Origin of the sequence: Amycolatopsis sp. SB7-3 (assembly GCF_041021335.1) — a bacterium.
GTDB classification, from domain to species: Bacteria; Actinomycetota; Actinomycetes; order Mycobacteriales; family Pseudonocardiaceae; genus Amycolatopsis; species Amycolatopsis japonica.
Genome location: NZ_JBFPJQ010000001.1, coordinates 3,433,022 through 3,542,788, shown reverse-complemented (window position 1 = coordinate 3,542,788; position 109,767 = coordinate 3,433,022). Strand labels below are relative to the sequence as shown.

At 68.2% G+C, this 109,767-nt stretch carries 126 protein-coding genes and 2 pseudogenes (2 of these 128 only partly in view); 41 read left to right on the top strand and 87 right to left on the bottom strand.

Annotated elements, in window-relative coordinates; translation table 11 throughout:
* The 4 genes in view from AB8M46_RS17675 to AB8M46_RS17660 are tightly spaced (at most 17 nt apart) and all read right to left on the bottom strand, a layout consistent with a single transcriptional unit that may run on beyond the window.
* A protein-coding gene (locus tag AB8M46_RS17675; protein ID WP_394360905.1) for an AAA family ATPase crosses the window boundary here: on the bottom strand, positions 1-355 show its beginning. It extends 605 nt beyond the left edge of the window; only the first 355 of its 960 coding nucleotides appear in the window; the start codon lies at positions 353-355; the stop codon falls past the left edge of the window.
* A gap of 17 nt (positions 356-372) precedes the next feature.
* Positions 373-1,497 carry a DUF4350 domain-containing protein gene (locus AB8M46_RS17670; protein ID WP_378429109.1) on the bottom strand — a complete coding sequence of 375 codons (1,125 nt, stop codon included), beginning with the start codon at positions 1,495-1,497 and terminating at the stop codon, positions 373-375.
* Entirely contained in the window at positions 1,494-2,135 is a 642-nt protein-coding gene (locus AB8M46_RS17665; protein WP_125732631.1) for a DUF4129 domain-containing protein, read from the bottom strand. The genes AB8M46_RS17670 and AB8M46_RS17665 overlap by 4 nt, the downstream gene beginning before the upstream one ends.
* Positions 2,129-3,259, bottom strand: coding sequence for a hypothetical protein (locus AB8M46_RS17660; RefSeq protein WP_378429108.1), 1,131 nt, complete (start codon positions 3,257-3,259; stop codon positions 2,129-2,131). The genes AB8M46_RS17665 and AB8M46_RS17660 overlap by 7 nt, the downstream gene beginning before the upstream one ends.
* Before the next feature lie 216 nt (positions 3,260-3,475).
* Here AB8M46_RS17660 and AB8M46_RS17655 point away from each other — a divergent pair, with 216 nt between their 5' ends.
* Positions 3,476-4,561 (top strand): neutral zinc metallopeptidase, encoded by a 1,086-nt coding sequence (locus AB8M46_RS17655; RefSeq protein WP_394360773.1) that lies wholly within the window; start codon positions 3,476-3,478, stop codon positions 4,559-4,561.
* 536 nt (positions 4,562-5,097) lie between these two features.
* Here the strand turns inward: AB8M46_RS17655 and AB8M46_RS17650 are convergent.
* Together AB8M46_RS17650 and AB8M46_RS17645 are read right to left on the bottom strand one after the other, a co-directional pair.
* A complete protein-coding gene (locus AB8M46_RS17650) occupies positions 5,098-5,505 on the bottom strand; it encodes a hypothetical protein (protein ID WP_152610854.1) in 408 nt (135 codons plus the stop codon).
* 126 nt (positions 5,506-5,631) lie between these two features.
* Complete coding sequence (locus tag AB8M46_RS17645) at positions 5,632-6,708, bottom strand: TrkA family potassium uptake protein (protein ID WP_037332041.1); 1,077 nt, start codon at positions 6,706-6,708, stop codon at positions 5,632-5,634.
* A gap of 88 nt (positions 6,709-6,796) precedes the next feature.
* Between AB8M46_RS17645 and AB8M46_RS17640 the strand changes: the two genes are divergently transcribed.
* Positions 6,797-7,183 (top strand): hypothetical protein, encoded by a 387-nt coding sequence (locus AB8M46_RS17640; protein WP_350580965.1) that lies wholly within the window; start codon positions 6,797-6,799, stop codon positions 7,181-7,183.
* A gap of 24 nt (positions 7,184-7,207) precedes the next feature.
* Here AB8M46_RS17640 and AB8M46_RS17635 read toward each other — a convergent pair whose 3' ends face one another.
* Together AB8M46_RS17635 and AB8M46_RS17630 are read right to left on the bottom strand one after the other, a co-directional pair.
* On the bottom strand, positions 7,208-10,465 hold the full coding sequence (locus AB8M46_RS17635; RefSeq protein ID WP_394360772.1) for an ATP-dependent helicase: 3,258 nt from the start codon (positions 10,463-10,465) through the stop codon (positions 7,208-7,210).
* The gene (locus tag AB8M46_RS17630) at positions 10,462-13,677 is read right to left on the bottom strand and encodes an ATP-dependent helicase (protein ID WP_394360771.1); all 3,216 of its coding nucleotides are present in this window, start codon (positions 13,675-13,677) and stop codon (positions 10,462-10,464) included. Before AB8M46_RS17630 ends, AB8M46_RS17635 begins: the two co-directional genes overlap by 4 nt.
* Before the next feature lie 54 nt (positions 13,678-13,731).
* On the opposite strand from AB8M46_RS17630, the gene AB8M46_RS17625 reads away from it, so the two are divergent.
* Positions 13,732-14,055, top strand: a complete 324-nt coding sequence (locus AB8M46_RS17625) for an MGMT family protein (RefSeq protein ID WP_037332048.1) — start codon at positions 13,732-13,734, stop codon at positions 14,053-14,055.
* A gap of 14 nt (positions 14,056-14,069) precedes the next feature.
* Entirely contained in the window at positions 14,070-14,900 is an 831-nt protein-coding gene (locus AB8M46_RS17620; RefSeq protein ID WP_394360770.1) for a siderophore-interacting protein, read from the top strand.
* A gap of 258 nt (positions 14,901-15,158) precedes the next feature.
* Here AB8M46_RS17620 and AB8M46_RS17615 read toward each other — a convergent pair whose 3' ends face one another.
* Genes AB8M46_RS17615 through AB8M46_RS17605 form a run of 3 tightly spaced genes read right to left on the bottom strand, consistent with a single transcriptional unit; the run spans position 15,159 to position 18,273 of the window.
* Positions 15,159-16,448 carry a sensor histidine kinase gene (locus tag AB8M46_RS17615; protein WP_394360769.1) on the bottom strand — a complete coding sequence of 430 codons (1,290 nt, stop codon included), beginning with the start codon at positions 16,446-16,448 and terminating at the stop codon, positions 15,159-15,161.
* 54 nt (positions 16,449-16,502) lie between these two features.
* Positions 16,503-17,312 carry a uroporphyrinogen-III synthase gene (locus AB8M46_RS17610; RefSeq protein WP_350596354.1) on the bottom strand — a complete coding sequence of 270 codons (810 nt, stop codon included), beginning with the start codon at positions 17,310-17,312 and terminating at the stop codon, positions 16,503-16,505.
* Entirely contained in the window at positions 17,305-18,273 is a 969-nt protein-coding gene (locus AB8M46_RS17605) for a YafY family protein (RefSeq protein WP_037332054.1), read from the bottom strand. Before AB8M46_RS17605 ends, AB8M46_RS17610 begins: the two co-directional genes overlap by 8 nt.
* Positions 18,274-18,333: 60 nt before the next feature.
* On the opposite strand from AB8M46_RS17605, the gene AB8M46_RS17600 reads away from it, so the two are divergent.
* Together AB8M46_RS17600 and AB8M46_RS17595 are read left to right on the top strand one after the other, a co-directional pair.
* Positions 18,334-18,729 (top strand): DUF3224 domain-containing protein, encoded by a 396-nt coding sequence (locus tag AB8M46_RS17600; protein ID WP_037332056.1) that lies wholly within the window; start codon positions 18,334-18,336, stop codon positions 18,727-18,729.
* A gap of 9 nt (positions 18,730-18,738) precedes the next feature.
* The gene (locus AB8M46_RS17595) at positions 18,739-19,857 is read left to right on the top strand and encodes a DNA glycosylase AlkZ-like family protein (RefSeq protein ID WP_394360768.1); all 1,119 of its coding nucleotides are present in this window, start codon (positions 18,739-18,741) and stop codon (positions 19,855-19,857) included.
* A 62-nt stretch (positions 19,858-19,919) separates the two neighbouring features.
* Here the strand turns inward: AB8M46_RS17595 and AB8M46_RS17590 are convergent, their stop codons facing one another.
* The 6 genes from AB8M46_RS17590 to AB8M46_RS17565 are packed head-to-tail and all read right to left on the bottom strand — an operon-like array spanning position 19,920 to position 28,749.
* Positions 19,920-21,023, bottom strand: coding sequence for a uroporphyrinogen-III synthase (locus AB8M46_RS17590; RefSeq protein WP_394360767.1), 1,104 nt, complete (start codon positions 21,021-21,023; stop codon positions 19,920-19,922).
* A complete protein-coding gene (nirD, locus tag AB8M46_RS17585; protein WP_350596359.1) occupies positions 21,020-21,367 on the bottom strand; it encodes a nitrite reductase small subunit NirD in 348 nt (115 codons plus the stop codon). The genes AB8M46_RS17590 and nirD overlap by 4 nt, the downstream gene beginning before the upstream one ends.
* Positions 21,364-23,868, bottom strand: a complete 2,505-nt coding sequence (gene nirB, locus AB8M46_RS17580) for a nitrite reductase large subunit NirB (RefSeq protein ID WP_394360766.1) — start codon at positions 23,866-23,868, stop codon at positions 21,364-21,366. Before nirB ends, nirD begins: the two co-directional genes overlap by 4 nt.
* Positions 23,868-25,226, bottom strand: a complete 1,359-nt coding sequence (locus AB8M46_RS17575) for a nitrate/nitrite transporter (protein WP_350596361.1) — start codon at positions 25,224-25,226, stop codon at positions 23,868-23,870. The genes nirB and AB8M46_RS17575 overlap by 1 nt, the downstream gene beginning before the upstream one ends.
* Before the next feature lie 29 nt (positions 25,227-25,255).
* Complete coding sequence (locus tag AB8M46_RS17570; RefSeq protein WP_394360765.1) at positions 25,256-26,683, bottom strand: FAD-dependent oxidoreductase; 1,428 nt, start codon at positions 26,681-26,683, stop codon at positions 25,256-25,258.
* On the bottom strand, positions 26,680-28,749 hold the full coding sequence (locus tag AB8M46_RS17565; protein ID WP_394360764.1) for a molybdopterin oxidoreductase family protein: 2,070 nt from the start codon (positions 28,747-28,749) through the stop codon (positions 26,680-26,682). The genes AB8M46_RS17570 and AB8M46_RS17565 overlap by 4 nt, the downstream gene beginning before the upstream one ends.
* 467 nt (positions 28,750-29,216) lie before the next feature.
* On the opposite strand from AB8M46_RS17565, the gene AB8M46_RS17560 reads away from it, so the two are divergent.
* The 3 genes from AB8M46_RS17560 to AB8M46_RS17550 are packed head-to-tail and all read left to right on the top strand — an operon-like array spanning position 29,217 to position 32,677.
* Positions 29,217-29,741, top strand: coding sequence for a PadR family transcriptional regulator (locus AB8M46_RS17560; RefSeq protein WP_016331506.1), 525 nt, complete (start codon positions 29,217-29,219; stop codon positions 29,739-29,741).
* Positions 29,742-29,756: 15 nt separating this feature from the next.
* Complete coding sequence (locus AB8M46_RS17555; RefSeq protein WP_394360763.1) at positions 29,757-30,437, top strand: ABC transporter ATP-binding protein; 681 nt, start codon at positions 29,757-29,759, stop codon at positions 30,435-30,437.
* Entirely contained in the window at positions 30,434-32,677 is a 2,244-nt protein-coding gene (locus AB8M46_RS17550) for an FtsX-like permease family protein (protein WP_394360762.1), read from the top strand. Before AB8M46_RS17555 ends, AB8M46_RS17550 begins: the two co-directional genes overlap by 4 nt.
* Position 32,678: 1 nt before the next feature.
* Here AB8M46_RS17550 and AB8M46_RS17545 read toward each other — a convergent pair whose 3' ends face one another.
* Positions 32,679-33,476 carry a TIGR02569 family protein gene (locus AB8M46_RS17545; RefSeq protein WP_350596366.1) on the bottom strand — a complete coding sequence of 266 codons (798 nt, stop codon included), beginning with the start codon at positions 33,474-33,476 and terminating at the stop codon, positions 32,679-32,681.
* A 105-nt stretch (positions 33,477-33,581) separates the two neighbouring features.
* On the opposite strand from AB8M46_RS17545, the gene AB8M46_RS17540 reads away from it, so the two are divergent.
* On the top strand, positions 33,582-34,550 hold the full coding sequence (locus AB8M46_RS17540) for a hypothetical protein (protein ID WP_394360761.1): 969 nt from the start codon (positions 33,582-33,584) through the stop codon (positions 34,548-34,550).
* Positions 34,551-34,843: 293 nt separating this feature from the next.
* Here AB8M46_RS17540 and moeZ read toward each other — a convergent pair whose 3' ends face one another.
* From moeZ to AB8M46_RS17525, 3 genes are all read right to left on the bottom strand, one after another.
* Complete coding sequence (gene moeZ / locus AB8M46_RS17535) at positions 34,844-36,022, bottom strand: adenylyltransferase/sulfurtransferase MoeZ (RefSeq protein ID WP_016331501.1); 1,179 nt, start codon at positions 36,020-36,022, stop codon at positions 34,844-34,846.
* A gap of 118 nt (positions 36,023-36,140) precedes the next feature.
* Positions 36,141-37,307 carry a DUF3152 domain-containing protein gene (locus AB8M46_RS17530; protein WP_037332076.1) on the bottom strand — a complete coding sequence of 389 codons (1,167 nt, stop codon included), beginning with the start codon at positions 37,305-37,307 and terminating at the stop codon, positions 36,141-36,143.
* Between the two features lie 81 nt (positions 37,308-37,388).
* Entirely contained in the window at positions 37,389-38,246 is an 858-nt protein-coding gene (locus tag AB8M46_RS17525) for an alpha/beta hydrolase (RefSeq protein WP_350596370.1), read from the bottom strand.
* 244 nt (positions 38,247-38,490) lie between these two features.
* On the opposite strand from AB8M46_RS17525, the gene AB8M46_RS17520 reads away from it, so the two are divergent.
* On the top strand, positions 38,491-39,114 hold the full coding sequence (locus AB8M46_RS17520) for a TetR/AcrR family transcriptional regulator (protein WP_037332079.1): 624 nt from the start codon (positions 38,491-38,493) through the stop codon (positions 39,112-39,114).
* 73 nt (positions 39,115-39,187) lie between these two features.
* On the opposite strand, the gene AB8M46_RS17515 is transcribed toward AB8M46_RS17520, so the two are convergent.
* On the bottom strand, positions 39,188-40,606 hold the full coding sequence (locus tag AB8M46_RS17515) for an amidohydrolase family protein (RefSeq protein WP_394360760.1): 1,419 nt from the start codon (positions 40,604-40,606) through the stop codon (positions 39,188-39,190).
* A 35-nt stretch (positions 40,607-40,641) separates the two neighbouring features.
* The gene (locus AB8M46_RS17510; RefSeq protein WP_394360759.1) at positions 40,642-41,682 is read right to left on the bottom strand and encodes an amidohydrolase family protein; all 1,041 of its coding nucleotides are present in this window, start codon (positions 41,680-41,682) and stop codon (positions 40,642-40,644) included.
* 102 nt (positions 41,683-41,784) lie between these two features.
* Here AB8M46_RS17510 and AB8M46_RS17505 point away from each other — a divergent pair, with 102 nt between their 5' ends.
* A complete protein-coding gene (locus tag AB8M46_RS17505; protein WP_394360758.1) occupies positions 41,785-42,321 on the top strand; it encodes a carboxymuconolactone decarboxylase family protein in 537 nt (178 codons plus the stop codon).
* Positions 42,322-42,789: 468 nt separating this feature from the next.
* Here AB8M46_RS17505 and AB8M46_RS17500 read toward each other — a convergent pair whose 3' ends face one another.
* Together AB8M46_RS17500 and AB8M46_RS17495 are read right to left on the bottom strand one after the other, a co-directional pair.
* Positions 42,790-43,713, bottom strand: a complete 924-nt coding sequence (locus AB8M46_RS17500) for an alpha/beta fold hydrolase (protein ID WP_037332085.1) — start codon at positions 43,711-43,713, stop codon at positions 42,790-42,792.
* The gene (locus AB8M46_RS17495; RefSeq protein WP_037332087.1) at positions 43,710-44,618 is read right to left on the bottom strand and encodes a diiron oxygenase; all 909 of its coding nucleotides are present in this window, start codon (positions 44,616-44,618) and stop codon (positions 43,710-43,712) included. The genes AB8M46_RS17500 and AB8M46_RS17495 overlap by 4 nt, the downstream gene beginning before the upstream one ends.
* A gap of 50 nt (positions 44,619-44,668) precedes the next feature.
* Between AB8M46_RS17495 and AB8M46_RS17490 the strand changes: the two genes are divergently transcribed.
* Complete coding sequence (locus tag AB8M46_RS17490) at positions 44,669-45,436, top strand: TetR/AcrR family transcriptional regulator (RefSeq protein ID WP_038519016.1); 768 nt, start codon at positions 44,669-44,671, stop codon at positions 45,434-45,436.
* Positions 45,433-45,759, top strand: coding sequence for a DUF4873 domain-containing protein (locus tag AB8M46_RS17485; protein WP_016331491.1), 327 nt, complete (start codon positions 45,433-45,435; stop codon positions 45,757-45,759). The genes AB8M46_RS17490 and AB8M46_RS17485 overlap by 4 nt, the downstream gene beginning before the upstream one ends.
* Before the next feature lie 112 nt (positions 45,760-45,871).
* On the opposite strand, the gene AB8M46_RS17480 is transcribed toward AB8M46_RS17485, so the two are convergent.
* The 3 genes from AB8M46_RS17480 to AB8M46_RS17470 form a co-directional block, all read right to left on the bottom strand.
* Positions 45,872-47,152 (bottom strand): heparan-alpha-glucosaminide N-acetyltransferase domain-containing protein, encoded by a 1,281-nt coding sequence (locus AB8M46_RS17480; RefSeq protein WP_394360757.1) that lies wholly within the window; start codon positions 47,150-47,152, stop codon positions 45,872-45,874.
* Between the two features lie 114 nt (positions 47,153-47,266).
* Entirely contained in the window at positions 47,267-47,497 is a 231-nt protein-coding gene (locus tag AB8M46_RS17475; protein ID WP_005167610.1) for a DUF3107 domain-containing protein, read from the bottom strand.
* 60 nt (positions 47,498-47,557) lie between these two features.
* Positions 47,558-48,211: a ferritin-like fold-containing protein gene (locus tag AB8M46_RS17470; RefSeq protein ID WP_037335764.1), complete on the bottom strand. Its 654-nt coding sequence runs from the start codon at positions 48,209-48,211 to the stop codon at positions 47,558-47,560.
* A gap of 463 nt (positions 48,212-48,674) precedes the next feature.
* Between AB8M46_RS17470 and AB8M46_RS17465 the strand changes: the two genes are divergently transcribed.
* Positions 48,675-50,273, top strand: a complete 1,599-nt coding sequence (locus tag AB8M46_RS17465; RefSeq protein WP_378428762.1) for a DEAD/DEAH box helicase — start codon at positions 48,675-48,677, stop codon at positions 50,271-50,273.
* A 36-nt stretch (positions 50,274-50,309) separates the two neighbouring features.
* On the top strand, positions 50,310-51,704 hold the full coding sequence (locus AB8M46_RS17460; RefSeq protein ID WP_378428763.1) for a hypothetical protein: 1,395 nt from the start codon (positions 50,310-50,312) through the stop codon (positions 51,702-51,704).
* A gap of 41 nt (positions 51,705-51,745) precedes the next feature.
* On the opposite strand, the gene AB8M46_RS17455 is transcribed toward AB8M46_RS17460, so the two are convergent.
* The 7 genes from AB8M46_RS17455 to AB8M46_RS17425 all read right to left on the bottom strand — a co-directional run bounded on the left by AB8M46_RS17455 (position 51,746) and on the right by AB8M46_RS17425 (position 56,446).
* Positions 51,746-52,390, bottom strand: coding sequence for a hypothetical protein (locus tag AB8M46_RS17455; protein ID WP_125732580.1), 645 nt, complete (start codon positions 52,388-52,390; stop codon positions 51,746-51,748).
* Positions 52,391-52,509: 119 nt separating this feature from the next.
* Positions 52,510-52,848, bottom strand: coding sequence for a hypothetical protein (locus AB8M46_RS17450; protein WP_037332099.1), 339 nt, complete (start codon positions 52,846-52,848; stop codon positions 52,510-52,512).
* A 34-nt stretch (positions 52,849-52,882) separates the two neighbouring features.
* The gene (locus tag AB8M46_RS17445; RefSeq protein WP_037332100.1) at positions 52,883-53,743 is read right to left on the bottom strand and encodes a PD-(D/E)XK nuclease family protein; all 861 of its coding nucleotides are present in this window, start codon (positions 53,741-53,743) and stop codon (positions 52,883-52,885) included.
* Between the two features lie 415 nt (positions 53,744-54,158).
* On the bottom strand, positions 54,159-54,788 hold the full coding sequence (locus AB8M46_RS17440; RefSeq protein ID WP_016331481.1) for a MarC family protein: 630 nt from the start codon (positions 54,786-54,788) through the stop codon (positions 54,159-54,161).
* Complete coding sequence (locus AB8M46_RS17435) at positions 54,785-55,648, bottom strand: PHP domain-containing protein (protein ID WP_037332102.1); 864 nt, start codon at positions 55,646-55,648, stop codon at positions 54,785-54,787. The genes AB8M46_RS17440 and AB8M46_RS17435 overlap by 4 nt, the downstream gene beginning before the upstream one ends.
* 51 nt (positions 55,649-55,699) lie before the next feature.
* Positions 55,700-56,260 carry a PH domain-containing protein gene (locus AB8M46_RS17430; protein WP_016331479.1) on the bottom strand — a complete coding sequence of 187 codons (561 nt, stop codon included), beginning with the start codon at positions 56,258-56,260 and terminating at the stop codon, positions 55,700-55,702.
* A 24-nt stretch (positions 56,261-56,284) separates the two neighbouring features.
* Positions 56,285-56,446, bottom strand: coding sequence for a hypothetical protein (locus AB8M46_RS17425; protein WP_005167589.1), 162 nt, complete (start codon positions 56,444-56,446; stop codon positions 56,285-56,287).
* A gap of 186 nt (positions 56,447-56,632) precedes the next feature.
* Here AB8M46_RS17425 and AB8M46_RS17420 point away from each other — a divergent pair, with 186 nt between their 5' ends.
* Both AB8M46_RS17420 and AB8M46_RS17415 read left to right on the top strand, forming a co-directional pair.
* Entirely contained in the window at positions 56,633-57,046 is a 414-nt protein-coding gene (locus AB8M46_RS17420) for an NUDIX hydrolase (RefSeq protein ID WP_037332103.1), read from the top strand.
* A gap of 617 nt (positions 57,047-57,663) precedes the next feature.
* A pseudogene (locus tag AB8M46_RS17415) lies at positions 57,664-58,629 on the top strand (PHP domain-containing protein); the annotation flags it as partial.
* A 299-nt stretch (positions 58,630-58,928) separates the two neighbouring features.
* Here AB8M46_RS17415 and AB8M46_RS17410 read toward each other — a convergent pair.
* The 5 genes from AB8M46_RS17410 to AB8M46_RS17390 form a co-directional block, all read right to left on the bottom strand.
* On the bottom strand, positions 58,929-59,438 hold the full coding sequence (locus AB8M46_RS17410; protein WP_394360756.1) for a helix-turn-helix domain-containing protein: 510 nt from the start codon (positions 59,436-59,438) through the stop codon (positions 58,929-58,931).
* Positions 59,435-59,803: a hypothetical protein gene (locus AB8M46_RS17405; RefSeq protein ID WP_394360755.1), complete on the bottom strand. Its 369-nt coding sequence runs from the start codon at positions 59,801-59,803 to the stop codon at positions 59,435-59,437. The genes AB8M46_RS17410 and AB8M46_RS17405 overlap by 4 nt, the downstream gene beginning before the upstream one ends.
* A gap of 256 nt (positions 59,804-60,059) precedes the next feature.
* Positions 60,060-60,290, bottom strand: coding sequence for a DUF397 domain-containing protein (locus tag AB8M46_RS17400; protein WP_394360754.1), 231 nt, complete (start codon positions 60,288-60,290; stop codon positions 60,060-60,062).
* Entirely contained in the window at positions 60,287-60,559 is a 273-nt protein-coding gene (locus AB8M46_RS17395; protein ID WP_394360753.1) for a hypothetical protein, read from the bottom strand. Before AB8M46_RS17395 ends, AB8M46_RS17400 begins: the two co-directional genes overlap by 4 nt.
* Positions 60,560-60,909: 350 nt before the next feature.
* On the bottom strand, positions 60,910-61,275 hold the full coding sequence (locus tag AB8M46_RS17390) for a hypothetical protein (protein WP_394360752.1): 366 nt from the start codon (positions 61,273-61,275) through the stop codon (positions 60,910-60,912).
* 130 nt (positions 61,276-61,405) lie between these two features.
* Between AB8M46_RS17390 and AB8M46_RS17385 the strand changes: the two genes are divergently transcribed.
* The 5 genes from AB8M46_RS17385 to AB8M46_RS17365 all read left to right on the top strand — a co-directional run bounded on the left by AB8M46_RS17385 (position 61,406) and on the right by AB8M46_RS17365 (position 64,590).
* Positions 61,406-61,771, top strand: coding sequence for a hypothetical protein (locus AB8M46_RS17385; protein WP_394360751.1), 366 nt, complete (start codon positions 61,406-61,408; stop codon positions 61,769-61,771).
* Between the two features lie 195 nt (positions 61,772-61,966).
* Positions 61,967-63,172, top strand: coding sequence for a helix-turn-helix domain-containing protein (locus tag AB8M46_RS17380; RefSeq protein ID WP_394360750.1), 1,206 nt, complete (start codon positions 61,967-61,969; stop codon positions 63,170-63,172).
* 229 nt (positions 63,173-63,401) lie between these two features.
* Positions 63,402-63,812 carry a hypothetical protein gene (locus tag AB8M46_RS17375; protein WP_394360749.1) on the top strand — a complete coding sequence of 137 codons (411 nt, stop codon included), beginning with the start codon at positions 63,402-63,404 and terminating at the stop codon, positions 63,810-63,812.
* A gap of 14 nt (positions 63,813-63,826) precedes the next feature.
* Positions 63,827-64,306, top strand: coding sequence for a histone-like nucleoid-structuring protein Lsr2 (locus AB8M46_RS17370; protein ID WP_394360748.1), 480 nt, complete (start codon positions 63,827-63,829; stop codon positions 64,304-64,306).
* Complete coding sequence (locus AB8M46_RS17365; RefSeq protein ID WP_394360747.1) at positions 64,303-64,590, top strand: hypothetical protein; 288 nt, start codon at positions 64,303-64,305, stop codon at positions 64,588-64,590. Before AB8M46_RS17370 ends, AB8M46_RS17365 begins: the two co-directional genes overlap by 4 nt.
* 95 nt (positions 64,591-64,685) lie before the next feature.
* Here AB8M46_RS17365 and AB8M46_RS17360 read toward each other — a convergent pair whose 3' ends face one another.
* The 24 genes from AB8M46_RS17360 to AB8M46_RS17245 all read right to left on the bottom strand — a co-directional run bounded on the left by AB8M46_RS17360 (position 64,686) and on the right by AB8M46_RS17245 (position 82,154).
* A complete protein-coding gene (locus tag AB8M46_RS17360) occupies positions 64,686-64,991 on the bottom strand; it encodes a hypothetical protein (protein ID WP_394360746.1) in 306 nt (101 codons plus the stop codon).
* Positions 64,991-65,647, bottom strand: coding sequence for a peptidoglycan-binding protein (locus tag AB8M46_RS17355; protein ID WP_394360745.1), 657 nt, complete (start codon positions 65,645-65,647; stop codon positions 64,991-64,993). The genes AB8M46_RS17360 and AB8M46_RS17355 overlap by 1 nt, the downstream gene beginning before the upstream one ends.
* The gene (locus AB8M46_RS17350; RefSeq protein WP_181771297.1) at positions 65,648-65,794 is read right to left on the bottom strand and encodes a hypothetical protein; all 147 of its coding nucleotides are present in this window, start codon (positions 65,792-65,794) and stop codon (positions 65,648-65,650) included.
* Positions 65,795-65,807: 13 nt separating this feature from the next.
* The gene (locus tag AB8M46_RS17345) at positions 65,808-66,323 is read right to left on the bottom strand and encodes a hypothetical protein (protein WP_394360744.1); all 516 of its coding nucleotides are present in this window, start codon (positions 66,321-66,323) and stop codon (positions 65,808-65,810) included.
* A complete protein-coding gene (locus AB8M46_RS17340) occupies positions 66,316-66,576 on the bottom strand; it encodes a hypothetical protein (RefSeq protein WP_394360743.1) in 261 nt (86 codons plus the stop codon). Before AB8M46_RS17340 ends, AB8M46_RS17345 begins: the two co-directional genes overlap by 8 nt.
* Before the next feature lie 18 nt (positions 66,577-66,594).
* Positions 66,595-67,134, bottom strand: a complete 540-nt coding sequence (locus AB8M46_RS17335; RefSeq protein WP_394360742.1) for a hypothetical protein — start codon at positions 67,132-67,134, stop codon at positions 66,595-66,597.
* Complete coding sequence (locus AB8M46_RS17330; protein WP_394360741.1) at positions 67,134-68,252, bottom strand: hypothetical protein; 1,119 nt, start codon at positions 68,250-68,252, stop codon at positions 67,134-67,136. The genes AB8M46_RS17335 and AB8M46_RS17330 overlap by 1 nt, the downstream gene beginning before the upstream one ends.
* 25 nt (positions 68,253-68,277) lie before the next feature.
* Positions 68,278-69,477 (bottom strand): hypothetical protein, encoded by a 1,200-nt coding sequence (locus tag AB8M46_RS17325; protein ID WP_394360740.1) that lies wholly within the window; start codon positions 69,475-69,477, stop codon positions 68,278-68,280.
* A gap of 3 nt (positions 69,478-69,480) precedes the next feature.
* Entirely contained in the window at positions 69,481-69,807 is a 327-nt protein-coding gene (locus tag AB8M46_RS17320; protein ID WP_394360739.1) for a hypothetical protein, read from the bottom strand.
* A 31-nt stretch (positions 69,808-69,838) separates the two neighbouring features.
* A complete protein-coding gene (locus AB8M46_RS17315; protein WP_394360738.1) occupies positions 69,839-70,786 on the bottom strand; it encodes a hypothetical protein in 948 nt (315 codons plus the stop codon).
* 9 nt (positions 70,787-70,795) lie between these two features.
* Positions 70,796-74,251, bottom strand: a complete 3,456-nt coding sequence (locus tag AB8M46_RS17310; RefSeq protein ID WP_394360737.1) for a tape measure protein — start codon at positions 74,249-74,251, stop codon at positions 70,796-70,798.
* A 261-nt stretch (positions 74,252-74,512) separates the two neighbouring features.
* Positions 74,513-74,905, bottom strand: coding sequence for a hypothetical protein (locus AB8M46_RS17305; RefSeq protein WP_394360736.1), 393 nt, complete (start codon positions 74,903-74,905; stop codon positions 74,513-74,515).
* A 50-nt stretch (positions 74,906-74,955) separates the two neighbouring features.
* Positions 74,956-75,204, bottom strand: coding sequence for a hypothetical protein (locus tag AB8M46_RS17300; protein WP_394360735.1), 249 nt, complete (start codon positions 75,202-75,204; stop codon positions 74,956-74,958).
* Positions 75,205-75,257: 53 nt separating this feature from the next.
* Positions 75,258-75,479, bottom strand: coding sequence for a hypothetical protein (locus tag AB8M46_RS17295; protein WP_394360734.1), 222 nt, complete (start codon positions 75,477-75,479; stop codon positions 75,258-75,260).
* An 88-nt stretch (positions 75,480-75,567) separates the two neighbouring features.
* A complete protein-coding gene (locus AB8M46_RS17290; protein ID WP_394360733.1) occupies positions 75,568-76,257 on the bottom strand; it encodes a hypothetical protein in 690 nt (229 codons plus the stop codon).
* A complete protein-coding gene (locus tag AB8M46_RS17285) occupies positions 76,258-76,674 on the bottom strand; it encodes a hypothetical protein (RefSeq protein ID WP_394360732.1) in 417 nt (138 codons plus the stop codon).
* 1 nt (position 76,675) lies between these two features.
* On the bottom strand, positions 76,676-76,993 hold the full coding sequence (locus tag AB8M46_RS17280) for a hypothetical protein (protein ID WP_394360731.1): 318 nt from the start codon (positions 76,991-76,993) through the stop codon (positions 76,676-76,678).
* Complete coding sequence (locus AB8M46_RS17275; protein ID WP_394360730.1) at positions 76,993-77,325, bottom strand: hypothetical protein; 333 nt, start codon at positions 77,323-77,325, stop codon at positions 76,993-76,995. Before AB8M46_RS17275 ends, AB8M46_RS17280 begins: the two co-directional genes overlap by 1 nt.
* Complete coding sequence (locus AB8M46_RS17270; RefSeq protein ID WP_394360729.1) at positions 77,322-77,684, bottom strand: hypothetical protein; 363 nt, start codon at positions 77,682-77,684, stop codon at positions 77,322-77,324. The genes AB8M46_RS17275 and AB8M46_RS17270 overlap by 4 nt, the downstream gene beginning before the upstream one ends.
* Positions 77,685-77,687: 3 nt before the next feature.
* On the bottom strand, positions 77,688-77,864 hold the full coding sequence (locus AB8M46_RS17265; protein ID WP_394360728.1) for a hypothetical protein: 177 nt from the start codon (positions 77,862-77,864) through the stop codon (positions 77,688-77,690).
* A 112-nt stretch (positions 77,865-77,976) separates the two neighbouring features.
* Positions 77,977-78,966 carry a DUF5309 family protein gene (locus tag AB8M46_RS17260; protein ID WP_394360727.1) on the bottom strand — a complete coding sequence of 330 codons (990 nt, stop codon included), beginning with the start codon at positions 78,964-78,966 and terminating at the stop codon, positions 77,977-77,979.
* Between the two features lie 46 nt (positions 78,967-79,012).
* Positions 79,013-79,645 (bottom strand): hypothetical protein, encoded by a 633-nt coding sequence (locus AB8M46_RS17255; RefSeq protein ID WP_394360726.1) that lies wholly within the window; start codon positions 79,643-79,645, stop codon positions 79,013-79,015.
* Between the two features lie 83 nt (positions 79,646-79,728).
* Entirely contained in the window at positions 79,729-80,709 is a 981-nt protein-coding gene (locus AB8M46_RS17250) for a hypothetical protein (RefSeq protein ID WP_394360725.1), read from the bottom strand.
* Positions 80,706-82,154 (bottom strand): phage portal protein, encoded by a 1,449-nt coding sequence (locus tag AB8M46_RS17245; RefSeq protein WP_394360724.1) that lies wholly within the window; start codon positions 82,152-82,154, stop codon positions 80,706-80,708. The genes AB8M46_RS17250 and AB8M46_RS17245 overlap by 4 nt, the downstream gene beginning before the upstream one ends.
* Positions 82,155-82,417: 263 nt before the next feature.
* Between AB8M46_RS17245 and AB8M46_RS17240 the strand changes: the two genes are divergently transcribed.
* Together AB8M46_RS17240 and AB8M46_RS17235 are read left to right on the top strand one after the other, a co-directional pair.
* Complete coding sequence (locus AB8M46_RS17240) at positions 82,418-82,669, top strand: helix-turn-helix domain-containing protein (protein WP_394360723.1); 252 nt, start codon at positions 82,418-82,420, stop codon at positions 82,667-82,669.
* 37 nt (positions 82,670-82,706) lie between these two features.
* Complete coding sequence (locus AB8M46_RS17235) at positions 82,707-83,048, top strand: helix-turn-helix domain-containing protein (protein ID WP_394360722.1); 342 nt, start codon at positions 82,707-82,709, stop codon at positions 83,046-83,048.
* Here AB8M46_RS17235 and AB8M46_RS17230 read toward each other — a convergent pair.
* From AB8M46_RS17230 to AB8M46_RS17210, 5 genes are all read right to left on the bottom strand, one after another.
* Positions 83,038-84,597, bottom strand: a complete 1,560-nt coding sequence (locus tag AB8M46_RS17230; RefSeq protein WP_394360721.1) for a terminase large subunit — start codon at positions 84,595-84,597, stop codon at positions 83,038-83,040. The two genes, AB8M46_RS17235 and AB8M46_RS17230, sit on opposite strands and share 11 nt — an antisense overlap.
* A 91-nt stretch (positions 84,598-84,688) precedes the next feature.
* On the bottom strand, positions 84,689-85,144 hold the full coding sequence (locus AB8M46_RS17225; protein WP_394360720.1) for a phage terminase small subunit P27 family: 456 nt from the start codon (positions 85,142-85,144) through the stop codon (positions 84,689-84,691).
* A 211-nt stretch (positions 85,145-85,355) separates the two neighbouring features.
* On the bottom strand, positions 85,356-85,715 hold the full coding sequence (locus tag AB8M46_RS17220) for a hypothetical protein (protein WP_394360719.1): 360 nt from the start codon (positions 85,713-85,715) through the stop codon (positions 85,356-85,358).
* A 10-nt stretch (positions 85,716-85,725) separates the two neighbouring features.
* Positions 85,726-86,463 (bottom strand): hypothetical protein, encoded by a 738-nt coding sequence (locus AB8M46_RS17215; RefSeq protein ID WP_394360718.1) that lies wholly within the window; start codon positions 86,461-86,463, stop codon positions 85,726-85,728.
* Between the two features lie 761 nt (positions 86,464-87,224).
* Positions 87,225-88,352 (bottom strand): DUF932 domain-containing protein, encoded by a 1,128-nt coding sequence (locus AB8M46_RS17210; RefSeq protein ID WP_394360717.1) that lies wholly within the window; start codon positions 88,350-88,352, stop codon positions 87,225-87,227.
* A 170-nt stretch (positions 88,353-88,522) separates the two neighbouring features.
* Here AB8M46_RS17210 and AB8M46_RS17205 point away from each other — a divergent pair, with 170 nt between their 5' ends.
* From AB8M46_RS17205 to AB8M46_RS17165, 9 genes are all read left to right on the top strand, one after another.
* Positions 88,523-88,762 (top strand): hypothetical protein, encoded by a 240-nt coding sequence (locus AB8M46_RS17205; RefSeq protein WP_394360716.1) that lies wholly within the window; start codon positions 88,523-88,525, stop codon positions 88,760-88,762.
* Positions 88,763-88,896: 134 nt separating this feature from the next.
* Positions 88,897-89,064 (top strand): hypothetical protein, encoded by a 168-nt coding sequence (locus AB8M46_RS17200; RefSeq protein WP_394360715.1) that lies wholly within the window; start codon positions 88,897-88,899, stop codon positions 89,062-89,064.
* Entirely contained in the window at positions 89,051-89,257 is a 207-nt protein-coding gene (locus AB8M46_RS17195) for a hypothetical protein (RefSeq protein ID WP_394360714.1), read from the top strand. Before AB8M46_RS17200 ends, AB8M46_RS17195 begins: the two co-directional genes overlap by 14 nt.
* A 162-nt stretch (positions 89,258-89,419) precedes the next feature.
* Positions 89,420-89,866 (top strand): hypothetical protein, encoded by a 447-nt coding sequence (locus AB8M46_RS17190; protein ID WP_394360713.1) that lies wholly within the window; start codon positions 89,420-89,422, stop codon positions 89,864-89,866.
* Positions 89,859-90,122: a hypothetical protein gene (locus tag AB8M46_RS17185; protein ID WP_394360712.1), complete on the top strand. Its 264-nt coding sequence runs from the start codon at positions 89,859-89,861 to the stop codon at positions 90,120-90,122. Before AB8M46_RS17190 ends, AB8M46_RS17185 begins: the two co-directional genes overlap by 8 nt.
* Positions 90,119-90,526 (top strand): hypothetical protein, encoded by a 408-nt coding sequence (locus AB8M46_RS17180; protein ID WP_394360711.1) that lies wholly within the window; start codon positions 90,119-90,121, stop codon positions 90,524-90,526. Before AB8M46_RS17185 ends, AB8M46_RS17180 begins: the two co-directional genes overlap by 4 nt.
* An 8-nt stretch (positions 90,527-90,534) precedes the next feature.
* Positions 90,535-90,909 (top strand): hypothetical protein, encoded by a 375-nt coding sequence (locus AB8M46_RS17175; protein ID WP_394360710.1) that lies wholly within the window; start codon positions 90,535-90,537, stop codon positions 90,907-90,909.
* A gap of 100 nt (positions 90,910-91,009) precedes the next feature.
* Positions 91,010-91,411: a helix-turn-helix domain-containing protein gene (locus AB8M46_RS17170; RefSeq protein ID WP_394360709.1), complete on the top strand. Its 402-nt coding sequence runs from the start codon at positions 91,010-91,012 to the stop codon at positions 91,409-91,411.
* Complete coding sequence (locus AB8M46_RS17165) at positions 91,411-91,809, top strand: hypothetical protein (protein ID WP_394360708.1); 399 nt, start codon at positions 91,411-91,413, stop codon at positions 91,807-91,809. The genes AB8M46_RS17170 and AB8M46_RS17165 overlap by 1 nt, the downstream gene beginning before the upstream one ends.
* Positions 91,810-91,853: 44 nt before the next feature.
* Here the strand turns inward: AB8M46_RS17165 and AB8M46_RS17160 are convergent, their stop codons facing one another.
* The 12 genes and pseudogenes from AB8M46_RS17160 to AB8M46_RS17105 all read right to left on the bottom strand — a co-directional run bounded on the left by AB8M46_RS17160 (position 91,854) and on the right by AB8M46_RS17105 (position 98,669).
* A complete protein-coding gene (locus AB8M46_RS17160) occupies positions 91,854-92,672 on the bottom strand; it encodes a hypothetical protein (RefSeq protein ID WP_394360707.1) in 819 nt (272 codons plus the stop codon).
* Between the two features lie 103 nt (positions 92,673-92,775).
* Positions 92,776-93,033 carry a hypothetical protein gene (locus AB8M46_RS17155; protein ID WP_394360706.1) on the bottom strand — a complete coding sequence of 86 codons (258 nt, stop codon included), beginning with the start codon at positions 93,031-93,033 and terminating at the stop codon, positions 92,776-92,778.
* 239 nt (positions 93,034-93,272) lie between these two features.
* The gene (locus AB8M46_RS17150; protein ID WP_394360704.1) at positions 93,273-94,136 is read right to left on the bottom strand and encodes a hypothetical protein; all 864 of its coding nucleotides are present in this window, start codon (positions 94,134-94,136) and stop codon (positions 93,273-93,275) included.
* Between the two features lie 27 nt (positions 94,137-94,163).
* Positions 94,164-95,021 (bottom strand): DUF2303 family protein, encoded by an 858-nt coding sequence (locus AB8M46_RS17145; RefSeq protein ID WP_394360703.1) that lies wholly within the window; start codon positions 95,019-95,021, stop codon positions 94,164-94,166.
* An 8-nt stretch (positions 95,022-95,029) separates the two neighbouring features.
* Positions 95,030-95,368, bottom strand: coding sequence for a hypothetical protein (locus AB8M46_RS17140; protein WP_394360702.1), 339 nt, complete (start codon positions 95,366-95,368; stop codon positions 95,030-95,032).
* Complete coding sequence (locus AB8M46_RS17135) at positions 95,365-95,502, bottom strand: hypothetical protein (RefSeq protein ID WP_394360701.1); 138 nt, start codon at positions 95,500-95,502, stop codon at positions 95,365-95,367. Before AB8M46_RS17135 ends, AB8M46_RS17140 begins: the two co-directional genes overlap by 4 nt.
* Positions 95,499-96,314 (bottom strand): annotated as a pseudogene (locus AB8M46_RS17130) (recombinase RecT); the annotation flags it as partial. The pseudogene AB8M46_RS17130 and the gene AB8M46_RS17135, both read right to left, overlap by 4 nt.
* A gap of 23 nt (positions 96,315-96,337) precedes the next feature.
* Positions 96,338-97,333 carry a YqaJ viral recombinase family protein gene (locus AB8M46_RS17125; protein WP_394360700.1) on the bottom strand — a complete coding sequence of 332 codons (996 nt, stop codon included), beginning with the start codon at positions 97,331-97,333 and terminating at the stop codon, positions 96,338-96,340.
* A complete protein-coding gene (locus AB8M46_RS17120; protein WP_394360699.1) occupies positions 97,330-97,719 on the bottom strand; it encodes a hypothetical protein in 390 nt (129 codons plus the stop codon). The genes AB8M46_RS17125 and AB8M46_RS17120 overlap by 4 nt, the downstream gene beginning before the upstream one ends.
* Positions 97,720-97,943: 224 nt before the next feature.
* Positions 97,944-98,174 (bottom strand): hypothetical protein, encoded by a 231-nt coding sequence (locus AB8M46_RS17115; RefSeq protein WP_394360698.1) that lies wholly within the window; start codon positions 98,172-98,174, stop codon positions 97,944-97,946.
* Complete coding sequence (locus AB8M46_RS17110) at positions 98,171-98,350, bottom strand: hypothetical protein (RefSeq protein WP_394360697.1); 180 nt, start codon at positions 98,348-98,350, stop codon at positions 98,171-98,173. Before AB8M46_RS17110 ends, AB8M46_RS17115 begins: the two co-directional genes overlap by 4 nt.
* Positions 98,351-98,423: 73 nt before the next feature.
* The gene (locus AB8M46_RS17105; RefSeq protein WP_394360696.1) at positions 98,424-98,669 is read right to left on the bottom strand and encodes a helix-turn-helix domain-containing protein; all 246 of its coding nucleotides are present in this window, start codon (positions 98,667-98,669) and stop codon (positions 98,424-98,426) included.
* A 345-nt stretch (positions 98,670-99,014) separates the two neighbouring features.
* Between AB8M46_RS17105 and AB8M46_RS17100 the strand changes: the two genes are divergently transcribed.
* Both AB8M46_RS17100 and AB8M46_RS17095 read left to right on the top strand, forming a co-directional pair.
* Entirely contained in the window at positions 99,015-99,359 is a 345-nt protein-coding gene (locus AB8M46_RS17100; protein WP_394360695.1) for a hypothetical protein, read from the top strand.
* A gap of 134 nt (positions 99,360-99,493) precedes the next feature.
* On the top strand, positions 99,494-99,697 hold the full coding sequence (locus tag AB8M46_RS17095; protein WP_394360694.1) for a hypothetical protein: 204 nt from the start codon (positions 99,494-99,496) through the stop codon (positions 99,695-99,697).
* Here the strand turns inward: AB8M46_RS17095 and AB8M46_RS17090 are convergent.
* The 3 genes from AB8M46_RS17090 to AB8M46_RS17080 form a co-directional block, all read right to left on the bottom strand.
* Positions 99,694-100,917, bottom strand: coding sequence for a tyrosine-type recombinase/integrase (locus AB8M46_RS17090; protein WP_394360693.1), 1,224 nt, complete (start codon positions 100,915-100,917; stop codon positions 99,694-99,696). The genes AB8M46_RS17095 and AB8M46_RS17090 overlap by 4 nt on opposite strands.
* 323 nt (positions 100,918-101,240) lie before the next feature.
* Positions 101,241-102,344, bottom strand: a complete 1,104-nt coding sequence (locus AB8M46_RS17085) for a DUF2332 domain-containing protein (protein ID WP_037332105.1) — start codon at positions 102,342-102,344, stop codon at positions 101,241-101,243.
* Positions 102,345-102,377: 33 nt separating this feature from the next.
* Positions 102,378-102,956 (bottom strand): MaoC family dehydratase, encoded by a 579-nt coding sequence (locus tag AB8M46_RS17080; RefSeq protein ID WP_225949972.1) that lies wholly within the window; start codon positions 102,954-102,956, stop codon positions 102,378-102,380.
* Positions 102,957-103,206: 250 nt separating this feature from the next.
* Here AB8M46_RS17080 and corA point away from each other — a divergent pair, with 250 nt between their 5' ends.
* From corA to AB8M46_RS17065, 3 genes are all read left to right on the top strand, one after another.
* Positions 103,207-104,295 carry a magnesium/cobalt transporter CorA gene (corA, locus tag AB8M46_RS17075; RefSeq protein ID WP_037332108.1) on the top strand — a complete coding sequence of 363 codons (1,089 nt, stop codon included), beginning with the start codon at positions 103,207-103,209 and terminating at the stop codon, positions 104,293-104,295.
* A 178-nt stretch (positions 104,296-104,473) separates the two neighbouring features.
* Positions 104,474-105,121 (top strand): metallophosphoesterase, encoded by a 648-nt coding sequence (locus AB8M46_RS17070; RefSeq protein WP_394360692.1) that lies wholly within the window; start codon positions 104,474-104,476, stop codon positions 105,119-105,121.
* Positions 105,118-105,957, top strand: coding sequence for a ParB N-terminal domain-containing protein (locus tag AB8M46_RS17065; protein WP_037332111.1), 840 nt, complete (start codon positions 105,118-105,120; stop codon positions 105,955-105,957). The genes AB8M46_RS17070 and AB8M46_RS17065 overlap by 4 nt, the downstream gene beginning before the upstream one ends.
* 78 nt (positions 105,958-106,035) lie before the next feature.
* On the opposite strand, the gene AB8M46_RS17060 is transcribed toward AB8M46_RS17065, so the two are convergent.
* Positions 106,036-107,559, bottom strand: coding sequence for an MFS transporter (locus AB8M46_RS17060; protein WP_394360691.1), 1,524 nt, complete (start codon positions 107,557-107,559; stop codon positions 106,036-106,038).
* 122 nt (positions 107,560-107,681) lie between these two features.
* On the opposite strand from AB8M46_RS17060, the gene AB8M46_RS17055 reads away from it, so the two are divergent.
* Positions 107,682-108,362 (top strand): TetR/AcrR family transcriptional regulator, encoded by a 681-nt coding sequence (locus AB8M46_RS17055; RefSeq protein ID WP_125732572.1) that lies wholly within the window; start codon positions 107,682-107,684, stop codon positions 108,360-108,362.
* A 67-nt stretch (positions 108,363-108,429) separates the two neighbouring features.
* Here the strand turns inward: AB8M46_RS17055 and AB8M46_RS17050 are convergent, their stop codons facing one another.
* Entirely contained in the window at positions 108,430-109,353 is a 924-nt protein-coding gene (locus tag AB8M46_RS17050; RefSeq protein WP_394360690.1) for a hypothetical protein, read from the bottom strand.
* 199 nt (positions 109,354-109,552) lie between these two features.
* Between AB8M46_RS17050 and AB8M46_RS17045 the strand changes: the two genes are divergently transcribed.
* Positions 109,553-109,753 carry a PspC domain-containing protein gene (locus tag AB8M46_RS17045; RefSeq protein WP_063774594.1) on the top strand — a complete coding sequence of 67 codons (201 nt, stop codon included), beginning with the start codon at positions 109,553-109,555 and terminating at the stop codon, positions 109,751-109,753.
* Positions 109,754-109,760: 7 nt separating this feature from the next.
* Here the strand turns inward: AB8M46_RS17045 and AB8M46_RS17040 are convergent, their stop codons facing one another.
* A protein-coding gene (locus AB8M46_RS17040; protein ID WP_394360689.1) for an NPP1 family protein crosses the window boundary here: on the bottom strand, positions 109,761-109,767 show its final stretch. 755 nt of this gene lie beyond the right edge of the window; 7 of the gene's 762 nt are visible here — the last part of the coding sequence; the start codon falls outside the window, past its right edge; the stop codon is at positions 109,761-109,763.

Below are 109,767 nucleotides of genomic sequence, written 5' to 3'. Positions count from 1 at the left end.
GCGTTTTCGGCGGCGTGCGGTTGATCTCGTCGGCCAGCAACAGGTTCGTGAACACCGGGCCCTCGCGGAAGGAGAACTCGCCGCTGTGCGCGTCGTAGACGATCGATCCGGTGATGTCGCCCGGCATGAGGTCCGGCGTGAACTGAACCCGGGTCGTCTCCAGGTCCAGCGCGGCCGCCAACGCCCGCACCAGCAATGTCTTCGCCACCCCGGGAACGCCTTCGAGCAGCACGTGTCCCCGGCACAGCAACGCGATGATGAGGCCGGTGACGGCCGCGTCGTTGCCCACCACGGCCTTCCCGACCTCGGCGCGCAGGGCGATCAGCGCCGCCCGGGCTTCGACCGCACCGTCCATACCGGACTGCTCGCTACTCAAGACCGCTCCACCTCTCGTTCCACGACATCGAGTCCGTCCGCCAGCCGCACCAGCGCGGCGTCATCCCCAGGCGGATCCCCGTACAACAGCGCGCCGACTTCCGCGGGCGCCCGGCCGGTCCGCGCGGCGACGGATTCCACCAGCGCGGCCGGTTCGGCGTCGCGGGTGAGCCCCAGCAACGGCCGGAGCCGCGCGCGGGCCGCCTCACGCAAGGTCTCCCCGGCGTGCGCGGCGGCCTTCGCCTTGCGATACAACCTCGCCCTGCCTTCGGTGGCCTCGGCCGCGCGGACCACGACCGGGATCGGCTCGGTCACCACCGGCCCCAGCCGCCGCGAGCGCCACAACGCCAGCAGTACCACCGCGACCCCGGCCTGCAACGCCGCGTACGACCAGCCCGCCGGGATCAGTTCGGACAGCGGCTTCTTCTCGGTCTCCAGCGACGGGTCGGCGGGCGTCGGCAGGTACCAGACGAGCCGCTCGTGCTTGCCGAGCATCCGCATCGCCAGCGCCGCGTTGCCCTCGTCGGCCAGCCACTCGTTGGTCAGCGGGGCGGGGGTGCCGAGTACGGTCACCGTCCCTTGTGGACCGGGGACCTCGAGATACGAACCGCCGTAGCATTCCCGCGCCCTCGACTGCGTGGCCGAATACTTCAGGCCGCCCATCGTCGCGCTCCCCGCCGCGACCGGATCCGCGGCCTCGCAGTCGGGCGCGCGGGTCTCGGTCTCGGCCTGGCCGCTCACCCGCACGCCGGGAAGGACCTCCTCGACCGTGCCGGGGCTCGGCTGCACCAGCACGACGTGCTCGGCGTTCTGCCTGATCTCGGCGAAGGCGCTCTTGGGCACGTACTCGGGCTTGGTGATCAGGACCGTCGCGTCCCTCGCGACCCCTTTGGCCTCGGCGGCGGTGCGCACGATCGGGATCTTGACGCCCTCCCGTTCCAGCAACGTCGCCAGCGCGCGGCCGCCACCGGGCTCGTAGGAACCCGGTTCGAGCGCGCCGGTGGTCTGCTCGCCCTGGAAGAGCACGAGCAGCGTGCCGGTCAGCACGATCAGGAGGACGACCGCGAGCGGGAGCCGCACCCCGCGCCAGATCCGGCGGGCGTCGGGCGAAACCGAGGTCATCCGGCCGCCAAGGCGACCGGCCGGGCACGACGGCAGCGTTCGTCCAAATCGGACAGTGACCGGTAGCCGTCCGCCGTGGCGGGGATGTCCCCATAGTGGACGTCGTCGAACAGCCGGGCACCGGCACGCAGCGGCCCGGCGACGTCGGGAAGCAGCCGTCCGGCTTCGAGGGCGGCCTCGTCGGCGGTCCGCCCGGACTTCTCGTCGAGCAGCGCCCGCTCCTCCAAGGACCGCACCACGGCACGGAACCGCTCACGCACGGCGTCGTCGAAGTCGCCCCGCGCCGCGGCTTCCTCGGCCGCTTTGCGATGTTCGCCGGAAGCCTTGCGCTGCCCGGCGAACACGGCGCGCCCGCTCTTGGCCGACGTCGCCAGGGGGCCGGACTTCAGCCGGATCACCACGACCAGCACGAGCAGCACGACGGCCAGCAGCACCACGGCGAAGATCCCGCCGGGCACGACGCCGTTGACCGTTTCGAGGAAGCCCAGCAGTTTCTCGACCACCCAGGTGAACGCCTCGGACAGCCAGCTCGGTTTCGCGGCCTGGTAGGCCTGTCCCGAGAGCTCCTCGGCGGCGCGCAGCCGGGCGGTGTCCCGGTCGATGTCGACCGGGACCTCGGTGAGGAAGCGCGTCACCATGCCTGCGGCGGGGGCGGCGTCTGGATACCGGCCGCGCGGGCCAGCTCGATGTCCATGCCCTCGCGGCGCATCCGCTGGTCGATGTAGAGGATCACGGTGACCAGCGCGGTGAACGGCCCGACGATCGTCTGGGCGATCACCGTGCCCACCGACTGCAGGATCAGGTCACCGGTCGACGGGACGTAGATCTGGTCCAGATTGCCGAAGATCGACAGGAAGGCGCTGAAGCTGAACGGGATCGTGATGATCGACGCCAGGAACGACGAGATCACGTACGCCAGCAACAGGATGCCGAAGACCCGCCAGAACATGCCGGAGACCAGCTTCACCGACCGGCGGAACGCCTCCATCACGGTGCCGCGTTCGAGGATGAACGCCGGGCTGGCCAGCGCCCAGAAGGTGTAGGGGATGATCGCGGGCAGCAGGCAGAAGATGGCCCCGACCAGGATCGCCAGCGTGTAGAGCACGGTCAGCCCGAGCAGCGGCAGCAGCCGGGGCGCCGCCTCCTTCGCGGCCTCTTTGAACGTGACCGGTTTGCCGAGGACGGCCTTGCCCATCAGGACGGTCAGGAATCCGGTCAGGACGGTCGTCCCGAGCAGGGTGGCGACGAGGGTGATGAACGACGTCGCCAGCGTCCCGCCGAGGATGCCGACCATCTGGTTCATCAGTTCCTGATCGGTGGCCGCCGGGCCGAGATCGCGGACCTTCTCGAGGTCGCCGGTCGTGTCGACCAGCAGCAGCCCGACCAGGTTGATGGCCGCGGTCAGCACGGCGGTGACCGCGGCGGCGCCGAAGACCATCCGCCAGTACTTGCGCATGGCCGTGACCGCGCCGTCGAGGATGTCGGTGAGGTTCAGCGGGCGCAGCGGGATGACGCCGGGCCTGCCGAGGCCGACCTTCCAGTTCGGATACTGCTGTTGCGGCGGGGGCTGGTACGACGGCAGCGGAGGCGGCGGCGTCGCCCCGGAGGGTGACTGCCACTGCTGCGCCGCTTGCCCCTGCGGTGGCGTCGGCGTGTCCGACTGCGGCTGTGCCGGTCGGTCCGCCTGCGGCTGTGGTGTGTCCGCCTGCGGCTTCGGCGTCTCGGTGCCTTCCGGCCCGGACGGTCCGCCGGTCTCCGTCATGCGACAGCCCCTTACCCGTTCACGTTGCTTACGAACACTCTTCCAGAGGGCCCGACACCCAGCCAGAGCTGGGGGGACGACACTGATGGGTGACCGCTCGCCTCACGCTGGATACCCTCTGCAGCCGAGCTGTGGGTGGGGACGCCGTTAGCTCGTTATGCTGAACATCGGACCGGGTGCCCCCGGTTCGCCCCTAGAACCACCGGGACCGACTTGATGACGCAACCGCCCCACGGCCAGTGGCCGCCACGCGGCGCCGTCCAGCCACCGCCGGTGCACGGCCAGCCCCCTGCCCAGTGGCACGGCGCGCCGCACCACTTCCCGCCTCCGCCGCCGCGCCGGTCCGTGGGCGCGATCGTCGCGATCTGCCTCGGCGCGGTCGCCGTGCTGGTCCTCGGCCTGGTCGCGATCGTTTCACTCAATCGTGACGACTCCGATCACGTAGCGAATGCGGGCTACAGCACCCTGCCGAACACGCCTTCGCAGGCGGGGCTGCCTCCGAGCGGGTCTTCGTCGCCCTCGTCGTCGACGAACCCATTCCCGTCGTCACCGACCAAGGCGCCGTCTTCGTCGAGCGGGCCGCAGAAGATCCTCAAACTCGGCGACCACCCGATCCTCCAGGACCCGAACGCCGGCCTGCAGAACCGGGTCTGCACGCTGCCGCAGTGGCAGAGCAGCCAGCAGGCCGCCGAGGCGTTCTTCACCGCGGCGGGCAAATGCCTCGACAACGCGTGGGGCCCGTTCCTCGACGCCTACGACCTGCCGTTCACCCCGCCCGCCCTGCACTTCCCGACCGGAGCCAGCTTCGAAACCGAATGCGGCACCATCCAGGTGGGCATCGCGACGGCGGCATACTACTGCGAGAACAACCTCTACGTGCCGTTCCGCGGTCTGCAGACCGACCAGTACGGCAACAACCCCGGCGTCTACCTGGCCCTTTTCGCGCACGAGTACGGACATCACGTGCAGGAGGTCGCCGGGCTGATGGACGCGGCCTGGCAGAAAATCTACGACGCCGGCCAGAACAGCCCGGCCGGGCTGGAGATGTCGCGGCGCAAGGAACTGCAGGCGCAGTGCTTCTCCGGGATGTTCCTCGGCGCGCACGTCGACCAGGGCGGCACAGTCAGCCGGGACATGTACAACAAGGCCTGGAACGACCAGGAGACCCGAGGCGACAACACCTCGCGCAGCCAGGACCACGGGACGAACGCGCACTACGCGTCGTGGTGGCGGGCCGGGGCGAGCAACAACCGGATCGCCGACTGCAACACCTTCTCGGCTCCTTCGAGCTCCGTTTCCTGACTTTTCGCGCGTGAAGGCCTCCTTCCCTCGGCTGAGCCGAGGGAAGGAGGCCTTCACGCGTTTCGGGTGGGGTCGCCGCTCGTCGACGGATGCGGTGCCGTGGGCGATTCCGGCTTGCCCGGTGCGGCTGGTCGCGCCAGGACGCCGACCGTGTGGATTTTGGGGCGTTGGATGACCGGAAATCCACACGGTCCGCGCATGACCGGTCCGGTCACGACGGGGTGTGTGGAAATAGGGACATTGAACGTCCCAATTTCCACACACCCCTCACCCGCGGTAACCCTCACGCGCTCTCGACCACGTCGAGTAGCCATAGGAGGCAACGGCGGCTGGTCACCGTGGTCGTGAGTGGCGATTCGGGTCAGGGCAAGGCTGTCTTAGTTGCCTACTGAATGTAGTTGCCAGTTGGCCGAAAGGCTGTGAAGGCCTCCTTCCCTACCCTCAAGGTAGGCAAGGAGGCCTTCACGGACTTCTCGATCGCCACCCACGGCTCGGCAACACCACCAGCTCCAGCAGCCACAGCGGCGGCGCGGTGATCAGGCCGCCACCGGAACCCGAGGCCCCCGCAACACCAGGAAGACGTACATCCCGCCCGCGAAGCAGCTGAACACCAGCAGCGCCAGCCCGAGCGGCCGCCGCGCGTCGCTCGCTCCGGCCGTCGCGTCGGCCGCGTGCACCGCGATGCCATCCCCCGAAGCCCCGTCCGGGACGACGACCTCGAGGCGCTCGCCCTTGCCGTGTCCGCAGCCGTTGAGCGAGCCCTCGGTCGGTTTGCCGCCGAACTCGAACTTGACCTTCTCGGTGGCGCCGCCGCCCGTGCAGGGCGCGGGCTCGACGACCTCCGCCTGGACGGTCGCGCCCTTGGTCTCGTTCGAGATGCCGAACAGCCCCGGCCCGGCGAGCCACGCCAGGAAGATCACCAGCAGGCCGACCCCGGCCGCCACGGCCAGGGAGTTCCACCCCGGGGTGAGCCCTCTGGCGGGGTCCGATCGCTTGCGCACGAACGCCATGCTCCCAGAACCTCGCGGCAAAACACAGGAGCCCGGAGAGGTGGTAGCAAAGCTCCCCTGCTACCGCTCGATCGTCTCCGCCGCGGTCACCTTGCGGATGTAGAGCAGCTTGTCCCCCGGCTCGATCGCGTCCGCCTGCGGGGCGTCCACCCGGTACAGCACGCCGTCGCGGACGACACCCAGCACGATGTCCGGCAGATGCCGCGGCGACCCGCCCTCTTCGGACGGTTCCACCGGGCGTTCGGCGATCGCGAGACCGGACTCGGGGGTGAGCAGGTCCTCGACCATGTCGACCACCAGCGGCGTCGACGTCGCCATGCCGAGCAGGCGCCCGGCGGTCTCGCTCGACACCACGACCTGGTTCGCGCCCGACTGCTTCAGCAGGTGGACGTTCTCCGCCTCCCGCACCGACGCCACGATATGCGACTTCGGCGCCAGCTCACGGGCGGTCAGCGTGACCAGCACGGCGGTGTCGTCCCGGTTCGGGGCGACGACGACGGCGCGCGCCCGCTGGACCCCGGCGACGCGCAGCACGTCGGCGCGGGTGGCCGAGCCGTGCACGGTCACCAGCCCGAGTGACGTGGCCGCTTCGAGGGCCTGCTGGTCGGTGTCGACGACGACGATGTGGTCGGGTTCGACGTTCTCGTCCCCGAGCAGCGCGTTGACCGCCGACCGGCCCTTCGTGCCGAATCCGACGACGACCGTGTGGTCACGCACCTTCGTCCTCCACTTTTGGATCTTGAAAGCCTGGCGGGAGCGCTCGGTGAGCACTTCGAGTGTGGTACCGACCAGGACGATGAGGAAGAGCACCCGCAGCGGGGTGATCACCAGGACGTTCACCAGCCGCGCGGACGGCGTCGCGGGCGCGATGTCGCCGTAACCCGTGGTCGACAGCGACACCGTCGCGTAATAGAGGCTGTCGAGGAACGTGAGCCCATCGCCGTTCGCGTCGCGGTAGCCGTCCCGGTCGAGGTAGACGATCAGCACGGTCGCGAGCAGGGCGAGCATCGCGCCGATGATCCGTTTGAGGATCGACCGCAGCGGGCTGACCGTCAGTTCCGGCATCCGGATCACACCGACGAGCTCGTGGTCCGGGCGGTCGCTCAGCCTGACCGGGAAACGCTTGAGAACCCTCATGCACAGGCTCCGGCCTGGTCCGCGTCACTCACGGTCGGGAGGATAGCCGAAGAACCTTCCGTTCAGCTCGGTATGCGAAGCTCAAGGCATGTCTTCGGATCCTCGACCGTCTCAGCGGCCCGCCCATTTCCTCGCCGGCCTGCTCGGCGCGGCCGGTGTCCTGCACTTCGTCCAGCCGAAACCGTTCGACGCCATCATCCCGAAGCAGCTTCCCGGCTCCCCTCGGGCGTGGACCTACGGATCCGGCGTGGCCGAGCTGGGTGTCGCCGCCGCGGTCGCGAATCCGAAGACGCGACGGCTCGGCGGGCTCGCGGCCGCGCTGCTGTTCGTCGTGGTCCTGCCGGGGAACGTGAAGATGGCCGTCGACGCCGACCGCCGGAAGGCCCCGAAGCACTGGCGAGCGGCCTTCTGGGCCCGAGTCCCACTGCAGATCCCGTTGGTGACCTGGGCACTGAAGGTCCGCGACCGCGCCTGACCCCCGCATTCAGAGGACTAAACGCTAGATCGTCGGGACGCTCCGCAGGAGCTGACGTAGTCCTTCGGCGTCCAGCAGATCCGCCGGGCGGACGGTCTTGTCGTGTTTCACGTAGTGGAACGCCGCCCGCACCTTCTCCACGGGGATGTTCTTCAACGCCGCCCAAGCCAGCCGGTACGCCGCCAGCTGCACGGCCAGCGATTCGAGCCGGTCGGCTTCCGGGACGGCTCCGGTCTTCCAGTCGACGACGGTCCAGCCGCCGTCGGCGTCGGCGAACACGGCGTCCATCCGCCCGCGCACCGTCACGCCCACGACGTCCGCCGAGAACGGCACCTCGACCGCGTGCGGCACCCGATGTGCCCACTCGCTCTTCTCGAACGCGGTCTGCAGCGCCTCCAGCTCGGTGTCGGGCGCCTCGTCGACGTCCGCCGCCCCCGGCAGGTCGTGGATCTCCAGCAGCTGCTCGCCGCCGAACCGCTGCTCCAGCCAGCCGTGGAACGCCGTCCCCCGCCGCGCGTAGGTGTTGGGGCGCACGGGAAGCGGCCGCCGCAGCCGTTTGGCCAGCGCGGCGGGATCGGCCGACAGCTCGACCAGCTGGCTCACCGAGAGATGCGGCGGCAGGACGACCTGCTGCACCCGGTCCCGCGCCCGCGCCCGCTCCTCCAGCAGCACCTTGGTGTCGGAGATCCAGCCGTCCGGATCGTCCTCTTCCTCCTCCTCGGCATGCTCGGCGTCTTCCAGCGCCCCGAGCACCATGTCGACGCCGTTCGTGACGCCCTCGCGCCGCGGCCACAGTGGATCGACCGGCCATCGTGACCGGCGGGAGTCGGCGACCAGCGGGTTCTCGCCGTCGGTCTCGGGTTCGTCGGCCCAGTGCTCGATCCGGCCGACCGAGTTCCCCCGCATCACCTCGCCGATTTCCAGCAAGAACTCCGACGGCCCCTTCGGCCGCGCGCTGCTCTCGTTCCACCAATGGCCGGAGATCAGCATCGTGTGCTCGGAGCGGGTCAGCGCGACGTAGCAAAGCCTCCGCTCTTCATCCGCTTCCCGTGCGACGAAACCTTCTTCGTGCAGTTCCAGCGCTTCCTGGACTTCCTTGCGGTCCGCGCCTTCGGGGATCCGCAGCTCCGGCAGATCCTCCGAGTCCCCGCGCAGCGCGGCGGGCAGCGAGGTCGACGTCCGCAGCCACGACGACGAACGCCGCCGACCGGGGAAGACCTCCTTGACCAGATGCGGAATGGCGACGATGCGCCATTCCAGCCCCTTGGCCGAGTGCACCGTCAGCACCTGGACCCGATCCGGGACCACTTCCACCTCGCCGGGGGTGAGCCCGTCTTCCGCGTGCGCGGCCGTGTTCAGGTAGTCCACAAAGGACAGAAGAGTGGCCGTCGGCGAGGTCTCGGCGAAATCCGTGACGACGTCGGCGAAAGCGTCCAGGTGCGCGCGTCCGGCGGGGCCGGGACGGGCCAGCGACTCGACGTCGAGCAGCATCGTGCGTTCCACGTCGGCGACCAGTTCGGGCAGCGATTGGTCGAGCCGTCGTCGCAACGCCGAAAGCTCGGCGCCGATCTTCCGGATACGCCGGTATCCCTCGGGGGAATAGCGTTCCGGCGTCCCGGGATCGTCGATCGCGTCGGCGAGCCCCGCCTGCTCGACCCGCTCGGTCACCAGCACCGGTTCGTCCACATCGGACTTTCCCGACGGCGGCACCGGCGACGAGAGTTCGCCGGCCCGGCGCCACAACGCCGCGAGGTCGGCCGCCGCGATCCGCCAGCGCGCGCCGGTCAGCAACCGGGCGGCCGCGCTGCCCGCGAGCGGATCGGCGAGCACCCGCAACGTGCTCACCAGGTCCGCGACCTCGGGTTCGTCGAGCAACCCACCGAGACCGACGACCTCCACCGGAAGTCCACGCGCCCGCAACTCCGCCGCGATCGGCGCCATGTCGGCACGACGGCGCACCAGCACCGCGGCGGTCGGTGGTTTTCCGGTCTCCTCCACGGTTTCGAACCAGCGTTTCGCCACCGCGTCGGCCACCCACTCGCGTTCGGCGCGGATGTCCGGCAGCAGCGCGGCGGCGATGTCGGCGGCCCCCGCGCCCTCCAGCGCGCGCAGCCGTGCGACCCCGAGACCGCGTTCCCGCAGCGGCTCCGAGATCGCGTTCGCGAGTTCGAGCACCTCGGGCGGATTGCGGAAACTGGTCAGCAGCCCGAAATCCAGGGCCGGAACGAGCCGTTCGCCGTTGTCACGCGGGAAGTCCGTGGTGAACCGGGGCAGGTTCGCCGCGCTCGCGCCGCGCCAGCCGTAGATGGCCTGCGCCGGATCGCCCACCGCGGTCACCGGCATCGGCGGATGTTCGACCCCGCCGAACAGCGAACGCAACAGGATCCGCTGCGCGTGCCCGGTGTCCTGGTACTCGTCGAGCAGGACGGCGCCGTAGCGCTCGCGCTCCCCCGCGACCACCGCCGGATAGCTGCTGGCGAGCTGCGCGGCCAGCGACATCTGGTCGGCGAAGTCGAGTGCGCCTTCCGCTCGCTTCCGCGCGTGATACGCCTCGACCAGCGGCAGGAGCGCGAGCCGGAACCGTTGCGCCGTCATGACTTCGGCCAGCTTCTGCGGCAGCGACGCACGCTGCCCCTTCGCCCTCGGCGCGTTCTCGATGACCTCGCACAGCCAAGACGTGTACTGCGCCAGCCGTTCGGTCTCGACGAGGTGCTCGCCGAGTTCCCCGGCCAGCGCCAGCAACTGCGCCGTCACCGTGGAGGGCACACGATCGGTGTCGAGGTCATTGTCCCAAGTGGACACGACGCGATGCGCGAACTGCCACGAAGACGTCTCCGAAAGCAGCCGGACGCCGGGCTGGACGGGCAGCCGCAGGCCGTGTTCGGACAGCAGCCGCCCGGCATACGCGTGATAGGTGAGCACCGTCGGCTCGCCCGCGGTCACCGTCGTGCGCAGGTCGCCGGTCGGGTCGATCTTGTCGAGCAGCCCCGATCCGACGAGCCGTCGCAGCCGGGTGCGGACGCGTTCGCCGAGCTGACGAGCGGCCTTGCGGGTGAAGGTCAGGCCGAGCACGCGTTCCGGCGGCACGACACTGTTGGCCACCAGCCAGACGACGCGCGCGGCCATCGTCTCGGTCTTGCCCGCGCCCGCGCCCGCGACGACCAGCGACGGCTCGATGGGTGCCGCGATGACCTCGGCCTGCTCGTCGGTGGGGCTGTGCAGGCCGAGCGCGCGGGCGATCTCGCCCGGTTCGACCTGACGGCGCTGGAGTTCGGAGATCAAGGGCCGGTCACCTGCCTGCCCTCGGGGCGCAACGGACAGCAACCCCTTGCCGGGCAACGATCGCAGTCCGGGTTCTCGGTGACGCCGTACTCCGGGCCCGCGGCGGATCCGGCCGCCGAGCGCACCAGTTCGAGCCATTGCTTGCCGCTGTCCTCGTCCAGCGGCGCCTGTTCGCGCTGGGTGGATCCGGTCTTGTTGTTGGACTTCGCGACGTAGACCAGCCGCGCGCCACCGGGTTTCGAACCGCCCTCGACCGCGCCGAGCAGCACGGCGAGCTGATACGCGGCCAGCTGGGGATGTTGTTCGGCGTCGGCGGCGGAGATCGGGACCTTGCCGGTCTTGATGTCGATGACGACCGGACGGCCGTCCTTGTCCATCTCCACCCGGTCGACGCGGCCGCGCAGGAGCACGCGAACGTCGTCATCGCCGACGGGCAGCTCGACCTCGATGTCCTGCTCGACCCCGGCTTCGATCAGCTCCTTGCGGCTGGATTCCAGCCAGGAGATGAAGTTCCGCAGCATCTGCTCGACCCGTGACCGCTCGCGGCGCGAGAACCACGGCGCCCCGGCGTCGACCCGTACCCATGCCTCGTCGAGGGCGGCGCGGATCTGCTCGTCGCTGCTGCCGCCGGCGACCGCCTGCGCGAGCCCGTGCACCAGTGTTCCGGTGACCGCGGCGAGCTGCGCGGGGTCACTGCCGCCGTGGCGTTCGATCAGCCAGCGCAACGGGCATTTGACCAGAACCTCCACAGTGGACGGTGAGATGCGGATGAGGTCACCCGGCCCGTGCACGGGTTCGCCGGTCGACGGTTCCAGCAGGCCGTACCAGGTGCTCGGATGCGCGCCCGGCACCCCGGCCGCGGCCAGTTTCGCGAGCTGACGCGCCGCCCGCCGCCGCCTTTCCGGGTCGCTCGTATCAGCACAGACGACCTCGCGCAGCTCACCGACGAGTTCGGCGAGCACCAGCGAACGTCCCGCCGGTTTCATCCGCGAGTCGAGTCCGCCGTCGTCCGCGCCGTTCTCCTCCAGATCGTCGATGAACCGCGAGGGCTGCTCGTCCTCCCCCGCAACCGCGCTGACCAGCAACGTCTTCCGCGCGCGGCTCGCGGCGAGGTAGAACAGCCGCCGCTCTTCGGCGAGGATCGGCGCGGTGGCGGACACCTTTTCGTCGTCGACCCCGGACATGAGGTCGACCAGCCGCTCGACACCGAGCACGGATCCGCGCAACCGCAGATCCGGCCAGCTGCCTTCCTGGACACCGGCGATCGAGACGACCGTCCACTCACGACCGGCGGACGCGTGCGCGGTGAGCAGCGAGACACCTTCGCTTTTCATGGCGGCGGGAGCCAGCGTGTCACCCGCGATGTTCTGCGAGGACAGGTAATCCGCGAACGAGGCGACACTCGCCTTCGGCAATCTGTCGACATAGCGACCGGCCGCGTCGAAGAGCGCGACGATCGCGTCGAGGTCGCGATCCGCTTGGGAACCGAGCGATCCGCCACGATCGACCAGCCGCAGCAAACGCTGTTCCAGACCGCTGGCCTGCCACAGATCCCACAGCACCTGCTCGACGCCGTCCCCGCGCACCACGGCCTGATGCGCCGCGTGCAGCAGACCGCCGATCCGGCGCATCGGGATCGACTCGGCTTCGGCGAGGCCGGTGAGAACATCGTTGGTGCGCAAGGCTTCGACCAACAGTTCGTCGCTGGACCGCTGCCCGCCGCCCGCGAGCTCCAGCCTGCGCAACCCGCGCCGCAGTCGCCGCAGGGCGAGCGGATCCGCGCCGCCCAAGGGCGAGGAGAGCAGCATCTCGGCGAGGTCGACGTCGAGCAGTTCCGGATCCGCCGCGAGCCGCAGCATCGCCAGCAGAGGACGAACTGCGGGTTGTTTCGCGAGCGGCAGTTCTTCGGTGGCGGAACCGATCGGCACCCCGGCCGCGCGCAGAGCACGTTGCAGGACAAGGAAAGTACGGGCGGGCGACCGGACGAGCACCGCCATCTCCGACCACGGAACGCCGTCGACGAGGTGTGCGCGGCGCAGTTGATCGGCGATCCAGCTCGCCTCGGCGGCCGGGGTCGGCATCAGGCGGACACGGACGGCACCGCCCTCGGCGTCCGGCGCGTCGACGAGTTTGCGCTGCGGCGACGCGCCGGGCAGCACGGAACCGAGTTTCGTGACGGCCGTGCGGATGACGGGCGCGAGCCGATGCGCCGTGGTGAGCAGGACCGTGCGCTCGCCGTCCTCGTCCGCGTCGGCGAACAGGCGGGGATCCGCGCCACGGAAGGAGAACACGGACTGATCGGGGTCACCCGCGACGACGAACTCGTCGGCCGCGTGCCCGATGAGCCGGACGAGCTGGGTCTGCAGCGGGTCGAGATGCTGCGCGTCGTCGACGAACAGGTGCCGGACGCGCCGCTGCTCGCGTTCACGCAGGTCCGGGTCGTCCTCCAAGGCGAGCAGGGCGGAAGTGACGAGCTCCGCCGCGTCCAGCGCGGGCGCGCTCGCCACGCCGAGCGCGTTGCCGCCCGCGCCCTGCAGCAGGGTGACCTCTTCGTACTGGCTCCAGAAGCGCCCGGCCGCGATCCACTCTTCGCGGCCGCGCCGCCTGCCGAGTTCGACCAGATCCTCCGGGCCGAGCCCGCGTTCGGCGGCGCGGAGCAGGAGGTCTCGCAACTCCTCGGCGAAACCGGGCACACCCAGCGCGGGGCGCAGCTGCTCCGGCCAGTCGAGCGCGCCTTCCTCGATGTCACCGGCGAGCAGATCGCGGACGACGACGTCCTGCTCCGCCCCGGCCAGCAGGCGGGGCGGGGGGAGCTCGTCGGCTTGCGCCTCCATCCGCAACAGCGCGTACGCGTACGAATGCACCGTGCGCACGAGCGGCTCGCGGATCGTGCGCGGCAGCGGATCCTCTTCCGGATCGGTGGTGAGCCGATGGGTGATGTCGGCGCGCAGGGCCTCGGCCGCCTTGCGGGAGGTGGTCAGGATGAGCACGCTCTCCGGATTCGCGCCCTCCGCGATACGCCTCGACGCCGCCGACGCCAGCAAGGCCGTCTTACCCGTGCCGGGGCCGCCGAGGACCCTGCGGAAGCCGTCCGGTGCGGCCAGCAGGCGGCGGGCGCCGTGATCCCACTGGAAGGACGGCGTGCCGGTGACCGGCGTGCGGACCAGCCGCGCGTCGGTTCCTGCCGCTGTTCGCCGCCCGTTCACGCCCACGATGGAACCACGCCCCGCCGACACAACCTCGCAGCGGCACGGCAAAGTGGTCCCATGGATGACGAACTGCACGAGCGGGTGCGCGAGGTCATCGCGAGCGTGCCCGCCGGCTCGGTCGCGACTTATGGGGATATAGCGTCGGTTTCGGGGGCGCCGTCACCGCGGCTGGTCGGCCGGATCCTCGGCGAGGACGGCCAGGACCTGCCTTGGCACCGCATTCTGCGGGCCGACGGGACGCCGGCTCCGCATCTGGTCGACGAACAGCTGCAACGACTGCGCGCGGAAGGCGTCATACCCGACGGACAGCGCGTCGACCTGCGGAAATACCGCTGGCAACGTGATCCCGGCGACGACGCTGGTCCCGGCGCACTCTTTTAGGTTAGCCTCGCCTAATGAGCTACATCGAGGCGAAGGTGACCGGCGTCAGGCGGCTCACCCCGCATATGAGCAGGGTGACCTTCTCGGGGGCGTCGCTGGTGGACCAGGCGCCCGACCAGTACCTGAAGGTGTTCTTCCCGCAGCCCGGCCAGGCGGAACCCGTGCTGCCCGCGCCGCTGACCGGCGACGAAGTACTGTCCTGGTACCGGACCTACCTCGCGATGCCCGACGACGTCCGCCCGCCGATGCGCACGTACACCGTGCGCGCGCTGCGGCCGTCCGTGCAGGAGGTCGACATCGACTTCGTGCTGCACGGCGACGAAGGCCCCGCCTCCGCGTGGGCTTCGCGCGCTTCGGAGGGTGACAGGGTCGCTTTCCTCGGACCGCACGGGCTCTACGACGTGCCTTCGGAGACGAACTGGCAGCTGCTGATCGGCGACGAGACCGCGATCCCGGCGATCGGCGCGATCGTCGAGGCGCTGCCGGCCGGGACGCGAGCGCTGGTCTACATCGAGATCGGTGATCGCGAAGACCGGCAGGTCTTCGAAACCCAAGGCACCGTGGAGCTGCACTGGGTGGTGCGCGGTTCCGGCGACGTCGGCTCGGCGGTCCTGGAGGCCGTGCGGAAGGCGGAACTGCCGGGCGGGACGGCCTACGCGTGGATTTCCGGCGAGGCGAACATGGTGAAGCTGGTGCGGCGGCACCTCGTGCGGGAGCGCGGGATCGACAAGCGGGCGATCTGCTTCACGGGGTACTGGCGGCAGGGGGTCAGCGAAGAGGCCGCCGGGCGTGAGGCGATGCGGCAGGCGGAGGCCGGGGTGGCTCCGGCGACCGAGGAGGACTGAGGGCTTCTCGCGATGTGTCATGAAAGGGCCGTTCAGGACGTTTTATGTCCTGAACGGCCCTTTCATGACATGCAGGCCGCCGGTGGCATGTCCTGAAGGCCACCTTTGGGACGTTGGACGTCCCGAAGGGCCCCTTTGAGACATCAGCACCCGCCCCAGTAGGCGCCTGACCTGCAGGAAGGGAGCAAGGGACCTTTGCTACCACTTACGTAGCAATGCTAAGCAAGCGATAGCAAAGGTCCCTTGCTACCACCGACGTCAGTGCGGCACCCAAAGCGTCACCCGGGTCCCCCGCCCCGGATGCGAATCGATCGTCCCCCGCCCGCCGACCTCCGCCAGCCGCGCCATGATCGACTGGCTGATCCCGAAGCCCGGCGGCCGGTCCAGCATGCTGAAGCCGGTCCCTTGATCCCGCGCGATGACCGCGACGCCGCCTTCGCACTCCTCGACGCGAAGCACGACCTGTTTCGTCCCGGCGTGCTTCACGGTGTTTCGAAGCGCTTCGCGGACGGCGTCGCGGATGGCGGTCCGGCGCGCGTGTGAGAGGCGGTAGTCCTCTTCGGTCTCGGCGGCGACGAGCTGGGTGCGAAGGCCGTCGCGCGCCATCTCGGTGGCGACCTCGGCGAGATCCGCCGCGAGACCCCGGGCCGAGGGCGCGTCGGGGCCGGTCAGTTCACGCCGGAGTTCGGCCGCCTGCGCCCGCGCCGTCGCGCGCATCTCCGCGAGCCGTTCCGAAGCGGCGGAATCGTCGTCCGGCGCTTCGAGTCCCATCGCTTCCAATGTCTGCAGCACGGAATCGTGCATCACCCGCTGCGTCCGCAGACGTTCGGCGCGCTGCCCCCGCCGCATCCCGATGCCCAGCGCGAACCGGGTGCCGACACCGAGCAGGATCAGGATCCCGGCCGTGGTCACCATCGCCACGACGAGCGCGACCATGCACCCCACCGACCGGCTCATCGCGAGCGGATGGTCGAGCGGGAGACCGCCGGCCCAAGTCAGGAAGGCCCGGAACGGCACGGCCGCGATCAGCAGCAGACAAGCCGCGGGCAGCCCGAACGACAGCGTCCACAACGCCACCGTCCCGACCATCCACGTCCACGCGACGTCGATGGCGAACGGCTGGATCTCGGTCGGCGCCGCGGTGGCCACGATCGTCGTCAGCACCACGCCCACGGCGAGATCCGCGTACATCAGCCGTCCGGACGTCTTCGCCCGGATCCCGCGGCCACGCACCACCCACCAGACCGCGAAGACGTTGAGCAGCATCCCGAGGATCGTCGTGCTCAGCACCGGAACGATCCCCGCCGAGCCGTTCGCGACCAGGAAACCGATGTACACCTTGGGAAACGCGGCCACGCGGTAGAAGATCGGGCCCAGTGCGGAGTACCGGATCGCGCGCATCAGCAGCGTGTCCGCGGAGTCCTCGCGATAGCGCCAGTCCGGCACCGAATCCGGGTCGGGTGCTTCGTCGGCGGGGCTGGCGCCCAGTACCGAAGAACCCTTTCGCAACATCGCGCGCACGAAGGTGACCGATTGAGACTCGGACATCCGCCGCCCTCCCCGCGTCCGATGTGTCGAGCCTGGCAAAGCGGTCTTCCCGCGTCAAGACGGCCGAATGCGCAGTTCCGCGACGAGAAGTTTGACCAACGCGCCGAGCCGCTGACGTTCAGGCTGGACGGTCGGCACCCCGGCGGCTTCCAACGGCGCCGCGGTCACCGGTCCGACGCACGCGCACAGCACCGGACCTCGCAGTGCGGCGAGAAGTTCTTCACGACGCGGGCCCGCCAGCGTGAGCAGGTTCGCCGCCGCGGGAGCGGAAGTGAACGCCAAAGCGTGCACGCGTCCGGCGATCACGCTTTCGACGAGTTCGTGCACAGGTGCGACGTCCACGGGCGAAAGCCAGCGATACGGCTGCGCCTGGACGACGTCCGCGCCCGCGTCCCGCAACGACGCGGTGAGTTCGGGCAGCAGGGTGCCGTGCAGCTGGACCGCGACCCGTTCGCCGCGGACCCCGGCGTCCCGCAATCCTTCGAACAGTTCGGCGTTGCTCTCCTCGGGCGCGGAAAACTCCTCCCGGAGGCCGAAACCTCGCACCGCGCCCACCGCCTTCGGCCCGCGCGCGAAGATCCGTGACGCCGCCAGCCGGTCCAACAACGGTTCGTGCAGCCCCCAGCCTTCGGCCGCCGAAAGCCAGCCGCGGAATCCGGCGCCGGTGGTGACGGCGGTGAACCCGACCGGCCCGGCCAGCACGGCGTCCGTCGCCGCCCGCAGTTCGGTGTCGTCGGGCAGCGGGACGATCCGGATGGTGGGCGCGTGCAGCACCGTCGCGCCCTGCCGGGTCAGCGCGCCGATGAAATCGTCGGCCCGCCGCTCCGCGGTGATCCCGATCGTGATGCCGTCCAGGTCAGCCATAAACCGCGCCCATCTTCCCGATCTCCTCCGCCAGCCGCTCGCGCAGCTCCGGCGGTTCGAGCACTTCGAGGTTCCCGCCGAACCGCAGCAGTTCGCCGACGGCCGATTCTCCCGGTTCCACGGGCAGTTCCATCGTCAGCCAGCCGTCTTCGTCCGGTTTCGCGGTGGTTTCCCGCAACGCCCGGGCCCCGACCGCCCCGAGGTAGAACGGCAGCAGTATGCGGGCGAACTCGTTCAGCCGCACCACCGCCGTCCGCGAGTACATCCGCTTTTCGAACTGCTCCGACCATTCGTGCCAGTAACGTGCGAGGTCGAAGTCGGAAGGCCGCTCGAAGGTCTCGCCGAGGTCTTCGAGTTCTTCGATCCGGGAGATGCGGTACGTCCGGTCGGTCCCGTCGCACCGCGCCGCGAGATACCAGTTCCCCGCCTTGAGGATCAGGCCCAGCGGATCGAGTACGCGGTCGACCTTCCGTTGCCCCCAGCGTTCGTACCGGACCTTGACGCGCCGCCCGTGCCAGACCGCGTCGGCCAGTTCGGACAGTCGCGGCAGGCTTTCGATCCCGCGATGCCAGCCGGGGACGTCGAGGTGGAACCGTTCGGAGATCTTGCCCGCCCCGGCACGCAGCTCCGACGGCATGGCCGCGTGCAGTTTGAGCTGCGCGGCGGCGAGGACCGCGCCGAGCCCGAGTTCGGTGGCCGCGCCGGGCAGCCCCGCCAGCGAAAGCGATTGCGCCTCCTCCTCGGTCAGCCCGGTCAGCCGCGTGCGATAGCCGTCGACCAGCTGATAGCCGCCGGTGCGCCCGCGATCGGCGTACACCGGCACGCCGGCCGCGGACAGCGCCTCGACGTCGCGGTAGACCGTGCGGACCGACACCTCCAGCTCGGTCGCCAGCTCCTCGGCCGTCATCCGGCCGCGGTTCTGCAGCAGGAGGAGGACCGACAGGAGTCTGCTCGCGCGCATGAATCCAGTATCCCCTAAAACCTGACACATCCTGACAGGTATGGCTGACAGGGTGAACCCATGAACACGTTCGCCATGAAGAACTGGGAAGAATCCGTCGTCAGCGGCACGGAGGGCGCGCCGCGAGTCGCGTACGCGCACGCCACGCTCACCTACAGCGGGCTCATCGAAGGCGAGTCGGTCCTCGACTACCTGCTGTACTACGCGGGTGAGGGCTACGACGGCGGTGACACGACCTCTCCCGGCCTCGAACGGATCGAGGGCAGCGTGGACGGACGCAAGGGCAGCTTCGTGATCAAGCACGACACCGGGTTCGACACGCAGGGGATCAGGTCGGCGTTCACGGTGGTCGAGGGCTCCGGAACGGGTGAACTCGCCGGGATCACCGGCAGCGGCACCACGACGGGCGCCCTCGGCGAGCCGACGATGTCGTACACGCTCGACTACTCGCTTTAAGGAGGACCAGTGCTCGAGGTCGATCGCGAGCAGGTGCTGGCGTACCGGATCGCCGCGCACGGCCTGCACCGTGAGGAGACGGATCCGGCCGCGGCGGCCGTGTTCGACCTCGGGCTGCAGGATTCCGTGCGGGACACCGCCCTGCTGGGCCTCGTCGCCCGGATCGACGGCGACATCACGCCCGGTGTCTGGGACGACGACCGGTTCGTGCTCGCGTGGACGCATCGCGGCGCGCCGCATTTCCACCGCCGTGCGGAGCTGGACGCGATCCGGGCCGCTCTCGTGCCTCTCGACGAGAAGGACGCGATGGCCCGGATCCTCTGGCAGCGCAAGCAGGTCGACGACGCGGGCATGTCCGCGACGGACGCGTTGTTCACCGCGGCGAAGGCGATCCGCGAGGTCGTCACCGGCGTCCAGACCAAGGGCACGGTGAGCGGCGCGGTCACGAAGCTGATCCCCGACGGCCTGTCGTACGCCTGCCGCGGCTGCGGTGTCGTGCACATCTACGAGCAGTTGATGCGGGTCGCGTCGATCCACGCCGGGGTCCGGCTGGAGACGGGCGCGACCCCGGCGACGTTGGCACCGCTGGAAAGGCGCGGACGGCTCAAGACGGCGCCGGACGTCAAGGCGGCCACCCGCGTGGTCGAGGGTTACCTGCGGATCAACGGTCCCGCCGCTCCCGGCGACGCCGCCGCCTACGTCGGGACCACCCGCACCGGGGTCGACGCGATGTGGCCGGACGGCCTGGCCGAGGTCCGCGTCGGCGGCAAGAAGGCCTTCCTGCCGGAAGACCGGGTCGCGCTGCTGGAGAATCCGCCCGAGCCGGACGTGGTACGCCTGCTGCCGCCGCTCGATCCGTTCGTCCAGGCGCGCGACCGAGCCGTGCTGGTGCCGGACAAGGCCCGGCAGAAGGAGGTCTGGAAGATCCTCGGCAGCCCCGGCGCGCTGCTGGCCGACGGCGAGATCGCCGGCGTGTGGCGGGCCAAGGCGAGCGGGAAGAAGCGGCTCGACTTCACCGTCACCCCGTTCGACGCCCTCCGCCCGGCCGTCCGGAAGGCGGCCGAGGAGGAGGCCGCCCGCGTCGCCGCCGCCCGGGAGTTCCCCGACCACCGCGTCACCTTCTCCTGAACGACCTCCCGCATTTCGTCCTCTGAATGCGAATACCGCATTCAGAGGACGAAATGCGGGCGTCAGGGGTCGACGGCCAGGCGGTAGCCGCGTTTCACCACCGTCTGGACCAGTTTCGGCGCGCCCAAAGAGCTCCGCAGGCGGCCGATGGCGGTCTCGACGGCGTGTTCCTCGCCGCCGTCGGGGAGCGCGGAGACCAGTTCCCGCCGGGAGAACACCCGCCCCGGCGATTCCGCCAGCGCCCGCAGCAGGGCCATCGGCGCGGGCGCGATGTCGCACCACTGCCCGTCGACCAGCGCCGCCTGACCCCGCAGTTCGATACTCCGCCCGCCCGCGGTCAGCCGCGGCGAACGGGCTTCGAGCGCGTCGGACACCGTCCGCGCCAGCGCCCCGATCCGCGACCGCGTCGGCTGCACGGTCGGGATCCCGAGCGCGGCCAGCGGCGCCGCGGTGATCGGCCCGACGCAGGCCGCCACGACCCGTTTCTCCAGTGCTCCCACGACTCCCGGCAGCCGTCCGGTCCGTTTCGCCACCGCCAGCAGGGACGCCACCGCGGGCGCGCTGGTGAACGGCAACGCGTCCACCGATCCGTCGAGGACACCGTCCAGCAGCCGGTCCAGCGGCCCGGGATCGGACGGCCCGACCCACCGGTACACCGGCACCTCGATCACGTCGGCGCCCGCGGAACGCAGACTGTCCACGAAGTACGGAAGCGGCTCGCCGTGCAGCTGCACCGCGATCCGCTGACCGTCCACACCGGAATCGAGCAGATGTCTCAGCACCTCGGCGTTGCTCTCCGAGGCCGGCGAGTAGTCCTCCGAAAGCCCGGCCGCGCGGATCGCGCCCTTGGCCTTCGGACCGCGTGCGAGCAGCGAAGATTTCCCCAGTCTGGCCAGCAGCTCCTCCCCCAGCCCCCAGCCTTCGGCCGCCTCGACCCAGCCGCGGAAGCCGATCCCGGTCGTCGCGACGACGACGTCGATCCGGTCTTCCAGCAGGCGCATGGTGGCCGACCGCAGCTCGGTGTCGTCGGCGAGCGGCACGATGCGGATCGCCGGGCCGTAGCGCACGGTCGCACCCTTACGCACGAACAGCGCGCCGAGCTCGTCAGCCCGTCGCGCCGCCGTGATCCCGATGACGAATCCCGCCAGGGGAAGGACTTCTGTCACGGTGAGAATTCCACCTCCACCACACCCCCGGTGACCCGGACCCGATACGCGGCGACCGAGACCCCTTCGGCGTCGAGGCACGAGCCGGTGCGCAGATCGAAGCGTTCCTTGTACACCGGCGAAGCCACCACGGGAACACCGCCCGCGTCGCCGACGATCCCTCGCGAAAGCACCGCCGCGCCGCTGATCGGGTCCACATTGGACAGCGCGTACCACCGGTCGCCGGAGAGCCGGAAGATGGCCACCTGCGTCCCGCCGTCGAGCAGGGCCGCGACACCGGACCATTCGGGGACGGCGCCCGCCGCGCAGACTGCGGTCCAGGTGCGCTCGATCGACGTCGTCACTGTTTCACCTCCGGAATGCCCAGCAGGACGGGAACCTTCTGGTCGCGTTCGGTACGGAACGAGATCGTCGGATCCGGGGTGCCGGGCGCGTTGACGAACGAGCTGAACTTCGCCAGCTTCTCCGGATCCTCAAGCACGCCACGCCATTCGTCGGAGTAGTCGCCGACGTGTTTGGCCATCGCCGCGTCGAGGTCCTCGCAGATGCCGAGCTTGTCGTCGACGATCACCGCGCGCAGGTGGTCGAGCCCGCCTTCCATCTCCTCGACCCACGGCGCGGTGCGCTGCAGGCGGTCGGCCGTGCGGACGTAGAACATCAGGAACCGGTCGATCGTGCGGATCAGCGTCTCGGTGTCCACTTCGGACACGAGCAGATCCGCGTGCCGCGGGGTCGCGCCGCCGTTCCCACCGACGTAGAGGTTCCAGCCCTTGTCGGTGGCGATGACGCCGAAGTCCTTGCTCCGCGCCTCCGCGCATTCCCGCGCACAGCCCGAAACGGCCGACTTCAGCTTGTGCGGCGAGCGCAGGCCGCGGTACCGCAGCTCCAGCTCGATGGCGAGCCCGACGCTGTCCTGCACGCCGTAGCGGCACCACGTCGAACCGACACAGGATTTGACCGTGCGCAAGGACTTCCCGTACGCGTGCCCCGACTCGAACCCGGCGTCGACGAGCCGCCGCCAGATCAGCGGCAGCTGGTCGACGGTGGCACCGAACAGGTCGATCCGCTGCCCGCCGGTGATCTTGGTGTACAGCCCGAAGTCCATCGCCACCTGCGCGATCACCATGAGCTTCTCCGGCGTGATCTCGCCGCCGGGGATCCGCGGGACCACCGAGTACGTCCCGTTGCGCTGCAGGTTCGCGAGGAACTTGTCGTTGGTGTCCTGCAGGGTCGCCTGCTCGCCGGCGAGGATGTGCCCGTTGCCCAGCGTGGCCAGGATGGACGCGATCGCCGGTTTGCAGATCGCGCAGCCGGTCCCGGTGCCGTAGCGGTCGATCATCTCGCTGAACGTGGTGATCCGGGTGGCCTGCAGGATCTGGAACAGCTCCGCGCGCGACTGCGTGAAGTGCTCGCACAACGCCTTCGACTGCTCGACACCGCACGCCGTCAGCAGCTTGCCCAGCAACGGGACGCACGAGCCGCACGCAGTTCCGGCCCGGGTGCAGCCCTTGATCTTGGCGACCGAATCGCAGCCCTCTTCGGTGATCGCGTGCGTGATCGCGCCCTTGGAAACCGCGTTGCACGAACAGATCTGCGCCGCGTCCGGCAACGCGTCGACACCGACCGCCGCTCCGCCACCGGCCGGGGCGAGGATCGCGCCAGGTTCGGCGGGCAGCGGCCTGCCGACCATCGCGCGCAGCGTGTTGAACTCGCTCGCGTCGCCGACCAGGACACCGCCGAGCAACGTCTTCGAGTCGTCCGAGACGACGAGCTTCTTGTACGTCCCGGCGACGGCGTCGTTGAACGCGACCTCCAGCGCGCCCTCGGTCGCCGCGTGCGCGTCACCGAAGCTGGCGACGTCGACGCCCATGAGCTTGAGCTTCGTCGACATGTCCGGCTCGGGGAACGTGCCCTCGCCGCCGGTCAGCCGCGCGGCGACGATCTCCGCCATCGCGTAACCGGGCGCCACGATGCCGTACACCTTGCCGTCCACGGCCGCGCATTCGCCGATCGCGTACACCGCGGGATCGGCCGTCCGGCAGGTGTCGTCGACCAGGATCCCGCCGCGCGCACCGACTTCCAGCCCGGACGAGCGCGCCAGATCGTCGCGCGGCCGGATCCCGGCGGAGAACACGACCAGGTCGACGTCGAGTTCGGTGCCGTTGCCGAGCCGCGCGATGTAGCGTTCGCCGTCCGGTTCGATGGCGTCGGTCGACGTTCCCGTGTGGACGGTCACGTCGAGATCGGTGATCAGCCGCCGGAGCAGCCCGCCGCCACCCTCGTCGACCTGCAGCGGCATCAGGCGCGGCGCCATCTCGACCACGTGCGGCGAGAGACCCATGTCCCGCAACGCCTTCGCGGCCTCCAGGCCCAGGAGACCGCCACCGATGACGACGGCCGAACGACGTCCGCGGCCGGGCCGCTGAGCGGCTTCCCGGATGGCGTCGAGGTCCTCGATCGTCCGGTAGACGAAGCAGCCGGGGAGGTCGTGTCCCGGTACCGGCGGGACGAACGGCCGCGAACCGGTCGCGAGCACCAGCGTGTCGTACGGCTGCTCGTAGCCCGCTTCGGTGACGACGATCTTGCGCTCGCGATCCACCGAAGCGACCGTGTCACCGAGCCGCAGCTCGACCAGCGGATCACCCGCGTAGTCCGCGCCTTCCAGGGCGAGAGAGGCCGGATCCCACGTGTCCACATAGGACGTCAGGGCGACCCGGTCGTACGCGGGACGCGCCTCCTCGGCGAGCACCACGACCTGCCACTGACCGGCCTTGTCCTCCGCGCGCACCGCCTCGACGAGCCGGTGCGCGACCATGCCATGTCCGACGACGACGAGTTTCCGCATCAGACCTCCGCTCCCGCGAGCGCCAGGCCTCGGGTGCTCGCCACCTCCGACTGCTGTTTGCGCAGATACACCGCCCACGTGACGGCGAAGCACAGGCCGTAGAAGACCAGGAAGGCGACGAACGCCGGCACCCCGCTCTTCGTGTCCGCGAACGACTGGCGGAAGGCCAGGTTGATGAACAACCCGCCGAGTGCACCGATCGCGCCGGCCAGCCCGATCAGCGCGCCGGAAAGCTTGCGCGCCTTGAGCATCTCCAGCGTCTCGTCCGCGCCCTCGCTGATCGCGACCTTCGCCTTGGCGCGGAAGATCGCCGGGATCATCTTGTACGTCGAGCCGTTGCCGATACCGGTGAGCACGAACAGCACGATGAACGCGACGGTGAACAGCGCCAGCGAGTTCGACGTCGAGGCCAGGATCAGCACCACGGTCGCCGCGGCCATGCCGACGAACGTCACGAAGGTGACCTTGCCGCCGCCGATCCGGTCGGCCAGCCAGCCGCCCGTCGGCCGCGAGAACGAGCCGAGCAGCGGGCCGAGGAAGGTCACCGCGGCCGCCTGCAGCGGCGTGCGGCCGAACTGGTTCTGCAGCACCAGGCCGAAAGCGAAGCTGTAGCCGATGAAGGAACCGAACGTGCCGACGTAGAGGAACGACATCACCCAGGTGTGCGGATCCTTGACGACCTCGCGCATCGCCTTTGTGTCGCCCTTCATCGAGGCGAGGTTGTCCATGAAGAAGTACGCGCAGGTCGCGGCGACCACGATCAGCGGAATGTAGATGTAGAGCACCACCCGCGGCGCCGTGGCGCCGACGGTACCGATGACCAGCAGGCCGATCAGCTGGATCGCCGCCACGCCGAGGTTTCCGCCGCCCGCGTTGAGCCCGAGCGCCCAGCCCTTGTGCTTCTCCGGGTAGAACGCGTTGATGTTGGTCATCGACGACGCGAAGTTCCCGCCGCCGACCCCGCCGAGCGCGGCGATCAGCAGGAACGTGCCGAGCGAGGTGCCCGGCTCCATCGCGATCGCCGCCAGGATCGTGGGCGCCAGCAACAACAGGGCGCTGACGATCGTCCAGTTCCGGCCACCGAACCGCGCCACCGCGAAGGTGTAGAGCGGCCGCATCAGCGCGCCGATCAGCGTCGGGGTGGAGACCAGCAGGAACTTGTCGGCGGCGGAGAAGCCGTACTGCGGGCCCATGAACAGGACCATGACCGACCACAGTGTCCAGACGGAGAAGCCGATGTGCTCGGCGAGGATGGAGAACCAGAGGTTCCGCCGGGCGATCTTCTTCCCGGTCTCCTCCCAGAACCGCTCGTTCTCGGGATCCCAGTGCTCGATCCAGCGCTTTCCACGAGCTTCCATGAGGTCCTCCTTGGTGGATGCGTTCGGGTTCACTGGGCGGCCAGCCATTTCGCGACCCCGCTCACGGCGTCCTTGCAGCCGCCACAGCCGGTCGTCGCGCGGGTCGCCCCGGCGAGGGCGGGAATGTCGGTGGCGCCGCCGCGCCACGCTTCGACGAGCCGCCCCTTGGTCACCGCGTTGCAGCGGCAGATGACCGCCGACGCGGGCAGATCGGCCGGGCTCGCCGCCGACGGCGCGCCCGGCGGCAGCGAGCGTCCTAAAAGGACCGCCAGCCGGTCTTCGGGCACCGGGATGCCCCGGTCGTAGAGTTGCGTGATCGTCGCGGCCGCGTCGGGCAGGCCGAGCAGGATCGCGCCGGCCACCCGGTTCTCGCGGATGACGAGCTTGCCGTAGCGGCAGCCCGCCGGGTCGCTGAAGGTGAGCACCTCGGCGGTCGGGTCGTCCGCGCCGGTCATCGTCTCGCCGAGCGCGGTGAGGTCGATGCCCCGTGCCTTGAGCCGGGTCACCGCCTGGGTGCCGCGGTACCGCGACGCGGATTTCGTCCCGGTGACCAGATCCGCGACGACGGCGGCCTGTTCCCACGCGGGCTGCACGAGCCCGCCGAACGCGCCGGGATGCCGGGCGCAGTCGCCGATCGCGTGGATCCGGCCGTCGCTGGTGCGCAGCAGATCGTCGACGACGACGCCGCCCTCGACGGTCAGCCCGGCGTCCACGGCCAGTTTCGTCTCGGGCCGGACGCCGGTGGAGACGACGATGAGATCGGCGGGGACGTGCGTGCCGTCGTCGAGTTTGAGTCCGTCGCCGCTGACGTACCGCGCGGCCCCGACACCGAGCCGGAAGGCGACGCCGAGTTCTTCGAGCTTCCTGGTCAGCACCCGTGCCGACTCCGCGTCCAGCTGCCGTTCCATGATGTGCGGCATCGGATGCACGACGGTCACGAGGTTCCCCCGTCCGGCGAGGCCGCGCGCGGCCTCCAGGCCGAGCAGCCCGCCGCCGAGCACCGCGACCGGCGCGCCCAGCCTGGCGGCGTCGAGAATCCGCGCGCAGTCGTCGAGGGTGCGGAACGCGACGACGTCCGGGCCGGGTTCGAGCCCCTCGACCGGCGGCATCCACGGATTGGCGCCGGTCGCGAGCACGAGCGCGTCGTAGTCCACAGTGGACCCGTCGTCGAGGTGCACCCGCCGCGCGTCCCGGTCGATCGACGTCGCGGAGACACCCCGGCGCAGGTCGGCGCGGGTGCGGGACGGCCATTCGTCGTCGTGCAGCCTGACGGCCTCGGGCCGCATGGTGCCGGCGACCACCGACGAGAGCAGCACCCGGTTGTAGGCGGTGTGTTCCTCCGCGCCGACGACCGTGAGCCGTACGCGCTCGCCCTCGGGGTCACGGCGCTGGATCTCGTCCGCGAGCCGTGCGCCCGCCATCCCGTATCCGGCGATGACCACCGACCGGGGGCTCACGCGACGACCTCGGCCGGGGCGAGCGCGACCGCGCACACCTTGAACTCGGGCATCCGGCTCGTCGGGTCGAGCGCCGGGTTGGTCAGCAGGTTCGCCCTGCCCTCACCGGGAAAATGGAACGGCAGGAACACCAGATCGGGGCGTAGCGACGCCACACAGCGGACACGTGCGACGGTCTCCCCGCGGCGGGAGCGCACGAGCGCGAGGTCGCCCTCGGCCAGCCCCGCACGGGCAGCGGTGTCGGGATGAACTTCCACGAAGGCCTCCGCCACGACGTCGTTGAGTTCCTTGACCAGCCGGGTCTGCGCCCCGGACTGGTAGTGCTGCAGGACCCGTCCGGTGGTGGCCTGCAAGGGGAATTCGGCGTCCGACGGCTCGGCCGGGCCGACGTGGTCCACCGGCACGAACCGCGCGCGGCCGTCCGGATGGGCGAAGGAGTCGAGGAACATCCGCGGCGTGCCGGGATGCGCTTCCGCCGGGACAGGCCAGTAGAGGGCCTCGCCGGCGCGGAGCCGGTCGTAGGTGACACCCGAGTAGTCGGCGACGCCACCCTTGGACGCACGCCGGAGCTCGGTGAAGACGGTCTCGGCGTCCGTCGGGAACCGTCCGTCGGGCTGGCCGAGTCGACGGGCGAGTTCGGAAAGCACATAGAGATCCGTCTTCGCGCCGGAGGGTGGATCGATCGCCTTGCGCCGCAGGAGGATCCGGCCTTCGAGGTTGGTCATCGTGCCGTCCTCCTCGGCCCACTGAGTGACCGGCAGGACGACGTCGGCCATCGCCGCCGTCTCCGAGAGGACGAGGTCCGAGACCATCAGGAAGTCCAAAGAGGACACTTTGTCCTGGATGTTCCCGGCGCCGGGCGCGGAAACGACGAGGTTGCTGCCGAACACCATCAGCGCGCCAGGCCCGTCTTCGGTGCCGAGCGCCTCCAGCAGCTCGACGGCCGAACGCCCCGGCCCCGGCAGGGATTCCGGCGGCACGCCCCACACTCCGGCGACGTACTCGCGCGCGGCGGGGTCGTCGATCTTGCGATAGCCGGGCAGCTGGTCGGCCTTCTGCCCGTGCTCGCGACCGCCTTGGCCGTTGCCCTGCCCGGTCAGGCAGCCGAAACCGGATCCCTCGCGCCCCGGCAGGCCGAGGGCGAGCGAGAGGTTGATCCAGGCGTTGACCATCGCGGTGCCGTTGGCGTGCTGTTCGGTGCCGCGCGCGGTGAGGACGTAGGCGTTGCGGGCCGCGGCGAGCTTGGCGGCGACGCGTCGCTGGTCGGCGGCGGAGACGCCGGTGATCTGCTCGACACGCTCCGGCCACCAGGCCGCGACTGAACGCCACAGCTCTTCGAAACCGTTCGTGCGCTTGTCCACATAGGACTGATCGAGGAGGCCGTCGGCGACGACGGCGTGCAGGATGCCCTGCGCGAGCGCGAGATCGGTACCCGGCGCGGGCTGCAGATGCAGTCCGGCCAGCTCGGCGGTCGGCGTGCGGCGCGGGTCGACGACGATCAGGTCCGCGCCCCGCAGGTGCTGGATGAAGGGCGGCATCGTTTCGGCCGGGTTCGCGCCGATCAGCAGCACCGCGTCGGCGTCGGCGAGATCCGTGACCGGGAACGGCATCCCGCGGTCGGCGCCGAACGCCTTGATCCCGGCGGCGGCCGCCGAAGACATGCAGAACCGGCCGTTGTAGTCGATCTGCGAGGTGCCCAGCGCGACGCGGGCGAATTTCCCCAGCAGATAAGCCTTCTCGTTGGTCAGCCCGCCGCCGCCGAAGACGGCGACCGCGTCGGCGCCCTTGGCCGCGCGGATCTCGGTGAGGCGCTTCGCGACGAGGTCGAGGGCCTGGTCCCAGGTCGCGGGCCGGAGTTCGCCGTCGACCCTGATCAACGGCGTCGTCAGGCGGGACGGCGAGGTGAGCAGCTCCCCCGACGTCCAGCCCTTCTGGCACAGGCCGCCGGCGTTGACCGGGAAGTCGCGCGGGGCGACCCGGGCGCCGTCGAGGCTCATCCCGCACTGCAGGGCGCAGTAGGGGCAGTGCGTGTCCACCGCGGTCACGGTGGGGGCGGCGAGCGGCACGGGCACCTCCTCCAGGCGTCGATAGCGCTCGAAGGTAGGTAGGCCGTGTTACCTGAAAACTCCTGAATGTTTCAGGCGTTTGACATTGCCCGCCGCCGATGGACGTCACACCGTGAGGTCGGAGGGCGGGCCTTGGCGGGCTCCGCGCTGTCCGTGAAGGCAACCGATGCCCCCAATGCCACATTGGCGACACTCGACCGCCGACGAGCGAACTCCTCGACGCGGCTCCGACCCCTTGCCTCCCAGATCGTGCGCGAAAGCCACTTTCAGGACATCTGACGTCCCGAAAGTGGCTTTCGCGACACCTCTCGATGCGGCACAGATCCCATAAGGGCCGAAGGGGCCCTTCACCACATGCCACGCGGCGAAGGGAGCTTTCACCGCGCCACATGCAGGGAAAGCGCCGTTCAGCAGCTATGCACCGTGTGTATAGACCGTGCGTATACACACTGTGTATAGTCGCCCGCATGTCCATCGGGAACACCCTGCTCGGCCTGCTCGAAGCCGGTCCGAAGCACGGTTACGACCTCAAACAGCTCTACGACAAGCAGTTCCGCCAAGACCGCCCACTGCACTACGGGCAGGTCTACTCGACGCTGAACCGGCTCCTGAAGAACGGCCTCGTCGAGGAAAACGGCGTCGAAGCGGGCGGCGGTCCAGACCGGAAGCGGTACGCGATCACCGACGCCGGCGTCACCAACGTCGAAGAATGGCTGAAGAGCCCGGAAAACCCCTCCGTCTACCTGCAGAACACGCTCTACACCAAGGTCGTGCTCGCGCTCCTGTCCGGCCGCGGCGCCCAGGATCTGCTCGACGCGCAGCGGAGCTCCCATCTGCGCGCCATGCGCGAGCTCACCGCCCGCAAAACCGACGGCGACCTCGCCGACCAGCTGATCTGCGACCACGCCCTGTTCCACCTGGAGGCGGATCTGCGGTGGCTGGAGCTCACCGCCGCCCGCCTCGACGACCTCGCGCGCCAGCTGACGCGCTGATCTGGGGACCACACAGTGGAAACACCGTTGTTACACGGGCTGGGCCTGCACAAGGCCTTCGGTCCGAATCAGGCGCTGGCCGGGGCCGGGCTGACGCTCGAACCCGGCGAGGTCGTCGCGGTCATGGGGCCATCGGGGTCCGGGAAGTCGACGCTGCTGCACTGCCTGTCCGGGATCGTCCGGCCCGATGGAGGTCAGGTCCTCTTCCGCGGGCGTGATCTCGCGAGCATGTCCGACGCCGAACGCAGTGCCTTGCGACGCACCGAATTCGGTTTCGTCTTCCAGTTCGGGCAGCTCGTGCCGGAACTGACCTGCCTGGAGAACGTCGCGCTGCCGCTGCGGCTGAGCGGGATGAGGCGCCGCCCCGCCGAGCGGATCGCGCGCGGCTGGCTCGACCGGCTGACGGTCGGCGAGGTCGGCGACAGCACGCCCGGCCAGGTTTCCGGCGGGCAGAGCCAGCGGGTCGCGATGGCGAGGGCCCTGGTCACCGAACCGTCGGTGATCTTCGCCGACGAACCGACCGGCGCGCTGGACACGCTCAGCGGAGAACTGGTCATGCGCCTGCTGTCCGAGGCGGCGAAACAGACCGACGCCGCCGTCGTCCTGGTCACCCACGAACCGCGGGTGGCCGCCTACTCCGACCGGGAGGTCATCGTGCGCGACGGCCGGACACGGGAACCGGTGGTGACCCGATGACCGGGCGCGAAGACCTGATGCTCGGGTTCCGGCTGGCCGTCGGGGGCGGCCGGGGCTCGATCGTCAGGCTCGTCCTGAGCACCGTCGGCATCGGGCTCGCGGTGGCGATCCTGCTGCTCGGCGCCTCCGCGGGCACCATCAAGGAGAACCGCGACCAGCGGACGTTCGCCGCTTCCGTGCGGAGCGAACCGATCCCCGGCGTCGACCCGCTGAAGTACGCGGCGACGACGACCGACTTCCGCGGCGAGGCGATCTCACTCGTCCACCTGCGGCCGACCGGCCCGAATTCGCCGATCCCGCCGGGGGTGGACCGGCTCCCCGCACCGGGCGAGGTCTTCCTTTCGCCGAAGCTGGCCGAGCTCGTCGCGGCCGACACCAGCGGCCTGCTGCGGCCCCGTCTGCCCGGTAAGCCCGCCGGGCTCATCGCCGCGGAGACCACGCTCAATCCGAACGACCTGGTCGCCTACGTCGGCACGGACGCGATGCGGGACGCACGCACGGTCTACGGCTTCGGCGCCGAGCCCGGCTATCACGCCCTGTTCGAAAACGGGATCCTGATCCTCCTGCTGCTCGGGCTCTTCGTCCTCCTCACGCCGGTGTTCATCTTCGTCGGGACGGTCTCCCGGCTCGGCGGCGCGGCCAGGGACCGGCGGCTCGCCGCGTTGCGGCTGGCGGGCTCGTCCCTCGCGCAGCTACGCCGGATCACCGCCGCGGAATCCCTCGTGGGCGCCGCGGCCGGGCTGGTCGTCGGTACCGCGCTGTTCCTGCTCTTCCACGGCACGGCGGCGGATTTCCAGGTGTTCCGGTTCGGGTTGTACCCGGACGACCTGACGCCCTCGTGGCCGTTGGTGGTGCTGATCGTGCTCGCGGTCCCGGCCCTGACCGTGGCGACGGCTTGGGCGTCCCAACGACACCTGGTCGTCGAACCGCTCGGCGTCGTCCGCGAGACCGCGCCGCCGAAGCGCCGGTTGTGGTGGCGGCTGCTGCCGGTCGTCCTCGGAATCCTGGTGATCGCTCCGGATCTCGGTGTCGCGAGTGAACTCGGCCGCTGGGCGCTGATCGGCGGCGCGGCACTGCTGATGGTCGGGATTCCCGCGCTGCTGCCGTGGCTGCTGGAACGCGCCGTTTCCCGGATCAAGGGCGGACCGCCGTCGTTCCAGCTCGCGATCCGCCGTCTGCAGAGCGACAGCGGGACCCCGTCACGGGTGGTCGCGGGTCTCTGCGTGGTCCTCGCCGGGGCGATCGCGCTGCAGAGCCTCTTGGCGGGGCAGGCCGCGTTGGAGGCCGATCGCCAAGACGGCACGGGAGGCCGGATCACCGTTTACGCGGACGGTTCCGTGGCCGATCGGGCGATCGCCGCGGTCCGCGCCGTCCCCGGCGCCGCCGATCTCCAGGCGCTGCGTTCCCTGTTCGTCGACGGAAAGCGCGAGGACGGGGCGCTCGTGCCGATCGCCGTCGCCGACTGCGCCACGATCGAGGCGACGACCACCGCGACCGGTTGCCGCGACGGCGATGTGTTCGCCGATCCCTCCTTCCTCCACATAGGACAGTCGGCGAAGATCACGGACAACGACAAACGGGAGCAGCCGTGGACCGTTCCGGTCACCCTGCGGCCGTTCGAGGTGAAGCCATCGAGCGTCACCGAGACCCTGGCGCCGCAAGTGCTCGCGACGCCCGCGGCGGTGGCGGGTGTCGACCTGGCCGCGGCCTTGGTCACGGCGACCCTGCGCGGGACGACCGGGAATCCGGATTTCGTCGAGCTGGTGCGGAACTCGGTGGCGCCGTACAGCGGGCAGGTCACCGTGGCGGCCTTCAACGGGGAGCGGGCCTCCACCGAGGCCCGGATGTTCGACGACGCGCGGGAAATCCTGCTCGGCGGCGCGCTGTTCGTCCTGCTGCTGGCCGGGGTGAGCCTGCTGGTGCTCGCCCAGGAACAGGTCCGTGAACGGCGGCGGGCCCTCGGCGCGCTGTCCGCCACCGGTGTCCCGGTGCGGGTGATCGTGCGATCCCTCATGTGGCAGAACGGGATTCCGCTGCTGCTGGGTATCGTCCTCGCGACGGCGACCGGGATCGCCGTCGCCGCGCTGGGCAAGCGCCTGTTCTGGGACGGGCTGTACGTCGACTGGTCCGCGGTCGCACTGCTCGCCGCGGCGGCCGTCGTGATGGTGCTGCTGGTGACGGCGTCGACGGTGCCGTCCGTACGCTCGGCGGCGAAGACGGAGAACCTGCGCACCGAGTGACCTACAGCACGGCGCTCACGTCCCGGGCGGCGGCACGAAGTCCGTCGTGCGCCGCCCGGGTCGACCGCGGGTCGAGGGCGTTGGCCGCCAGGCGGAAGAGGACGGCCCGCAGGAGAAGCTGCGGCCATTCGGGGAGATGCGCCCAGCGTTCGAGGAGATCGATGGTGGCGCCGCCCCAGGCCAGCGCGTCGACCGCGACGATCGCGGCGCCCCATTCACCCGGCCGGTAGTACGGCACGAAATCGACGATGCCGGGCGCCGCGTCGCCGTCGAAGAGCACGCCGGCGAGAAGCTCCCCGTGGACGACCTGGTCGGGTAGTTTGACCGGTCTTCGGGACCCGGCCAGTACCTCGAACCAGCGGCCGCCCTTGTTCTCGTCGAGGGACATGTCCGCCTCGCCCCAGGCAAGTTTGTCGGCCAGCGCCTCGAGATCGGTGCGCCGTCCCAGGAAATCGGGCCGGGGCAGACCGGCCGTCGCGCGATGCAGTTTGACCGCCGCGTGCACGACCTCGTCGTACCGGTGCTCGGCCGTGCCGGACACGAACCGGTTCGCCGACCAGCCGCCGACCACCCACCGGCCGTCACTGGACCGGACCGGTTTCGCGACCCGCAGCCCCGGCTCGTCGACGGCCTCCAATGCCCGTGCCGTCCACAGGGTCCGGGACTTGTCCACGACCGGCTTGAGCACGAGATCGTTGTAGCGCCAGGAATCGGTGCCGGGCATCGGTTCCGCGTCACCGGTACGTCCGCCGAACGCCGCACAGACGTGTTCGGGAGGGCTCTGAAGGGTGGCACGCACGGCTCGGCACGTTACCCCGTCTTCCGTGCCACGAACGAGAAGACGCGCTGGTCTTGAGTAGCGATACTCATGACACGATCGCTTCTGACCTGCCATTCTTCGACCGTGCTCCCCCGAACGGCGCAGCGCCGCCTCACCGACGGGCAACTCACCGCCCTCGCGCTCGGTTCACTGTGGCTGCTCGGCACACTGGGCACGGTCACCGTGGGCCTGTTGCTCCTGCTCGCCGCGTTCCTGCACGTCCCGTGGATCGCGCTGCCGGTTCCGCTCGCGTCGATCGGGATGGTCTACGTCGTCGGTTTCGCGGCGCCAGAGGCTTTTCCGGCCGTCGCGAAGCCTTGGCCACGGCTGGCGTGGGCTTTCGTGGCCGGGATCTCCGGCGTTTTCGGCGCGATCTTCGTGCTGGAGGTGGCGGAGGCGTTCGATCCGTGGTTCGCGGTGCCGTTCTTCGGGGTGCCGGTGCTGCTCGTCGCGGGTCTGTTCGCGCGGGGACTGGGCGTCCGGCTGGGCGCGGGAGTCCTTCTGATCGCGCTGGTCGCGGGCGGGATCGCCGTCCCCGCGTCGCTGCCTTCGGACACCGCCGCCCGGCGGCTCACCGCGACCGGGGTCCCGCACGACCGCACCCTCGCGGCGGATCTCGGCCCGCATCGGCTCCCGACCAAGACGACCGAAGACTCCGGGTCGCTGATCGTCGAGTACGCGCCCCAGCTGTGGATATCGCCCGTCTGGACCTTCGCGACCGACGTCGTCGAGAGCTGCGAGACAGCGGTGAAGACCGCTTGGCGCCTCGAAAACGCGACGTGCGCCCAAGTCGGCGACGGCGAGTTCGTGCGGCGCGACGCCGAGCGGATCGAGTTCGTGCAGCGACGCGGCGCGCTGTCGGTGCACGTCGCGGGCAATCACAACTGGAAACCCGAGGAACTGCGGGAACTGGCAGGGAAGACTCATCCGCTGACCGACGCCGAGATCATCGCCGCCGTGCCGAAGTCGCGGGGCGGGAACCGGACCGATGTCCTGGCGGGGTTCACGACCTTCGTGCGGGCGATCTTCACCGGCCGCTCGATCGGCTACTGACGCTCGGGGGAGCAAGGGACCTTTGCTACCACCCGCGCGGCGAGTGGAGGTGTGTGGAAATAGGGACGTTGAGTGTCCCCATTTCCACACACCCCGTACTCCGCGTAACGGCGCCTACGGACCGTGTGGATTTTGGTGCGTCAGATGACCCGAAACCCACACGGTCACCGCGCCGAGCTGCAGGAAGAGAGCGAGGGACCTTTGCTACCACTTTGGGCACCCCCAAGGCTCCGCGCGTGAAGGCCCCCTTCCCTCGACTCAGCCGAGGAAAGGGGGCCTTCACGCGCAAAACGTCAGTAGGTCGGCAGGCTCTGGTCGATCTGCCGCGCCCAGGCCAGCACGCCACCACCGAGGTGGGTCGCGTCCTTGAACCCGGCCTTGTGCAGCGCCGCCAGCGCCTCCGCCGAACGCGCGCCCGACTTGCAGTGCAGCACGATCGGCTTGTCCTGCGGCAGTTCCGACAGCGCCTCGCCCGAAAGGATCTTGTCCTTCGGGATCAGCGTCGCGCCCTTGATGTTCACGATCTCGTACTCGTGCGGCTCGCGGACGTCGATGAGGGCGAAGTTGTCGCCGTTGTCGAACTTGGCCTTGAGTTCAGCCGGAGTGATCGTGCTTCCCGAAGCGGCCGAAGCGGCTTCGTCGGACACGACGCCACAGAACGCTTCGTAGTCGATGAGCTCGGTGATCTTCGGGGTCTCCGGATCCTTGCGGATCTTGACCTCGCGGTACTTCATCTCGAGCGCGTCGTAGCTGACAAGCCTGCCCAGCAGCGGCTCACCGATACCGGTGATCAGCTTGATCGCCTCGTTGACCATGATCGAGCCGATCGACGCGCACAGCACGCCCAGCACGCCACCCTCGGCGCACGACGGCACCATGCCGGGCGGCGGCGGCTCGGGGTAGAGGTCGCGGTAGTTGAGGCCCTTGCCGTTCGGCGCGTCCTCCCAGAACACGCTCGCCTGGCCCTCGAACCGGTAGATCGAGCCCCACACGTAGGGCTTGCCGGTGAGCACGGCGGCGTCGTTCACCAGGTACCGCGTCGCGAAGTTGTCGGTGCCGTCGAGGATCAGGTCGTACTGCTCGAACAGTTCGAGCGCGTTCGACGACTCGAGCCGGTCGGTGTGCAGGTGCACCTTCACGAACGGATTGATCTCGGCGATCGTCTCCTGCGCCGACGCGGCCTTGAGCTTGCCGATGTCGGACTGTCCGTGGATGACCTGGCGGTGCAGGTTCGATTCGTCGACCTCGTCGAAGTCGACGATGCCGAGCGTGCCGACCCCGGCCGCGGCCAGGTACAGCAGCGCCGGGCTGCCGAGGCCACCGGCACCGATGACCAGCACCTTGGCGTTCTTCAGCCGCTTCTGCCCGGTCACCCCGACGTCCGGGATGATCAGGTGACGGCTGTACCGGGCCACCTCTTCCTTGGTGAGCTCGGCGGCCGGCTCGACGAGCGGCGGCAGCGTGCCTGACATCGGGTCCTCCATCTCGCGTGGATCGCGGGTCGCATCCCAGTATCTACAACACCGACAGGCGGAAACGACTTCCCCTGTTTCATATCCTGGGATGTTCCAGCAGGTGAGACGGCGTGGACTAGGGTGTCTGATTCGGCCAGGAGCCCGGCTTGCAGACCTTGCCGTCCGCCGGCACCTTGCCGCGGTCGCCGCCGGGGAGATTGTTCAGCTGCGCCACGAAGTCGTTCGAGACGCCGAAGGTCTGCTGCATCATGACGGGCGCGACGGCGCCGTTCTCCGGGCAGCCCACGTGCTTTCCGCCCAGGGCGTGCCCGACCTCGTGGTTGATGGCGTACTGGCGGTACCCGGTCATGTCGCTCTCGAAGGCCAGCGCCCCTCGCACCCAGCGGGCGAGGTTGATCACCACGCGCTTGTCGAAACTCGAGCGGTAGCAGGACGTCTCGTAGGTGATCTGGAACATGCAGACGTCCGCGCGATGCGTGGTGTTCGGTGTGGTGAGACTCACCCGGAAGGTCGGATTCGGGAAACTCGCGTCGACGCGCTGGAGCGCCTTCTTGCCGTCCCACGTCCAGCTCTTGGGATTCGACAGGGTGCCTTCCACCATCGCGGCGAAGCTGTCGTCACCACCGTAGCTGGCCTGATCGATGCCGTCCTCGACCTCGATGGTGTACGTGTACAGCTGGCCCGTCCCGACCTTGTCGCCCTTGCCCGGCACCACGTGATAGGTGCCCTTGCCGGACTCGGTGAAGGGGCCGCCCTTGGGCAGGTCCGCGGTCGGGATCTTGAGGTCGACCGGTTTGGCCGGGTTCTCCGGGAGGACATCGCCGCCTCCGTCGACCCCCGCGCCCGGCTCGCCGCCGTTGCCCGCGGATCCGTCGGCCGCGGCCTGGGTCGTGCCGTCGGAGGCGATCGGTTCGGCCGGGCCGGTGGCGGTGTTGAACACGACCAGCGCGGTGATCACCACGAGGATCGGCAGTGCGTACACGCGCCAGCCGTAGGTCTTGGCGAACTGGCCGATGCCGCCCTTGCGTTTGGCGGCCTTGGCCTTCGCGGCGCCGGTCTCGTGCGGCTTCCAGGACGCGCTGAGCGGCTGGGCGCTGGTCCGGCGGCCGCCGGGACGGTAACGGTCCTCGTCGAGCCGCTGCGACGGTGGCGGCGTCGGCCGGTACTGGCCTGTGCGCGGCACGTCGGAGGACCGGGGCTGGGCGCGCGGCGGACGGCGGGCGGATGCGGAGTACTGAGACCGCCGACCCTCGCCCTGCGCGCCTTGCTTTACCCGATCCACGCGCACCAGGGTGCCATAACCGAACTGTGATGTTGTGAGCGACCGGCGCTTCGCCCGGCGTGTCCTACCCACCCGAATGGGCTACCACGTGCCCGATTCGACCGATTCCCACATCCCCAAAACGGCCTTCGCTACGACATTCGGGCGTTCCATCTGCGCCACGTGGCCGGTTCGGGGCAGAACGAGCAACCGCGCGTGCGGAAGTAGCCGAGCGGTGCGCTCGGCGCGCCGGACGGAGATCACCCGGTCGTGCTGCCCCCATACGACGAGCGTCGGCGCGTCGACGGTCGGCGCGACCGCCCACAGCGACGCGGGACCGCGCGCGGACCACGTCCGGAAGATGCCGAACGTGCTGCGCGCCAGCGCGGGGGCGGCCCAGGCGAACCCGGCGCGGGCACTGTGTTCCTCTTCGAGCTCGTCCAGCCGGCTTTGCGCGAAGCGGCCCGGGTCGGCGAAGCACAGCTTGATGACCTGCATGGCTCGTTCGCGCGGGCCGAGCGCGGCGAGCTGGCGGCGGACCGCCGGGCCGATCAGCGGCAGGTACGCGAACGCCATCCGCGGATCGGACAGCCGCTTCATGCTGGGCCGGAGATCGGGCATCGCGGGCGAGATCAGCGTCAGCGTCTTGACCAGCTCCGGGCGGCGGGCCGCGACGAGCAGCGCGACGGCGCCGCCCATCGAGTTGCCGAACAGGTGCACCGGCCCCGCTTCGAGACTCTCGATGTGGCTCGCCACGACCTCGGCATGCGCGTCGAGGCTGAAGTCGAAGTCGTCGGGCGGCTCCGAGTAGCCGAAACCCGGCAAATCGACCGACGTGCCCGAGGCTTGGGGCGCCAAGAGGGCGGCGAGGTCGGTCCAGTTCGTGGACGATCCCCCGAGACCGTGGACATAGACGGCCGTCTCGGGACCGCCCGGAGTCCGGCGGATGTGCAATTTCACCCCGCCGACACCTATTGTTTCCCCGGGCCAAGGGGGCGGCGCCGGGTCCAGCGACGGCAATGACCTGCGCGAGAGCGGCACATGGGTCAGCGGAGAGCGGCCCCCGGCGGCACGGGAAACTGAAGAAGACACAGCATCAAGGATGCCCGACCCTTGGCGGTCCGGCCGTACCGGCGAGTAATCTCGAGCTCACTTCACGCGGCGGTGACCCCGCCCCGCGGAGCCCGCGGCTACTGGAGGAACGATGACAGAAATGGCGCGACTGCAGGCCCGAGGCGTCCGCCTGCCCAGAACGGAACGCCGCGCCCAGCTGCTGGCCGCCGCGCAGCGGGTGTTCGCCGCGAACGGATACCACGCCGCCGCGATGGACGAGATCGCCGAAGAGGCCGGAGTCAGCAAGCCGGTCCTCTATCAGCACTTCCCCGGCAAGCTCGACCTCTACATCGCGCTGCTGGAGAGCCACGTCGACGAACTGGTGCGGCGGGTCAAGGACGCGCTCGACTCCACGTCGGACAACAAGCAGCGCGTGCCGGCGACCGTCGGCGCGTTCTTCGACTTCGTGAACAACGACGCCGGCGCGTTCCGCATGGTCTTCGAGTCCGACCTGCGCGGCGAGCCCGCCGTCCAGGAGGCGGTGGACCGGGCGACGTCGGCCAGCGTCGACGCGATCACCGAGACCATCACCGCCGACGCGGGCCTCGACGAGGACAAGGCCCGGCTGCTCGCCGTCGGCCTCGTGGGCCTCTCGCAGGTCAGCGCGCGGTTCTGGCTGGCGCACCACAAGTCGATGAGCCGCGAAGAGGCCGTCGCGCTCACCGCCAACCTCGCCTGGCGAGGCATCGGCGGTGGCTTCCCGCTCCAGCACTGACCCCCGCGTTTCGTCCTCTGAATGCGGTCCTTGCACGCGCAGCGATCGCATTCAGAGGACGAATTGCGTCAGGTCACTGGGGCAGGAGCTTCTTCAGGCGGTCGGCGGCGGCCTGGGCGTCGGCGACGACCTTCGCGGTGTCGATACCGACAACGCGGCCTTCGCGCTTGAGGACGCGCCCGTCGACGAACACCCATGAGACGTTCGCGGGCTGGGTGTTGAAGACCAGCTGATTCACCCAGTCCACCTTCGGCGCGAAGTTGACCGCCTGGGCGTCGACCAGCTGGAGGTCCGCCTGCTTGCCCGGCGTCAGCGACCCGATCTCCTTGTCCATCCCGAGCGCCTCCGCGCCGCCGAGGGTCGCCATGCGCAGGACGTCCGTCGTGGTCGGGTAGACCGCCGGATCCGTCGTGGTCGCCCGCTGGAGACCGACGGCCGCGCGCATCACGTTGAACATGTCGCTCGTGTCGTTGGTGCCGCCGTCGAGGCCGAGCCCGACCTTCATGTTCCGCTTCTTCATCTCCGGCAACCGGATGACGCCCGACGCGAGCCGCATGTTCGACAGCGGGTTGTGCGCCACGCCGACCCCGGCGGCCGCGAGCTCGTCGAGATCGGCGTCGGTGGTCTGGATGACGTGGTTCGCCACCAGCCCGGGGTGCAACGCGTTCGCGCGCCGGAGCGCGTCCATCTGCCCCGCGGTCAGATCGGCCTTCGATTCGAGCAGGTGCACGTTCAGCGAGACGCCGAGTTCGCGCGCGAGCTTCTCCGAAGCTTCGACGCTCGGGAAGTTCCCCGTGGACGGATGCGTGCCGATCTGCAGGCGTGCCAACGGGTTCGGATCGATGACCTCGCGCTTCACGCGGCGGATCTCGTTCTGCAGCGCGGGATCGGTGGTGCCGTTGTAGGAGTAGAGGAACCGCAGTTTCGACTCGCCGAGCGCACGGAGACCGCCCTTGGCGAAGTCGGTGTTGAACGCGTGCGACCAGTCGGTGACCGTGGTGATCCCGGTCGAGACGACGTCGGCCGCGGCGAGTTTCGTGCCCGCGTACGCGTCCGCGTCGGTCACGGGGGCGCGGTACAGCGGGATGACACATTTGCCGAGCCAGCCGATGAGTTCCTTGTCGGCCGCGCAGCCGCGGATGAGCGACTGCCACAGGTGGTTGTGCAGGTCGACGAAGCCCGGCAGCACGATCTTGCCCCGGCCGTCGACGACTCTCGCGGTGCCGGCGTCGAGGTCCTTGCCGACCTGCTTGATCTTGGTGCCTTCCAGTACGACGTCGGCGTCGGCGAGGGCGCCGAGCGGTCCTTCGCCGAGGCCGGGATCCATCGTGAGCACCATCGAAGCGTCACGGATGACGACCCGGCCGGCGCCGGTGAATTCCGCGTCGCCGGCTTCGGTGGTCTCGCGCCCCAGATTGGTGAGCAGGGCCGCTCCGAGGACCACGGCGATGGTGAGGCTGAAAACGGACAGGATCGATCTGTTTCGTTTCATCGTTCCAACTCCCCAGTCGAAAAGATCACGCTAGCTCACCTGACGCGGACGCCCCGCAGAATTACCGCGACGGGGTGCTCCAGCCGTGCCAAGTCTTCACGAGGATCTTCCGCGTAGACGACGGCGTCGGCGGGCGCGCCCGGGACCAGCCCGGGCAACCCCAGGTATTCGCGCGCGGCCCACGAACCCGCGGCGAGGGCGTCGTGCGGTCGCAGCCCCGCTTCCGCGAGGGCGCGGATCTCGACGCCGACGCGGCCATGCGGCCGGGAGTCGGTCCCGGCGAGGATCTTCACCCCGGCTTCGGCCGCCGCCACGATCAACCCCGGATGCGCCTCCGCCCCGCCGACGAACCACCGTTTCCGCGGGGTGTCCTCACGGTTCCGCGCCCGCCCGAGCGCCGCCTGGAACACCGAGAGCGTCGGGGTGAGCGCGGTCCCGCGGGCCGCCATGTCCGGCAGGTACCCGGGATCGAGCCACATCCCGTGTTCGACGGAGTCGACTCCCGCGGCCACCGCCGCTTCACCGCCGGCGGCGTGCTGCGAGTGCACGGCGAGACGCCCGCCCACCGCGTGCACCGCCTCGACGACGGCGGTCATGACGTCGGACGGCACGGCTTCGTCCCCGACCCGCCAATCGGCGATGATCTTGGCCCAGCCGGTGCGTTTCGCCTGCGCCGCGGCCAATCCGGGGAGCTCCGCGTGCGTGGCGCGGCGACCCCAGCCGTCGAAGAACTGGCCGTGCTGCGCGATCCACGGCCCGGCGTGCACCGCGCGGGGCAGGCCGGGTTCGGCGCCGAACCACTCGGGCGGCTCACCGGGCAGCCCCGGCGAACGGATCATCGTGACCCCGGCGTCGACGTGCCGGTGCAGATCGGCGCGCAGGATCTCCTCGTCCATCGCGTCGCCGGGCTCCTCGGCTCCGGGATGGGTGTGGGCATCGACGAGGCCCGGCAAGAGCCAGCCCTCGGCGACCAGATCCGCCCCTGGAACCGGATCGGTGGTCCATCGGTCGCCGTCGGCGTAAAGATCGACGTACTCGCCGTCGGGAAGCGCACGGCCTCGGATTCTGACGATCACAATGCCCCTCGCTCTCATGTCGAGCAATCCAGCGGCATCGCGACAAGCCGGGTTTCGGCTATGAATCAAAGCGACCGCGTTGCCGATCCGCGAGGAGTCACCATGCCGCATATCGCGCTCGACGAGAACCTTCCCGGCATCACCGCCTTGTTCGCCTACCGGCCGGAGACGGCGGCGCCGCTCGGGCAGCTCGCCGAGGTCCTGCTTCGCGGCCCGAGCAGCCTCAGCGTGGGCGAACGCGAACTGATCGGCGCCGTCGTCTCGCGCGGCAACGACTGCACGTTCTGTTCACGCAGTCATGCCGCCGTCGCCGCCGAAGCGCTCGAAGGCGGCATGCCGGTCGTGGAGGCGGCGTGGAAGGACGTCGACGACGCCCCCGTGTCGGCGAAGCTGAAGGCGCTCCTGCATGTCGCGCTCGCCGTTCGCGAAAGCGGGAAGGCGGTGGGCGAAGACCTGATCGAGACCGCCCGCGCGGCGGGCGCGACGGACGTCGAAATCCACGACACGGTCCTGATCGCGGCCGCGTTCTGCATGTTCAACCGCTATGTCGACGGGTTGGCCACGCTCGCCGTCGACGACCAGGACGCCTACCAGGAGGCAGGGGTCCGGCTCCTGGCGAACGGCTACACGTCCCTCTGAAGAGAGCAAGGGACCTTTGCTACCACCCGCGCCGGCCACACGTCGCGAAAGCCACTTGGCCCTGTCTGGGCGGTTATTGAGGGGCGGTCACTTTCCGGGCAGCATAGGCCCGCTTTATGCTTGTAAGTCCGGTTTTGCGGGGAGTCGTGAGTGGTAAAGAGGGTTAGAACGACCATCGCCACTCACGACCCCCGGGCAATACTGCGCAAAGTACCCAAATTGGACGCCTTGATCTCGAGAATTATCCTTTTAGGACAGTCTGAGGGCACGATGCTGGATCTCAGTGACGAGCCGCTCGCGCCGCCGACTCCATCACGCGTGTCGTCCGCCTGATCCCACGCACCTTCCCTTCAGGCGAGCACAACCACCTCACCCGGGACCCTGACCTGCAGAAAGAGAGCAAGGGACCTTTGCTACCACCTGTCTCAATGTCGAGAGAAGTGGTAGCAAAGGTCCCTTGCTCCCCTTTCAGACCCTCGCGGCGCGGCGGACAAGCGCCGCGATGCGGTCCGAAACCTCCTGAGCCCGTTCCTGCGGAAGCATGTGCCCCGCCCCCGGATACCGCACGAACTCGGCCTCCGGCAGCTCGTCGGCGATGACCTTGGCGTGCGGCGGCGGGCAGAGCCGGTCCCGCTCCCCCGCCAGCACGATCACCGGCTTGCCCTGCAGCGCGGCCAGCGTCACCCGGCAGTCGTGCCGCGAAATCGCGTCCTGGAATCCCGCGACGCTCGCCGGATGCGCGCACAGCAACTGCTCGGCGACCGAGTCGACGTCGGCGCGCTGAGGCCGCCGCCCGAAGACGAGCAGCCGCGCACCGGGCCGCACCACCGACAGCGGCAGCGGCAAGGCGTCCCGGCGGTTCTTCGCGAGCAGCTTCGCGAGCCTCCGTTCGAACCTCGCCGCGCCGCTGCCCGCGATCCCCGGCAGGCCGAGGGTGATCCGGTCCATCTCACCGGACGACGTGGCGACGAACGCGACCCCTGCGACGCGCCGGGCCACGAGATCGGGATGCCTGCGGGACAGTTCCATGATCGTCATACCGCCCATGGAGTGTCCGGCGAGCACGATCGGCCCGTTCGGGACGCGGTCCTGGATCAGCTCGGCGAGGTCGTCGGCGAGGGTCGCGATCGTGGCCGTCCCCGGTTTCGCCGGCGCGGAACCGCCGTGGCCGCGCAGGTCGTAGCGCAGGGTCCGGACGGAGTCGCCGAGTCGCGACACCACGCCGTCCCAGGTCCGATGGTCCTGCGTCCAGCCGTGCACGAGCACCAACGTGAGCTCGGAGTCGGCGGGCCCGCTCGTCTCGACGTGCAGGGCGGTGCCGTCACCGGTCACGAACCGATGTTGCCGCGACGGGTCCCACGAGACGGCGTCGCGCTGCTTGACGCTCCTCATCGCTTCCCCGGCAGCAGGAAGGACTTGCGCCAGAAGTACATGCCCGGTTTGCCGACGAGGCCGGATTCCTGAAGGAACGGCATGATCTTCTCGCCCGCCCACTGGATGCTTTCGCGCCAGTTGGGATTGTTCAGCGCGGCCTCGACGCCGTCACGCGGACGGATGCCGACGGCCTTGTAGACGTTCGGGTTGATGAAGGCCCGGGTCACGAAATACGAGACAAGCGCGATGATGAACTGCTGATAGACGATTTCCTTCTTCGACAGTTTCGCCATCCCGCGAGTCACCTCTTCGCGGGCGAAGGTGACGTGCCGGGCTTCTTCGAGCACGTGGATCCGGTTGACCATGCGGACCAGCGGCTGGATGTCCGGGTCGTTCATCTGCTCGCGCTGAAGCCGGTCGAGTACCTCTTCGGCGACCAGGATCGCGCCGTAGCGCGCGGGGCCGTAGCTGATCGCCGGCATCAGTTTCGCCAGCCGCCGCAACCACGGCACCGGCCCGTAGGACGGGCAGCCGATCCGCGAAGCCATCCGCGCGAACATCGTCGAGTGACGGCATTCGTCCGCGATCTCGGTCAACGCGTACTGGGCGTGCGAACTGGTCGGGTCCTCTTCGTAGACCTCCTTGAGCAGCATCTGCATCAGGAGGATTTCGAACCACAGCCCGGTCGTGGCGACGCTGGCGACCTCGTGCTTGCCGAGTTCGATGCGCTGCTCTTCCGACAGCGAGTCCCACAATTTCGTGCCGTAGAGCGAAGAACGGTGTGCCGGGATGAAGCGCTTCCCGTCGACGAGCGGGGCGGTCCAGTCGATGTCGACGTCGGGATCGTAGAACTTGTTCGCGGAGGACTTGAGCAGCCGCTCGGCCGTCTTCTCCCGGTCTGTTTCCTTCAGCGCCCGCGTCATTGCCGACACACCCCTATCTGTAACTCGTGGTAACAGTTACCTCTGGTAGCATGACTGGGGTGATCGAACGTGTCAAGCGCAACAGCAAGCAGTCGAGCAAGCACCCCACGGCGGGTGAGGCCGACACGGGCGACGCCCGCCGCGACCGCTGGCGCAAGCACCGGATCGCGCGCCGCGCGGAGTTCGTCGAGGCCGCCCTTCGCGCGCTCGACACGCACGGCCCGGACCTCGGCATGGAGGACGTCGCCGCCGAAGCGGGCGTCACGAAACCTGTGCTGTACCGGCACTTCGACGACAAGGCGGATCTGTACGTCGCGCTCGGGCAGCGCGGCACGGAGATCCTCTTCCAGCGGCTGATCCCGGCCATCAACTCCGAGCTCGCCCCGGTCCCCCGGATCCGGATGGCGCTCGATTCCTTCTTCAGCGTCATCGAGGAGCACCCGAACCTGTACCGCCTGCTCGCACGCGGCGGCCTGCAGGAGAAGGTGGTCGTCAAATCCGACGTCGTCGCCGAGGACAAGGAACTGATCGCCACCGCGCTGACCGCGCTGCTCGGCGACTACATGCGGATGTTCAACATGGACTCCGGCGCCGCCGAACCGTGGGCGCACGGCATCGTCGGGATGGTGCAGAGCACCGGCGAATGGTGGCTGGACCGGCGCTCGATGGGCCGCGACAGCGTCGTCGAGTACCTGACGCAGATCATCTGGGCCGCGATCGACGGCCTCTCCCGGCAGCAGGGCATCGTCATCGACCCGAACCTGCCGCTCGAAGAGAACAAGGTCGTCCAAATGCGGAAGGAATCGGAGGCACAGTGAGCGAGCACGACGAAGACGGTTACGCCGGCGAAGCGGTCCTCGTGATCGACGGGACCGAGATCGCGACGACGGTGGATCTGCGGGGCTACTTCCAGCCCATCGACGGGTACTACCGCTGGTACGGCCGCGTCGCCACCAACGAGCAGGTGTCCGCGGCCGCCGGCGGCAAGAAGACCGCCGTCGAGATCCGCGCGGGCGAGTACAGCGCGAAGGGCGAGCTCTCCGACCCGGACCCGTGGGACCGCTACCGCATCATGGGCACCAGCACGCCGCCCTTCCACGTGCCGACCAGCCTCGAAGAACTGAACGAACTCAACGCCTGACCAGGCGGAAGTACATGAAGGCCCTCTTCCTTGCGTCTAGCGCGAGGAAGGGGGCCTTCATGTACTTTTCGTGAGCGCGGGGAGCAAGGGACCTTTGCTACCACTTCGCAGGTCAGCCCCGCCTTTGGGCAGGTACGCGGGCAGCGGGCACCAGGTACTTCGGCCAGCTCGACAGCTTGTTCATCGCCCATTCCAGCGGCCCGCGCCCGACGAACTTCCGCCACAGCACCGCGGCGGTCAGCGCCACCACCGAGAACTCGACGAAGTGCAGCACGCTGAAGATCGAATCGCCGTCACTCTCGTCCCACAGCAGCGCGATCGCCACGAAATGCAGCACGTACGCGCTCAGCACCCGCCCACCCAGATCCGAAAGCGGCCGCAGCACGCGCTCGAACTTCGGCATCAGCAGCTGGCAGCCGCCGATCACCGCCGCCGCGATCCCGATCGAGATCAGCAGGTCGAACGGCGTGTACGAGGTCCCCGTCGGCAGCAGCTCCCAGGCCCAGCTGGTGGTCGGCGGCGTGCCGTGGATCCAGGTCTGGTGCAGCCGCAGGAATTCCGGCGGCGTCATGCCCATCTGCGCGGCGGCCGGTTCCAAAGAACGGTAGATCGCCTGCATGCCACCGAGAGGCCCGGTCGCGAGCCACGAAACGAAATACCCGCCCACCGCGAGCGCCGAACCGCCGAAGAACAGCCGCCGGCACACGCCGCGCGAGGTCAGGTCCATCCGCCCGATCGCCATCCCGGCGAACACGTACGCCATCAGCGTCAACGCGGGGAACGTGCCGGTCAGGACGAGGACGGTCGCGGCCTTCAGCAGCCCGGTCGAGGTGACGTCGTCCGCGGTCAGGTCCGGCGCGAAGAACAGCAGGTCACGGGGAAGCAGCTGAGCCCTGATCACATGTGAGAGCAGTGGACCCACCACGGCGACGGTCACCGCCGCGATCGCCAGTGTCTTCGCGCCCGCGCGCAGCCACGGGATCGCGAAGAGGAAACAGGCCCCGTAGTAGGCCAGGATCACCATGTAGCCGGTTTCGAGGCTGGTCAGCCACAGCCCCAGCGCCACCAGGAGCGGGGCGCGGGTCGCCAGTTTCAGCGCGACACGGGTCCGGTCGCGGCCCTCTTTGGGACGGCGTCCGCCGGACATCAGCGCGATCGAGACCCCGGCCAGCACCGCGAACAACGCGGCGGAATGGCCTTCGAACGGTTTGAACAGCACCCCGACGCCGCCTTTGGCCGGATCGGGGCCGACATGCACCGCGTACATGCCGAGAACGGCCAGGCCGCGGGCGACGTCGATACCGGTCAGCCGCCCTACGGCCCGTTTGCCTTGGTCGGGAACAGTGCGCACGCCGTCGACCAGCGCGCGGTCCATCACAGTGACGCCGTCCACCTCATTTCTCGGCTAGCCCCCTGCCGTCCCCGCCTTAGCGTGACGATCAAATCTGAGAGCTGGCTGAGACGCGGCGGTGACGCCACTGTGACATCCGACTACAACCCGATCGGGTTAGCCACCAACAGCGAAGCCGACCTTGCGAACATCCGACGGCGCGATCTCGACGTAGGCGATCCGGTCGGTGGGCACGATGTACTTACGGCCCTTTTCGTCGTCGAGGCGGAAGATCCCGTCGCCGGCCCTCAAGGCGTTCGCGACCAGTTCCTCGACCTCGTCGGGCGACTGGCTGCTGGACACCACGAGCTCCCGCGGCGTGTCCTTGATGCCGATCTTGACCTCCACGTGGGACCTCCGCTTGAAAGTTCGAAATTTACTGGTGCGCCAAGGCTAGCCGAAGTGACCTCAGCCGAGGCCCAGCACCTGCATGCGCTTGGTGTGCCCTTGCTGCAACCGGCGGAAGAGCGCGGCGATTCCCGAAAGGTCTCCCGAGCCCTCGACGATCAGCTCGGCGAGCCCGTCCCGCTCGGCGACGACGTACTGGGCCTGCGTCAACGCCTCTCCCAGCAGACGGCGGCCCCACAGCGCGAGCTTGTCGCGCGCCTTCGGGTCGGCCTCGATACCGGCCGCGACTTCGCGCTCGGCGAACGCGGAATGGCCCGTGTCGGCGAGCACGGTGAGCACCAGGTCCTTGGTCTCGGGGTCGAGCCAGCTGGCCATCTCGCGGTAGAGGTCCGCGGCGAGCCCGTCGCCGACGTAGGCCTTCACCAGGGACTCGAGCCAGGAACGCGGCGCCGTGGAGGCGTGCCAGGCGTCGATGTGCCCGACGAAGGGCCGCATCGCGTCCTCGATCGCGACGCCGTGCCCCCCGAGGTGCTTGGCGAGCAGGTCGTAGTGCCCGATCTCGGCGGCCGCCATCGACGCCAGCGCGGCCCGGCCGGACAGCGTCGGCGCGGTGCGCGCGTCCTCGGCCATGCGATCGAATGCGGACAATTCCCCATAGGCGAGTACGCCGAGCAAATCGACTACGCCTTCACTGATCTGCTTTGCCTCGGTCACGGCGGAAAGGGTATCGCCGAACACACCCGCCGGGTCCGGAAGAGACCGATCCCACGCCGGTTGGCGAGTCGGGGGCTATCGAAAAACCGCAGATCAGGTAGACTGGCCGCCGGATACGACGGATCTTCCGTCCCGGATCGGGACGCCGCTGCGGCTGAAGGACAGCCGGTGTGGCCCCGGTCAGCACAAGAATGATGTGCGTGCACGCCATCCTGCGGCATTCCCACGAAGGGCCGCTCCAGCGCCAGTAGCGCGGAGCCCGAGCGAAATTTCGTGGTCGAGTGTCGATCGGTGACCAGGGCAGTGCGCGCTGGTCACGAGAGAGGCGAGCACCCTGACCACGAACGAAACCACAACCGAAGAGAACACCACCACCGGCGTCCCGGAGGCCGTCGCGCTGGAGCACAGCGAGACCGGTCCGGCCGCGCTGGACACGTCGCACCCGCTGCAGGCGGGCGCCCCGGTGGAGCCCGAATCCCCCACCTTCGCCTCCTTCGGCGTGAAGCCGGAGATCGTGAAGGCCCTCGGCGAGGCCGGCATCGAGCGCACCTTCGCCATCCAGGCGCTGACGCTGCCGCTGGCCATGGCCGGCGACGACCTGATCGGCCAGGCCCGCACCGGTATGGGCAAGACGCTGGGCTTCGGCGTCCCGCTGCTGCACCGCGTCGAGGTCCCCGGCGACGGCACCCCGCAGGTACTGGTCGTCGTGCCGACCCGTGAGCTGTGCATCCAGGTCGCGAACGACCTCAAGGGCGCGGGCAAGCACCTCGGCATCCGCACGCTGGCCATCTACGGCGGCCGCCCGTACGAGCCGCAGATCGAGGCGCTCCGCAAGGGCGTCGACGTCGTCATCGGCACGCCCGGCCGTCTGCTGGACCTGGCCGAGCAGCAGCACCTGGTGCTCGGCAAGATCCGCGGCCTGGTGCTGGACGAGGCCGACGAGATGCTCGACCTGGGCTTCCTGCCCGACATCGAGCGCATCCTGCGGATGGTCCCGGACGCGCGCCAGACGATGCTGTTCTCGGCGACCATGCCGGGGCCGATCATCACGCTGGCCCGCACGTTCCTGAACCAGCCGACGCATATCCGCGCCGAGGAGAACGACGCCGGTGCCATCCACGAGCGCACCACCCAGTTCGTCTACCGGGCGCACTCGATGGACAAGCCCGAGCTGATCGCCCGCGCGCTGCAGGCCGAGGGCCGTGGCCTGACGATGATCTTCACCCGCACCAAGCGCACCGCGCAGAAGGTCGCCGACGAGCTGGTCGAGCGCGGCTTCGCGGCCGCCGCCGTACACGGTGACCTGGGCCAGGGCGCCCGCGAGCAGGCACTGCGCGCGTTCCGTTCCGGCAAGGTCGACGTGCTGGTCGCCACCGATGTCGCCGCCCGCGGTATCGACATCGACGACGTCACGCACGTGATCAACTACCAGACGCCGGAGGACGAGAAGACCTACGTCCACCGCATCGGCCGCACGGGCCGCGCGGGGCGTACCGGCGTCGCGATCACCCTCGTCGACTGGGACGAGGAGCCGCGCTGGAAGCTGATCTCCGACACCCTCGGCCTGGACAAGCCCGAGCCGGTCGAGACGTACTCGTCGTCGAAGCACCTGTTCAGCGACCTCGGCATCCCGGAGGGTACCACCGGGCGCCTGCCGCTGTCGAAGCGGACCCGCGCCGGTCTTTCGGCCGAGGCCGAAGAGGACCTGGGTGGCAAGCGCCGCGGCCGTGGTCGCGCCGCCACTGACGAAGAGGCTCCTCGCAAGCGCAACCGCGCGCCGCGCAAGCGGACCCGCGGCGGTGCGAACGCGGCCGCCAAGATCGAAGCGGCGGACGCCGCCGCGGCGGCTTCGGCGGAAGGCACCGAGGGCGCGGCCGCCGAGACCTCTTCGGAGGGCCGCACGCGGACCCGTCGCCGCAGCCGCGGTGCCGCGAAGCCGAGCCCCGAGGTCAGTGGTCCGGCGGTCGAGAAGGAGGCGGGCGACAGCGCCGAGCGTCCGGCTCGCCGACGCCGCCGTCGCCGTCCATCGGCGACTTCTGATACACCTGCGTCGGCAGACTGAGGTTTTCAGACCGCAGACGTGGGGAGCTAGGGGCACGTGAGCGAACGCTGGGACGCCGCGCCGGACAACGAACCGGCGCGGCCCGTGCCCGCCGATCCCGAGCAGTCGAACGGCGGCGAGCCGGAGACGGCCGAGAACGCGATCGGCACCGAGGACGTGCTGGACGCCGACCCCGCTCAGCCGGTGGCCACCGAGCCGCCGCTGGGCGGGAAACGCGCCCGGCCCTCACCGTGGAACCGCAAACGGGACCGCGTGATCGCCGCGGCGATCGTCGTGGTCGTCGCGGTCACCGGCGTCGTCATCGGCGTGACCAGCGACAACGCGGCCACGGTCGCGCAGGTCGCGACCACCCTGCCGCCAGGGCTCCCGCCCGCGCCGGCGCAGGTTCCCGGCTCGTTGAGCGAACTGTGGCAGGCGCCGAGTGCGTCGACCCCCGTCCCGATCGGCGAGGCCAACAGCGTCGTCACCGCCGACAAGGGCGAAGTACTCGGACGGGATCCGTACACCGGCGACGTCCGCTGGCGCTACTCGCGCGATCTCGAACTGTGCACCGTCGCCCTCGCCGGGATCAAGGTGGACGCGGTGTACCGCAAGGACACCGGCTGCAGTGAGGTCACCCAGCTCGACGCGGGCACCGGGCGCCGCACGGCGCAGCGCAACGGCGACGCGGAGCTCGGCACGAGGCTGGTCGTCGACGGATCGCACGTCACCACGACCGGCAAGAAACTGCTGAACACCTGGCGCGACGACCTGGTCAAGAGCATGGAGTACGGCCAGGTCCCCGCCATCGTGAACCCGAACAAGCAGCCGAGGACGGGCTGCACCTACGGCACGGTGGCCGCCGCGGCGGGCAAGATCGGCGTGATCGAGCGCTGCCCCGGCGACCCGGCCGACCGCTTCACCGTCTACCGCGCGACCAACGACGAAGCCGACGACCCGAAGGTCGACTACAGCACCGTGCTCGCCGGGAAGAACGCGAAGGTCGTCGCGATGTCCGGCGATCTCGCGCTGATCGTGCTGCCCGAACAGAAACTGCTGGTCATCTACGGTGGCGACGGTCTGCAGAAGTCGGCGTATCCGCTCGACGTGCCCGAGGCCGAGATCACGCAGGATCCGGTGGGCGGCGTCATGACGACGTCGTGGACCGCGCAGGGCGTCTACTGGTTCACCGGCTCGAAGACCATGGCGTTCTCGCGGGACGACCTCACTCCGCGCTGGACGCTGAACAACTCGACCGGTCCGGGCGTGACCTTCGGGGAACAGCTGGTCGTGCCCATCCAGGGCGGGCTGGCCGTACTCGACGAGACGACCGGCGCCACCATCCGCACCGTCGGTGTCGACAGGCGCGGCTACACCGGCCCGGTGCTGCTCTCCTCGGTCGGGCCGGTGCTGCTGGAGCAGCGCGGCCCCACCGTCGTCGCCCTCAAGTGACCGGAGAGTGGTAGCAAAGGTCCCTTGCTACCGGCCCGCCGTCATCGCGTCGTCGTCGAGGTCTTGCTCCGCAGCCGTCCGATTTCCTTCCAGCACCACTTGCCGCCCTCGGAGGCGAGCTTGCCGGAACCGCTCCGGGCTCGTCCTTCGACGGTCACCGTGACTGTCACCGTGTACTCGGTTTCGGAGACCTTCGTGACTCCGTCGAGCGTGGCGCTCGAAACGTCGTTGACGCGCTCGATGGACTGAACGACATCCTGTTCCGCGTCGCTGCACTTGAGCGCCGTCAGGCCGGCCTTGTCGTGGGCGTTGATACCGTCGACGATCGCCTGCGCGGTGCCTTCGGGGCCCGCCGCCTTGTCGGCCTTGTCGTCGCCCAGGAAGAAGCCGGGAGCGACGAATCCGGTGATACCCAGGACGATCACCACCACGGCCGCGGCGGCGATGCCGACGATCAGGCCGGTCTTGTTGTTCTTCGGCGGCGCGGGCGGCCCGCCGAACCCCTGGGGGTACTGCTGGTTCTGACCGTAGGGCTGCTGGCCGTAGCCGGGGTACTGCTGCTGTTGCGGATACGCGCCGCTCTGGTCGTAACCGCCCTGCTGGTACTGCTGCCCTGGGTATTGCTGTCCCGGGTACTGCTGCCCGCCTTGGCCGTCGGGCTGTCCTGGCTGGGGTGGGTAGGTCATTTCAACGGTGCCCTTCGTCCTCGCTGCGGGGCAGCGTGTTCTCCACGACGTGCCCAGTGAGCCACAGTTTCGCAGGGGAGGAAGGGGTTTTCGGTCGAACTGGCACTTTCCTGCCGTGGTCAGCTCCACCAGAACAGGCTCAGCGCGGCCGTCACGCTCACCACGACACCGAGACCGGCGAAGCCCGCGACACGGCCATTACGGGTGTCGGCGACCCGCTGTGCCAGCAAGGCGAGGACCGCCGCGACCGGATGTCCGATCAGCATCAGCGTCCCCGGCCCCGGCGCCCCGGTGAGCAGGCAGATCCCGGCGATGGCGAGGACGCACACCGCGAGCACGACCATCCCGGCCGCGAGCGATCCGGTCAGCCCGCGCCAGAACCGGCCGCGTTCGGGCGTCTTGGGCTCGTCCGCGGGCGGTGGGGTGGTCGCGAGCTCTTCGGTGTCCGGTGACGACACGTCCTCGCCTGTCCAATCGTCGGGTTTCGAGAATCTAGGGCGCCAGCAACTCCCACGGCTGAGCCGCGGGACCGGCCTCCTGGCCCGCCGCGCAACTGGGCCGGAAGTCGCACCATGAGCAACGGCGGCCCGGGCGTGCCGGGAACAACACGTCCTCGTCGCCGCCGGCGTCCAGGGTATCCGTTGCCAGCCGCAGGTCCCCGGCGGTCTCGTCGGCGCGTTGGAGATGCCGCTTGAGGCTCTGCTCGGTGTGCTCGGCGGCCGCGATGGTGCCGGTGGGCACGTGGTGCAGCTCGACCTGGTAGCACGGCGTGCGCAGGGTCCTGGCGGCCGCGACCGCGTACAACGCCAAGGCCTGCGACGAACGTGCCTCGTACTCGTCCGGCTCACGGCGGCCGGTCTTGTAGTCGATGATCACCAATTCCCGGCCACGCTGATCGATCCGGTCTGCGCGGCCCTCGATGATGAGGCTGGGCCCGCTGCCCGGTTCGAGCGTGACCGGCGCCGAAACCCAGCGCTCCAGCCCGACCGGGTCGACGCTGACGTCGTTGTGCTCGACGTACTCCGCGACCCAGGCCTTGGCCCTGGCGCGGTACCGGGCGGCCTGGTCGGCGTCTTCGAACCCGGCGTCCTTCCAGTGTTCGGCGACGAGCGCCATCGCCCGCTGCGGCACGCGCTTGACCACCGGCAGGTCGAACAACGCCCGCAAAGCGTTGTGCACCACCGCGCCCAGCGTGCTGTGCGCCCACGCGCCGGTGCGTACCGGGGACGGGCGGTCCAGATACGACATGCGGTAGCGGCGCGGGCAATCTTCGAACGTCGCGAGGCGCGCGGGCGAGACCTTCGTCAGCTTGCGCGGCGCTTCGACGCCGAAGTCGAAACCAATCTGCTCCATCGGATCACCCCGCGCGCAACGCTACGCACCCCCACCGACACTTTTCGAGGGGATCCCCGCCGAAGGGAGCAAGGGACCTTTGCTACCACCCGCGGCCGGGCGGTGGTCCGCACGGGGGCCGGGTGGGTCGGGCGTGCAATGAAAGGCTCTTTCCTTGCGAAATTTGCGAGGAAAGAGCCTTTCATTGCATCAGGCAGGCGGGAGCGCGAGGCGGGAGGAGCAAGGGACCTTTGCTATCGCCGCACCGCTGGGCCAGGTACCGGAAGGGCCCCTTGCTCGCGCCTGGCTCCGTAAAGGACCCTAAGCGGCAGTCCGTGAAGGCCTCCTTCCCTACCCTCAAGGTAGTGAAGGAGGCCTTCACGGCACGCCTGCGAAGCCAGAGCGACAGCAAGGGAGCTTTGCTACCACCCGGCCGTCACGTGCCCGAGATGAAGCCCTTCACCGAGTTCGCCACCAGCTCGACCGCGATCGCGGCCAGCAGCAGACCGGCGATCTTCGCCAGCAGCGTGATCCCGCTTTCCTTGATCAGCCGGATCACCACACCCGAGTACCGCATGCACAGGTACAGCACGAAGTGCACCGTCACGATCGAAAGCGCGAGAGCCACGTACGCGCCGACGTGGCCATCGGCCTGCCGCACGAAGACGATGGTCGCGGCGATCGCGCCCGGGCCCGCGAGCAGCGGCGTCCCGAGCGGGACGAGGGCGACGTTGACGTCGTCGCCCGCCGCCTCGGCCTCGCCGCCGGTCTTGCCGGTCAGCAGTTGCAGCGCGATGAGCAGCAGCAACAGCCCGCCCGCACCCTGCAGCGCCGGGATCCCGATGCCGAGGTAGGACAGGATCGCCTGTCCAGCGACGGCGAACAACGAGATCACCAGCAACGACACCAGCACCGCTTGCCGCGCGGCCTTGGCGCGGAACGCCACCGACTTGCGGCCGGTCAGGCTGAGGAACACCGGCACCGTGCCGGGCGGGTCCATGATGACGATCAGCGTGATCGTCGCGCTCATGAACAGGCGTGCGTCGAAGAAGTCCGTGATCGTCACCGGGTCACGACCTGATAGCCGGTGGACCGCGCGACGAGCTCTTCGAGCGCGAGCGGATCGGTGGTCTCGTCGCCGAGGTCGATGGTCTTGTTCGTGCCGTGGTAGTCGCTCGACCCGGTGCGCACGAGCCCCAGCTCCCCCGCCAGCCCGTGCAGCCGGACGCGGGTCTCCTCGTCGTGGTTCGGGTGGTCGACCTCGACACCGGTGAGCCCGTGCTCGGCCAGCCCGGCGAGCACGTCGACGCTGATGGTCGCCCCGCGCGTGTAAGCGAAGGGGTGCGCGATGACGGTGACCCCGCCCGCCTCCGCGATCATGTCGATCGCGTCCTCCACGAGCGTGTCCTGCCGCGCCACGAAGTATCCGCTGCCGTTGCCTAGATAGCTCGCGAAGGCTTCGTTGACCGACGAGACGACACCGGCACGCACCAAGGCCTGCGCGAGATGCGGACGTCCGGCGGAACCGTCCTCGGGAAGCAGCGACATGACCTCGTCGGGATCCACCGGGAGACCGTCGGCGGCCATCCGTTCGGCCATCACCCGCAGCCGCCAGCGCCGCTCCGACCGCAGCCGGGTCTGCTCGGCGACGACCGCCGCCGACTCCGGGTCGAAGAGATACGCGAGCAGGTGGACGCTGATGTGCCGCCCGGTCACCGGGTCGACGGAGATGGTGGACAGCTCGGCGCCGGGCACCAGGGTGAGCCCCGGCGGAAGTGCCTCGGCGGCCGGGGCCCAGCCGGCCGTGGTGTCGTGATCGGTGATCGCGACGACGTCGAGGCCCGCCTTCGCGGCGGCGGCGATCAGCCCGGCAGGGCTGTCGGTACCGTCGGAGGCGGTGGAGTGGGCGTGCAGGTCGATGCGCATCGCGGATCAGTATCGACGATGCGCCAGGTCACAGCGACCCCGGGACCTGCGCTAACCGACCTTCTTCTTGCCGCGGGCCGCACGCTGCGCCTTGATCATCGAAAAGCGCTCGGCCTGCTTCTGCTTGTCGCCGAAGACGAGCTCGGAAATGGTGTCGTAGAACTCTTCCGGCTTCGGCAGGTAGTCGATGCGGTTCAGTGCCTGGATCTGACCGGCGGACTCGACCACCATGGTCCCGTACCCCATCATCCGGCCCCAGGCCGAACGTTCGTAGGTGAGGTCGGTGACCTTGGTGATCGGCATCATCAGCACCTTGGTGGTGTAGACGCCGGTCGTCATCACGAACCGTTTGTCCGTGACGACCAGTCGCTCGACCCACCACTCCATCACCACGTACGCGAAGCGCAGGATGACGAGCAACGCGGCATACCAGAGGATGTTCTGGATGACCCACGCGGCGGGCGGCAGCAGGTAGGACACCAGGACGCAGATGGCCAGCAAGGCCACCGCCTCGAAGGTGTCCCACAGCAGCACCGCCCAGTGACGGCGGATCCTGATGACCCGCCGCTCGGTGTCGAGGAGATACTCGTCTGGATCGCGTGGGGCGAACATACCGATAGAGTATCCGCTCCTCCGCTAGCTGAAGACGTTGCTGACGAAGGTGATCACCGATTCGGCCGAGTCACGCAGGAAGCCGATGATGTTTCCCACGAGGCCCGCGGCCTGACCTGGCTGCGCGATCACGAAGAACAGCACCAACGCGATTCCTGCGAAAGTGAGGAGCTTTTTCGCGTTCACAGCGATCAATCCTGTCTCTTACGGTGACTGACTGCGGATACTGACCATTCATTTTGTACCGCACCTTCCACCGGCGCGGGAGAGAAGTCCCGCGCTTGGGTCAGCCGGCAGGGGGAAGTGTACCGCACGGCTACTCTCCGTGTACAGGACAGCCATTGTCAGGAAGCCCGCGTCTACCATTCGGGAATGAACACCGTTTCGGACAGCACCGTCCGCTGTGTCGGCGGCATCGTCCACGACGAACTCGGCCGGATTCTGCTGATCCGGCGCGCGAATGAACCCGGACGTGGACTGTGGTCGGTCCCCGGCGGACGCGTCGAACCAGGCGAAACGGACGAAGCGGCCGTCATTCGCGAGATGCGTGAAGAGACCGGGCTCGACGTGATACCGGGCACACCTGTCGGCAACGTCCGGCGCGGGCCGTACGACATCCACGACTACGCCTGCACGGTCGCCGGCGGCACTCTCCGTGCCGGGGACGACGCCACCGACGCCCGGTGGATCGACGCCGAAACCTTGATCGAACTCGACAAAGGCGGCCGGCTGGCCGAACTCCTGTTCGTCACTCTCCGCGACTGGGGAGTGCTGCCGACCGGTTAACCCGAAAGACGCGGGATAAAGCAGTGCGCAAGGTGAAAATTATCCTCGCCGACGCTTTCCCGTCACCTTCGAAGAGCGGAAACGCTAACGACCATCAGTCGCTGACGGGGCTCCGGCCGGGTTCGCGCCGACCGCCCACTCACGCATGCCGTCCGTCTGATCACGCGTGACGTCCACTCAGGCGCGCGGAAGTACCCGTTCGGCCCAGGGTCTGTACCTACCGGCCCGAAGTCCGTGAAGGCCTCCTTGTAAGGACCTGTCACGTGCTGACCTGGTGTTTTAGGTGGCTCAATGCCTGCCACCAGGCCATATTGTACACAGGCTGTCTCACGAAGTTGTAAGGAAGTGTCAGCTTGTGAGCAGGGCTTATCTGGGCTCTGCCCACACTCTGCCCACGGTTCGGCAGTCGGCGGCCCGGCCAGTTCATCGTCCGATGGCTGGTCGGGGCCTCCCCTCGCCCGCGATACCCAGACAGGTGAAACCCCCGTCATGCCGAGGGGGGAGGGAGGCATGCCGGGGGTTTCACCACGACGCTACAGCGGAGCGGCGACGGTCGGCAGAACGTGACGCTCGGCTACGCTGTGACCCTCCAGTTGAAGCCCATCAACCGCGTCGCCATGACGCACGGGGGGATAGAGCCTGTGGCGGATTCGTTCGTTCACCTGCACGTTCACACCGAGTACTCCATGCTCGACGGCGCTGCGAAGGTCGGCCCCCTGTTCAAGGAAGTGGTCCGGCTCGGGCAACCGGCTATCGCCATCTCGGACCACGGCAACATGTTCGGAACCGACGCCTTCTACCAGGAATCGCTGAAGCACGACGTCAAGCCGATCATCGGTATCGAGGCGTACGTCGCTCCCGAGAGCCGTTACCACAAGAAGCCGGTCTTCTGGGGGCAGTCGAACCAGCGCAACTCCGACGAACTAGGCGAGGGCGGAGACGTCTCGGGGGCCGGAGCGTTCACCCATATGACGATGTGGGCCGAGAACGCAACCGGCCTGCGGAACCTGTTCCGGTTGTCGTCACGAGCTTCCACCGAGGGGCAGTACCGCAAGCCCCGGATGGACCGCGACCTGTTCGAGGAGCACCACGAAGGCATCATCGCGACCACCGGTTGCCCCTCGGGCGAGGTGCAGACGCGACTGCGGCTGGGGCAGCGCACCGAGGCGATCCAGGCCGCGTCGGACTACAAGGACATCTTCGGCGCTGGCAACTTCTTCCTCGAACTGATGGACCACGGCCTGCCGATCGAGCGCTCAGTCCGTGAGGGCCTGTTGGAGATCGCCAAGCTGCTCGACCTCCAGCCGCTGGCCACCAACGACTCGCACTACGTCACCAAGGACCAGGCCGACACCCACTCGGCGCTGCTGTGTGTGCAGGCGGGCAAGACGCTGAACGACCCGACCCGGTTCAAGTTCGACGGCGACGGTTACTTCCTCAAGACCGCCGAGGAGATGCGCGAGTACTGGGACAAGGAGGTTCCCGGTGCCGCCGACGCGACGCTGATGATCGCCGAGCGGGTCGAGTCCTACGAGGAGGTTTTCGCCCACAAGGACCGGCTGCCGAAATTCGTCGTGCCGGAGAAGCCGCTTAGCCCGCTCCAGCGCGCGGCGAAGGAGACCTTGAACGCTCACGCGATCAAGCCGGAGAGCGTCGGTCACGCGCACCCGCTCATCCTCCGCATGGAGGTCGAGGAGATGAAGTGGCGGAACGCCCTGGAACACGTGCGTTCGTCGCTCGACAGCCACCGCGGGACTACTCCCGTGGTCCTGACTCTGTGCCACGGTGACGAGGAGACCGTAGTCGTCGCCGAGGACTACCCCGTCGCGTTGTCCGGCGATCTGCTCCGGGAGCTTTCCTCCGTCGAAGGCATGGTCGTCGCCTAGTCGTCGTCCGGCGTCGCGCGTCCGATGTCGGCGCGCGACGCCTTGAACTCGGGGGCGAACTCGCGCAGGCGGACCTCTAGTTCCGGCTGGGCAATGCCGCACAAGGTGGCGAGCGGCGGCAAGGCGGCGACATTCACGAAAACGTGGGCAGGACCGGCCACGAGAGCGGCAAGCCGGCACTCCGCCCATTCTCGGAGCGAGTAAAGGGCCGGCTCGTCGCTGACGATGATCCGTTCTAGATCCACAGGGATGAACTTCCCCGATGCACGTTCATGAACTTCCCTCAACAGCTCGACGGGGTCTCGATCGAGCGCTTCGCTCAGCTCGATGAGCCGCACCAGGGAGACGTGGCGCGTACCCAGCTCGTAAGTCGCAACCGTCTGCGTCGAGAGGTTGCCGTCCAATCGCTGGGAGAACTCCAAGCGCGTCCACTGCTTCCTCGCGCGATCCGCTCGAAGCGCCTCGCCAAGGAATGAGCGGTATTTTCCGGCCTCTTCGGTGTTCACCGGTTTGGCCCCGTCCGGGCCGGGGAGTTGGGGTCTCCGCACGGCCCAAACACGAGGCACGTCGCCAGCTCGGCGCGGTCGATTCGGACCGCATGCCATTCCCAACGTTCAAGGCAAGCACGGAAACGCGGGTGGCCGGGGCCAACCTCGATCGGCACCTGCTGCCCGCGATGCCGATCGCATCCGCGATCGACCCCGCACGTGAAGACCGTGGCGGTGACCTTGCCGTCGACGAGCTCCACGAGGCAATCGAGCGTGGACAGCACCGTCATCCCGTCGATATACGTTCGACTGTCCTCCGGGAACTTCCCGCCGAAGCTCTCGTTGAACCCGAAGAGGACGGTGTTGGCATCGTTGTCCAGCACTCGCCATCCTCGCCTGCTGAACCATCGAACGATCTTGTCGGTGTCGCGACCAAGAGGGCCGCGCTCGTCACTTATCAGCCGACCATCTGGCGTGATCACCTCAAGAACCGTGACGTCACAAGGCTTCCCGTTGAGGCTGGTTCTGCGGATTGCTGGTAGCTCTGACACGAGACCGCGTAACTCCTGGATATCGGAGGAAGCGGGACTCCCGTGGGTGCCGCGCCCGCCCCACGGAAGTCCCGCTCAGATCAGCTGACTAGACGATGCCCTGGTCCCTCAGACCGTTCACGAAGTTCGTCAGCTCGGCCCCCGTGGCGCGGATGACCGTGCCGTTCGGGTCCTGGTTGTTCCGCAGGGCGTAGCCACCCTCGACCGACGCCAGTTCCAGGCAGGTCTCCTGGTCGCCGTCGTCGTCCCCTCCGGCACCCCCGCCGCAGAACGTCGTCCACTGCGCATCGGTGAGATCCGACTCGAAGAGATTGCTCACGTGCGTTCTCCTTCACTTGGTTGAATCGAACTACCTTCTTGCGCCTCACACGCGACATCCACGTGCGAGGAACTCTTCTCGTGACCGCCATGGACCCCTTCGAGCACATCAGCGTGTGCGGCGAGGTCGCCCGCCAGTTGGCAAAGCTCGTCCGCTAGGCCGCGCAACTCGCCGGCGGATCGTGCGGTGGCGATGAGCAGGTCCACAGGCAAGTCGCGCAGGCGCTTTCGTGCGCGCTCGGCCGCGCGGACGAGTTCGTCGTCGTTCAACGTGCTACTCCTGCCTCAGCCGTTGAACCAGCCACCGTTCGGCTTCTGTTCAACGGTTCCGGGAGGCACTGGCTGCGGTTCGCGGTTGGGTAGAGGCGGGCGGATCGGCGCGACTCGCGGAGAGGATCGGACGGCTCGTATGGGGCGTGGAGTTGTTGCCCAGCAGGCGGCTTTCGGGCAGTACTTCGCCTCGGCAGGAACATCCCCGAGCATGCACACGGTGCCGCACGCCGAGATCGCCCAGAACCTTCCGCGGGCTCGTAGCGCCCGAGCGGGCGAGCTGATCCGGTGGAGGACGTCGCCATGGAGAACACCCGGCCAGGCGTGCGGGGCACCTGCTGACCCATGGCTCACAACCCGCAACCGGGCAGCACAAGGCTGCTCGACGGACGAAGCCCGAGCGTCGGCGCTCCGGGCGCTCCGGGAGCCGCTAACTCCAGCAGTTCCTCAATGACGTCCGCGACCATGCCATGCTGTTGCCACACAGGGGCCGCCGATCGATCGCCGCGCCGAACATACTCGTGGGCGTTCCACCGTGCTGCGATCGCTTCGTCGATCGCTCGAATCGAGATCGTCTCGATAGCGCTATCTAGGCGACGCCGGTAGAACAACACGTCCATGTGGAAAAGCGGGATCTGCTCGAAGCCGAGGATGACAGCGCGGGCGATGGCATCGATATGTGGCTGTTCCTCTGCGGGGATGTCAGTTGAGGGCATTCTGAACCGTCCTGGTGTGTGTGAACCGTCCTAAGCGTTGGTGGCGGTGACGGCCCCAGCGGCGTTTCCGCATGCACTGGGACCGCCACCGTCAAGCCCCGCCCATTGCCGCCGCCGAGCGGGGGGCTTCTTGGCTGCGGGTCTGGCCGAGGCGTCCGAGGGAACGAAGCTTCCAGCGCCGCCGGGCTCGGCGGTGTCGGCGTCGTCGCCCCAGCCGTGGGCCATCCATCCGAGCTTGGAAATCAGGGAGAGCCTTGCGAGCGCGCAGGAAGAGGACGCAGCTGAGGCATCGGGCTCCGGGCTCGTCGATGGCCAGCGTCGGCAGCACGATGTGACCGCACACCGCCTCAAACTCGCCCGTGTGCTCGATGATGGCTGGACCAGCAATCTCGTCGAGGACCGCGTGCTCAAGGCCGTCAAGGTCCCTGCACCGATACCACGTGTAGAACAGCTGGTCAGCCTGCGTTCCCATCTGCACCAACTCCACGAGCGGTAAGGCGGATCGCTCCGCGCGGCGGGTTGCGGCTTGTGACCGCCCGTCGTTCCCGATTGCACTGGGAGTGACTGTATTGGCGTAACGTGACGCGAAGTGACAAGGAAGTGACAAACCTCGATCGCGATCGGTCGCACCTCGTGTCGGCACGTAGCATCGATCTAGACCGCCGACCTGATCGTGGAAGGCTCGAAGACCATGGACCAGCCTGAGTGGGGCGTTGGCCTCCAGCTGAAGATTGAGCGCAAGCTACGCGGAATCGGCCAGGTGAAGCTGGCGCAGATGGCGAACGTGTCGGTCTCCCTAGTTCGCAAGGTTGAGCAGGGAGCCGTGCCTGCGTCGCCCGCATTCGTGTCGTCGACGGCACGGGCGTTGAACATCGGCGTCGACGACCTGCTCGGACAGCCGTACAAGCGAAGCAGCCCGGACGAGCGCAACCTGCACGCAACAGTTCCCCCGCTTCGCCGGGAACTGGCCGCGTACAAGATGCCGCCGGAAGACGGCGTCCAACCGCGCTCGATGCACGAACTCGCCGCGGAGGTCGCGCGGGCCTCGACACTTCGGCATTCGGTCGACCTTGACGCGCTCGGCGCAGTGCTGCCGGGACTTCTTGCGGACATTCGCGCCAAGACCTGGCTGACCGACGGAACCGAACGCGAACGAGCCTTCGGCATCAGGGCAGAGGCTTACTACGCCGCGAGCCAATTGGCCTACAAGCTCGGTTACATCGATCTCTCGTCATTGGCGGTCGATCGCTACGAGTGGGCCGCTGCGCAGAGCGGCGACGAACTCGCTGTCCTCGTCGGCGACTACCAGCGCGCGGGCGAGATGATCAGCGCCGCAGATTGGGAGAGCGCGCAGCGACTGCTGGCTGCGAGCCGGGCGCGCATCGAAGACCTGATCGGCGGAACGGACAAGCCGACGATCGCGGTGTGGGGCAACCTGCACCTCAAGTCTGGCCTGGCGTCGGCCCGCGCGGGCGACATGGACACCGCCAATGATCACCTCGCGGAAGCGCGCGAAGCAGCGATGCGCCTCGGTGGAGACCGGGACGATTACCGGCTGTGCTTCGGCCCGACGAACGTGGGCCTGTGGTCTGTCGGCCTCGCGGTCGAGGCGCTGGACGGGACCGAGGCCGTCAAGCGTGCTGAACGCATAGTGATTCCGAGCGGGACTCAGCGCGAGCGAGTGGGACACCACTGGATCGACCTCTCGCGCGGCTATCTCCTGCACGGCGATTACGAGAAGGCCACGAGCGGTCTGTATCGGGCGAAAGAGATCTCTCCGCAGCAAGCGCGCTTCCATCCGATGTTCCATGAGACCGTCCGAGCCCTCGCGCGCAAGCGGCGGAAGGCCGACCCTGTTGCACGTCTGGCCGCCTGGGCGGGCGTGAAGGGCGTCTAGGCTGCGAGTTCTCGCAAAGCCCCGTCACTCCTTCGTAGGCGTGGCGGGGCTTCTTCATGCACCTTGACCGCCACTCAGTGCGCCGAATGTAGCGACTTTGCTGCTGCATTCGGGTGAACGCTGATCATTTCAGGCTCGGATTCGTGTCGTTCCTGTTGCATGTGAATGCCCCAACGTGCACTGTCGTGTTAGTAAATGACAGTTTTTCGCAAGGGGAGGCGGGCTGGGGATGACGTCCAGCTACCTAAAAGGACTCGATCGCGACGTCCTGGACTACCTGGAAGGTGCACCGTCGGAGTTCCTGAAGTGTCGCATGCGCGGGCACGACTGGGACCTTCTGCACGACGGGTACATCGTGCAGGAAGAGGGCGTTCACGCTGGTTGCCTGACGGAGCATATGCAGTGCTCCCGCTGTCAATCGAGCTGCGTGGATACCTTCGACAGCGCCACATTGGAGCGCGTGTGTTCGCGGGAGTACTCCTACACCGACGGCTACCTACAGCAGGGGCTCGCGGTACCGCGAGTGGTCGTACGCCGCTATCGCGCGCAGGAGGCCAAGGTGCTCAAGATGCGTCCAGGCTCGGCGCAAAAAATCGCAACTCGTAAGCCGCGCAAGACACCGGCCACCCGCGCCGCGTAAGGGGAACAGCACCGATGGCAGAGATCACCCAGACCTTGGTCGTCGATGACTTCGACAAGACCCAGGCCGCCGACGAGACCCTTTTGTGGGTCTTCGACGGCGAAGCGCTTCGGAGCGACCTGACACGTGAGAATGCGGCTGAACTCCGAGCGGCTATCAAGCCGTTCCGCGACTCGGCCCGCTCGCTGGGAAAGCAGAAGGTCGTGGGGCGCGCGAAGACGAAGCGCGCCGCCCGCTCGGTTCCGGCGACACCCGTTCCGGACGAGGAACCAGCGGCTGAGCCGATCGACCCGCGCTGGTTCCGAAGCATCCGGAACGGGCCGGTCAAGATCGAGGCGGCGAAGAAGAAGTACCGCGACATGGCACGTAAATGGGGCGAGCAGCGCGGGTTCGAGATGGGCCTTCGGGTGCCGCAGGAGGTGTTCGACGCCTACCACCAATACCGCGAGAGCAAGGGATTGCCGGTAGGCCCTGCCTCCGTGGGGTTGGAATGACGATCTATGGCTACGCGAAGGTTCCGCCGAAGACCCCCGCCGGGGTGCTGGAAGAGTTGGGTTGGTGGCTGCGCTGGTACGGCTGCACGCACGTGATCACCGACGTCGGCCAGGGCGGCAGGCTCACGCCAGGATGGCGCGCACTGCTGGAACGAGTGCAGAACGGTGACACCGTCATGCTGCTGGTTCTGTCGACACGGGCGGCGCGCGATGTCCTGGACTCCCTGATTGGCAAGGAGGTGACCGTTCACTTCCTGCCTTCGCCTCTCGCGAGTGCGAGCTGACACGACGAAATGGCCCCCGCCTGTCCGTCCGGACAGGCGGGGGCCTCTTCGTGGGATGGGCGGGCCGGCTGGAGCTTCGCCGTGTTGGCGAACCCTTACAGCTCTGGATCTAGCGGGACCACAGCTGGAACGAGCGGCGTACCCGTGTTGTCGCGCGGGTCCGCCACGGGCGTCACCTGAGGTTCGGATCGGTCGAGGACGTGCAGCTGCGCGACGAACGAAGTCACCAGGGTGATCAGCGTGGCGAGCGCGGCGGCGATGTTGTCGAGCAGTGTCGCCTGCTGGCTGTTGAGCAGGCCGAAGGACACAGCCGCCGCCACGAGTGTGCCGAGGATGGTCTTCCACGCCCCGCTGCGGATGGATTCGAGGATCGGCCGTGGCCGAGTACGAGGAGCTGCCATCAGCGCAACCCCAGCTTCGCCCAGGTCTGCGCACCCACGATGCCGTCGACGGCGAGGCCGGACCGGCGCTGGAACTCCTTCACCACGGCGGTGGTCTTCGCGCCGAACACTCCGTCGACTGCGAGCTTCGAGTACGCGGGGTAGACGCGGTTGAGGAACGCTTGGAGTTCCGTCACTGCCTGGCCAGTCGAGCCCGCTTTCAACGTCGGTCGACCGGACGGCGGTGTCGGGCCTGGCCCGCCCCCGACGATTCCCCACGATCCGCGGTCGTCGTAACGAGTGCGAGAGAACGACACGTGGAGGTGGCTGGTGTGCGGGTTGCTGCCGGTGTAGGCGTGCCAGCCGGTGAAGTCGTTGTTCGTGATCCGGCGATTGAGGATCACGTACCCGCCGCCGGTCAGCCGACTGTCGCCGTTCCGGCCGCGCTGGCGCAGGTACTCGGCGAGCCAGCCGGAGTCGATGCCGTCCACGTCGATGTCGATCGCGCGGACGACGCCGACGCCCGCCGCGTCTTTGACCCAGGGGTTGTGGTCGCTGGATCGGCTCGCGTGGGCGGCGTCGCCGATCGTGCCGTCGCTGGACCGATCTCGGTTTGGCCAGCGGGTGTTCACTTCGTTGCGCAGATCTACGAGCGCGTTGGCGAGTCGCCACGCCAATCAGGCGTCACCGTCCTTGTCTGCTGGTCGTCCGGTGTCTTCCGGGGCGTCGGCTTCATCGCCGACGAACTTGGTGATGTCCTCGTGGGATTCCTCGGCCGCGGTGGCGGCGGTCGGTTCGTCGGCGGGCGATCCGGGTTCGGTCATCCGTTCCTCTCCTTCACTTGCACAGGTCTCGCGGGGGTGGCGGGTAGGGGTGCTGCTGCCGCTCGGTCTCGGCCTTCGCGCGCTTGGCGAGGTAGTCACCGATGGCGGCGCGGACCTTGTCCGGCGGGATCGGCGAATCGGCGAGGTAGCCGCTCATCGTCTTCATCAGTTCGTCGAGGGCGTTCTGCGCGTCGGTCGTGGCGCTGGCCCTGGCGTCGAGGGCATCGGCGAAACCGTTGCTGTACGCCTGCTGGCACTCGGTGATGCGGCGGGTGGCGTTGTTGGTGGCGATGCCCTGCGCCACGGTGAGCACGCCGAGCAGGACCACGACGACGCCGAGGACGAACTGTCCGGTCAGCAGACGCCGGCGGGGCGTGGGCGGATGCTGTTCGGTCACGGTGTCCTCCGTGGTGATGGCGATAGCGACTCGGTGGACGTCGCGGGCAGCGCGGCCGACGAGGTACCCGACGACGAACCCGAGCACCGCCCACCCGGCCGACTCCGTGAGGTAGGTCCACAGCTCACTCATCGGGGCTGTCCTCTTCGTCAGGCTTGGATTCCTGGCCGTCTCCGGCGACCAGCTCAGCCAGCCGTTGGCGGGCACGCTTGACCTTCGCCGTGTTGCGATGTCCGAGGGCGTAGACGGCTCCGACGACGATCGCGAAGATCGCGTTGATGGTGGGGTCGTGCCGGTCGGGCGAGATGAAGCCGACGATGACGTTGCCCGCCCAAGCGAGGGTGATCAGGATGGTGAGCGCGGTGACCAGTGGCCGGGGTAGCACCTCAGCGTCCCCCTGCCGTCATTGGGAACTCACGTACTGAAGCGTGATCTCGGTCGGGACGCCGAACAGTGCCGCCTTCAGTGTCGCGGTGGCGGCACACCAGTTCGACCAGTAGATCTTGTCGCCGACGTTGAGGTAGACCCGTGAGCGCAGCGCGTCGAGGACGGCACCGTCGGAGCCCTGTTGAGGGATCTGCCCGCCGTCGGTCGCGAGGGAGTTGCCGACGCTGGTCGCATTGTTCGCCGTGACCTTCGCGCCAGCGACCGCTGAAGCTCCGGTGACGGCGCTATGGAAGTGGACGCGGTAGTACCCGGCTCGGGCGACGAGGATGTAGGACGGGTTGCCGGTCGAGCCGCCGACGAACTGGGACAGCGGATCGTAGGTGGCGACCCAGCCGGTCTGCGCGAACGTGTCGATTCCGCCGGGCAGGCTTGCGTCGCCGCCGAGCCGGACCACGCACGCCGAGGGTGTCGGCTTCGCGCGGCTCAGCTCGTCGATTCGGGTCTCCAGCGCGCGGATCTGGTCGGCCAGCGTGCCGTTGCCCGGTGGCTGCGGCATCACAGGGCCGCCGGAGTCGGCTGAAGATCGAGCTGCACGGAGGCTTCGTCCTTACTGCTGAACCCCAGGATTCGCCGTCGGTACTGTCCGTCCGGGATCCAGGGATGGCCGCTCACTCCGAAGGTTGGGGCGTCGCCGAGGCTCCAGCCGCCGAGTGCTGGCGAGACCTCGACCCCCGCTCCTGTCGCGCCGTCGATCCTCACTGAGCACTTCCAGGTCTCGGTCGGCGTCCGGAACGCAGCGAGGTCCGCGGCGGCGTAGCCCTGCAAGGTGTTCAGCTCGGTGACCGAGGTGTGGTCGCCGTCGACGTAGTCGGTGGGCGGGAATCCGAGACCGACGAGCGTTGGGTCCTCGGCGTAGCCGGTGAGCATGCTCCGCTCGCTGCCGGACCCCCTGACCCACACGCGGGTCGCTGGCGAGGCCGAGCCGTTGACGTCCACGTCGATGGCCGAGAGCGCGCCCGTGTAGTCCCAGACCGCCGCTGATTGCGGGTCGCCCAGCAGTGGGCTGCCGATGAGCATCTGCCAGCGAAGCCGGTTCTCGCCCGGCACGAGGTACGGCCAGAAGTCCAGCTCCGGTCCCCCAATGACCCCGGCGAGATCTTGCAGGCGGCTCCAGACCATCGCGAGGTCGTAGCCGTAGTACGTCCGCGTCGCCGTGCCGCTTTCCGGCGCTGGCAGATCGAGCGGCAGGTTGTAGCCGGTCTGCGCGAGGTTCACGGCGACGATCTCCCGCGCGATTCCCCGCAGGCTCCGGTTCGAGATCGTGACATCTTCGCTGGGGTTCACGATTGCCGTGTACGGCAGGGAGTTGCGCAGCACCCGCCGGTCGAACAGCGCGGCAAGCCCGGTGCCGGAGACCGACAGGGTGCGTGTGCCCTCGTCGTAGGAGTAGCTGAACGTCGGCCCGGCCTGGACGACCACCGAGCCGCACAAGATCGCCCAGGTGAACCGTCCGGCGTCGGTGAGCGCGTGGAAGTCGAGGGACGCGTTCGCCGCGTCGTCCGGTATGACGTTGACCGTCCACTGGCCTCGGTCCGTGATCTTGCGCGAGAACGACGGCAGGTCGCGCGGCGTCACGTCGGCGAGCAGCGCCCCGGTTGTCGTCTCTGCGACCATCACCCTCCACTCAGGACTCAGATGGTCACACCGCTGGCGGTTGTACGGTCGAGGGATAGACCAACGCGCTGAGCACGTTCTGACCGACGTCGTTGCCCCGGTACCCGAAGCCCGAGTACTGGCTTGCGCTGTCGCGCATGCCGCAACTGAGCACAATGGTCTGAGAGCCGGTCAGAGGTCCGTAGTGCATCGGCGCTGTGTTGGGGACGAACTGTTTGTCGGTGGACGTGCCGTAGGAATTGAACCTGGTCCAGTTGATGTCCACACCGTTCATTGAGCCGATGTTGATCCGCAGGTCCGCAGCCGAGTTCGCCGACAAAGTGATGACCGCCCGTCCGGTCGGGTACACGAAGTAGGGCACGCCGGGATCGCTGATGGTTACCCGGCAGATCTCTTTGGCAGCACCGAAACCGGAGGTGAAGGTGAACTCGCCGGGTGGCGCTGCGGCGTAGTACCTGAGGCAGTTGTATACGCCGCGCCAACCTGACGTCGAGGCGTCGGATCCGCCGCCATACCAGACCTGGTGCTGGAAACCGGGTGCCTGCACCCAGCGCTGGTCGCCCGGATATGCGCCCGCTTCCAGGAACGCGGGCGAGGTCGGGCGGGCATCCTCGCCGTAGAGCGCGCGAAGTCCGCCGCGAGCAGTCAGTCCGGGGCCGCGCAGGTCGCGAATGTCCGCCGACGTGAGCGCGGTCGCGCCCTTGGCGACGGTCACCGCCGCGAGCGGAGTCCATCCAGCGGTCGGTGTCGGGACCGGGACGCTCGGTGTGCCTGTCGCCGGATCTCCCTGCCAGACCTCGATCGCGAACTTCCGCACGTTCGACGTGGAGGCGATAGCCGGGTTCAAGTCGTCATAGACCCTCGCGATCACCAGGTCGATGCGGTTCGTCGTCGAGCTGGCCGCCGCGAGGTTCAGCGACTTCACACCGTCGAGGGCGCACATGTACGCGCCCATCGACGGCGTGTTGATCACCGCGTTGCCCATCTCGACCGTGACAACCAGGCCCGAGCTGGCGGGCCTGACCCGCATCGCCATGTGTGAGCTGCCGCCGACTCCGCCTGTGTCGCCGGAGGCCATGACGCCGCTGCGGTAGTCGATGAAGCTGAGGTTCGGGCGTGGCATGAGCATCGACGCGAGGGCTAGCCGGGCGTCAGTGAGCCCGATCCGGGATTGGACCGCCCAGGGATCGATCCCCGAGGTCGCCGACGCGCCAAGGGAAACCATCGGCTACGCCTCCGGCTCCGAGGGGGTTGGCGGCGCGGGCCACTGGGTCATGATCGGGCGCAGCCCGGAGGCACGCAGGACCTCGTCGGTCATCGCGGTGTTTCCCTTGTAGAGCCAGTCGCCCAGCCGTAGCCAGTAGTAGCCGAACCAGCGGATCGTCGTGCCGTCGTCCGCCATCCGGACGTTGGTCGAGCCCTGGCCGCCGAACGCGTAATTGATCCTGTCCTGGAACCACTTCGCCTGGCTCACGTCGGTGTACCGGACGCAGTCGGTAGCCTCGACGGACTGGAAGTAGACCGGCGGATCGGGCTCGTCGGAGTACACGCCCATGCTGGATGTCCTTTCGTGTAAGGGAAAAGGGTTAGAACCACGCGGACCGGAAGTCGGCCGTGACGTAGCCGGTGTCAGTGGGTGGTCCGCTGTGGGTGAGGCCGACCGACAAGACGCCGGGGCCGCCGGTTCGGCTGGCCGGCGGGATGGCGAAGCCGCCGAACTGAGCCGGGTTGAGAAGCTGGCGACGGACGGCCATGCCGCCGAGCAGGACGCTCGGCGCGTTGGGGTCGATGACCACGAACTCGCCAGGGATGAGCGTGCCGTTGTACCGCATGGTCGACGCTCCGGCCGTGAGCATCGGGCTGGTGAGCGGCCCATACAGGGTGTAGGTGGGCGTGGTCGGCGCGCTGCCACGGTTGGTGAGACGCATGAACCCGCTGGCGTTCGAGATCCCGAAGTTCAGGCCGTCGTCATCAGCCCCCATGCCGAAGAACAGACCTTGGTTCGCATCGGGCTGAACCACCTGGCTGAAGTCGAGACCGTCAAGGGCGTCACGCGCCAGACCAGAGGACATCGTCTGCCGCTCGACCGAGTACTTCGCCGGGTCTGGCGCGACCACCTGAAGGCTGAACTCGAATCCAGGTTCGCTCACGACTCCCAGTGGCGTACACAGGATCTCGTCGTCCAGGAACACGTCACACGTCAGCGCTCCGAGCTCCGACAGGCACGTCAGGGGCCGCGGTGACCTTGGATCTGACAGCAGCCCCAGCAGGTTCGCCTCGGCCTGCCGCAGCACGGTGAAGTCGTGGGCGTACGCGCGCCCGGTCAGCGAGATGGTGCGTTGCTTCTTCCAGCCCGGCGACCGATAGGCACCGTGTCGCGCCAGGCGGGACGAGAACTGGGCGTTGGTGCCCGGTGAGCCCCAGAACCCTCGCTCCTGCGTCAAGATCCACTGGACGCCTGCCGTGTCGCGGACGTCTCCATCGGGGTGCATCGTGAGCCAATCCAAAGTCCAGACGTGTGCGCCCTCGGGCATCGCCACCCCCTACAACCTGGCTCCGAGCGCAAGGTGGCGGTCCACCGAGTGCGCAATGTGGTCGGGGTCGGCATCGGTGCGCGCGTAGACGGTGACGTGCGGCCGGTCTGGCTGTTCTGCGGCGCGGCCGATCATGTCGAACTGCTCGGACGTGAGGACCGCCTCCGGCTTGCCCGTGCCGTTGTACACAGTGGACAGACCAGGCGGAAGCCATCCGCCGCTGTCGTAACCGCGAGGTGTCGACCCGACGGCCTGCTGCACGTTGAAGATCGAGCCGTACCGAGCTCGGATGTAGTTGATTCCGGCGACGATGTTCGCGATCGGATCGAAGATGTCCGCCGAGAGGCGCTTGTCCCGGTAGGCGTTGAACGTCGCGCCGATGGTCTGCATGAGACCTCGGCTCGGATCGCCGCGCCTGGCGTTGCTATCCCAGTTATTCGTCGCTCGGGGATTGCCGCCGGACTCCCGCATGATCAGCGTGTGCAGCGGGCCGTACCAGTTCGCGGGCACGCCAGTGAACCCCATCGCAGCCTTGATCCAGCCGTCGAGATCGCCGCCCGCTGTCGCCGTACCGCCGCCAGAGGAGAACGGATTGATCTTCTCCCACAGCCAGTCGACCGCCTTGCCGATCAGTTCGGCCGGTGCTTTCGCCAGCATCGAGACCCACGGCGAATCCGCGAAACCGATGTGCCCCTTCACCCAGCCGACCGGATCGGTGAACAAGTCGACCACGGTTTCGCCAACACCCTCCACAAAGGACAGCAGCGAGCCGACCACGCCGCCACCCGCGAAACGTGGCAACCCGCTGCCGACGACCGTCGCCGGGCGGCCCGAAGCGGAAGCGTTAAGTGCCAGCACGTTCTGTGCGCCGACCATCCGCGTGGCTTCGGGCGTCAGCACGGACTCGCCGGGCGAGAGCAGCGCCGGAACGATGTCGCGTCCGGGTGCGTATCCGGGAAGGACCCCGCCTCCGGCAAACGCGATCGGCTTCGCCTCGGCGAGCTTGCCCAACCCCAGAAAGTCCGCGACCCAGTTCCATACAGCTCGGATGCCGTGGTTGTAGACCTCGTTGATCACGAAGTTCGCGGGGACTGCGGCGATCTTTCGGATGCCGTCCCAGACGCCCTTGATCCATTCGACCGCCGACGAGAAGGCTTCACCGACCGCGCGTACCGCCGTCTTCGTCGCGTCGAAGGCTGGCGCGATGACGTGATCGTGCACCCAGCGCAGCGTGGTTCCCAGACCGTCCCAGGCTGGCTTGATCACGTTCTGATACACCCAGGTGAAGGCAGAGCCCAGCGCGTTCAGGCCGTCCCGAAGCAGTCCGAACGTCGGCAGCGCCACGTTCTGATACAGCCACGAGATCACCGCGCCGATGCCATTCAGAGCAGGCTGCACGGCATTGGTCCACAGCCACGTTGCGGCCGAACCGAGCCACTGGATCGCGCTCACGATCCCGTCTATCGCGGGCTTTATCGCGCCGGTCCACAACCACCCGAAGAAATCGCCGATCGCCGAGAGCGCGGGCTGAAGGGCGTTCTGCCACAACCAGATCCCGATCGCGGCCCAAAACTGGTAGTACGCAACAATTCCGTCGATGGCAGGCTTGATCGCTTTTTGCCACAGCCACATCGCGAGATCGCCGATCCAGCCGAAGATCGGTTGGAGGACCGTGCTCCATAGCCACTGCGCGACGGCTGCCAGAGCGCGGAAGGCGAGTACGAACGGCGTGACCAGTACCGTGACCACGATCGCCGCGAGAATCCGCGCGGCGAGGCCGATGAACGAGAACACGGGCGACAACACGTTGTGCCACAACCACAACGCGGTCCCGGCGATCGCTTGAAGGGCCGGGCCGATGGCGACTTGCCACAGCCAGGTGAAGAACTCGCCGACCGCGCGGGCTCCAGTCACGATGCCGTCGAACGCGGGTCGCAGGACGTTCTCGTAGGCCCACTGCGCGGCGGTCTGGATAGCGGACCACACCGCCAGCACGACCGAGCGGAAGCCCTCGAAGTTGTTCCAGGCGTAGATGATCCCGGCGACCAGACCAGCGACGAGCGCGATGATCAATCCGATCGGCGAGGCGGTGAACGCCAGGCTCAGCAACGTCCAGGCGATGCGCACGGCGAGGATCGCGCCGCGTACCAGCTCGATCGCCTTGGTGACGGCCCCGACGGCTGCGGCGACTCCGTACCAGGCAAGGAAAGCAGCAGCCACGCCGACGATGACCGGCATCAGCGGGCGTACCCACCCAGACACGGTGACCAGCGCGGGTCCTACGACGTCGCGCAGCAAGGAGCCCGCCGCCCGTAGGGCGGCGAGCAGAGCGCCGCCGACGATGACCGCGACCGGCTGGACTGCCGTCCACAGGTTGCGCAGAGCCGGAACGACCGAGCCGGTGATGAACGCTCCGAGATCACGGAAGGTCGCTCCGACGATCGCGGACACGGGACTGGCGGCCTCCTGGAACCGCGCGATGAGCGCGGGCAGCGCACCCAGGCCGTCGGAGAGGACCGCGAGGCCACTCTTGATCGCGGGCAGCGCGGGCGTGACGAGCTGACCGAGGGCCTTGTTGACGTTGTCGGTGAAGTTCGACCAAATCCCGACCAACGTCGTGGCCTGGTTGGCCATCATCCCGGCGAACGCCTGTGTCTCCCCGGCTGCGCCGCGCGTGCCCTGCTCGATGCCGGACATGAGCTTCGGGATCGCCTCGGCGCTATCCACGAGCCCCTTGGAGATCATGTCCTGCATCGCGGCGGTCGTAGTGCCGTAGGCGTTCGCGAGGATGCGCAGCGCCGGGATACCGGCCTCGGTCAGCTGAAGTAGCTCGTCGCCCTGGACCTTGCCCTTGGCCGACATCTGACCGATCGCGAGCACAACCTGCTGGATCTGCTCGGCGGAGCCACCCATCCCGGCCACCGCGTCGCCGATCGCCGTCAGGGTCGGCAGCACGTCCTTCGCCGCGAACCCGAACGCCATCAACCGCTGTGCACCAGTCGTGACGCTCGGGAGATCGAACGGCGTCCTCGCCGCGAAGTCCTGGAGCTGCGCGACGAACGACTGGGCCTTCTGCGCGCTGCCGAGCATGGTCGTGAACGCCATCTCGGCCTGCTCCTGGCTGGCCGCGAATCGGATGCCCATGCCCACCGCGGCGACGCCAGCACCGGTCATCACCGTCCCGGCCGTCAGGCCGTAGCCCGCCAGGATCGTGGTCGCGCCCCGAATCGGAGCGGTCAGACCGCGACCGATCGCGGTGCCTGTCCGGCTCAGCGCGCTTTCGCTGAGCGTGGCCATCGACCCGAAGCCCGCGCCCACGCCGCTGGTCGCGTCCGAGATCGTGCGGAGTCGGCCGCCGACCGTTCCGGCTGCGCCCGAAAAGGCTGACGCCGCGACCTGGCCGGAGTTGAAGCCGTCCCGGACCCGCCCGAGGACCGGGCTGACCTTCGCCAGCTGGTCGAGCACCGGAGCGGTTCCGCGAGCGATCGCCGACATCGAATCCGAACCGGAGTCGCGCAGCTCGTCGAAGCGGCCCCGCAGCCGGCGAAGCGTGCTGGACAGTCCGGTGTCGACACCGCCGCCGAGCTGCCGTCCGACCTGCTGCCCGGCCTGGCCCCCGACGCCACTGAGCGCGGAACGGATCTGCGTCTCCGCCGAGGTACCGAACCCTCGCAACGTCGGGAGAATCTGGACGTAGGCGGTTCCAGCGGAGTACGCCACGGGGGATCACCCCCTGCCGAGCATCATCCGGACACGGTCTCGATGACGTTGCTGGCTGGCTGCTGCCTCGATCCGGTCTCGCGCGAGCCGGGGTCGGGGCATCGGTGTGGCCGTCTGGCTCTTGCCTGTGCGCTGAGCTTCCAGCGACGAGCGGATGTTGAGCAGGATGTCCGCGACGTCGGTGAGGATCGCGCGCTCGGGCGTCCAGGTGTGCGCGTCGACTGTCCGGAGATTTGAGGATCGACGTCCCGCCGTGTCTTCGATCTCGTGAAGCCGTCGGGCCAGGTCGTCGTTGTCGTGGATCGCGACCTTGTAGTGGCTGTGGTCGGGCAGCCGTTCGATCAGGCGCAGTAGTTGCGGCCACGGGCGTTCGGACCGGAAGAAGGTGAGGAGATCCAAGTCGAGTTCGGCTTGGAGGTCGTACTCGATTGCCTCGCCGTAGTCCTCGATCAGCGCGACGAGGCCCGCGTACCCCCCGGCGGGGCCGCCGACAGGCCGAAGTGGTCGACGAGATCCGCGACCAGGCCGTTGAGGACGCTCGCGGGCTGATGGCGCACCAGCTCGTAGATCTGCTCGGCGTGGTCGCCGGTCAACAGCTCCAGTGTGCGCCGCGAGCTACGCGACTCCTCGATCTCCATTACGGTGTCGGCGTCGGGCGCGGTGATGCTGATCTGCTGGTCGTCGTCGAGCTCCAGCACGAACGGGGCGGCTTTCGCTTCGGCTACGTAGCGGTTGAACTTGTACGTCTTGGTCAGAGCGTGATCTCTCCTGCAACGGTCGCAGTGTCGTTCTCGGCGTGCTCAGGAACGGCCGGCGGGGTGGTGCGCCGGGAACGGGGCCGGGTGTGCGGCCGATCCGTCTCCTTGGTGTCCTCGGTATCGAGGGTGTAGCCGTGTCCGAGCGTCAGATTGGTGACCTCGGCTTCGTCGTCGGTCTGATAGGGCCTGCCGTCAGGCGTGCGCAGTGTCGGCATGGCGGCCTCCTTGGTCGTGAGGTGGGAAAAGGGTGGCGCGACGCCACGGCCACCCCGACCGTGAGCGCCGCGCCACGTCTGGGGCCGGTCAGCCGCCAGCGGGCGGGGCCGCGGTGAAGCCCATGTCCGCCAGCAGTGCCTTCCAGCCAGGGCCGCCGAAGAAGAACCGCATGGCGGTCTTGGCCTCGTCGTCGTACTTCGCGGTCAGCGTGACGTCGTAGCCCACCGGGTCATCGCCGTCGGACCACTTCTGTGCCCCCGTCTCGGTGACCGTTGCCTTCGGCGCGACCTTCGCGACGTAGATCGCGTCTGCGCCGACGCCGTCGACGAACAGCCCGAACGCGCGGAAGTAGCGCGTGTTCGGCCGGGCCGGGCGATCGAACCGCACTTCACCTGTCGTTGCGTCCGGGGTGACACCGGAGAGGTTCAGGCCCTCGTACAGTTCCAAGGTCCGGCGCTTGGTTTCCTGCGCAACGAACTTGAGACCGTCAGTCTGCTTGGTGATGTCGGTCCGGGTCGGCTCGACCGCGCCCCAGGACTCGACCTCCGAGGTATCGACCGAGCGGCTCCATGTCGCTCCGTCGCTCTTGTCGACCCAACCGATGTCCTCGTATCCCGGCGGGAGCGCGAGCAGGTCCCCGCTAGCGCCGGACGTGAGTGCCGTGGGCAGATCAGCGGAATGGTCAGCGATGAAGACCGAGCCTTCGAGCGCCTTCCGGATCAGGTCGCTCTGCTTCTTCTTGAGCTGGTCGTAGGTAGTCGTTGTGGGGGCGGTCAATCAGTGAACCTTCTCCTCTGCGGGTCGTGCGGCCGGTCGAGGGCGACGCCAGGCCAGACGGAAGTAGGCCACGACTCGCCGAATGTCCTCTGTGGTCGCGTAGGGAACCTGGGCAGGCGGGTTGTCCGTGCGGGCGTCGTCGACGAGCACCCCGTCGACGCGAGTCCGGACGCTGCCGAGCACGAGTTGGCGGCACTGCTCGGCGAGCTGCCATGCCTGCGCGCGGTCTTTGCCGTAGCAGGCAATCTCCATGCGCGGATGGTCGGTGATCCCGTCGTCTGAGCCACCGACTCGTTGAACGCGGATCAGCGGAGGAACCAACTCGGCCGGAGTCGCGGTCACGGTTGGGGCGAGCGGTTCGAGCAGGGCCAGGAGCACGGTTTCGGCGTCGGGGAACGGAGGCATCACCATGCCCACGTCAGCCTGCCTCCACGATGTCAATCGTGCGGGCGAGGACGTGGTGTGGCTGGTTCTGGTGGTCGTTGCCCCATTCCACTGCCGCAGAGTGCGGCGCGGTCGCGACGATGAGCCCGACCGGCCGATCTCGCCGCCGTCCGCCGAGTCCTCCGTCCTCGGCCTGGATTCCGGCCGCGTACTCCCCGGTTCGGCGCGGTGCGATGGTCTCGGCGAACTGTGCGCCACCTCGTGCGCGGTCCATGATCAGCCCGTGAACCTCGGCTCCGCGTAGCAGCTGCGCGAGGCCGCGGTGGTCGGGTACGAACTCGACGTCGGCCATCAGCCCGTCATCCTCTCCAGGTTGATCACGCACACTCCGTAGTTCGCGGTGAACGGACTCGGATAGCGCTGGGGCGTGCCGACGATCTGCCACTGAGTGCCGTCGGGCAACGTCACGCGGTCGGTGGCCAGCACGTCCGCCTGTAGTCCTGTGTAGACGGTCATCCGCGCGGTGATCTGGTCCGCGCGGTCGGTCGTCTCGCTCGATCCACCGGGGGCGAGCACGCAGTCGTCGACCAGGTGCTCGGTGGCGGGCAGTGGGTCGCCGTAACGGTTGGTGCCTGCTGGACGGGAGATCGTGAGCTGCTGCCCGATCAGTCCTTCGGGGGTCACGGGCCGATCCGAGGTACAGGCACGAACGTGCCGATGCTGAACGCCTTCCCACGTCCGGCAGCCTTGCGTAGCCGCATCCGTTGGTCGTGGGTGAGCCCGCCACCGGATGCCCCGTTGGCCGCATAAGTCGCGGAGTACGGGCCGATGGTGGTCGACGTCGCGCCGCCAGGTGTCGGCACAGCCGCCTTGCCCAGCTCCAGCGCCACGGCCGTGACGCCAGCCGGCAGTGCGTCCGGAACCGGCCCGATCTCGGACGAGATCTCTGCCAGGACCCAAGCATGGATCGCAGCACCGGTCTCGTCCGAAACCGGGCGGCCGGACAGCGCGGCGAGCGTCGCGGCGGTGAACAGCTCAGCCACCGACTACTCCGGCTGCGTCCGGCGGCCTTCGGACTTTCCAGCCTCGCGCACGCCGAGTTCGGCCGGGAGCGTGCGCAGCGCGGCGGCGGTCTTGGCGTCGACTTCGGCTTCGCCGTCGACGAACGTCACGCCGAGGTCGTGCACGATCAGGCCGGGGTGCTGCTCGCAGGTGAACTTCACGACGTCCCCTTCTTCTTGTTGTGGCTGCCCTTCTTCGGGCCGGGCTTCTGCCCACGCCCGGAGACCCGCTTGTCCGCTGGAGTGCCTTTGCTAGGTGTTCCGCCCATGCCGATCACGCAGCCACGGGGGTCGTGGTGAGGCCGGTGATCTTGCCGTGAGAGCGCTCGTTGCCGTAGCGCAATCCGCATTCGCCGTAGATCTGGTACTTGTCGCTGGAGCCGGTCTTCGACAGGGGCTCGGTGAACAGGAACCCTCGGCCGGGGATGCGCAGGAAGACCGGGGCCAGCTCGTCCAGGCTCGCGACCACGACCGTGTCGGCGGGCATGTACCGGTTGAGCATGATGTTGAGCCGCCCGAAGTCGGTTTCGATCGTCTGGAGCGAGACGCCGCCGACGTTGCGGGTCTGTTCGCGATAGTCGCGGTCCTCGATGAACGCCTTGGTCAGCTGCCGCTTCTGGAAGGCATTGCAGATCAACGTGGCGGTTTCCGAGACCGTGATTCCGCCGTTCTGCCACGTGGTCTGAAGCAGGTCGATCACCATGTCCTTCGTCAGAGGCTTCGCCGTGGCGTTGGTGATGACGTTGGTCTGGATCGCCTGGAGCAGCCCCCGCGACTTACGGGGCTGGGTGTTGTCCGTCGGCTGGGCGAACGTGCCGGTGATGAAGCTCAGCTCGATGTCGCGGGCGATCTGCTCCAGGTGCCGCTGGGTCTGCCACACCAGCTCGTCACCCACGGGGTTGGTGCCGGTGACGCCTGCCGCCGTCGGCACGGCCGAGCCGGTGCCCGCGAACTGGCCGGTCGCCGCTTCGCGGGTGTAGCTGATGGACAGGGCTTCCTGGTGGATCTCGACGACGTTGAAGCTGTTCGTGCGCGTCCGGGCCTCAGGTGCCGGAGCGTCCGCGCCTTCGAGCCGCTGCCGGGTGTTGTCGGCGGCGCGCAGGTCGTAGGACTGCCACGTGAAGATCGTGGAGTCGGTGGACTGCCCGCCGGTCAGGCCGCCGATCGAGGACAGCAGCGGCGTGTCCGTCGGCGTGATTCCAAACAACTCGCCCACGTAATTGGGGCTGTTGAACGTATTGAGCATGCCGGTGATGCCGGGCATGTGTTGTCTCCTGTTCGGCTACGACGCCGAACACCACAACCACAGGTCAGCGCGGGGCCTTCTGCGTGAGCAACTGCTGAGTCTTGAGTCGCAGCGCCTCGCGGGTATCGCCCTTGCGCTCGGCCTCGCTGATCTGGTCAGCGACCGAGACGCCGCCTCGCGCGCCCTGGCCCGCATCGGGGCTCGGGCCTCGTCGACCGGTTGCCGCCGCGAGGTGCGGGCGGTCCTTGAGCACGGCGGCGACGTCGGCGGCGATGGCCTTGACGTCGATCTCGCCGTCTTCGCCGACGTAGCGGTCCTTCTCGTCGAGGTAGCGCGGTGCGTCGGCGGGCGTGGCCCAGCCATGCGCGGCTGCCCGGATCTCGGCGTTGACGGCGGCGGTCAGGGCCGCCTTGGCGCGGGCTTCGGCCTGCTCGGCGCGGGCCGCGCTCTTCTCGGCCTCCGTGCGGTTGGCTTCCTCGGCCTCGTCCCACTGCTTCGCCTTGTTCCGGTTTTCGCGAGCGCGCGACTCCCACTTGCGGGACTGGGCTACCGCCTGCTCGTAGAGCTTCTGGTAGTCCTTCTCGTCCTCGGACGTGGTCTCGCCGGTGGGCCGCTCGGGCTGCTGCTCGGTGCTCTCCTGCTGTGTGGTGTCGGTGTTCCCGCTTTCGGCGGGCGCGTCGGTGGTGGTCTCGGACATGGGTGTTCCTTCCCGTGCGGGAGTTCCGGACGGTGGCGTGCGCCTGTCCGGATGGGGTGGTGTGTGCGCCTGGCGGCGCGGGCTCACATCAGGTAGCCGTAGCGGCGTAGTGCTGCGATCAGCTCCGGGCGCGACGCGCCGGAGAAGTCGGTGATCAGCTGGCCCGCTGTCGGCCGGGCAAGCTGGGACATGCGGTAGCGGTGGCCGGGCTGCGCGCGGAGCTGGCCCATGCGGGTTCCGGCGAGGCCGCGCGAACTGGTGCCCTGGGTGGTGGTCCAGCGCCCCGCTACGGGCATCGCGGCCCGGCGGGCGTTGACGACCTGGGAAAGATCAGCTCCGGCTCGGATCGCGGCGGCGTTCCCGGCACCGAAACTCGAGTTCTGGTCGTGCTCGGTCATCGAGTCGAACAGCGCACGCGGATGGTTGTCGAGATTCGCTTCGCGCCACTGTTCGCGAGTCACCGGGGTCATCGTGCAGTCGCACCGCGGATGCCGCCGGAAACCTTGGGAATACCGGTATAGCCGTCCCGCCAGGATGATGCAGCGGTCGCACGCCGGGAGCCGGACGACGCGTTCGTACCCCGCCACCCTGGTGTCGGCGATCAGCTGCGCCTGGGTCGCGGTGCGTCCGGCGTCGGTGATCTCCGTGGCTGCATAGGTCAGCGCCCGCCGAAGGCCGGTCAGCACGGCGTCGGCGGTGGACATCCCTGCGCCGATGTCGGCGAGCAGCCGGACGAACAGCAGGTCGGCCAGTGACGCGAGCGGCAGCCCGGTCGTCGTGACCCCGGCGAACGCGGCCGGGACGACAGCGGGCATTTGCGCGGGAGCGGGCTCGTCGGCCAGTACCTCGGCGACATAGGGGGTCGCCAGCGCGGCGGCGTTGATCTGCCCGGTGCTGATCGCGGAGACCAGCACCGGGGCGACCTTGGCGGCGAACGACGGCCGCAGGGCTTCAGGGTCCAGGCCGCGCCAGACGCGTTGCACCTGCTCGACCTGTCGCCGGACGATCGCTTGTGTGGAGTCGAGGTGATCGGTCCCCAGCGTCGGAGCGAAGGCCGTTGTCACCGCGGACCGGTGCCCGCGGCTACCGGAGCGCGGGCGGAGGTTGCCGGCTGAGGTTCGGGCGTCGGCTTGACCCCGTACTCGCTGGCCGGGTCGTACATGGCTCGGGTGACGTCCTCTCGGTCTTCGCGTTCCATGTCGAGGATCTGGGCCTGGGTGAAGTTCAGCGTTCGGCGGGCCATCCTGCGGGGCACCAGCTTGTCGGCCTGGTAGAGCTTCACCACGGCGTCGGACTTCTGCGCGAACGTGGGCGTTGCCGCGTCCGCCCACACGGTTTCCATCCACCGCGCGGACTCGGGCACGGAGCCGTCGCGCACCAGTAGGACGAGCCGCATGATCCGTTCCCACGCCGTCTCGAAGCCCTTGATTCGGCGCTCAGCTCTTTTGACGTGCCGAGCCTCGGCTGCGCGAATTCCGTCGGCAGAGGCGGGGTTGTCGCTGGAATAGCCGAGGTTGTGCAGCGCCATCCCGGACACCGTGGATACCTGGGTCGCCAGCGCGCGGAGAGTGTTGTGGAAGTTGGTGAGATCCGCTTCGGCGAACTGGCCGACTTCCGCGCCGTCGTCCTTCTTGGTCTTCGACGTGGACCAGATCTTGCCCGCGATGGTCTGCCAGACCGAGACCTTCTTGCCGTCCTTGTCGGTGAAGTCGTCCTCGTCGAACCCGAGCGCCCAGCGGCGCGGCATCGCGTGGAATTCCGCGCTGATCATCATGTCGGTGGCGATCTTGCAGGCCGCGTCCGACAGCGGGATCACGTCGGCCAGCTCGGACGTGCCCAGCGGAGCCCACAGCTGCGGCCGGTTCACGATCGGGACCACCGGGACCTCGCCGAGGCCGTGGTCGTCACGGGAGACCTCGACGTATCCGCCGCGCTCGGGCGAGACGACGAACGTCACGGTGTAGTCCGGTAGGTACAGCGTGAGGTAGTAGCGGACTTGGTCGTCGGGGAGCTTGTCGTGCCACCGCTTGATCGCGGCGACCACTCTGCGGGTGGCCGGATCGAGTTCGACGTGAACTTCGAGCGGCGACTCGATCGTCACCAGCGGGTATTTCGCGTCGGCGGCGCGAGGATTGCTGCCGACGATCGCGTACGCCCGCTTCATCACCATCGCGGTGACGTGCGCCTGCTGATATCCGGCGTCCAGATCGTTGTACTGGGCGACGTGGGTCAACTCGGTGTCGTTGGCAGGTTGCCCGCCGAGCCGGAAGCCCTGGAGATCGATCCGCTCCTCCAGCGCGTCGACGACCAGGCGCGGCCAGTTGATCACGACCTGCCGCACGCGCTCGTCGAGCGTGTCCACCAGCTCGGGGTGCATGTACGAGAGCTTCTGAGCGCCCTCGTAGTAGTCGAGTAGCCTCCGCAGCTCGGGCAGCTCGTTGTTGTGCCAGTGCACGAGGCGGTTGATCCACTGCCGTTCGAGCTGGGTGGGAATGTCGCCTACAGCCACGGTCACCCCCTCCGCGCACCGCGCGTAGTCGAGATGACCGGTTTTGTCACTTCTTTGTCAGTTCGCCCGTGATCGATCCGCTACCGTCCGTCACATGATCAAACGTCGAACGAAGACCGCACGTAAACAGGAGCGACCTCCGGCCCCGTATGCGGACCACTACGTGCCTATCGGGGTGCTCGTATGTATTGCAGCGGGCTTCGACGTTCCTCAACGGCAGCTGAGCGGGTGGCTGGCTCCAGAAGTCGAGCGCAGGCAATCGCATGGCGCTTGAGTCGACCGGCGTGTTTATTCGCCAATGCCGGAGCAGACGGAATCTGACGCAGCGTGCGCTGGCCGAGCTTTGCGGGATGGGTCAGGGAACGATCAGCAGGATCGAAACCGGGAGCGAACCCATCCGATCAGTGGAGACCCTTATGACGCTGGCAAGAGCCCTGGAATGCAGCCACTTGTCGATACTGGTTCGCCTTGAGCGCGACCACACGAACAACACGGGAGGCTGGCGTGCCCGTTAGGCGACCGCCGGGTGAGCTGCATGCCTACCAAGAACGCATGTTGTGGATGCTCTCGTCGGACAAGACGCTCCCTGACACGACAACCTTCGGCGGCTACGTTCTCTTCAATCGAGTCACGAAGAACCTGGCTCCGGAGTCCGTCGCCCGACAAGCAGGGATCTCCGAGCGCCGCCTTCGAGCCATCGAAGAGGGGGCCGTGCTGTTGTACGAGCTGGATCCGCTTTTCCGGCTCTCCAAAGCCCTGGGGTTGGACCCGAAGTTATTGGCAGTGCGAATGTGTGTCGAGATCGACCCGTCCGTTGACGCGGTGAAAGAACGCCTGCCCGCCAACCGCGAGGAGTTCCCCGCCGCAGCCGGCGAGCCGCCGATTACCGGATGACCATCCGACCGGAGCGATTGTGCTTGTGCGCCAGTTCGCGCCATCGAGTAATCGCCATTGCGGCGGTCGGCACGGCGTCGATCCTTTTCCCGACGGCCTGGCGATCGGGTTTGTCCGGCCGAACTTGGTCCGCGTCGCCGGGCGGATGGCGGACCTCGACCGCGTCGAAGCACCACTCCGCGACCGGATTCGCGTGATGGGTCCAGCCGCGTGACTTCGTGAGCGCCATCAGCTCCGTCATGCCGTAGGTGAGGCCGCGGTAGGTCTGCGGGATCGGCGCGAGGTCGAGACGGGTCTTCTTCTGGATCGCCTGTCGGACCGGTTCGCCGGACCACTCGTCGTATCCGGCCGCCATGACCTTGAAGGTGGCGCAGTCGGCCGCGATGTCGGCGTAGATGACGTCGTAGTCGATGACGTCGCCGGGCGTGACGGTGATCCATCCGCCATCGGCCCACTGGGAGACCCGGCCGTTGGTTCGGCTGTCGAGGAACGTCACCGCGGATTCTGGAAGCCAGAACCGCCAGAGCATCGACGGCTCGCCGTCGAGACCATCCGGGACGAGGAGCGACCACGCGGTTAGGTCGAGCTTGGCCGCGAGGTCGAGCCCGCCGTAGGCCCGGCGGCCCGCCAGTTCGGCGCGCAACCAGTCCGGGGCGGGGGCGACGGTCCCGGCACACTGCCGGTACAGGTGCATCGGCATCCAGCGGTGAGCCTGCTGGACCCACTGATTGAGTCGGTACTGCCGGAAGGCATTTTCCTTGCTCGGATCATTTCGTGCCTCGGCAGCTTCCTGCCGCAGCGAGCGGATCGAGAGGAAGTCGCCCAAAGCGGGGTTGGCCAGAGGCCAGTTCTTTTCGTCCCACGGGTCGGCGTCCTCGGGGACGTTGCGGACGTACGCGAAGCGATGCCGTGCGCGGTCCGGGTCGTCCTGGATGCGGACGCACTCGTCGTGCTCAGAGCGAGCGAAGCTCGCCGGGTCGTCCCCGGCCGTGGTGGCAGCGATCATCATCGGCTGCGCGCGGGTGCCCATGCCTGTCCGCATCGCGTCCCACAGCCGGGCGTCGCGCTGGGTCAGTACCTCGTCGAAGACGACGCCATGCGGGTTGTGGCCGAGGTTGCCCGCCGCATCGGCCGCGACGACTTCGTAGTAGCTGCCGGTGCGCTCGTCGATGATCCGCTTGATGTGGTCCTTCACGACCAGGCGTGACGACAGGACCGGGGACAGCTTCACCATGCGCGCCGCTACATCGAACACTTTCGCGGCCTGGCCCCGGTCCATCGCGCAGCCGTAGATCTCCGCACCCTCCACGCCGTCGCCGACGAGTAGGTAGAGCGCGATGAACGCCAGCAGTTCGCTCTTGCCGTTCTTGCGCGCCAGCTCGATCCAGCCGATCTGGAACCGGCGGACGTAGGACTCCCATTCCGGATCCCACACGACTTCGCCGAATAGCGGCTCGACGATGTCCTTGCGTTGCCACGGCGCGAGTTCAAACGGCCGGCGGGACCACTTGTCCTTCGTGTGCACACACAGCTCGGAGCAGAACGCCACGGCGTGCCCTGCGCGCGGTCGACAGAAGTGATCACCGCGCTTGCGGCAGGTCCGCCCGTCGAGGGTGAAGCCGCACTCCGGCAGCCGGGGCTTACGAGAGGAGGCGCTCGGCGCTCGGCCCCTTGGCACCGGGGGCGTCAACCTTCAGCTGCGAACGATCGGACGGGGTGAGCCCGAACCTCGCGCCGTACTGCGCGAACGTCGTCTCGGCCTCGCGCTGCACGATCAGCGCGGGGTTCTTCACGAAGCCGTTCGGCCCTTGCACCAGCAGCGCAGAGCCGTTGACGAGCTTGGTCGCCTGTCGGTAGCGCGCGAGGGCTTCGCAGACGATGACGAAGGCGTCGATGTCCCAGGCGGTGAGGACGCCGACAGCGATCAGGCCGGGAGCGAGCCTGTCCCACACGGCGCGGGCGTCGTCGGACAGCTCCTCGGGCGCGGTGACCTCGTTCTCGGGCGGGATCGGCTCTGCGTGGTTGATCCGGTCGGGCCGGTCGCCGTGGAGCACCTTCAGTGCTGTCGGCTTCGGCTTGGCTCCGCGTGCTCCCACGATCGCCTCCCTTCGTACTGGGGTGGACACGACGAAGCCCCCGGCGACGGGGAGACCGGGGGCTTCGTCGTGCGGTTGAAGGGGTTAGGTAGCGGAGCTGCGGCCACCGGCCGCGCCCGCCGCGCGGATGCCGAGGCGACGGGCCGCGCCACGGATCATGGCTCCGCTGACGTTGACGAGCGAACGACGCATGTGTGCTCTCCTCCTTCCTCTACTCGTCTTCCATCGGCACGCCGAGCGCCCTGGCCACGGCGTAGCCGTCCATGTACTTGTCTCCGATGGGGAGCAGCTTCGCGTTGCGGAGGAACTTCTCCTTGTCCTCGCGTGTCTTGAAGCAGACGGCGATCCAGTACTCGGAGTCGGTTGCCAGGCGGAACCGCTCGGCTTCGCGCTTCGCCCGATCTCGGAACCCCTGCTGTAGGGCATTGAGTTCCTTACGGGAGTCCTCCGGTAGGTCTCCGGTGTACTCGACATCGGCCAGCGGATCAGGTTCCGGGTCCGCGTTGAGCTGGGCCAGCACGTCAGCGTTCGACCCGCCCACCGGGGCGGCTGCTCCGGCAAGCTGGGCCATCAGGTCATCGTTAGAGTCGGGCACGGAAGAACTCCAAGTCGCACAGCGGGAACCAGTCCAGGATCCGCTCGTAGTCGGCGGGAGCATTCCTGCGGATCGGTTCGAGGAAGCGAAGGTCGAGCCCGTCGAACGTCCTGTTGAACCACTCGTAGTCGACTGGCAGCGGGCACTTGTTCTCGGCCAACGCCGCCCTGACGTGCCGGATGCGCCAGTCCCAGACGGGCGACACCTTCATCACGTGCAGCCGGAGCGGCCCGTGTCCCTTGATCGCCGTGCGACGGTTAGGCGAATCCGCGGCGCGGATGCCGTCGGCGGTCAGGGTGGTGTCCGGGTCGAGCCCGTAGTACTCGGTGCACAGCAACCGCGAGACCGTCACGTAGTCCGGCTCCGGCAGCTGGGCAGCTTCGATGATCAGCCGTCGCTCCGGCGGCACGAACGTGAGGTTGTTCAGCCACCGATACAGCGACGGGTGCGGGAGCTGCGGGATCGTCACCCCGAAGAACTTCTCGAAGAACGCCAGCGACTCGTCGACGAACTCCAGACCGGGCACGAGATAGAAGTGGAACGGCCGGACCTCCACCCCCGCGTCCCGAAGAGCGAGCCAAGCGGCGAGTGAGTCCTTGCCCCGGCTGAACGCCAGCAGCACGGGCACTCCCTTGCGAGCAAGCTCGGCCCGGACCTCAGCCGACGGTGTGACCCCGTCGATGACCACCGGGGCGGTCTGGTCGGCGGTCGGGTTGATGGCCACCGGCTACCTCCTCCCGGTCGACGTGCACGGCGGGTTCCGGAAATGTGTCGGCACACGGACGGGCCTGGCTGACGATCGGCTTTTGCCCCTGGGGGGAGGGGTAACCCCCTGGGGTCGTCGGCGGGCGCGGCCAGGAAGTGCCGGCATGGACCAGGTGCCCCTGCCTCGTCCGGCGTGCTCCGGCCTACCCGGCTCCTCCACGGGTGGCGGGGTCTCGGGCGGTGTGCCGGTTGTGGCACGACTGGCACAGGCCCCGGCCATGCTCAGGCCGGTTGGGGTCGAGCCCTTGCCGGACCAGCGAACGACGGGTGACCGGCCAGTGATCGGCCACTGTGGACGGCTGTCCACACGGTCGGCCCTCATGCTGCGGGCACCCATCGGCACACCTGCACACGGGATCACGGGCAAGCACTGCGGTACGGAATGCCCGGTGCCCTGCTGTGCGGTACCCCTGCTGTGCGGGGTCGAGCCTGCGGCGGGTAGCGGCCTGCTGTGCATGCTCGGCACAGCGGCCACCTGCGGGGGCAGGCTCACCACAACCGGGCAGGCTGCATACTGCGGGGGCACGGTACGGCACAGGTGGCCCCCTGCCTGCCCTCTGCGGCAACGGAAATACACCAGCGGCACCGACACCGAGGGGACGGAAATACACCCCTGTGCGGGGCTCTCAGCGGCCGGAAATACACCAGCGGCAGGAGGTTCCGGGATAGGGCAGTGCCCCCCTGCCTGTTCGACAGAGGGGCACTGAGCGGCACGGTTGGTCACTTGGCGGCCACGATGTCGAGGCTCTTGGAAAATGCCAGGTGCTTGAGTTTGTTGTACTGACCAGCGAAAGATCGGTCGGCCCTGGCCAGCTCGGCGGCATCGGTGCCGACACCGGGGATCGGAATTTCCCAGTCCAGGTACTCGGTGATGGAGTTGTAACCGGCCCACACGGTGCCCCGGATGTTCTCCTGGGTGTCGGCATTCTTAAACAGACCATTGAGCGAGTCCCAGTGGTCATGCTCGGGCTTTTTCCAGTCATCCAGGGGCTTCGAGAACTTTTCCGGCCACACGGCCTTGATCAGGTCACCGAAGGTGTCAGCCGACATCTTGGTGTTGATCATGCTTTCGGCTTCGGCCTTGAATACCTCTGTCCACTCGAAATTGACCTTGAGTGCTTCACGAGCTTCGGCAATTCGACCCTGTAGCCCCTTGCTGTGCCGGAAGGTGTACGAGGACCGAAAGTTCCGGAGAGCAGCCCTCTCGGTGTTGGCACAGACCACCCGGACCGGGGTGGTGATCACTTTGAGACTTCCCTGCCCGGAGTAGTTGTTGAAACCGGCCATGTACAGGCCGATTTCATCGACACCACCGATGGTCACAGCTTCCGGAAGCTGCATGGTCAGGAAGATGTCCCGGCCATTCCGGAGCGAACCTCCGGTGTCGAACACCGAGCCGGAAGTGTCCACAATGGTCTGCATGAATTCAGCGAACTGTTCGGGCTGAATGATCGGGTACTCACCGGACACGATGCCGAGGTTCTGAAGCTCACCGGACATCGGAACGGTGCGGTAGGTGCTCACCCAACCATCCACGGTCAGCAGTTCGGCGGTGTCCTCTTCGGTCACGATGGGATCGGAGCCCCGGCCCTCATCCTTGGGTACCGGGCACTTCTGGGTGTGCTTGGCACCGATCTTTCGGTTGCACTCATGGCACTTCTCACCAGGAACCACAGCGGTGAGGCCCATCGACTTCCGGATGTTCCAGTTGGACAGGTGGGCCAGGTCCAGCACTTCCTGTGCGGTCATGGGACCGGGGGCAACGGTGCCGAGACGATGCCAAGCGGGGGTACGGGCAGTGGCGAATGCGGTACTGCCATCGGCCAACTGTTCAAGCTCATGTGCCATTGGGGTGTCTCCCTGAGGTGTTCCTGCCTTGTTGACCCCACAACAATGCAACCACGGTGTGCCAATCAGCAACTTACTGTGATTCATATCACTTTGCATTGCTGACCGGAAAATCCTGTCCCCATGCTGACCAAGTCAACAAGGCAGGACAGCAGCAAGGGAGACAGCGAGTGAAGCTCAAAAGGGGGCGGAACATCCGGCCCAGGAAGGAAGTCCGAGAAGCGGTCTACCTGGTCGGTCTCGACCGAGGATGGGACGCGGCGAACTTCGCGGAGGCGTACGGCGGTGACCCCGAATCGGGGATCGGCAACCATGTCGACTCCAGAACCGAAGGCTTCGCCGACGGTTTCCGCAAGGGGATCGAGCGATTCCAGAACGGCCAGTTCGCGGATGGGACACCGATTTCCTGATGTCCCATCGCCCCGAAGTAGAACAGGATGGCCGGTTGGTCGTCGCGTTCTGCTCATGCAACTGGACTGAGGAGCACCGGTCTTGGGAGGCCGCCGAACGGGCGGTCTCCCGCCATCCGGCCCCTGTTCCGGTCATGTGCGCCACCTGCGGCTACGAGCCGCCAGCCGAGGTGTACGAGGAGTTCGAGCGCGGCGTGCTCGCGAGTCGTGAGGACTTCGACGACCGCGTGGCCGCACTGCACATGGCCTTCGACGGTGCCCACTACGCGAACTGGTGGGAGGTGGCGAATGACCAGCGATGAGAACCGCCGCCCGGTGCGGTTCGAGGGGTCGGTCGTCTTCAAGGACGGCCGTACCCACCTCGTTCGGATCTTCCCTGGCGGCTTCCTGCAATACGCGGGAAGTGCTGAGCAATGGCACGGAGCGGAGCCCATCTTGCACGCCCTCGCGGCAGCCTTCTCTGCCGCGATCAACGAAGAGGAACGACATGACTGAATCGGCACGTCGGGCGAATCCCGCGTCCCGAGTGGACTACTCAGACCCCGAAGTTGCGGTGTTGGCGAACACCCCGGTCGGGGATCTCGTCGACGACCACAACAACGGGCGGGGCGATCGCTTGGCGCTCCTGTTCGAGATCGCCGATGAGGAGGGCTGGTCGTGAAGCTCATCATCTGCGGCACGTGCAGCCGCAGGCTGGACGTCTACGTCGATGCTTCCGGCGTTCGGGACATCCACCCGCCTTCCTACGTCGCGGACCACGAACCGGTACCCGTCGAAGCGCCCGACGGCTGGCGCGGGCACTGCGACTTCTGCTTCAGCGACGAGCCGGTCGCGGTGTTGCCCACGAACGACTTCCCCGTGCCGCACATGCCAGCCAGCCTCAGCCGAGGCGACTGGGCGGCGTGCGGGATGTGCTCGACGCTGATCGGGGCCGATCGATGGGAAAGGCTGGTCAAGCGCTCGGTGCGGAAGACTGCGGACCATCACGAGGTCCCGGTGGACGTGGCGCTGCTGGTCTCCACCATCGCCTTGTTTGCCGCGTTGCGCGAGAACATCCGCGGACCGCTTCGTCCGCTCGCGGAGGAGGCGGGTTCCGATGGATAAGACGCTCGCCATCGTCTCGGTGAACGTAGGCGACATTGTGCAGATTGGCCTGTCCAGCAACTACTTTCACGTGACCGACGTCCGGGAGCCGACCCATCCGGCGGCCCCCGGCCTGGTGTGGCACGGCAGCTACTTCCGATGGGCCGAGGGGCTTTGGGGCGAGCCGACGCTCATTCACATGCACGAGGGCAGGGCGATGCCGTACGTGGTCGACCAGGCCACGCGCGAGATGTTCGGCTGGGGTGATCTGCCATGAAGCACCCGCCGAGCCATAGTGGCTGCCAGGTGTTCTTCTTCGGCGCTTGGCGGTGGTGTGTCACCCGCGCGAAGGAGCTGTTGGAGGTCCACGAGTCGGTGGCCACGTTCCACGAGCACGCGTCGCTCGCTGGCATGGACGAGTTGCTGCCGTTGAAGCCAGCGCCGGAGGGCTACCTGAAGCTGGTCGAGGTCAAGGTCGACGTCGAGTACGCGATGACGAAGACCGACCTCACCGAGCCGATCATCGTCGCACCAGTCAGCAGTCCATCCGGCGAGTTCTTTGGCTTGATGGTCATCGACGGGTGGCACCGGGTCTACCGGGCGATCTCCGAGGGCCGGGAGACCTTGCCCGCATACCTGCTCAATCCCGCCGCCGAAGAGGCCATCCGCATTCCACTGTAGGAGACACTGTGAGGTACGAAGTCCTCGTCATCGAGGAGATCCGCCATACCGTGCACGTCAAAGAGGACGAGCCGAAGAAGGCGGAGGCCGCCGCCCTGGGGGTGGTCAGCCGTGGGTACTTCGAGGACGGACACTCGACGTCGACGCAGCGTGTGGTCGGCGTCAGGCGACTCGATCATCCCGGTCCGAACGTCCGGGTCGCTTCGCATCCGAATGCTCGGACGCATGCCGCCTTTCCCGCCGGGTCGATCAACGCGCTGTGCTCGGCGCGCTCGCGGGACGACTGGGGCGAGCAGACGTCCGCCCCTGTCGACTGCCAGAACTGCCTGAATATTCAGGCAGGCCGGGGCCGTGCGGGGAAGGCCCCCGACTTCCACGAGTGAGTGAGGTGAACATCCTGTGACAGGCGACAGCCCCGGTCGCGTTGCGGCCGGGGCTATCGTGTCTTCCTGCAAAGCGTCAACAAGGCAGGGAGACACCCGGATGGTACGTGACCCGCTGATCCCTCGGTTGGTCTCGGTGACTGAGGCGGCCGACATCGTGGGCTGCTCGCGCCAGAACATCAACGTCTTGATCAACGATGGCAAGCTGCCCGCAGCGCGTGCAGGGACCACGCTGGTCATGTCCGAGGACACGGTGCGCAGGTATGCGGCGGGCGAACGCTTCGGCTTTCCGACGTTGCTGGTGATCAGTGCCTTCGACGAGAAGACCGATGGCTGGATCGAGCGCGACCGCAAGGCGGTTCCGCCGGACTACGTTCTGCCGACCCGTTTCACTGCCGGGGACATCGGCACCGCAGCCGGCGAGCCGTACCGGGTCGAGCTGCTGGACAACTCGGGCAAGACGCTCGCCGTCAAAGCCGTGGAGACGGAAGCAGTGAGCTGATGGGCGCGCTCCTGGACCTGCCGCCGGAGGCGGGCGCTTGGCAGGTCGAGATCCAGTCGGACAGGTTCCGCTTGCATCGAGGCCAGGCGAACGACTTGACCACGTTTCCGTCGACCGGCTTCTCGTGCCCTGAGGACGCACTCTCCGGGCTCGTGGTCACGTTGAAGCTGGTCGCGACCACGAAGGCGTACCTGGATAACCCGCGCCGCCCGGTCGGCCCGTGCGCGATCACCCTCGAATCGGGTCGCGCGAGCATTCATATCCCGGTGATCACAGACGGGGCACGCCTCGGGATCCGGTACGGCGAGGTTCCGATCCTGCTCCGGCGGGTGGAAAGCCTCTTGAGCGGGACTTACGGGGAGGTTGTCCGGGAGGATGGCCACACTTCCGGACGGTGATGTCACCGATCTTGCACGCAGGTCAGGACGTTCGCAAGGTCAGATCACGCGGTGTGGCGCGGCTTACTGGCGTGCGCCAGCGCGAGGTCCCGCACGTCTCCGAATCGGAACACCGGACGGCCCCGCGCGTTGATGCCGTGCGGGACGATCCGACCTCGGCTCACCCAGGAGTCCCAGGTGCCGCGCGGGATGGTCTTGCCCAGCAGCAGCCGCGCCCAGCCCAACGCAACGGGCGCGGTGACCCTGAGGTCGACCGCGTACCGGATCATCCAGTTCCGCCGCTCCTCGACATCGTGTTCGGTGGAGCAACTGCCGCACTGCACCCGGCGCTGGCCGGGGCGCGCGTAGAGGTGGTCGGGGCACCTCTCGCCTTCGACCAGCGCGTCACACGGTCCGGCGTAGATCCGGTCGGGTGGGCGGTCGATGACCCGGCGGACCCGAGCGACGACGTGAGTGATCTCGTCGTGCAGCTCGTCGGCGGCCGGGTGCAGTGCGAGCAGTCCGGGCAGTCCGATCAGCCATCGGACCGTGCCCGCGGTGGACCTGGTCGGCGGGAGCAGGTGCGGGTTGGACTCGTGCACCTCGCGCGCCCAGGTCGAGATCGTGGAGGCGAGTACCCAGCTGATTTCGCTGGCGCCTTCGTGGAAGGGCATCGGCTGGCTCGCCGAGGCGGCGGTGGCGTCGCTGCTGGCGGCCATCGTGTGCTGTCTGGACAGGGTGATGCCCAGCTCGGCGATCAGGCCGTGTTCACCGTCGCGAGAGACGAGTTCGCGGAGCGCGGCGATCAGTTCGGCGAGGCAGCCGCTGCACAGCATGTCGTGGGTCGGGCGTCCGCAGCCGGTGACGCAGGTACGTTCGGCCATTACCCGAGCACCGCCCAGAGCACCGCGAAGACCACGAGGCAGACCAGGCACATCGCGATGAAGACGAGTTCAGGCCACGAGGACGGGGGCCGACGATGCGTCATCACGGCTCCCCGTATCCGGCGGCGTGCAGCAGCGGCAGCAGGTCGGCGAGCTCCAGCCGGACCGGCATCGTGTGCCGAGGATCGGTGACTTGCACGATCTCGGGGTCGCGGGCTGTCTCGATGAGCGCGGCGAGGTCTCCGGCGGGCAGCCAGACCCACCAATCGCCAGGATCACTCTTTCCGTCGCGGCGCTGCACCAGCACGCCGTAGTCGGCACCGGCAGTCACGGCCTGTTCGGCGGTTTGGCCGAGGATCACGGCTACGTCGAGCGTGGACAGGTCGGCGCGGGCCTTGACCTGCCAGACCAGACGCGGAGTTCCCCGGACGTCGCCGCGGTCGGCGCTGGTCCGGTCGCTGCTGCGCCAGCCGTTGTCAACCTTGCGCTCCGCAGCCGGCCAGCCGTGCTGCCGAAGGAACTTGGCAACATCGCGCTCGGCGCGGATGCCCTTGTCGCGATTGGCCCGCCCGATCTGCGCTCGGGTTCGGGTGGTGCTTCCTACAGGTGATCACCCTTGGCTGTCGTGGTGTCTGAGCGGGACTTCATCGCCGCGCGGACGAGATCCATGCCGCGCGCGGCGCGTTCCCGCGCGCCGGGGTCGTGGTTGCACAAGACGGTCTCGACGTAGCCGTTCTCGTCGCACATGTCGCAGGCCGCGATGGCTCGCGCCCGGTCAGCGGCCCGCGTCCGTTGCTCGCTGGTTCGCCGCGCGGCGATGCGGGCGGCAGTGGCGGTGTCCCAGCGCTTCCGGTTCTCGCGGGCCTCGGCGCAGGCTCGGCACGGCGGGGGGTTCTCGTCGAGACGGTGCGCCGAGCACCGCGACGGCGGTACGTCGCCGCCTGTCTCGCGCCCGCGCGCCCTCCCTTCCCTTCCTTTCCCTTCCTTTCCTTTCCCCGTGGTAGAGCTACCGGATTCCTCCTGTAGGGGTGGTGGAGGCTCGATACCTGCGGATTGGGGATAACCGGCTGTTTCCTCTGGTAGGTCTCCAGCAGTCCTCTTAGCCGGGTACCGGACGGGCGAGGGGCTGCCCTCTTCGACGGGCGGCAGCTTCGATGGCGTGGGCTTCTGGATGCTCTGGTGGTCGTGCCAATTCACGATCGCCAGGTACCGCCGACCGCCCACGGTGTAGCGCACAATGCGCTCGTGGGCGGCCAGCGTTTCCAGGTCCTCTTCGATGTCGGCGAGCGACACGTCGTCCAACGGCCAGATGTCGCCCTTGATCAGCCTCGCGTTGTCCTTGGTGCGGCCCTGGTCGTCACAATGCGTCCAGAGACCGATCCATGTCAGGCGCGCACGAAATGGCAGCGCCGACACGTCCTCGGACCGAAAGAACGAGGGCTTGATCGTGCGGATACGGGGCACAGCGGGCCTTTCCCCGTTGGTGGGCGGTCAGAGAGCGAAGGGTTCAATCCGGGGTGCGGCACCCAGTAGAACCGGCGCTTCCAGCGTGTCGGCGAGCATCTGACGAACGTCAGCGAACGCCTGCCGGTGGACGAGGTCCGGTCGGTCGAGCCGGTAGCCGATGCCGAGCTGTCCGTCGCGGATGCGCCAGCGCAGCCGGGCGGTGACCTCGGTCGCGGGCAGGCCGAAGAACGGGGAGACCGCGATCGTGAATTCCGCGGGCACCTCCAAGCGTCCGCTCGCTCCGGCCTTGGCTGTGGTCTCCTCGCTCCACGCGAGCTGGACATCGCCGGAGTTCAGACGTGCCCCACGGGAGAACGAGGCATTGCGCCGCGTCTGGAAGGTGAGGGCGATCTCCAGCATCGTCGCGGTGTCCGGGTTGACGATGGTGTGTGCGTGGTCTTCCAGGTGTTCGGCGAAGTCCTCTTGGGGCATCAGCGAGCCGTGGTGCCGGAGCCATGCCTTCCAGTCGTCGTCGTGCTTGAGCTGGAGGACGGCCTGGTGGTCGCGCCATCCGGGGCTGAAGCCGTCAGAGTGGTCGTTGAAGGTGGCGGTGATCCTCAGGTGGTCCTGGTCGGCCCACACGGTCGTCGACCTGGTTGCCAGCCGGGCGACGTAGGCGGCGAAGTCGCTCGGATCGGTGAGCAGTGCGGTACCGCGCGGGCGGCGTGGCTGGTCAAGCAAGCTTTCGAGATCGGTTGTATCCACGCGCTCGTCGTTGCGCAGCGTGCGGACGACCACGGACTTCTCCGGCGCAAGCTCGAACGGCGCAGGTGGGGCGGCCTCATCGGCGCGGCGCTGGATGTCGGCGACGACGGCGGCCGTCTGGTCAGGGGTGGTGGCCACGAGATCTCCTATTCAGTGAACAGCGCGGTCTGGCGCGGGTCGTTGCGGATGAGTTCGCCGGTGTCGGTGGCGAAGAAGATGCTTTCGGAGCGCTCGTGCTCCGGCAGGCTGCACTTGATCTGGTCCGCGACCATGACCGCGCCGCGCGTGCGCTCCTGTGGCTTGATCGTCAGCGTGTAGGTGATGCGGCCGACCTTGCGGGTCTCCTCCACAGCCAAGACGAGATCGCGCAGCGCCTCGGACAGTTCGGCGTGGCTCTTGCCTCGGCGGTGTTCCATCAGGAACGCGGCGAAGTCGCGCGGCTCGGCCTTCTCCTCGGCCTTCGTGTCGGTATCGGTGTCGGTCACGGGCGTTCCTCTTCCTGCACTGCGGCGGCTTCCTCACGGACGAGCTGCCGGACGTTCTGGGCGAGGCTGATTCCTGCGCTGATGCAAAGCAAGGCGGTGGTGATCAGCCGGATGGTGTCGGTAGCGCGCTTCATGGGGTGGGTGGCTCCTCGGTCGGGGCTTCGTCGAGTGGTGGTTCCAGCTGGCTGGTCTCCTCGGCGGGCTCGGCGTCGATCACCTCCCCGTCCATGTCGGCGGTGAGGTCGTCGAGAGCGTCGGCGTCCAGGTCGGTGCGGACCGTGCCCTCGGCCGCGATCGCCCGGTTCATGACCGTCGCCATCGGCAGCCACTTGGCGAGCTGGCGAACGGCCGTCTTACGGGCCATCGCCTCCCAATCGGTGACCCACGGCCCCCGCTTACTCATGCGGGAGCGACCCCGGATGGCTTCGATGGCACCGACGTCCAGGACCTCGAACTCCGCGCCGCCCTCGATCAGCGTCGCGGCGGCGTAGACATCGGTGATGCCACCGCGGTCTCCTCGCGCGGGGCGGTGCACCAGGTCGGGATGCAGGCCGTAGGAGTAGTCGAACTCGTCGGCCTCGTGCACGACGCGTGCGGAGATGTTGCGCAGCTGGCCGGAGTTCCAGGCGAGCTTGATCAGTCCCCGGTAGCCGGGGATGAACGTCACCTGGTCCCCGAACGGCACCAGGTACGACTCGCCAAGCGGGCCGGGTTCGAGACCGAGCTGCGCGGAGGTCATGAGCGCGCCGAGGAGCGATTCGGGGCGACAGCGCATCAGGTCGTTGTTCTGCTTGATCACGGTCAACGCGACTCGTGTGAACCGCTCGGGATTCAAAGCGGTGCCGTGCAGTGCGCGGGCGATCTCCGGCTTCTGCCGCTCGATCAAGGTCCGGATGTCTCCGCCGCCTCCCGTCGCGACCGTGGTCTTGCGATGGGCGAGCGCGGCCTTGGCGTTGGTGTTCGCGGTGCCTACTGCTGATCCCTCCTGGCTGTCGTGGGGTAGGTCAGTCGGCGGCTCGGTGGCCGCTCGGTGACGAAGGCGGTGTAGAGGTCGGGTTCCTCGGCGGCGAAGGCCGCGTAGTCGACCGTCCGCGACGGCTTCGCCGGAGCCTTGTGGGTGGCGACCTTGGAGCCGTCGAGGTGCGCCACCTCGGCCTCGCCCATCTCGGCGCGCAACCGGTTGTCGATGGCCGTTCGTTCCAACTCCAGCAGCTTGATCTGCTCGCTCAGCTCATGGCGGCGCGCGAGGTGCTTGTGCCACAGCGGATCGAGGTCGACCGTCTCACCGGGAGTCGACGGCCAGCGCGACAGTGCCCGCCGAGTGATCTCGGAAGGGTCGGCAGGCGGGGGCTCGTCTCGCTGGACGTGGCTCCAGAACTCGATCGCGCCGTCGGTCAGGTCTCCGATCAGATCATCGTCTCGCTCGATGATCCGTTCGAGGTAGGTGTTCGTGTCCAGCAGCGCGACGAGGAACGTCCGGGGAGCGCCGAGCAGGTGCATGTACCACTGGACCTGGCACACGTAATGGATCGGCACGCCGTCGTCGGCCCATTCGGCCGCTGAGCGGTGCCCGCCGGTCTTCGCCTCGACGATCCCGGCCAGCTCGCCTGAGTACTCCCATGCCAGGCCGTCGACGTTCGCCAGCATCCACGCATGCGTGCGGTCGGCGTAGACGCCCGCGCCGCCGGTCAGGACGTACTCGGGGTGCCGCTCGTCCCATTCCCGCAGCAGTACCGGTTCGAGCACAGTGCCCCAGTGCATCCGCTCGGTCGCTGCCTCGTCGAACTCGACTTCGATCCGCCGGGTCTTCTCCAGCCACAGCTGGAACGGCGTCTTCCATGGGTTGAGTCCGCACGCGGCGGCCACATCGGACCCGCCGAGTCCGAACGTCCGGGCGAACAGCCAGTCCTCGTGCGGAGCGTCTGCCGGGAGAATGACCGGCACGTCCAGGAACCCGGCGGTCATGATGCTCTCCGTTGGCTGCGAGGAATGGCCATCGAGGAGAGGTCGCTGACCCGCAGCGGCGTCTCCGAGACCCACCATCGATCGGGGCGGGCGCTCTCCTCCATTACCTCGATCAGCACATCGGGCACTTCGTACAAGAGCGCCCATCCACGCCAAGGAACGATGGTGGCCGTCGATTGGACAGATGCCCGGTTCAGCGTCCGATCACAGGTGATCCAGTTCGACGTGAGCCCGAGGCCCCAGCGATCAGGTACCGCAAGGTCGGTCAGCCAGACGAGCTTCTTGCTGAGCAGCGGATGCTTGTGCGGCAGCAGGAGACCGGTCCGCGCGATGCCGTGCGCGCCGTGGTCACACGTGAAGTGGTAGTACGTCTTCGGCCGCGACAATCACTGACCACCGACCCGAACGTCGAGCGGATGGGTCCGGTACCACTCGTGCGCGTTGTACATCGCGACCGAGTGCGCGGTGGTGTTGCGCTTGTTCGAGGTGGTGATGGCCTCGCGCTCTGCTTGCGGGAGCCTCAGCCAGCAGCCCCGGCACGCGAAGAACTCGGCACGTACCTGTCGGCCACAGCCGCCGGGGCAGTCATGGGTTCGGTTGCGCGCTGCCCTCAGTCCTGATCACCGTCACCGCTGTCGTCGGCGGGCTGGGCGCTGGCCTCCTCGGGCGCAGCCGGCGGGACGTGAGAAGTCAGGGACGGCAGCTGCTCGCGCAGGTCGTTCACGGTCGCGTTGAACACGGGCGTGTCCGGGTCCGAGGTCACGAGCACGGCCGCGAAGGCGTCCTCTTCGGACTCCGGCGCGGCGTCGGTCGTCGCCTGGTCAATCTGGGTCTCGGTCACAGCAGCACTCCCGCGATCATGAAGCCAAGAACGAAGCCGAGGCTGGTCATGGCCGCGACCAGTCCAGCCACGACCTTCGGCGCGGCCCGGACTGCCGATGCGACGCGGCGTAGCGCCGCGACGCCGCGGTCGATCTGACTGAGCCGTGCATGCCTGCCTGTCGGAACGTCGAACATCAGTCTGGCTCCCATCCCTCCCCAATCGGTCAGTCGAGGTAGCGCCGCGCCACCCCGCGTTCAGGTGATCTCGTCAGGCGCTCTTGCGGGAGCGCTCGGCGCGCTCGGCCTTGGAGCGGTTCTTTGCGCCTTCCTCGGCCCGCCGGGCGAAGTAGTCCTTGATCCAGGACTCCTTGACATAGGTCCGGCCGCCGTGCTGGAACGTCGCGATCCAGCCACGTCGCCGATAGCGGTAGAAGGTCGGCCTCGTAATGTTCAACCGTTGTAGAACTTCGTCAAGCGGATACGCTTCTTCGTCAGCTGGGATCTGCACTGCCACCACCCTCCTTCGCTTGTCCCATAGCTCCGCCCTGACACGTAAGTGCAGGTAGACCGCGCGTGCGCTTGAGATACGAGGTTCGTTCGCGTCAAGCGGAGCCGTCTTCGACGTTGCCACTCCGTTTGCGAAAAAGCCAACTTTTCTAGCGAATGTGAGACGACGTGCGCCCATCTTGGTGGCATGGTGAGACGACGACTGACCCAACTGGGTGTTATGGAGGAGGGTCCGGCAGCAATCCGGTCATAAACTTGACAAGATCCGTCCCACCCGAACGGCCTACTGGCCTGCGTTTTGAATCGCGGGACCATAGACCGGGTCTGCTACCGCTAGTCGAAGGATTTCTGAATGCCCGCCGAACACCTCGAAGCACTGTTCAACCGCGCACGGCCGGGGGTGTCGCGTGAGCAGCTCGCCGAAGAGGCAGGCGTCGCCCTTCATCAGCTGAACTACCTCTTCCGCCCCGAGCGTGCCGATCGACTACCCAAGTGGGAAATGGTGCGAATAGTCGCCAAGGTGCTGAACGTCGAGGTCAACGACGTTGTGCAAGCCATGGCGGCCGACGACGGCATCAGTCTGGAGTCCGAGGCAGAGCAGGACGAACAGGGATTGTTGACCGACTACCGCATGTTGTCCAAGCGTGACAAACGAGCAGCTAGGGCGGTCATCCGCACACTCGGAGAGTGTCCGTAAAACATACGTTGGGCATAAGAAACATGTGATACTGCTTTATAGCTGCAAGTAACGTAGGACGAATGCAGCGGGAACGTGCGCCATTCGGTCGAGGGGGTCTCAGCCGCGCGCCGAGGAAGGGAGAGTGGCCCCCAGTGGTCGACCGGATCGAGTGGGAATTCGGCCCTGCGGACCAGGAGCAGCCGATCAAGGTCGTCGACCGCGACGGCCACATGCTCATCAGCTGGCGAGCTGGCCAGCCTCCGACATCAGGGATATTCAAGCTCCTGAACGCGCTGACCGATCGTCCTGACGACGACCGGCCAGCCGCGCCCGAGGGGCCGTCCGACACCGGCTAACTGGCGACCGTCTGCTTCGGCGCGTCCGCCCAATCCCTATGAGCGGGGAAGCTGAGGACCTCGGCGTTTGGCATCCCTGCGATCTCATGGGCACGAGCCATCCACGCTTGCTGGCGTCGGGTGTTCACGTCCTTGATGTACTTCTGCGATGTCGCCAGGCTCTTGTGCCGCAGCACTGCCATGATCACCGGAGCGGGCGCATCCGCCTCGGCAAGGTTGTTGCCGGTGTTGTGCCTGAGATGGTGGAACACGGGTCGCTGGCCGGGGAGCCCAGAGCGCTTCCAGGTCTTGGTCAGCACCTTGTTGGGGTAGTCCGAGTCGATCGGCTTGCCCAGCGTGTTCAGGAAGACGAAGTCCTCCCGGTCGACGGAGCCTCGCCACTTCCGCAGCACTTTGAGGGCGTTCACCACGACTGGCGGCAAGGCGACAGGCTTGGCCTCCTCTCCCTTCGGGAAGGTCCGCAGCGTTCGTCCGGGCTCCATGACGTCCGAGACCAGGACATGCGGGTCGGCACTGTCGAGATCGAGCCGTTCCCATCGGAGGCCGGCGATCTCCCCGGCGCGGAGCCCGACGAAGTATCCAAGAAGGATCGCGGGCCAGAACCACATCGGCGCGAACGCGAGCAGGACGTACAGCTCCTGCAAGGTCAGGTAGCGCGGTGGCCGGAGGCGGTGTGCCTTGACCCAAACGTCGGCTGCCGGGTTGTCGGGACGTACGCCATCCTTCTGGGCCTGCTGCATCATCGCCCGCAGCACCCAGATCCGCTGTTGGCGGATCGACGTCGACATGCCTCGGGCCTGTTCGGCAGCGTCCCAAGCCTTAAAGTCCGTCTCGGTCAGCTCGTCCAGCATCCGCTTGCCGAACGTCTTGTTGAGGGTATTCACGCCGTACTTGCGCGCTCGGCGGGTAGCGGCGGTACCTCCCTGGGTCGTCAGCCAGAGAGCGGCGTACTCCTCGAACGAGTACCGCCTCGACTGGCGTTGCACGGGAAGGCCCGCGTTGGTGTACGTGCCGTCGATCCACTGACGTAAGACCTTCGCCGCGGCCTCGGCCTGCTCGTAGTACTCGAAGGTCTTCGAGCCGTCCGAAGCGGGGACGCTCTTCTTCCTCTGAGCTACCGCGTCCCAGACGTAGGCCCGGTATCGACTGCCGGATTTCCGATGGATTTCCTCAACGCTGTACCCGAGGCCACGCCTGGGTTTCCGCGTCTTCGTGGACATTGAGGGATCTGCCTCTCGCCGTGCGCACGCGCGGCGATCCCTGCAAGGCGACGGTAACCCGACGGCAGAGAGCTGATCAAGCTAATGGGCGAAGTCCATGCCCATGCCCACATCCCTGGTCGTTCCAAGATCCACTGATAAGCCTCTGACCTGCGGTAATCCTTGATCACCTCCATGTCATGCCCTCGGGTCCATGAAAGCCTCCTTGAGGGACCCAGAGTCCCTCAAGGAGGCCTTCACGGACGGACGCATAAGGCGCGGCGTGAGCAAAGCCGGAACTCGCGTGATCAGGGGCGTGACTCGCGTGATCAGGCACGGAAACGCTAGACCGGCAGCCAGGTCATCCGCTGCCCGTGCGGCGCCGTCCTGGCCAGCGCCCGCACGTCCGGGACGCCGGACTCCCACCGGACGAGCCCGAGCACGGCCTGGTCCACCGGTTCGGCCAGATCGGCCCTGCCGGGCACCAGCGGCTCCAGCGCGGCGGCGTAGAACTCCTCGCTGACCCACCACAGCGGCCGGTCCGCGGCGAGCTTCCGGAGCGCTTCGAGGAAGTCGGCGCGCCGCTCCCCCAGGTACGCCAGCACGTGGCTGGTCAGCACGACGAGCGGGGCGTCGGCGGGCAGCGTGGCGGCTGCCGAGGCGAGATCGTCGACGGCGTCGCCGGCGATCAGCTCCGGCCGCTGCTTGCCCTGTGCCGCCGCGGCCGTGCGCAGGAGCCGGATCCGGTCCGGCTGGTCGGCCCAGACACACGCTTCGAGCCAGGCGAGTTCGTCTTCGTCGGCCAGGTCCACCGGGGCGCGGTCGAGGCCTGCGCGGGCGGTGATCGTCAGCTTCTTCGGCACCTTCGGCGTGACGGCGCCGGGCGCGAGGTCCAGCGCGCAATGCAGGCCGACGGCGGTCTTCGCGGGTCCGGCGGTGAGCTGTTCGCCGCCGTCGCACTGGTAGCGGTAGGCGTATTTGTCCAGGCCGAGGAGCAGGCCCGCGCTGCAGCCGACCTCGAGCAGCGCGATCTTGCCGCCCGCCTCCTTCGCCGCCGCCGTCACCGCGGGGTAGAGCAGCGCGGCCCGGCGGACCTCGTTGGTCTGCGTGTACCGCGAGGAGATGATCGCGCGCGCCTTGTCCGCCCGCTCCAGCAGGAACGAGCGGAACAAGGGCCACGTCTCCGAGTCAACGCCGTCGAAACCGCCGACGGACGGGTAGTACCGCGAGAGCGGGTGGATGGGGTCGGCCTGGATGAGCCGGTGCGCGGTCGCCATGAGCAGCGTTCCGCGTGCTTCACCGCCGCGAGCGTCCGTCAGCAGCCCGGCGACGTCGTCGTCCTCGGCCGCCTTCGCCGCCAGGTGCTCGTACAGCGGCGAAACACCGGCCGCCTCGACCGTCGCGAACTTCCGCAGGCGGTCCTTGATCTCATCCAGCCCGATGGGCATCGACGCGCTCCCTTTTCCCGTTCGTGACACCCATTATTCGTGCGGCACGGGACGGCCGGGCTGTTCACCGCCCCTGGAGTCACCGTAGGACCGCTTCGGCACCATCACCTTGCGACGGAACACACAGACGATCGTGCCGTCCTGCTTGTAGCCGCGGGTCTCGACGTAGACGACCCCACGGTCGTCCTTCGATTTCGACGGCGTCTTGTCCAGCACCTCGGTCTCGCCGTAGATGGTGTCGCCGTGGAAGGTCGGCTTCACGTGTTTCAGCGATTCGACCTCGAGGTTGGCGATCGCCTTGCCGGACACGTCCGGCACCGACATCCCCAGCAGCAGCGAGTAGATGTAGTTGCCGACCACGACGTTCTTGCCGAAGTCGGTGGTCTCCTCGGCGTAATGCGCGTCGAGGTGCAGCGGATGGTGGTTCATGGTGATGAGGCAGAACAGGTGGTCGTCGTACTCGGTGACCGTTTTGCCCGGCCAGTGCTTGTAGACCGCACCGACCTCGAACTCTTCGTAATAGCGACCGAACTGCACCCATTCCTCCTGCACGAGTAACGCGGCGTGAGCCTGGAACGACAGGCCTTCGTGTTGAGGAGTACCCTCGACCATTGGTGTCGGGTCGTCAACGCGACCCACACCACTGCGTAACCGTCCGCCGAGCCGAAGGAGGTGAGGAACCCGATGTCCAGTGGCGATAGTCCGCTTCCTAGTAGTCGCAGCGTTTCCGCCTTCACATCTCGCCGGATCCCCACCTGGCAGGGCTGACGAAACCGGGAACGCTGGCCTAGCCGAGCGGCCCCCCGACCGCTTGGCCCGTCGTCTTCGCGCTTCAACGCACGACGTCTGCCCAGGAGATCCCATGCCTGCCATTCCCTCGCTCGGCGGCCTTCGCGGCCGGAGCAACGGCCGCGCCAAGAGCGTCCCCGAACGCCCGCTGCCCGTCCCCCTTTCGGCGTACGTCGTCGATTGCGCGGTGTACGTGGAGGGCAAGCGCCTGCCCGGCCGCTGGACGCACGCCGAGGCCATCAAAGAGGTGCGCAAGCGGCACGCCGGGTTCGTCTGGATCGGCCTGCACGAGCCCGACGCCGTCCAGATCCAGGGCATCGCGGACACCTTCGGCCTGCACGAGCTGGCCGTCGAGGACGCGCTCGAAGCACACCAGCGGCCCAAGCTGGAGCGCTACGACGACACGCTGTTCATGGTGCTGAAGACCGTCCGGTACGTCGAGCACGAGTCGCCCGCGACGGCGAACGAGATCGTCGAGACCGGCGAACTGATGGCCTTCCTCGGCCGCGACTTCGTGATCACCGTGCGGCACGGGAACCACTCGGGGCTCGCGAGGCTGCGCCGCGAACTCGACCAGGATCCGGAGCGGCTCGACCTCGGGCCGTCCGCGGTGCTGCACGCGATCGCGGACCACGTCGTCGACCACTACCTCGACGTCACCACGGCGATCGAGTCGGACATCGACGAGATGGAGACGCACGTCTTCGCGCCGCGCTCCAAGGTGAGCGCCGAGCAGATCTACTTCATGAAGCGCGAGGTGCTCGAACTGCGCCGAGCGGTCATGCCGCTCGGCACCCCGCTGCAGCGGCTCGCCGAGGGCTACACGCGGCTGATCCCGGACGAGGTCCGCTCGTACTTCCGCGACGTCTCCGACCATTTGACGACCGTTTCGGAGCGGGTCTCGAACTTCGACGAACTGCTGACCACCCTGGTGGACGCGACGCTGGCGAAGATCACGCTCCAGCAGAACACCGACATGCGCAAGATCACCGCGTGGGCGGCGATCATCGCGGTCCCGACGGCGCTCGCCGGCATCTACGGGATGAACTTCGACTACATGCCCGAGCTGCATTGGCGCTTCGGCTACCCGGTGGCGATGACGGTCATCTTCGGCGTCTGCATCCTGCTCTACCGAATATTCAGGAAGAACCGCTGGCTCTGACCTTTCTTCCCCTTTCGGTAGTTCTGGAGTTTCCTCATGCCAAGGATCCTGACCAACCTCAAGTTCTGGGCGCTGGCCTTCTGCCTCGTCTGGCTCGGCATCGTGATCGCGATCATCGCCAAGGACCCCGCGTTCGCACACGGCACGAAGTAGCGCCGCCGGGCTTACCCTGGAGCGCATGAAAGCGCTGGTGGTCGCGGACGAGGTCGAAGAGCGACTGTGGACGTCCGCCGTCCGCAACCACCCGGCCGACCTCGTGATCGGCGCCGGCGACCTGCCGTACGACTACCTCGAGTTCCTGGCGGGCGCGCTCGACGTGCCGTGCGTGTTCGTCCCCGGGAACCACGACCCCGACCTGTCCGGCTACACCCGCTACGGCGGACTGTCCATGAAGGACGGTTTCCCCGCGGTGTGGCCCGGGCCGGCGGGCGGGGTGAACGCGGACGGCCGGATCGTCGACGTCGGCGGGCTCCGGTTCGCCGGGCTCGGCGGTTCGGTCCGCTACAACGACGGCCCGAACCAGTGGACGCAACGCCAGCAGGCGCGGCGTGCCCGGCGGCTGGTGCGCCGGGCCCGGCTCCGCCGCTGGCGGGACGGGCGGGACGTCGACGTCCTGCTCACGCACGCCCCGCCGCGGCACTGCGGCGACCGCGAGGATCCGCCGCACCGCGGGTTCGACTGTCTCCATCGCACGATCGAGTTGCTGCGGCCGAAATGGTTGCTGCACGGGCATATCCACCCGCACGGTGAACCCGTGCCGGACCGGGTGGTCGGCGGGACCACGGTACGCAACGTGGTCGGGCACCGGATCATGGAGTTCGTATGAAGGACACCGGTTTTCCCCGTGCGGACGCGGAACACGACTTCCTGCGCGCGCGACGACGTCAGGTGTTGTCACGCCTGGCGAACTGGCTGCGCCGCGAACCCGACGACGTCAACATCATGCTGCCGTTCCACGAGGTGGTCGACGCGCTCGGCTACCTCGGCGAGCGGAAGATCGGGGCGCGGGTGATCCGGCTCGACTCGATCGTCGGCAGCGTCGACCGCGGCCGCGATTTCGACCGCCGTTTCCGTCCCACGTCCGGGCGGGTGCGCGAACGCTGGGAACGGCTGGCACTCGCCACCCGGCGCGGCGAATCGATCCCGCCGATCGAGGTGTACCGCGTGGGCGAACTGCATTTCATCATCGACGGGCACCATCGCGTCTCGGTGGCGCACGCGATGCGACTGTCCACAATAGAGGCGATGGTCACCGAGGTGCGGACCAAACTGGACCCGAGCGGGATCCGGTACCGCGGCGACCTGATCGTCAAGGACTACCGGCGGCTGTTCCTGGAGCGCGTCCCGCTTTCGGGGCACGCGCGGGCTTCGGTGGTGTTCACCGATCCGTGGGACTACGCGCGGCTCGGCGAGCACGTGGAGGCGTGGGGTTTCCGGCTGATGCAGGACGAAGGGGCGTACTCGGATCGGGCGACGCTGGCGCAGCGGTGGTTCGACGAGGAGTTCGTGCCGGTGGTGGCGATGCTGCGGCAGGCGGACCTGATCGGCGCGCGGACGGACGCCGAGGCGTATCTGTGGGTGGCGTGTGAACGGTACCGGCTGATCCGGACGCACCGGTGGGACGACGAGGTCTTCGAGGCGGTGCGGTCACAGTCCCGCTGACGCCCCCTCCCCGTGCTAGGAAAGGACCGTTCCTTGCAAATTTTGCAAGGAACGGTCCTTTCCTAGCATTTGAGGGACCTACATGTGCACGGCGACCGGCGTAGCCTCCGAAGCGCCTTCGGGAGCCTTCGCCGGAGCACCCGACCGCAGCAGCAACCCGCAGATCACCGCACCGATGACGAAGATCCACCCGCCCCACACGAAAGCGGTCGTGTAGCTGTGCACCGCCGCTTCGGCCGCCAGCTGCGCCGAAGGCACCTTCCCGGCCGTGAACGACGTCGCCGCGTTACCGGCCAGCGTGCTCAGCAGCGCGGTCCCGATCGAGCCGCCGACCTGCTGCGCGGTGTTGACCGCCGCCGACGCGACACCGGCGTCGTGCGTGTCGACGCCGAAGGTCGCGACGCTCATCGCGGGCGCCATCGCGAGGCCGATGCCGACGCCCATGACCATCAGCGGGAACAGCACCCCGCCGGTGTACGTGCTCGTGACGTCGATGGCCGAGAGCCAGAACAGCCCGGCCCCCGCGATCAGCATTCCCAGTGACACCAACGGTTTCGCGCCGAACTTCGGCAGCAGCACGGCCGTCGCCGACGTCGCGCTGGCCATCAGGGTGGCCACCATCGGCAGGAACGCGACACCGCTCTGCACCGGCGTGAACCCGAGGTTCAGCTGGATGTAGAAGGTGAGGAACAGGAAGATCGAGAACATCCCGATGGCGAGCAGGAACATCGCGAGATACGAGCCGCCGCGGTCGCGGTCGAGCAGCACCCGCAGCGGCAGCAGCGGATGCGAGACCCGCTGCTGGATCACCACGAAAGCGGCGAGCAGCACAACACCGGCGGCGAGGAAACCCCACACCGAGATCGAGGACCACGAGTCGCGCTCGGCGTTCGCGAAGCCGTAGACGAGCGCGAAGAGACCGGCCGACGCGGTGATCGTGCCGGGGATGTCGAGCTTCGGGCGCGGGCCCTCGGTCTCGGAGTTCTTCAGCAGCACGAACGAACCGGCGAACGCGATCACCGCGAAGATGATGTTGACGTACATCGACCAGCGCCAGTCGAGGTACTCGGTCAGCACGCCGCCGAGCAGCAGGCCGATCGCCGCGCCGCCACCACCGATGGCGCCGAAGACACCGAACGCCTTGCCGCGCTCCTTCGGATCGGTGAACGTCGTGGTCAGCAGCGAAAGGGCCGCAGGAGCGAGAAGCGCGCCGAAGACACCCTGTGCCGCGCGGGCGACGAGCAGCATTTCGATGCTGCTCGCGGCGCCGCCGATCGCGGAGACGATGGCGAAACCGGCGAGCCCGACGAGGAACGCGCGTTTGCGGCCGAAGAGGTCCGCGAGCCGCCCGCCCAGCAGGAGCAGGCTGCCGAACGCGAGCGCGTAGGCGGTGACGACCCATTGGCGGGCGTCGTTCGAGAATTCGAGGTCCTGCTGCGCCGACGGGAGCGCGATGTTCACGACGGTGGCGTCGAGCACCACCATCAGCTGGGCGAGCCCGATCATCACCAGGATCAGCCATCTCCTGGCGTGGTGCGGGTTGGTGTGCTGCGCGGCCGCGTCCCCCGGCGGCGTGGCGACAGCGGTGGATGAGTCAGACATACGGGCGGTTTCCTCACCGATAGTGACGAAGAAGCTATGCGGAGTAGGTATCTCCCCTTTCCGCGCCCAAGGTACACAAGAAGTGGAGAAGTGTCCTCTACTTCGTTTGTTAAGCTGGACGAATGGCTCGGGACCTCGCTCCCGCCGCACCGGCGCGGCCGCTGCGGCGCGACGCTGAACTCAATCGGCAACGCATCATCGCGGCGGCACGCGATGTCTTCGGCGAGCGCGGGCTCGAAGCAACACTCGACGACGTCGCGCATCACGCCGGCGTCGGCGTCGGCACCGTCTATCGCCGCTTTCCCAGCAAGGAACACCTGGTCGAGGCGATGTTCGTCGACCAGTTCGAGACGATCCGCGAGTTCGCCGAAGAAGCGCTTCGCGCCGAAGACCCGTGGGAGGGCTTCGCGGACTTCACCTGGCGCGCGGCCGAACTGCACGCCGGTGACCGCGGGTTACGGGAAGTCATGCTGTCGAACGTCTTCGGCCAGGAGCGCGTCGCCGAGGCGAAATCACGCATGGTGCCGTTGATCACACAGCTCGTCGAACGGGCTCAGACGGCCGGAGTGCTCCGCGCCGATTTCGTGCCGACGGACATGCCGCTCCTGCACCAGATGATCGGCTCCGTCATCGAGTTCACGCACGGTATCCAGCCGGACCTGTGGCGACGGTGCCTCGCGATGCTGCTGGACGGCCTGCGCGCCGAACCCGGCCGCGCGACCCCGCTGCCGCATCCGCCGCTGGACTTCGAGGCACTGGACGAAGTGATGTGTTCCTTCCGGCTGCCGAAGCTGCGCTCCTGACCCCGCATTTCGTCCTCTGAATGCGGTCCTTGCGCGTGCAAGGACCGCATTCAGAGGACGAAACGCGTCAGGGGAGCTTCGGGAACACGGCGGCAGCGACCTCCCGTGCCGCCCCGCAGGTGACGTCCTCCGCCGCGCCGTCGACCCCGACCACGGAAAGCGCCGCCTGCTCGACCCGGTCCGGGGTGCCCGGGATCGGCCGGTGCGTGGTCACCTGGCAGAACGCGCCGGAAGTGGTGACCTGGACCTGCCGTCCGCCCAGCGCCTCGGTCGCGCCCGGCGTGGTGTCCGCGCCGACGGACAGCGAGAAGCTGACCTTGCCGCGGATGCAGCTGTGCCCGGACAGCGCCGGTGCCGGTTTGGTCTCCGCTCCGGCGGCGGCGTCGAGTTCGTGCTGATCGAGCAACGCGCACGGGGCGACGCGGCCCCACGAGCGCTGGTCCAGGTTCAGCCGTCCGACCTTGCGCGCCGAGATCACCCCGGCCGCGCTGCCGACGGTCGCGTCCGCGGTCCGGCAACGGCCGGCCTGGTCGGCGGGCGCCTTGGCGTCGGAGGTGACGGCGATGGACAGCCGGATCCCGTCGGCGAAGGTGAGCAGCCGCGTGCAGACGGTGTCCTCGTTGAACGTCGACCGCTGGACGCTGAGGCCTTCCGGCAGCGGCCCGGCGTATTCGTAGGGCTGATTGTTCGGATCCTGCCCGGAAGTGATCGGGCCGGTGGTCACGGTGTAGCGATTGGCGCCCTCGACGAATTCGAGGCGGCAAAACTCGAAAGAGGACAGCGGAGGTTTGACCGCGTTTCCGCCGCCGATCACTTTCCGCTGGTCGACAAGGCTGCAGTAATCGAGCGACGAGTATTCGCCGAGCGCCTCGGAAGCGGTCAAGGCCTCGTCGCCCGCCGTGGTCGGCGAAGGCGCCGCCGGTTCGGGTGTGGCACAGGCCGCGGCGAGGAACAGGCCGCAGAGTACTGCGCTCAGTCTCTTCGGGGGCACCGGAGCAGTATCGTCAAAAGATCCGGGAACACCACCCCCTACGGGCGAAGAACACAGGGCTCGCCGCGTTTTCCCAGGTGGGTGCTTTACCTCGATTTCACGCCCTTAGGGGTGCGTTTCGTTCCGCGGTGGGATGCGGAACGACCGCCGCGCGACGAAAATGGGTTTCACACACAGTGATGACAGAGAGGGAAGACCCGTGACGAACCCCGTAGCCGCCCGCTTGACCCGACCGCGCCAGGGCCGCATGATCGGCGGCGTCTGCGCCGGGATCGCCAAACGTTTCGGCACCACACCGGGCAAGGTCCGCCTGCTCGCCGTGCTGTCCTGCCTGCTGCCCGGTCCGCAGTTCATCGTCTATCTCGTGCTGTGGCTCGCCCTGCCCGAAAGCGAGTACTGAGCCGGCCTCAGGCG

Excerpts from the sequence above, each read along its gene's own strand:
- AB8M46_RS17670 (WP_378429109.1), bottom strand. The coding sequence starts at position 1,497 with ATGACCTCGGTTTCGCCCGACGCCCGCCGGATCTGGCGCGGGGTGCGG.
- AB8M46_RS17665 (WP_125732631.1), bottom strand. The coding sequence starts at position 2,135 with ATGGTGACGCGCTTCCTCACCGAGGTCCCGGTCGACATCGACCGGGAC.
- AB8M46_RS17660 (WP_378429108.1), bottom strand. The coding sequence starts at position 3,259 with ATGACGGAGACCGGCGGACCGTCCGGGCCGGAAGGCACCGAGACGCCG.
- AB8M46_RS17655 (WP_394360773.1), top strand. The coding sequence starts at position 3,476 with ATGACGCAACCGCCCCACGGCCAGTGGCCGCCACGCGGCGCCGTCCAG.
- AB8M46_RS17645 (WP_037332041.1), bottom strand. The coding sequence starts at position 6,708 with ATGAGGGTTCTCAAGCGTTTCCCGGTCAGGCTGAGCGACCGCCCGGAC.
- AB8M46_RS17640 (WP_350580965.1), top strand. The coding sequence starts at position 6,797 with ATGTCTTCGGATCCTCGACCGTCTCAGCGGCCCGCCCATTTCCTCGCC.
- AB8M46_RS17625 (WP_037332048.1), top strand. The coding sequence starts at position 13,732 with ATGGATGACGAACTGCACGAGCGGGTGCGCGAGGTCATCGCGAGCGTG.
- AB8M46_RS17620 (WP_394360770.1), top strand. The coding sequence starts at position 14,070 with ATGAGCTACATCGAGGCGAAGGTGACCGGCGTCAGGCGGCTCACCCCG.
- AB8M46_RS17615 (WP_394360769.1), bottom strand. The coding sequence starts at position 16,448 with ATGTCCGAGTCTCAATCGGTCACCTTCGTGCGCGCGATGTTGCGAAAG.
- AB8M46_RS17610 (WP_350596354.1), bottom strand. The coding sequence starts at position 17,312 with ATGGCTGACCTGGACGGCATCACGATCGGGATCACCGCGGAGCGGCGG.
- AB8M46_RS17605 (WP_037332054.1), bottom strand. The coding sequence starts at position 18,273 with ATGCGCGCGAGCAGACTCCTGTCGGTCCTCCTCCTGCTGCAGAACCGC.
- AB8M46_RS17600 (WP_037332056.1), top strand. The coding sequence starts at position 18,334 with ATGAACACGTTCGCCATGAAGAACTGGGAAGAATCCGTCGTCAGCGGC.
- nirB (WP_394360766.1), bottom strand. The coding sequence starts at position 23,868 with ATGCGGAAACTCGTCGTCGTCGGACATGGCATGGTCGCGCACCGGCTC.
- AB8M46_RS17575 (WP_350596361.1), bottom strand. The coding sequence starts at position 25,226 with ATGGAAGCTCGTGGAAAGCGCTGGATCGAGCACTGGGATCCCGAGAAC.
- AB8M46_RS17560 (WP_016331506.1), top strand. The coding sequence starts at position 29,217 with ATGTCCATCGGGAACACCCTGCTCGGCCTGCTCGAAGCCGGTCCGAAG.
- AB8M46_RS17550 (WP_394360762.1), top strand. The coding sequence starts at position 30,434 with ATGACCGGGCGCGAAGACCTGATGCTCGGGTTCCGGCTGGCCGTCGGG.
- moeZ (WP_016331501.1), bottom strand. The coding sequence starts at position 36,022 with ATGTCAGGCACGCTGCCGCCGCTCGTCGAGCCGGCCGCCGAGCTCACC.
- AB8M46_RS17520 (WP_037332079.1), top strand. The coding sequence starts at position 38,491 with ATGACAGAAATGGCGCGACTGCAGGCCCGAGGCGTCCGCCTGCCCAGA.
- AB8M46_RS17515 (WP_394360760.1), bottom strand. The coding sequence starts at position 40,606 with ATGAAACGAAACAGATCGATCCTGTCCGTTTTCAGCCTCACCATCGCC.
- AB8M46_RS17505 (WP_394360758.1), top strand. The coding sequence starts at position 41,785 with ATGCCGCATATCGCGCTCGACGAGAACCTTCCCGGCATCACCGCCTTG.
- AB8M46_RS17500 (WP_037332085.1), bottom strand. The coding sequence starts at position 43,713 with ATGAGGAGCGTCAAGCAGCGCGACGCCGTCTCGTGGGACCCGTCGCGG.
- AB8M46_RS17495 (WP_037332087.1), bottom strand. The coding sequence starts at position 44,618 with ATGACGCGGGCGCTGAAGGAAACAGACCGGGAGAAGACGGCCGAGCGG.
- AB8M46_RS17490 (WP_038519016.1), top strand. The coding sequence starts at position 44,669 with ATGACTGGGGTGATCGAACGTGTCAAGCGCAACAGCAAGCAGTCGAGC.
- AB8M46_RS17455 (WP_125732580.1), bottom strand. The coding sequence starts at position 52,390 with ATGACCTACCCACCCCAGCCAGGACAGCCCGACGGCCAAGGCGGGCAG.
- AB8M46_RS17445 (WP_037332100.1), bottom strand. The coding sequence starts at position 53,743 with ATGGAGCAGATTGGTTTCGACTTCGGCGTCGAAGCGCCGCGCAAGCTG.
- AB8M46_RS17435 (WP_037332102.1), bottom strand. The coding sequence starts at position 55,648 with ATGCGCATCGACCTGCACGCCCACTCCACCGCCTCCGACGGTACCGAC.
- AB8M46_RS17430 (WP_016331479.1), bottom strand. The coding sequence starts at position 56,260 with ATGTTCGCCCCACGCGATCCAGACGAGTATCTCCTCGACACCGAGCGG.
- AB8M46_RS17420 (WP_037332103.1), top strand. The coding sequence starts at position 56,633 with ATGAACACCGTTTCGGACAGCACCGTCCGCTGTGTCGGCGGCATCGTC.
- AB8M46_RS17390 (WP_394360752.1), bottom strand. The coding sequence starts at position 61,275 with ATGCCCTCAACTGACATCCCCGCAGAGGAACAGCCACATATCGATGCC.
- AB8M46_RS17380 (WP_394360750.1), top strand. The coding sequence starts at position 61,967 with ATGGACCAGCCTGAGTGGGGCGTTGGCCTCCAGCTGAAGATTGAGCGC.
- AB8M46_RS17375 (WP_394360749.1), top strand. The coding sequence starts at position 63,402 with ATGACGTCCAGCTACCTAAAAGGACTCGATCGCGACGTCCTGGACTAC.
- AB8M46_RS17370 (WP_394360748.1), top strand. The coding sequence starts at position 63,827 with ATGGCAGAGATCACCCAGACCTTGGTCGTCGATGACTTCGACAAGACC.
- AB8M46_RS17365 (WP_394360747.1), top strand. The coding sequence starts at position 64,303 with ATGACGATCTATGGCTACGCGAAGGTTCCGCCGAAGACCCCCGCCGGG.
- AB8M46_RS17360 (WP_394360746.1), bottom strand. The coding sequence starts at position 64,991 with ATGGCAGCTCCTCGTACTCGGCCACGGCCGATCCTCGAATCCATCCGC.
- AB8M46_RS17350 (WP_181771297.1), bottom strand. The coding sequence starts at position 65,794 with ATGACCGAACCCGGATCGCCCGCCGACGAACCGACCGCCGCCACCGCG.
- AB8M46_RS17345 (WP_394360744.1), bottom strand. The coding sequence starts at position 66,323 with ATGAGTGAGCTGTGGACCTACCTCACGGAGTCGGCCGGGTGGGCGGTG.
- AB8M46_RS17335 (WP_394360742.1), bottom strand. The coding sequence starts at position 67,134 with ATGCCGCAGCCACCGGGCAACGGCACGCTGGCCGACCAGATCCGCGCG.
- AB8M46_RS17330 (WP_394360741.1), bottom strand. The coding sequence starts at position 68,252 with ATGGTCGCAGAGACGACAACCGGGGCGCTGCTCGCCGACGTGACGCCG.
- AB8M46_RS17325 (WP_394360740.1), bottom strand. The coding sequence starts at position 69,477 with ATGGTTTCCCTTGGCGCGTCGGCGACCTCGGGGATCGATCCCTGGGCG.
- AB8M46_RS17320 (WP_394360739.1), bottom strand. The coding sequence starts at position 69,807 with ATGGGCGTGTACTCCGACGAGCCCGATCCGCCGGTCTACTTCCAGTCC.
- AB8M46_RS17315 (WP_394360738.1), bottom strand. The coding sequence starts at position 70,786 with ATGCCCGAGGGCGCACACGTCTGGACTTTGGATTGGCTCACGATGCAC.
- AB8M46_RS17295 (WP_394360734.1), bottom strand. The coding sequence starts at position 75,479 with ATGCCGACACTGCGCACGCCTGACGGCAGGCCCTATCAGACCGACGAC.
- AB8M46_RS17280 (WP_394360731.1), bottom strand. The coding sequence starts at position 76,993 with ATGGCCGACGTCGAGTTCGTACCCGACCACCGCGGCCTCGCGCAGCTG.
- AB8M46_RS17260 (WP_394360727.1), bottom strand. The coding sequence starts at position 78,966 with ATGCCCGGCATCACCGGCATGCTCAATACGTTCAACAGCCCCAATTAC.
- AB8M46_RS17255 (WP_394360726.1), bottom strand. The coding sequence starts at position 79,645 with ATGTCCGAGACCACCACCGACGCGCCCGCCGAAAGCGGGAACACCGAC.
- AB8M46_RS17240 (WP_394360723.1), top strand. The coding sequence starts at position 82,418 with ATGGCGCTTGAGTCGACCGGCGTGTTTATTCGCCAATGCCGGAGCAGA.
- AB8M46_RS17235 (WP_394360722.1), top strand. The coding sequence starts at position 82,707 with ATGTTGTGGATGCTCTCGTCGGACAAGACGCTCCCTGACACGACAACC.
- AB8M46_RS17220 (WP_394360719.1), bottom strand. The coding sequence starts at position 85,715 with ATGGCCCAGCTTGCCGGAGCAGCCGCCCCGGTGGGCGGGTCGAACGCT.
- AB8M46_RS17210 (WP_394360717.1), bottom strand. The coding sequence starts at position 88,352 with ATGGCACATGAGCTTGAACAGTTGGCCGATGGCAGTACCGCATTCGCC.
- AB8M46_RS17200 (WP_394360715.1), top strand. The coding sequence starts at position 88,897 with ATGTGCGCCACCTGCGGCTACGAGCCGCCAGCCGAGGTGTACGAGGAG.
- AB8M46_RS17195 (WP_394360714.1), top strand. The coding sequence starts at position 89,051 with ATGACCAGCGATGAGAACCGCCGCCCGGTGCGGTTCGAGGGGTCGGTC.
- AB8M46_RS17185 (WP_394360712.1), top strand. The coding sequence starts at position 89,859 with ATGGATAAGACGCTCGCCATCGTCTCGGTGAACGTAGGCGACATTGTG.
- AB8M46_RS17180 (WP_394360711.1), top strand. The coding sequence starts at position 90,119 with ATGAAGCACCCGCCGAGCCATAGTGGCTGCCAGGTGTTCTTCTTCGGC.
- AB8M46_RS17170 (WP_394360709.1), top strand. The coding sequence starts at position 91,010 with ATGGTACGTGACCCGCTGATCCCTCGGTTGGTCTCGGTGACTGAGGCG.
- AB8M46_RS17165 (WP_394360708.1), top strand. The coding sequence starts at position 91,411 with ATGGGCGCGCTCCTGGACCTGCCGCCGGAGGCGGGCGCTTGGCAGGTC.
- AB8M46_RS17160 (WP_394360707.1), bottom strand. The coding sequence starts at position 92,672 with ATGGCCGAACGTACCTGCGTCACCGGCTGCGGACGCCCGACCCACGAC.
- AB8M46_RS17135 (WP_394360701.1), bottom strand. The coding sequence starts at position 95,502 with ATGAAGCGCGCTACCGACACCATCCGGCTGATCACCACCGCCTTGCTT.
- AB8M46_RS17125 (WP_394360700.1), bottom strand. The coding sequence starts at position 97,333 with ATGACCGCCGGGTTCCTGGACGTGCCGGTCATTCTCCCGGCAGACGCT.
- AB8M46_RS17110 (WP_394360697.1), bottom strand. The coding sequence starts at position 98,350 with ATGTTCGACGTTCCGACAGGCAGGCATGCACGGCTCAGTCAGATCGAC.
- AB8M46_RS17100 (WP_394360695.1), top strand. The coding sequence starts at position 99,015 with ATGCCCGCCGAACACCTCGAAGCACTGTTCAACCGCGCACGGCCGGGG.
- AB8M46_RS17090 (WP_394360693.1), bottom strand. The coding sequence starts at position 100,917 with ATGTCCACGAAGACGCGGAAACCCAGGCGTGGCCTCGGGTACAGCGTT.
- AB8M46_RS17085 (WP_037332105.1), bottom strand. The coding sequence starts at position 102,344 with ATGCCCATCGGGCTGGATGAGATCAAGGACCGCCTGCGGAAGTTCGCG.
- AB8M46_RS17080 (WP_225949972.1), bottom strand. The coding sequence starts at position 102,956 with ATGGTCGAGGGTACTCCTCAACACGAAGGCCTGTCGTTCCAGGCTCAC.
- corA (WP_037332108.1), top strand. The coding sequence starts at position 103,207 with ATGCCTGCCATTCCCTCGCTCGGCGGCCTTCGCGGCCGGAGCAACGGC.
- AB8M46_RS17070 (WP_394360692.1), top strand. The coding sequence starts at position 104,474 with ATGAAAGCGCTGGTGGTCGCGGACGAGGTCGAAGAGCGACTGTGGACG.
- AB8M46_RS17065 (WP_037332111.1), top strand. The coding sequence starts at position 105,118 with ATGAAGGACACCGGTTTTCCCCGTGCGGACGCGGAACACGACTTCCTG.
- AB8M46_RS17060 (WP_394360691.1), bottom strand. The coding sequence starts at position 107,559 with ATGTCTGACTCATCCACCGCTGTCGCCACGCCGCCGGGGGACGCGGCC.
- AB8M46_RS17055 (WP_125732572.1), top strand. The coding sequence starts at position 107,682 with ATGGCTCGGGACCTCGCTCCCGCCGCACCGGCGCGGCCGCTGCGGCGC.